This is a genomic window from Planococcus sp. 1R117A (genome assembly GCF_051417975.1).
Lineage (GTDB): Bacteria > Bacillota > Bacilli > Bacillales_A > Planococcaceae > Planococcus > Planococcus shenhongbingii.
In genome coordinates this window covers 115,343-230,685 of sequence record NZ_JBPRLO010000001.1, presented here as the reverse complement: position 1 = coordinate 230,685, position 115,343 = coordinate 115,343, and the positions used below count along the sequence as shown (strand labels likewise).

The window sequence follows — 115,343 nt, the reverse complement described above, 5'->3', positions numbered from 1 at the left end:
AGAGGAAATTCGGTATGAGATAGGAAACAGTAAATCTGTAGCAATCTTGATTTATGAGTATTTGGAAGTCCTAGAGAGCTGTGGGTTTATTAGCAATCAGTTTTACATGCGCGAATATAAACATCCATTCGCTGTTGAAAATGATGTGCTTTCGAAAATGGAAGATAAAAAACAAAATGGTTTGCTGGCTATGTATTTTTCGGAGTTTAATATGGAAGAAAGTGAATGGGATGAGGAAGCGGTAGATCTTATCGGTGATGAGCAGTGGAAGGAAATAGAGAAAGTTAAGGAGTATTATAGGTATTTGGTGGTCAATCAGATTGAGTGAAAATATTGGAATATAGCTAAAAAATATGAATTGAGAAGATTCATTTGTGTTTTATCAACAAAGCAATTTCTTTGATTCATGATTATAAGATTGCGCCACTGTGGTAGAAAAAATTCTGCCTATACACAACAATTGTATAGAGAAAAAGCCGTGTCCATCAACCGCGAGGGTTTTGGACTGTGGCTTTCGCCTAGTTATCGGAAAAACAAAATTATCATAATTGCTCTGTGCACTGGGATGAAATGTGGACGCTTGAAAAGAGTCGCATTCAGCGAACTTCTTACATCCTGAGCAAATTGTTGTGAAAGAAACTCCTTTCCTGTAACATAATCAAAATGGAAGGGTGATCAACATGGCATTTATGGATAAGCTGAACGAACTAAAAGACAAATCAATCGAAAAAGGCAAAGCCCATTGGGATGAAAATAAAGACGGCTATATCGAAAAAGCGACAAATTTGAAAAACACGATCAAAGACAAAGTTTCAAAATAAGAAGAGTCCAAAGCAGCCAGGCACATTGTGTCTGGCTTTTATTTTGTACAGCCAGCAGCTGTAATCATCAAATTGGTGGTGATTTATTTGTATATTATTGTTAACAGATATCCGCCTAGATGGTAAAATCTACTTACAGATAGAAAGAGGAGTAGATTAGAAATGTACCAAAAATTGATTATTGGAGTATTGCTGATTGCAGTAGTATTCATCATTTACTACGGTGAACGTAATTTCGGGAAATATGAAGCTTCGAGCAGCGCCATAACGGAAACGCAGGAAGCAACAGAAACAACAGAAGCAACAACGAAACCGGTAACATTCGGGGAGAAACTGGAAGCCAGAGAACAAGTGACGGTGGTTTTTCTGGGTGACTCGGTGACTGAGCAAAACGCAGCGACGAATGGCCAGCCGAACCATGTAGGAAAGATGCAGGAGTGGTTCGATGGGAACTATCCGAATCAGGTACAAGTCATTAATGCAGGGGTGAGCGGCAATTCGATCACTCAGATGAAAGACAGATTAGCCTCCGATGTGTTGACATTCAACCCGGATTTAGTCGTTATTTCTTCAGGAATCAATGATGCGGTGGGCACTTCGAATGTTTCGGTTGAAAAGTTTAAAGAAGATTATGCTCTCCTAGTTAATGAAATAAAAGAGACTGGAAATGCTGAAGTGATTTTAAGAACACCAAATCTTACTCGCACTCCGTCTTTGAATAATCGAATGGTTCCTTACCTTGAAGCGACGCGGACACTTGCACAAGAAGAAAACCTGAAACTATTTGATTTCTACGAAGTTATGGCCAGTGATATGGCGTCTGGCAATATTACGCATGCTAAATTGATGAAAGATTTAATCCATCCCGATGAAGATGGGCATGAATATATATTCCAAACCTTGAAGACGTATGTAGAACAAGAAGTACTAAATAAATAGTTGGAACAAACTGTTGATTAAGGAGTTCTGTATAAAGCGAGATTTAGAGCTATAAAATCGTTTGGCAGCAATCAACAGTTGGTCGATACAGCTGATCCATAAAACAATTATAAATTGAGGAAGAACTGTCGTGAAGAGCTGTTTCGCCCGCTGAGGTGGAATCGGGCGATGAAAGGAAAGTAAGAAGACCGGTTTTTTTGTGGGCATGCAGAATCCGTTCCAATAACTCATGTTCTTTTGCAAACAACCTCAAACTTCGTTTGGTTTTTATGTATTCTACTTATTCCGACTTGATATTTAATGGATATCAGAGGCATAATAATGGCAAGAAAGTGGTTGAAAAGCTTTTCCTGCGGATGTGGCGGAATTGGCAGACGCGCTAGGTTCAGGGTCTAGTGGTGGAGACACCGTGAGGGTTCGAATCCCTTCGTCCGCATCATTTAATAGAAAAGTTGGTTCTGAATTGTCCGGAATAGTTTCAATTGGAAAAGCCGTTTCAGATAAGGAAAGTCTCCTTGTCTTGAACGGCTTTTTTGTTGATAAATTAGTTAATGGGACTTTGAAGATTGAACCAGCCAGGAAAAGACAGTGTTATTCATCTTGTCACGCCTACAACATTATTCGCTTAAATAGCGCTTTAAAAATCCGCCTACATTGAAAAAGACAAGAGCGTATATAGCTGAAATAAGAAAGACAGAAAGCAAATCTGTGTGAATTCGTGCGCTTACAAATTCATCAAGTTCATCAAAACTTGATGAAGTCATGGAGAATTTCAAGCTGGTGAATAGTTTAACAACAACCATGAAAAGTCCATATAAAGCGCTAAACTTCAATGTCTCGAAAATCTTTAAGCTATGCGTATTATAAAGCATGTATCCGGCTCCGATAAGCAAGGCTGCTGGCAGGAGGAAACTTAAGTTTACCCATAGCGGAAATGCTTCACTGATGAAAAACAGGCCGACAATTTCGCTTTGGTTATCAGATAACGATTCGAGCAGATGGAAGGTGTAGGATTCAGTTTCTCCAATTTCTTTAATGGTCAAATTAATCGGTAGCAAGTGAGCTAAATCCCATATCCATATACTGAATGACCCGAATAGAGCAATGCTGCTCAATTCAAAGGTTTTAAAGATTTCATCAGCAGCAGAGGAAGCACTAAGAGCTATAAAAGTAATGGCGGCCATTGTGAAAAGCCCACCTAGAATGATCATAAGACCAAAAGATAAGTATTGAACATAGGAGGCTTTTGTCTGCAAAAAGTGGACGGTCTGTTTGCCGTATACTGTAATTAATGCTGCAGATCCCGAAATAGCGGCAGCTAATATTAAGCCGGAAAAGAAAGATTCAACAATTGGGAATTTACCGGCAAAGCTTAGGGAAACATTGGCATACGATGTGTCTATGCTGTTAATGTAACTAAAGCTGGCGATAAAGGAAGAAACAGCAATGAAGATTCCATATAGTAAGCTAAAGCCAATAATTGCCTGCCACATTTGAATATGATTTCTTTTGATAAAGTAGCCGAGAGCAATCCCACTCAACGCTAGTAAGACGAAAGTGATCAACAAAAGTGGGGCAGAAAAGTTTTGGGCATCCACTTCAATCCCATATTGAAAAAAATCGCTATAATCTTCTTGAGCCTCTCCGGTCAATTCAAAGTCAATTCCGTGCATAAAAGAAATATAAGTGAAAATATTGTAGATGTTTGGCAATTCAAGGTTGATATCGTATTCACTTTCAAACTCAGTGCTGAAATAATTTTCAATTGAATGAAGTTGTCCTCTTGTAAGTTCACCGTCAGCGCTTTCAATCAATGCAGTTTCTACTTCTGTTTTAAGAAGAAAAGCAGCAACAATCACTAAGACGATAGAGATGCCTAAAGCAAATAAAATGGAAGTGAAGGTTTTTGTAGAAAATGGCTCAATCATAAGCTTGGATTGGCTAAGATTTTTCTTAGCACTTATCGAGGGTTCCACTTTTTTTACAGTGCCGACTTTTAAGACATGGTGTGACTCTCCACAGGATTGGCAGTATTGCGCTGAAGCCGATACTGAATTTCCACAGCCTCCGCAGAATCCTGTATTTTTGTGGCCGACAGCAAAAGGCAAAGCAACAGTTAATTCCTGCCCATCGTTGGGGCAATAGTTGATGAAGCTTGGGTGTTTTGCTCCGCATTCTTTACAAAACATCAGAAGTCATCTTTTCTGATGCAGTTGCGTGGCCGCAGCACGGGCAAAATGAAGCGGAGTTTGGAATATCCTCTTCGCATTGTTTGCAAGTTTTCAAAATTTCTTCAATGGTTTCCGGGATGATGACAGGTGTTCCGCACGATCCGCAGAACCGATCAGAAGGCATAACTTCAGAGTTGCAAGAAGTGCAAATATACATGTTTTCGTTCGTCGCTTTCAAGTCCGCTGCTACCTTGGCTTGGTGGTAAATTTTTTTGTCCAGGGCTTCAATATCAGCTGAAATCCCCGAAAAGTCGATATCTTTCAGTTCATATAACCTTACTTTTTTATGAACTTTATTTCCAAGTGAGACAATGAGTTCATGGCGCTTCTGGCGTAAACTGCTTAATGTTTGTTCGATTTGGCTTATTTCCTGAGCTGTTTGAAGTTTTTGTTTCCCTTGTTGCAAAGAGCCTTGAATCATATTCAAACCTCCGCCTACTTTGTTCTGAAATTCACTCATTAAAATTCCTCCATTGAAAAGATTGGTTATTTAATAGTTAAATAATATCATTAAAACGATAAAAATAGAACTAACGAATTATTCTAAAAAGAAATTAATGTACTTAAAATACTACTTATATGTTATATTTAGTTAAAAAAGAGTGAGGTAAGCCAAATGAAGAATTGTTCAAATTGTGGGGTAGAAAGAAAGGGAAATGAAAAATTTTGTGTAAGCTGTGGCCAATCGCTTAGCAGCGAAAAGGAAGGGGAAAAAAGTAGCGGTGCAGAAGACAAAAAGACCCAGCCTGTGATTTCTTCAAAGCGTAAAAAAGGAAAAGTCGCTATGCTGATTTCGATTGCTGTAATTTTGATAGGACTGATCGGAACGCACCTATATCTCAAATCTAAATATGACGTGTCCAATAAACTGGCAGAATTGAACCACTCCTATATTTCAGGAGAAGAATCGGAGTTCTTAAGCTATTTTGAAGTACCTGAAAAAACAGCTGTAAATGCATCTGGCTTTTATTCATTTATAGAAGAAGAAGGCTGGGAAGAAATCCGGGATCAGATGAAAACTGAAGCTGCGCGTATAAAGGAAGAAGGCCTATCAAACATAATCTTAGACTCTGAAGGCAATAAATTGATTTCCATTACTAAGAAACCAGTGATTTTAGGAATGTATCAAGAAGTCAGCTTTTTGCTTCAACCTACAGCAGTAGAGATGGAACTACCATTTGACGGGATGACAGTTACACTAGCAGACAAAACGGTAAAAGGGGATAAAGGGGAAGTTATCAAAATTGGTGATTTCTTGCCAGGTCAATATCAATGGAGCGCTTCAGTGGCTAGCGAGTATGGGGAAATCGCTCAAAAAGGAACAATTGATGTAACTGGTGACAGTAAAAATAAGTATAGCTATAGCCCTGATATAGAAGCGAGTATTGTAGACGTCACATCAGATGTGCCGGAAGCCATTTTGTGGGTAAATGGAAAATCTACTAAAACGGCTATTGCTGACCTGAAATCCATCGGGCCTCTCCCGTTGAACGGTACAGTAGAAGTGACAGCGGAAACTGAAAATGACAAGGGTGAAAAAATAAAAGGCGAGCCAACGAAAGTGGAATCGGATACGGTTCATGTTCAATTTTCACATATCCAAGAAAAAATGGCAGCTGAACGGACCCAAGAAATAGAAGCGCATAAACAGCAGTTGTTGAAAGAAGAGCATGAATATAGCGTTTCGGCTTATGTGGATAGCTTTAGAATTTCATTTGAATCGGCTTTGAACAATGCGGATTTTTCTTACATTGAAGATTATTTCCCGACTGGAAGCAAGATCCAGGAAGACTATCTAGCTGATATCCATCGTCATTACACGATGGGTACTTACTACTATTACAGTTTTCAGTCCAATACCATTACAAACTTTAGAGTAATAGACGAAACTACTTTTGTGGTAACGACAGCGGAAATGTTCTATTTTGATTCGTCTCAAGACCGGCTGAAATACAACAAAACTAAAGCGTACACAGTGATATACGAAAATGGCCAGTACTATATTCAAGAAATCGATCAGCTAACTTCAGAAAAAGTGCCAATGTAATAATTCCGAAGCAGGATCGAAATAGAATGGGTAAGTGGAACAATGGGATCCTGTAGATATTTTTTATCCCATTTGAAACGGGATGAGTTCATATAATCGAATCAGCAAAAAGCCATCTCCAACGGAATCAAAAGATTTCAGGAGATGGCTCTTTTATTTTCATGGGTTTATTCGATAGTTTTTTCATCTTCCGCAATCACTTGCGTCAATGCCTGAACAAAAAGATCGGTCGGCTGAGCACCGGTCAAAGCGTATTTATCATTAATCAGGTAATACGGAACACCCGTCACGCCATAGCGCTTGGCTTCCTGCTGATCGGCACGGACAGCGTCTGCCATGTCACCGCTTGCCAGCATGTTGGCGACAGCTTCCCGGTCCAGCCCGACTTCTACTGCCAGTTCCGTTAAAGTTTCATGGTCTCCAATATGTTTTGATTCGGTGAAATAGGCGTGCAGAATCCGTTCGGTCATTTCTTTCAATAAGCCTTGTTGTTTCGCAAACAGCGTTAACCGGTGAGCGTCGAACGTGTTGGTTAAGATCAGCGTATCCATTTGATAGTCCAAGCCAGTTTCTTTCGCCATTTGAACGACGTTTTGCGTATTCGCTTTCGCTTGTTCAATGCTCATGCCATATTTCCGTGCCAGCATTTCGTGCATATTTTCGTTTACATTCCGGCCCATTGTCGGATCCAGTTCGTAGCTCCGGTAAGTCACTTCAATGGGATGGTCAATTCTCTGAATGGCGTCTTCCAGACGCCTTTTGCCAATATAGCAGAACGGTCAAGCAAAGTCTGTCCACATTTCAATTTTCATCGTAATCCCTCCAAAATAGTAGTCATTTATAGCATAGAGGATATTTTCGCGTTTTACACGTAATTTGAACTAATTTGCGGGATAACAGGCGATGGCAATTGAATTCAACTACATACTTAAAAGACCGTCTTCGATGAAATCATGCAGGCGGTCTTTGCCTATAGGCGTAGGAGAAAGGAAGGGCATGTGCTCTCTTGTACTTAGATTTAGCAAGCTTAAAAGAGCTTAGAGAAAAGAAAAGTATTCTATATGTTTTGATTCCTTTTGTAAAGATTTAAATGAAGCAAAGCAATGTAAACTCAAAAAATAAAATATGGGTAAAAAGTTATAAATAGTTCGACAATTTGATAGGTATAACTATATAATTGAACAAGTGGAAGATTGAAGGGTTGGGAATTAGTGGTTTGTTGGTTCGGATAGTTGAAATAGATCAATGGAGTGAAAGCTGAATCCGAGAAGGACAGAGACGTACATAATTTCACCATGGAATGGTTTAAAAAGAATATTGACCGGCAAGATCAAGGTTCCTATTATCAGAAGGAATATGGTCCTGGCTGCAACTTCGAGGAGGTGAGTGCGATGTGAACAAGGCACTGCGAACAATAAGAAATCCCCGGGTGCAATAGTCTGGACAACCTTCACCCGAGGATAATAGTTGGAGTATACCAACCCAGTGTTAGTATACTCCTTTTTAATGGGAAAAATAAGCGTTAACCTAAAAGGAGCATAACAAGTGAAAAAGAAGAACAAGGAAAAGGTCATGAAATTTGAATACATCATTACAGCGGAAACGACAATCGTCTTGCCTAACTATAACGAGAACGGATTCTTGCATGCATTAATTAGCAATGGAGAAGGATTTACAAAGGTTGAATTGAGTCCTTATGATTTAATCGATATCAACTTGAGGTACCGCGGGTCAAGTTTAAGAGGGGCAATGGACGGAGCGGAGATTTTGGTGAAGGGAACAATGAATCCGATTGTACTCGATCAGGAAGAGATTCTTATTTTCTTCCCGTCTTCATCGCCATTGCGGAAAGAATGTGTCTGGTTCGGCTTGAGGCATGTCGTGGACTCTGTCGCTATAGATAAGAAACTGACACAGGTAAACTTGAGCAACGGCAGTGCGGTCTCGGTCAATGTCAGCAAGCGGACATTCGACAAGAAGCTGACCAAAGCCTATGAGCTGCAGTATAAGATCCAGGAGCGCAAAAAGAATTTTGAAAATCTCAATAGGAGATTGCAGAGCTCGTATCATTTATACATTAAAGAAAATGGGGTTAATTACGAAACCGAAGATGAAAAGGGCGGAGGCCGGGACGCAAGCAGTTAATGTCTTTTTGGCAAGCTTGGATTCAGCTATGGCGGTTTGTGTTGCCTTAAATAAATTAGATTAACACGTTGTTTGGTTTAATATTGTCGCACTTATAAACTAACTATTAATAGATTTCATATGGACGGCATCTTTACTGTTAGCTATGGCTAGCATTAAAGATGTCGTTTTTCTATCTAACCTTCTACTAAAAAATTAAAATATTATTTATCTTAATTTTCAGAAAATAAGTATTTATTTACTAGGAAAAATAGTCTACTATTAGATAAAAGCTGTAAATTATATGGAAAGTTTTAAGGCGGAATTGACAATGAAAAGGAGGTTCAAAATGAAAAAATTGCTGTTATTGTTTATTGGTGCGGTCCTGCTGATACCGGTTTCCTTCCATCACACTGCGGAGGCGGCAGACAATACCTTTATGGACGTTAAAAAAATTCCGAGCTCCGATCTCAAAGAGCTGAGAATTTTCGATGATCAGCTGATTACAGCTAACCGTACGTCCTCGAGACATGTCGTCCGAATTTCTTCTTACAGCAAAACGGGTGAGTTGAATTGGGAAATTTCCGGGAGCGGTCCAGGTCCTTATGCGATAGCAGAAGACCGATTTGTAACGATGAATCGAAACCTGGATCTGATGGAGATCCATTCCACTAAGACTGGAGAAGTTTTAAAAACGGTCAAAGCGGCAATTCCTGACACGATCCCGAAAATTTATATCAATGAGAAATATATAATTCTTTCCACTATCTCTGGCGGCGAATTTTATTCGAGCGGTTTTACGGTTTACGACATCAACGGGAAATATCTTTTCCGGGGCAAGGCTGACGGTTTTCTAGGAGGTGCGCTTTTCAAAGATTCTTTTGTGTATCAGGATTTTAAAGGGGTCAATTTTGTGCATCTTCCTGCTCGGCAGCAAGTGTGGCATGTGCCGTTGGAAGCCAAATGGACCCATGAACATACCTTGATGCCTGTAGACAATGTCATTTTTCCCCGGGGCTTTGAGAAAAAGGCCGGAACGGATCCAGCACTTGAAAATGAAATCATGCTTGCGGTTGACGTGAGGACGGGCACGGTTCTTGATAAAAAAGATTTTGGAAAATATGAGGACCAAACATTCACGCAGTTCAAGGAGTTCGGATTTCTCGTGAATCATTATGCAGAAGACATTTTCAATTTCTATCATTTTGATGGAACGAAGAAAATGACTCTTCAAATGGAATCGCCGGCCATCAAGCAATTAAAAGAGGAAAATTTTGTCTCGGGGGTTTATTACAATTCATATTCCGATCTCATCGCTTCGCAGCAAGGCCTGTACTACTTTAAGAGCTATATTGACACAGAAGACCGGTATGTTTTTTCATCCATTAAGGGATTAGATAAAACAGGGAATGTAAAGTTTGAAAAAGTGCTGGATGACATTGTGTATGATATCGCAACGACGGATTCGGATAAACTATTTGCCATAAGAGGGGAGAATAAGAAAATCCCGGATCGCTCCTTTGGACTGAATGTCTACGATCCGGATGGCGCCTTACTGGATACCATCGAAACGGAGTATATCGAGCATTTACAGTCAGACGGCTCTAATGTCTACGGTTACGGCGAGAGTCGGCTTTATATCTTCCAGGAAAGTGAACCAAAGAAAGATGAAACGGCGCCAAGCGCTCCGTCCGTCAATGCATTAGACAGCACCGATACCACGATGACCGGAAAAGCCGAATCGGGAACGAAAGTCTACGCTTATGCGGGAGACGGCAAGATTGGGGAAGCGACAGCTGTCTGGGGGGCCTTTAGCGGCCGTATTTCAAGGGTGCCTTCAGGTGCAGAGATAACCGTAGTTGCAGTGGACAAAGCCGGCAATCAAAGTGAGGAAAAAATCGTCAAAGTAATCGATAAGACGCCGCCGCCTGTGCCAAGCGTCGATCCGGTCGGCGATAATTCAGTTACCGTGAGCGGGAAAGCCGAGTCAGGCGCCAAGGTCCATGTGTATGCAGGAAGCAAGAAACTGGGAGAAGCGCCGGCGAAGAGCGGAAAGTACGCTTTAAAAATTGCCAAGCAGAAAGTGGGAACAACGATCACTGCCCATGCCATTGACCCAGCGAAAAACAAAAGCAGCAATAAAAACGTGAAAGTTGTCGATAAGACAGCTCCAACCGTTCCGACGGTCAATTCTATATCCAGCAAAACCACAGCAGTTTCCGGCAAAGCCGAAAAGAGTGCCGCTTTATTCATCTACAACGGCACGAAGAAAATCGGACAAGGGACAGTTGACAGCAAAGGAAACTTCAAAGTGAAAATCACTGCACAGAAAAAAGGTTCTTCGTTGAAGCTCTATGCCCAGGACAAGGCAGGGAATAAGAGTTTGAACAAAACGGTGAAGGTGAATTAATAGGTAAGGATAGAAAAAATAAAACTTTTAGAAGCTCATCCTAAACGGTAAAGGGGTGAGCTTCTTTTTCATTTTTCTATAATGTTCCGCCAATTTGAAGAAGAGGCATTAAATATTGGTTGAAATTATCTAAAAAGTTTGACATTATATGATATCCAAAATATACTTTCATTATCAAAATGTTACGAAACGAAAGGGTGTGAAGAGAAAGCCTTTCTTTTTGTTTATCATATCGATTTTCTTGTTACTTAATGTCCTTATTTAAGATGGATAAAAACGAAAGGCTGAGAAAGTAGGCGCTTTGCGGTTTGGCCAAAAAAATGACAGGAGGAAACAACATGACGTTTTGGATCACCAGCAGCATTGTATTGTTTTTGGTCGTTGTGATTTCCGCTTATGGCCCGTTGTTCGGATTGTATGGTGAAATGGTTCACAAAGAAGAAGAGGAGGAACGGGAATGAACATTCCGTGGGGGAACATCATTGTCATCTTGATCCTGGGCGTGATTTTCATTGTATCGAGTTGGTTCATCTCACGGAAAGTATCTACAGCCGATGAATACATTTCCGGAAACGGCAAGCTTGGCGTAGCGTTCGGAACGACGTCTCTTCTGGCTTTCTGGATTACGGGGAATACGATTATGGCTGCCCCGGAAGCGGCATACGGACTGGGTGTGATTGGCGCGATTGCGTATTCATTCCTTGGCGGCGTTGCAGTCGTGTCGTTTTCGCCTTTAGGCAAGCGCATTCATGAAATCATTCCGCATGGCAAGACAGTGGGGGACTTCTATAAAAACCGCTTTGATAAGAAGAACTATTATTTCTTTATGATTATGCTGTTTATCTATATGTTCGGATTGCTGATGACTCAAGGAATCGGCGGCGGGCTGTTGCTGGAACAGATTTTTGATGTCCCTTATTCGTTGGCGGTTATACTGACGTTTATCATCGTTATCGCTTACGCCACAATGGGCGGTTTTTCTTCCATTACAGGCATCGCTTTTTTCCAGGTCATGCTGATTTTCCTGGTGGTTATTGTCGTGCCGCCGCTTGTGTATTTTTCCACCGGCGTCGCACCGATTTATAGGGGGATGGCTGAGTTTGCCCCTGAGAAATTGGACCTGCTTTTGCCGGCGGGAATCTTGTTCATGTTTGCCGGGGCGATGTTCGCCATTGGTGAAGTGTTCATGGACAACACATTCTGGCAGCGTGCTTATGCAGTACGAAAAGATAAGTTGATGAGTATTTTCGCTTTAGCAGGCATCGGCTGGTTTTTCGTGCCGCTTGCCACAGCTACGCTGGCTTTTGTCGCCATCGGCACTAATCAGGCACCGGAAGAAGTCAACCAGGTGGCGCCTTTTATCGCACAGATTTACGGCGGCAACTTCGTCAGCTGGGTGTTCTTGGTCGGGGTCTGGTCCGCCTTGGCTTCCACCATTGCTGCTATCCTGAATGCCTTAGTGTCGCTCTTGATTCATGATATCTACCAAAGCATCAACCCCCATGCAGACAACGCAAAACTGCTCCGCATCAGTAAAATCCTAACGGTAGCTATCGGAGTCTTGGCATTACTGATCAGTTTGCCGAAATTCCTGACGATGCTGCAGATGCTGATTTTCCTGGGCGTCATCAATGCGGCGTTCGTGTTTCCCATCATCTACGGTTTGTTCTGGAAAAAGCTTGATGCCACGGTCGCTTTCATCGCTTCGATTTTAGCCATCGTCGTGGGCTATGTGGTGTATTACACCGTCGGCGATTTACAGGGAGTGGTAGCGAGCGGCTGGGTTTCATTCCTCGTGTGCTGGGTCGGAAGCTTAGTGAAACCGGCCGACTACAATTGGAGTAAACTTTACCGGGTCGGACAAAGCCAGGCAACGGAGGTGAAACGTAAATGACGATTTCACTTGGCGTTTTTACCGTTTTGATCTGGGTCAGCATATTGGGTTCGGCGCTTTTGATGCTGACGATATTCGGCTATTTCCTTTACGAATTAAGAAAGAAAAAAATCTGGTGAACCTTAGGAGGGGTTGGATGTTAAAACTCAATACATTCTCAATCACAGCACGGGATGAGAAAACGGGCCAGTTCGGAGTGGCCGTTTCGACGAAAGTGCCGGCGGTAGGCTGCCTTTGCCCGTTCGTAAAAGCGGGAGTCGGGGCCATTGCCACCCAGTCGTTCGTGAATCCGTATATCGGCATCAATGGCTTGAAGTATTTGGAGGAAGGCTTGTCTGCCCAGCAAGTGATGGAGCGAATTTTGCAGGAAGACCCGGAACCGGCAATCCGCCAGTTCGGCATTGTTGATAAACAAGGCAATGCTGTCGCATTTTCCGGCGACAAGTGCGACGGCTGGTACGGCCATGTGACGGGATCAAACTACGCCATTGCCGGGAATATGCTGGTCGGCGAAGAGACCATCCAGGAAATGAAGAAATCTTTCGACAGCACATCTGAGCTGACGTTGGCTGAACGCTTGATTGCCGCGATGGAAGCGGGGCAAGCTGCCGGTGGCGACAAGCGAGGCCGGCAATCGGCTTCCTTGAAAGTCTTTTCCACCGAAGAATACCCGCTCGTCGATCTGCGGGTGGATGAACATCCGGACCCGGTCAAAGAACTTCGCCGTATTTTTGAAGTGGCTCAAAAAGAACTCTTTCCGTTTGTGGAAATGCTCCCGACGTTGAAGAATCCAGCAGGGAAGTTCGATTTTGAGTCTTCCCGGGAGATGGGTTTGCTGCAGGACGAGGGTTGAATCATTTAGAAACATGAAGAAAACCATCTGAGGACTATTAAATCCTCAGATGGTTTTTGATTTTCAGGCGTATTTGATTTTATTTACAAGATTCCTATCTGATTTTTACAATATTGGGCACGAGTTTGGAGACCACTCGTGGTGGACCTGGTAAGCACTATCCCAATAAATTGAATTTATGACCCTATACGTACCGAAAGTACCGTCAACAGAAGAGACAGTTAATGGCTCGTTAGTTTTCAAATTGAACCAGCCGCCGGCAATTCCATTTGGAGTTGCGAGAGCATAAGCAGAGGTCATTTCATCCGATACTAAAATCCACTCGTTTCCCACTAAGCGATATAGAGTAGGAGCCCAGATGATGAGTTCATTCGCATCACCCCAAGAGCGCACAAAGCTAGGAGGAAAAGCATGGACCTTACCATATCCATAATTCCCTGAAGTTGACTCGCATGAAATAGTTGAAACCGTATGGCCTGGCCATGGATTCCCTTCTAAATCGGCTAATGCTGGCTGCGAGATTAAACTAAAGGCAACAGCAAGAAATATAGCAGAAATCCATTTAGTTATTCTTGAGCCTTTCATCGTTACTCTCTCCAATCTACGCATATCGATTGTTTTGCAATCGATGCGTTAACTTTGCTGAAGCAGGCAGAAGCATCCTCGACAAAAAGGTCAGCTTTTTCTTATAAACTAGATTGGTCGAATATAGCAGGTAGTATAAACACCTCCTGAAAAACTGATAAGGGACGTTTCCTTAGAATTGCAGAACCCGGGGAATTTTGAAGACTAGTTGATTGTGCTAGCAGATTGTTCAGTGAAAAATCTTTTTTAACGGTTTATTGCAGCTATTATGTATTACTTAAAGTATCCACCTATAGCCATGAAGTGTCAATATAAAATTTATAATATTCTGATAATTTAATGCAATACTGATATTCTGAACAAAGAGAAAGCTACTATGTAAATTAGTAACAAAACGTCTAAGATCTGTGTTAATAATTCTAAGTATTTTAATTGATATGAATTATTCTGAAGCAGAAACGAGTGAGTACGGTTCCTATTTTCCGATGATGGTAATCGAAGAGAAATTAAACTACTAAGTGAAACATTTCTTAAACGAAAAACCTTTGATTTATTGACGTGAAGAATGAAAAGTAGAAATGATACAGAATCAAATCAAAAGAACGCTCTTCCAACAATCATATTGTCGGAAAAGCGTTCTTTTAATTGAACAGCGATCGGAATTTGAAATTCGATGGGTAGTCTACACAAATTGAAAAGTATCTTTAATTACCTAACGGTGAAATCAGGGAATTGTTTTAAAAAAAGCATTCTTTCCAGGTTGAAATGGCTTCCCTGAAAACAGTGATGCAGCAAGTGAGGATTTCTCGCTAATCTTTTGGAATAGGACAGGAAGCGCAATGCCGACAATGGTGAAAACCAGCCAATTGTAATTCGGCCAAAAAGCCAGCAAGGCAATATTGAATGGCAAATGCAGATACATGATAGGCAACGTCATCTGGCCTAGTTGAGAAAGGTGTTTAGCAGCCGGTATTTTCGCTAACCCAAAACTCATTTGAAACAAAACAAAACTGAAAAGGACGGGTATGAACAAATCCATTGCCCAATCCGTATAGACACGGTATTTCATATCCAAGGTATAATCGATGCCATAAAGAACTTCATAGGTGAGGGTGATCAAGAACAAAACGGTTGTAAAGATCAAAAGATAAGTACTCCGTAAGAAGTCTTTCCCGAACGTTTTTATGTACCAGCCAATAGAATAATAGACAATAGCCAATAACGCGACATCTGCATTTAATGGAATGGCAATATCGCTGGATAAGAAGGCGGATTCCAGATGCGCAAGCACATAGCAAGATGCTATTAGTAGTAAGCGCATAATATGTGATTTAAAGAGCAATAGAATGAAAGCGAATAAAACTTGAGTGACCAGCAAACAAGTGATAAACCAAAAGACACCGAAATAACCTGTGAGCTCTTGTCCACCGTAAATCAAATTCATAAAAATTTCCCCTGCTGCAGTTAAATTAAACTTGCCTAAGTATGAAGAAATCAGACTGTATATGATAAATATGAGAACCCCAAAAGAGAGGTAGGGCAATAACGATCTGTAAGCCACTCGTTTAGTCCATGCCTTAAAGTCTTTCTTAGTGGTAATTTCTTTGAATGTATAGCCGCTCAAAATAAAAAATAGCGGCATGTGGAACCAGAAAAAATAATGGTATGCAAAATCATTTCCGGAATGGCTAATGACCACGACTATGATTCCTAAGCCTTTCGCTATATCAATCCAAGTTTCTCGTTCTTTCACCTTAAGTCCTCCAAAATTTCTAGTATCTGTTAATATTAACAGATACATTGTATTACAGTATAATAATTTTACGCTTTTTCAAGAAAACTAGAGGAAGACCAAATAAAACATATTCGACTTGTCGAGGGGGAATAAAGAATGAACATCTTATTGATTGGCGACAGTGGCCACGCCAAAGTGATTACGGATATCGTTAATTCTTCCGGCAATCAAGTGGTGGCAAAGCTGAATGATAAATACGCTGAGCTGTTTAAAGAAGATGGCTGCTGGTTCGGGCCGGTTTCCGAAGTACATAGCCTGATTGAAAAAGAGCAGGCTAAAGTGATTGTGGCGATTGGGGCAAACTCGGTGAGAAGAAAAATCGTTGAGGGTCTGGCGCTAAACGCCGATCAATATGCGACCGCCATCCACAAAGATGCCATTGTCAGCCCGAGCGCCGCCATTGGGCACGGCACTGTCGTAATGCCGGGAGCGGTGATAAATGCAGCGGCAATTGTCGGCGATCATGCAATTATAAATTCACGTTCAGTAGTTGAACATGATTGTATTGCGGAAAACTATGTCCATGTGTCTCCTGGTGCAACAGTGGCAGGAGTGGCTAAACTTGGAGAAGGAGTCTTGATCGAGGCGGGCGCAAGTGTAACTGCGACAAAAGAAATTGGCCAGTGGAGCATTGTCCGTGCCGGATCGGCTGTGATAGAGAATGTTGGAGCGTATACGACTGTTATGGGAGTGCCAGCTCGGGAGATTACTTTAGAAGCGAATGAGTTGAAGCTATAAAGCTCAAATGAGTAACAGAGAAGAATTAAAGATGTTTAGTGGTGACTGAGACAGTGAGAGATGAAAATATACCTTCAATAATTCAAGGCGAAAAGATGGTTTCGGAACTTCGAAGCCATCTTTTTTTATTGCTTAAATATTATGCTTTACCCATATTTAACCTTTCCTCAATAGAATGTATACAATGGGATTTTCAGCTTCATTAATTTGCCGCAACAGGTTAAGGAAAGACAATAACCAGACAAAGGTGCAATGGGAATTTGTTTCGTACACTACAGGTATTTCTAAAAAATACCTTAATAAAAAGGGGAACAACTGATGAAGAGATTCTCTCTAATGAACTTTATGTTGATGCTTATCATAGTGGCGCTTCTGTCTGCATGTGGAAAGAGTGAACCGGAGAGCAGTCAAGCTGTCGAAAAAGCAGTGGCTGAAGAAAAGAAAATACTAAGAATCGTGACAGACGGTGCCTATGCGCCGATGGAGTATATGGAGGGCGAAGAAGTCATCGGATTCGGGGTTGATTTTGCAAAAGCTGTTGCACTGGAAGCGGGTTATGAAGCGGATATCGAAGCAGTCGGCTGGGAACCAATGTTTGAGGAAATCGAAAGGAAAACAGCGGATATGGCAATTTCTTCTATCACAATTACTGATCAGAGGAAACAGACATTTGATTTTTCTGTTCCCTATTATTTGTCCACACACAAAATTATGGTTTCCAAAGGTAGTGGCGTAGAGAGCGGTACCGATTTGAAAGGAAAGAAGATGGCCGTGTTGAACGGTTCAACAGGGCAGACAACGGCAAAAAGCATTGCAGGAGAAAATAGTCGAGATGTCTTGAAGTTTGCAGACCATAACTTGGCCATCCAGGAGCTGCTGAAAGGCCGTGCGGACGCAGTCATCGCTGATAATGCCGTAATAGAGTATTATGTGAAAATGCACCCGGAACAAGATTTAAAAGCCGTTACGGACGATAGCTTTGAAAATGAATTTTATGGCGTCTTATTCCCAAAAGGCAGCGGCTTAAAACCGGAAATCGATGAAGCCATTAATATCCTCCTCGATAACGGGAAGTATGCAGAAATCTATGGAAAATGGTTCGGCATAGCACCGGATATCGAGACTTTGAAAGCACAACAATTAAAGTGAATTAAGCAGACTTGCGTAACTCTTATGACTGGAGCCGCGGAATATCTGTCTAAAGAAGTTTTAAACAAAGTGAAGATTTGTCAATTCTGCCTTGCGTGTGACAGCAGAATACAGAAAGTGCGGCCAGCCTATAGATTTTCGTATTCATTTGATTGTAGAAGATTTCCCCTTTTTCCTGGAAGGAGCTTTACGATCCACTTTGATTTTTCATGGAAAGAAAGATATCTATATTTGTCTTATTTATTTGAAAAAAGTTTTCTGAACTTTATATACAATTATGGTGTGTACTGATAAAATTTAGATAAATGACAAGAAATTATCCTTATTAAACAAAAAAATATCTTAACTACAGTTCCTGGGGAGGCGATTGATTGACGTTTGAACAGTTGATGAAAGCTCATTTAGCGGATTATAAGGTTAGAAAATTGGCTATAACTGGACATGAAACGTGGAGGAATGGCAAGAAGAAGTATTATCATATTCTTCCAGCCAGCCAGAGGGATTTGAATTTCCTTAGCAATTATAGGGCGGACATCCAAAAGTATATTAATGATAAACGTGTTAAACTGCATCAATATTTTCATCATCTGAATTCTTCTCAAGCTGTCTGCTTTAATTTCTTCTACCCCTTGATTGCAGAAAACCAATTGCCTTTACTGCTTAAGGCATTGCAGTTGGACGGCGAGGAAGTTGAAAATTGGAAGTTTGAAAAAATGATGGGTGAAGGTGAAAGGACTAATTTTGATTTTTACCTGAAATTGAAATCCGGCCGAGAAGTGCTTTTTGAAATCAAATATACAGAAAATGGTTTTGGTAAAGTCACTAACCATATTAAATATGAAGAGCAGTATCAGAATGTTTATCAAAAAATGCTGGCAGGTAAAATCCGTCCGGAAATCGAGGAACGTGCTGCTTTAAAAAAGAATTATCAATTGCTGCGAAATATCGCTTATATAGAGCCGGAAGGTAATAGGCTATTGGTGGTCATTTGTCCGGAGCACAATAAAAAGCTGCATAAGGAATATAACTTAGTGATCGATCACATTGTAGAGCCGAGATTGCATAAAAATATTCAGATGATTACCTGGGAATTATTGCTTGAGCAGATAAATAATCAGCTGTTGTCAGATCAGAAAATCCCCGGCAAGCTAGTTGATCATTACCGGGAATTTGAAGAGAAGTATTTTCCAAGCCAGACCATCCAAAATTAACTTACTATAGGAGGAAGAGGATGGGGAAACGAATAGCGGTAAGGTATATGGTGCTGCCAGGAATACAAAAAGGCGTAAGTGGGTTCTATGAAAATGTGGAAGATTCCAATTGCGTGAAACCGAACAAGCCATACGAAAGCGGAGTATGCCATACGATTGGAGACGAACTGGACATGCTGGCGCTGCTTGTCGGATTTAAGACGAGAGAGGATTTTGCCAAAGAACATAAGAGCGGTGGCTGGCTTAACGCTTACGGAGAGAAATTGTCGGAGCATGTGAAAGCAGTTTTGGAAACGAAAGGCTTGGGATGGATGGTCAACGACGAATTGGTCCATTTCTATTCACCGCCTGGGGAGTTCGTACTGTGGCCCAAGAGCAAATACAAAAATAAACTGACATGAAATAAAACCGCCGCTTTCTTCATATACAGAAGAAGCGGCGGTTTGGTTTTTTATTAGTTCGGGCTGACCAAGATTTTGGCCTGGCTCTTGTCCTGTGTTAGCAGTTCTAATCCTTCTTCGACCAGATTGTCGAGTTTGATCTGTTTGGTGATGACTTTTTTGACGTCGAGCTTGCCTTCGGAAATGGCTTTGATGACAGGCGGGAAGTCGTTGGCATAGGCAAGTGTGAATTCGATTTTGGCTTCTTTGAATAACAGCGAGTTCGGGTCAATCGTGATGTTCTGAGAAAAGCCGGCTACTACCAGCAAGGTCCCTTTCTTTTTCAGGGAAGCTAGTGCTGCAGTAAATGTTGGCTGTGCGCCTGCTGCTTCAAAAGCGACTTCCACGCCTTTGCCTGTGATGGCCATGATTTTCTCAGCCGCATCTTCATCTTTTGGATTGATGGTATAAGTTGCCCCGAGTTCTTTCGCTTTTTCCAAACGTTCCTGGGAAATGTCGATCACAAAGGTTTCGGCCGCACCGGCCGCTTGTGCACACAATAGCAGTAAGAGGCCAATCGGTCCTGCGCCGAATACTGCGGCAGAATCGCCGAACTTCAAGCCGCTCTTTTTGACGGCATGGAAAGCGACAGCAGTAGGCTCAACGAGTGCTCCTTCTTCGAGTGATACATTGTCCGGCAGTTTATGAAAATACTTGGCATCCGCAACAGCATACTCAGCGAATCCGCCATCCGAGCTTAAGCCGAGGAACCCAACATTTGAAACTTCGCATAAATTATAATCGCCTTTTCGGCAAAATTCGCATTGTCCGCAGTACAGCACCGGTTCAATCGCCACTTTGTCGCCTACCGCTACATGGCTGACACCTTCGCCGACTTCTTCCACTGTACCGGCAAACTCATGGCCGAGTACCAAAGGCACTTTTCTCTGTGAAATCGGGTGTTCTTCGTAAGCGACGCCGAGCCCGTGATGATAGGCATGCAAATCACTTCCGCAGATGCCTGTCCAAGCGACTTTTACTTTCACTTTTCCAGGAGTGACTTCCGCAACTTCAAACTCTTCGATCCGTACATCTTTCTCTCCATAGATTACCGCAGCTTTCATTTTCCGACACGTCCTTTCAGATTTTGAACAACTCGTCGATCTCATCTGCTATGGCATATGTAGAGATGCACAAAACAGCATCCTTTTTCATTATAATTATAATTGAATTTTCAGTCAAATTAAGTTTAATTTAAAAATGTGAAGTTAAGGTAAAAAGACGATTCGGGTTTCAACCGGGCTAAAGCAGGCAATGTATAGTGGAGGAATCATTTTAAAGATGTCGAAGTAAAATTGTGAAAGGGGATGAAAGACATGAGTATGCAACAAATCGCCGCGAATGACTTAGTGAGAGATGAATATGGCAATTATTACGAAGTGGTAGGTGTACATACAGAAGGAGAGACCTTAAAGGCGCTTGAGGTATCAAACTTGTATTTTGAAATCTCATTCCGCAGTCCTTCGGATAGCGAAAGCTTGGGGGAGGAATACAAAGGCAAACCAATCGGTGTTTTCTTGCAGGACCAGCTGAATGCCTATGTGGATGAAATTCAGAAACGGGAACGGCCGATTTACGGAATACGCGATTTGATGGTCAACCGGATCAAAGTTTATGCGGTGGACATCACGCAGCCGCATCCAAAGCGAAACCAGACAGTTTGATTTTTTAATAAGTGGATAGAGAACTGGCCATCTTCATGGAAATGATTCTGAAGGTGGCTTTTATCATGTGGTTTCAATCACGCAGTTCTCATTGATATGTTCGGCATCTTAAAGGAGGAAACCTGTGAAAGTCTTCAAAATCTACTTCCTAGTCAATAGCAGTATGATTTTGGGCCATATCGCATTATATCTGGTGTCAGTGATGGGACTCGGAAGCGGCAATGCAGATGCACCGAGAAGTGAAGTCATTAACATTCTGCTTTTTATGGCAGCACTCGGAGCTTCCCCAAATTTGCTTTTGTTTCTGGCGGGTTTGATCAAAAGAAAACAGGTCAAAGAAAATGCCTTATGGGCCTCAGCGTTCACCACCATTGTGCTATTGGGATACCTAATCGTGTTTTGGCCGCTGGCGATGGAATATACAACATAGAGGCAGGAATCTAACTCTTTTGGATTTAGTGAATCAAGTAGGGAGCGTTCATCTCGATAAGTAGTTCATTTATAGGTTCATCGGCTCATCTAATAGGGTTTTTGATTCAGTCCAATCTTTTTTATCGTATTTTCTTCCATCAATATGATTAATAATGCATATTCAGTTTTCTGCGGTGAATAGGTATTATTTTCACTATAGGATGGAAATGGAGTGAGCGCGTTATGATTAGCTTTTACAAACTGAGATTGACGTGGCTGGAAATGATTCATGCCGATGCCCGATGCCCGAAAATGAAAAAGAAATTAGAAACAAAAATAGAGTATTATAAACAAAGAATGCAAGAGCTTGATCATCTAAGCAGCCACCTTCGAAGTTAACGCTTCCGGAGGCGGCTGCTTTTTACATTGGAAAAATCTTTAAAGGGCTGCATAGCAATAAATGCCGGAAGAATACACTGGTTTCGCAAGTAAATATCTGACATGTTTAGTTTCATTTTGATGGGGAAAAGAACCATATCGAGAAAAGAAAAATGGAAAATATAAACTATTAGGAAGAAGGGTTTCTATTTGGGCTTAAATCCTATTGTATTGGTTATCATCATTTTCATGATCAGTATCGTTTATGTGACGCTGTCGACGGTCCGGATGATTTTGATGATGAAAGGCTATCGGTATTTGGCAGCTGGCTTGTCCGTATTCGAAGTTATCATCAATATCCTGGGCTTGGGGCTAGTACTCGAAAACATTTCCGAAATCCAGAATTTGATTTCGTATGCGGTTGGCTTCGGCGCAGGGATTGTCGTCGGTTCAATCATCGAAGACAAACTGACGCTCGGCTATGTGACCGCGACGGTAGTGTCTCCGGATAATTCCGACCACTTGTCAAAGCAATTGCGGGGGCTTGGCTACGGCGTGACGGATTGGGAGACGAACGGGCATGAAGGGCCGCGCCGCTCGCTGCAGATCCTGACACCGAAGAAACGCGAATTGAAATTGTATCAGACGATCAAAGAGCTGGAACCGCAGGCATTTGTGGTCGCCAATGATTCGAAGACGATTCACGGCGGGTTCTGGATCCGGACTGTGAGAGGGAGAAGAATGTCTCATTGATCTTCAATAAGTTTGTCAGCCAGAAACAGTAGAAATTTTATGATAGAAGTGAAAAATCAGCTGCAACTCATAAAGAGAGCAGTTGATTTTTTGTTTTTTCAAGCTTTGGAATCCAGCAAATTTCTAAAACCATCTGTTCATTTGAATTGACGGAATATTCCTATTACTTTATGATGGAGAAGAATTTTGGCAATTCAAGCAAACTGAAAAAAGGGGATGGGAAATTGATTATTGATAAAGTGTTTTCGACTGTGGACGTTCATGTAGCCGGGGAACCGCTGCGGATTATTACGGGAGGGCTGCCGGATATTAAAGGCGGGACGCAGCTCGAACGTCGCGCTTATTGCATGGAACATCTGGATGATCTGCGGAAAGTGCTGATGCTGGAGCCGCGCGGACATCATGGCATGTACGGCTGCATCATCACGCCGCCGGCAAGCCCGCATGCCGATTTTGGTGTGCTGTTTTTGCATAACGAAGGCTGGAGCACGATGTGCGGGCATGGCATTATCGGGGTGATTACCATGGGGATTGAAACCGGCCGTTTCAAAGTGACGGAGGAAAACCAGAAATTCATCATCGACAGCCCGGCAGGTGAAGTGGTGGCTTATGCGAAATGCCGGGGTTCTGTCGTTGAGTCCGTATCGTTTGAGAATGTCCCGTCATTCGTTCTGAAAAAAGATTTGCCGATTGAACTGGAAGGGCGCAAGTTTACAGTGGATATCGCTTTCGGCGGAGCATTTTACGCTGTGGTCGACAGCAAAAGCCTCGGCTTGGCCGTCAATAATGAGGATTTGCCAGCTATCCAGAAATGGGGGACAAAAATCAAAAACTATATTGAAGCCAAAATGGACATTGTCCATCCGTTGGAAAAAGGGCTGCACGGGATTTACGGGGTAATCTTTTCAGATGATCCGGTGTCCCCGAAAGCAGACTTGCGCAATGTGACAATTTTCGCTGACGAACAAGTCGACCGTTCTCCGTGCGGGACCGGCACGTGTGCAAGGCTCGCTACGCTGTACGCAAATGGCACATTGGATGAGAACGACCGTTTTGTCCATGAAAGCATTACAGGGGGGCACTTTACCGGGGAAGTGCTGTCGGTCGGGGAAGTGGATACATACGAAGCGGTCGTGCCGAAAGTCACGGGACAAGCTTTTTTGACCGGTATCCACCAATTCTTTTTAGATCCGAGAGACACGTTGCCGGAAGGGTTTTTATTGGAACAAAAAGAAGCTTCAAAAAGCAAAGATGCATCCGCGCATTGATTGCCGGATTTTCCAAAGCTGCAGAAATTAAAAACAGCTGCCATTCACCTATTCGGGTGAAGGCAGCTGTTTTAGATTTAATTGGAGATGGCATGTTCTGTTTTTCTGGCATGTTCTTCCCAGTAATGCTGCAGTTTCTTTTTGCCTTCTTTGACTTTCGGGTGGAATTGGATATGAGCGCCGTCTCTTGTGGCTTCTATTTGCTGGATTGCCTCCGGGATGCGTTTTTCCACTGCGTACCCACCGATTTCATCCAATATCGATAAGCCTGCAACTACGCCTTGGCTCATGGCGACTTTAGCGCCTTCGATGCCGGTGATATTGCCTGCTACATAAAGGCCTTCAATTGTAGTTTCCATGCGTTCATTATGGAGCGGTACATAGCCTCCCAATTCCTCGATAAAGTGGAACGGACATCCTGTTAAGGCCACCAGTTCGGCAAGCGGATACAATCCACCCGCGATGCAGACAAAGTCGGCGCTGATTTTTTCTTCCGTTCCAGCAATTACCTTGCCGTCCGGGCTTATAGATGCGATGGTCACGCCTTCTACGGCTCCGCTGCCATAAATCTCAATGACTGCTTTTCTTAGCATGATCGGAATATCCCACATTTTCACGCCGCTTTTCGGGTAAAACGAAATCCCTATTTTTTTCAGGAAATCGCTTTTCATCAATTTGCTGCCGAATTTCACAAAGGCTGAAGGCGCCATATGCGATACATGCAAGAGCGAATTCATGACGTCGAGCGGATGGGCCGATTCTTTGGTTACCACATTCATTTTCGGCAAAGTGATGCAAGCGACGTCAATTTCCGCAAGCTTCAATTCCATCGCAATCGCTGAAGACAGGACGTTGACGCCAATGATGACTCCGCGGTCACCCGGTTTGACGCGGTGGACGTTGGACATAACTTGGGCAGCGCCGACGGACATGACGCCCGGCAATGTCCAGCCCGGAATCGGCAGCGGCAGTTCAGCGGCACCAGTCGCAACAAGCAAATGGCTCGCTTCTTCAACGCCGTGATCGGTGTAGACGCTCCAGGAATCTCCGTGTTTTTCGATATTCGAAACGGCTGTATTCAACCGGATGTTGATGCCGAGCTGCTGCGCCTGCCCATGCAGCTTTTGGGACTCTTTTATGCCGTTCCACCATGTGCCGTCCGGTTCTTCGTAAAGTTGCCCGAGCAACCTTCCGCCTGCTTTCATGTATTCATCGAGCACTAAGACGTTTACTCCTTGTTCGGCCAAGGTGATGGCTGCGGACAAACCGGCAGGGCCGGCTCCAATAATTACAACTTTAGTCATTGTCAGGCCTCCAGTCTCTCACCGAAGCGAGCAGTTTTTCTCCGCCAAGAACTGCCATGCCGTCGCAGACAGGAGTCAGGCAAGCCCGGACGCCTTGTTGTCCGTCGACCGTCACCCGGCATTCGAAGCAATGGCCGATATTGCAGTAAATTCCCCGCGGAGTGCCGGTTTCTTCATGGACCCGCAATGTCCGGATGCCGTTTGCGAGTAAAGCGGCGGCGAGCGATTCCCCGTTCAAAGCCGAATACTCCTGTTGATTGAATGTAAAAGAAACCGTATCTGTGTCATCGACTTGGTCGAGTACAGGATGATGAATAATTCTTTTGGTCATTGCTCAACATCTCCTAACTGCCCAAAACTCAACGGCCGGACCGGCGGCTGGTACTTCAAAGTGATTTGTGCGGCGTCTCTTTCTGTGGATGCAAGCGCAATACTGTCAATCATCTGGCGGCACGTCCGGCCTCCGCAATAGCCCATGCCTGCCCGGGTCCGAAGTTTCAGTTCCCTTGGTGTGCAATTGAATGTGTTTGCCGTTTCGATTAATTTTCCATAAGTCACTTCTTCGCATCTGCAAATGATCATATCTTTTTCCATCAATTTTCTCACCCCATGCTCGCTTTTTAAAACTTACACTTTACTAACATGCAAGATTCGAGCCAAAAAATTGATTTTAGACTTCAATGCCTAATTTATTTAAGCGGTTGTATAACGTAGCTCGTGTGATTTTCAGGTTCTTGGCGCATAACTGCTTGTTGCCGCCGGCTTCCTCCAAAGCCCTTAACAGAATTTCTTTTTCGACTTCCTGCATTTGTTCGCTTAACGGAAGCCCAGTTTTTGGCATGGTTCTATGCCTATCAGGAGACGCTTGCACCTGGCCGCTATGCTGCACGCGTTCAATTTCTGAAGGGAGATCATCAAGCTGTACTTCGCCGTTATCGGAAAACACCACGAGACGCTCAATGGTATTTTTCAGTTCCCGGATGTTCCCTGGCCAGGAATGCTGGAGCAGTGATTGCATGACGGCTTGGGAAATCCCATGGATTGGGCGTTTGTATTTTGTTGAGATTTCATACAGGAAGTAATGGGTCAATTCAATAATGTCTTCCGGCCGTTCCCGGAGCGGCGGAATTTTGAAATTAACGACATTCAACCGGTAATACAAGTCTTCGCGGAATTTCCCTTCCTCAACAAGTTCTTTTAGATCCCGATTTGTCGCTGCGACGACACGGAACTCAATCTCCAATTCTTTTGTTCCGCCGACCGGATAAAATTTCTTTTCCTGAAGCAAGCGGAGAATTTTCACTTGCATCTCGAGCGGCATTTCAGCGATTTCATCTAAAAAAAGCGTGCCGCCTTTCGCCATTTCCACTTTTCCTTTTTTTCCTTTTTGATCGGCACCTGAAAATGCGCCTTTTTCATAACCGAAAATTTCACTTTCAAATAGTCCGGTGGGAATGGCACCACAGTTGATGGCGACAAAAGGGGCTTTCTCAGATTCCCTTAAATTATGAATGGCTTTGGCGAACAGTTCTTTGCCGACGCCGCTTTCGCCGTAAATCAGAACGCTGGCATTGGTCGTCGCCGCTTTTTCAACGATTTTCATCGTCTTCTTCAGCGCCGGGCTATTGCCGCGGATGGAAATGAACGAATTGGCGCTGGAAGAAGTTTTTCTTATTTCGTTTTCCAGACTGAACAGCTTCTCTGACGTCTTGGACAGTTCGTTGTTCAAGCGGATTTGGCTTGTGATATCGGTTTCCGAGACAACGGCACCAATAATTTCCCCTTTGAAAAGCACCGGTTTCGAGTTGATCAAAACGACCAGGTCATTGCGTGCCTGGTGCTGGCGGCGATGAACTGAAGTGCCGTCTTTTAAAGTTTTCAGAATCTCCAGATGGTCTTCACGGAAGAAATCGGAAATCGGCTTGCCGATGATTTCTTCTTTTTTCACCGAGAAGATCTTCTCCGCACCTTTGGTCCAATACCGCACTTTTTTATCTGCCGAAATGGATGTGCAGGATTCGTCGATCGTATCTAAAATGGTTTCCAAATAAGCTTGTGACTGTTCATATTCATTTAATAAGTTTCTGGAGAATACAGAAGGGGTCAAGTAGCCGATAATTTGCTGGTCGTTGTCTTGGACCAAGGTATAGGGCTGGCTATGGACTTTCTTCAATATACTTTCTAATTCTTCGTCCAGGGAAGCAATCGCGCAGAGGGTGGAAGAGTGATTTGCATTTTGGGCTTCCACACAATGCCATGTATTGCCGCGGCATGAAAATATTTTCGCCAAGGGCTTTTTTTCCAATAAAGCCGATAGTTCTTCCGATTTTTTAAGTGCATCCAGCAAAATAAAATTTGTTTCCAAAAGCTTTTCCACTATGTTTTTATCTGTATTCAATCTCAAACACCCCTCATTGTGTATAAAAATTTTGAATTGTATAACAATTTTTACACATGATGGTGCTTTATTCAAGAACAATCGCGAAGTTGCGTGCTTTTATAAATTGGCATGGAACTTGCATAGTTGTTATTACTGAAGTCGCCAATGAAAAGGGGGAAAGGTATGGATGCTATTCAACATCGTGATGTTGTCGTGATAGGCGGCGGCATTATAGGAGCGGCAATTGCTTACTACGGGGCAAAAGCAGGATTGGAATTGACCGTTCTGGAGAAAAAAGAATTGGCTAGCGGAACTTCTTCAAGATGCGATGGAAATATTCTCGCCATTGACAAAGATCCGGGCTTCGATAGCCAGATGTCATTAAAAAGCCAGCAGCTCGTCCATGAACTGAGCAAAGAATTGGAACTGTCGTTTGAATACCGCAATCCCGGAAGCATTCTGGTTTGTGAAAACGACGTGGAAATGGAAGCTGCCGACAAATGGGTGAAAAGCCAGCAGGCGGCCGGGCTGGATTTTAAAATGCTTGACCGGGAAGACCTCCGAAATGAATCGAAATACTTCGCCGATGACTTATTCGGCGGACTCGAATGCAAGACCGATTCAACAGTCAACCCGTATATGCTGACGTATTCGATGTTCCACAGCGCCGAAAAAATGGGGGCGAGAATCCATACGAATACGGAAGTGAAGCATGTTTCCAGAAATGCGGCGACCGGCCAGTTTACGATCGACACAGACAAGGGCCGCTTCACTGCCAATAAAGTGGTCAATGCCGGAGGCGTCTGGGCGCCGCGCCTCGGAGAGATGATGGGGCTGGATATTCCAATCATCCCGCGTAAAGGCCAGTTGATCGTCGCTTCCCGCCAGCAGCCGGTCGGCCTGCGCAAAGTGATGGAATTCGGCTATTTGATTTCGAAGTTCGGCGGCAGCCGCACGGTTGATCCGTTGACGGAAAAGTACGGCGTTGCATTGGTCTTTGAGCCGACCGAAAGCCAGAATTTCCTGATTGGCAGCAGCCGGCAATTCAGCGGATTTAATACCAAAGTCGATCACGAGGTGACCAAATACATCGCCAGGCGGGCAGTCCGCTTTTATCCGAAAATGGCCGACATGACCATCATTCGGACCTATGCAGGACTTCGTCCGTGGACCGAGGATCATTTACCTATTATCTCGCGTGTGGAAAGTGCACCGGGCTACTTCATTGCAGCAGGCCATGAAGGCGACGGCATCAGCCTCGCTGCGGTGACAGGGAAACTGATTGAGGAAATGATCAATGACAAAGAGACCTGCATTCCGGTTGAGCCGCTGCAGCTCTCGCGATTCAAAGAAAGGGTGGCCATGGGATGAATTATCAGCGTTTATTCACGACAATCGATACGCATACAGGCGGAAATCCGACGAGGACGGTCCTCAGCGGCCTGCCGCCGTTAAAAGGCAAGACGATGTCCGAGAAGATGCTTTATATGGAACAGCATTATGACTGGATCCGCAATTTTTTGATGAACGAACCCAGGGGGCATGGCGTGATGTCGGGTGCTTTAATGACTGACCCGTGCCACCCGGATGCCGATGTAGGAGTCATTTACGTCGAGACAGGCGGTTATTTGCCGATGTGCGGCCACGATACCATCGGCTTTTGCACAGCATTGGTGGAAGCAGGGCTTATCGAAGTCCAGGAACCCTATACCCACATCAAAGTGGATACGCCGGCAGGCCTCATCGAAGTGAAAATCAAAGTGGTGAGCGGCAAAGCTGAAGAAGTGACATTCGCCAATGTCCCGGCGTTCCGGCTCAAGACCATTGAAGTCCCGGTTGAAGGCATTGGCAATGTGCTGTGCGACATTGCTTACGGGGGGAATTTTTACGGCATCATGGACGCACGGAAATTGGGATTGGAGCTGGTGGAATCCAATGCCGGCCGGATTATCGACCAAGCAATCGACATTCGGAACGCCATTAACGCCACTACTGAAGTGGTCCATCCGGAATTTCCGTTTATCAGCGGCTTGACCCATATGGAGTTTTATACCGATCCGGTGCACGCGGAAGCCACTGTCAAAAACACAGTCATTGTCCCGCCGGGCGGCATCGATCGATCGCCTTGCGGAACGGGGACGTCGGCAAAACTTGCCGTATTGTATGAAAACGGTGAAATTGCCAAAGATGAACTGTTTGTCCATGAAAGCATCGTCGGCACATTGTTCAAAGCAAAAGTGCTTGAAGAAACGGCAGTCGGGCAATTGGGTGCAGTGATTACGGAAGTTACAGGGTCTGCCTGGATCATGGGCATGCACCGCTTTTTCTACAATGAAAACGATCCATTGCGCGAAGGGTTCTTGCTGATTCCGCCGATGGACCATGAGTTCGCGAAAGAAGGTGTCTAAATGAATTTCGAGAAGATGTTCCACACCATTGACGCCCATGTAGCAGGTGAAGCGTTCCGGATTGTGCTGCAGTCGCCGATTGTCTTCAACAGCACCGATATACATGCCAACCATGAGACGCTGAAAAGCAATTTTGAAAACGAAAAGAATTTATTGCTGAATGAACCGCGGGGCCATCGGGGGATGCATGGCTGCATTGTCGGAGCGTCGGAAAACGGCGATTTGTCCATGCTGTTTTTCAATCATGACGGAGTACCGAACTTCAAATACGAAGGCATTATTGCTGTGGTGACGGCGCTGATCGAGACAGGGAACTTGAAAAGAACAAAAGATGATTATTACCGGGTTGAGACAGTAGACGGTCTGGTCGGCATTCAGGCAACTGTGAAGGACCAGGAAGTAGTGAGCACTTCTATTCAAGGCAATGCTGTTTCATCAGATACAGGTTACATTCATGTTGACGACCGGCGAAATTATCTGGTGGATTCTTTGCCGCCTTCGATTCCAGCTATTGAACTGGATCATTTAGCAGCTTTAAACCGGTGGGGAAAGGAGAAAACGGCGAGCCTTGCGGCACAAGGCATTGATTATGAAGGGATAATCGTTGTGGAAAAACCATCCGCTTCCACACAAAAAGTCCGATCGCTGACTTTTGAGAAAGATGGTTACATTTTGCGGTCTCCAGGAATTGATGCGACGTTTGCGCTTCTTGCTTTCCTGGGGAAGACGGAAATCGACAACGAAAGCATCTTTGGCAGTTCGCTGACTGCCAGAAAGGCAACAGAGGATGGACAACTCTTCACACTGGAAACAAAAGCATTTGTCACAGGGTCACATGAATTTATCTTTGACCAGTCCGATCCATTGCCGAACGGTTTTTTACTCGTCTAATTGGCAGCGGAAAGGTGGAGGGAATCGGTTCAACACAAACACTAGGGGGATTACCATGGACACGAATAAGAGATTGCCGACTTTAGCTGAAACATTGTTTGTTTTAATCGGCTTCGGGCTGATTATGGTGCTGTTCATCGTCCAGTTCGAAATTTCGATTCACCTCGCTTTATTGACTACTTGGTTCTTGATCATGCTAGTCGGTTTGAAAATCGGCTATAACTACCGGGAAATGCAAAAAGGTCTTTTGAATGGCATCAACGATGGCTTGGAAGCGGTGCTGGTGCTGCTGTCTGTGGGTGCTTTGATCGGAACCTGGATTGCCGGAGGGATTGTGCCATCAATCATTTACTATGGCTTGTCCATCATCGAGCCGAATATCTTTTTATTGGCCGCTTTCATCATTTGTACAGTGACATCTATTGCCACCGGTACTTCGTTCGGTTCTGCTGGAACCGCCGGTATCGCCATGATGGCAATCGGTGCAAGCTTCGGTTTCCCGCTGCCGCTCGTCGCAGGTGCAGTCATATCTGGATGTTATGTCGGGGATAAATTGTCGCCGTTATCGGATACGACGGTGATGACCGCTTCTTTATCGAAAGTCGATTTGATCGATCATATCAAGTCGATGCTGACAGTGAGTATACCGGCCTGGCTGCTGGCAGCCATCCTGTTTTTAGTCAGCGGGTTTTTCTATGGCGGCAATGGTGACATGAGTGCCGCCACATCGACAATGGCATCTTTGAAAGAGTATTTCCACATCAGCTGGTATATGTTGATACCCGCTGCCGTTGTCATCCTGTTGCTGGCGTTTAAAATGCCATCGATTCCGGTCATCTTATTCGGGGCATTGCTCGGCACTTTTTGGGCTTTCTTTTTCCAGGGGGCGACATTCCTTGAAGCGTTTAATATCCTATACGCTGGAAATTCAATTGAATCAGGTGTCGGGTTTATCGATAATCTATTGAATCGCGGCGGCATTGTCTTCATGCTCGATGTGATTGCCTTGATCATCTTCGCGCTTGGCGTTGGAGGATTGATGGAGCGGATTGGCGTGCTGCAGGTTTTAGGTGATTATTTGATGAAATGGGCCAATAACCCAGGAAAAACGACAGTTTCCACTCTATTAGCGGGAGTGCTTGGCAATCTATTCGGAGGAGCGTATGTCTCCATAATTACGGCAAGTAAAATTACTGGTGAAAACTATGACCGCCTGAATATTGACCGGCGCGTGCTGTCGAGAAATACGGAAGCAGGAGGAACAGTCACGACGCCGATGGTTCCATGGTCGGATGGCGGAGTCTTTATGGCGGCGGCACTCGGCGTTTCGACTCTTAGTTACCTGCCGTTTCTTTGGTTCAATTTCTTAGTGCTGATCATTTCAGTCATTTACGGCTTTACGAATAAATTCATCTGGTATACAAAACCTGACCAAGCACCGGCAGAAGAACCGGCTGGCGTGCTGCCAGGAGAACTTGAATTATCAAAAAAATAAAACTCACTTATTAGGAGGAATTTAGCATGGTAAAAATCGAAGGGGTATTCCCTGTACTGGTGACACCAATGATTAATGAGAAAGAGATCGATTGGGAAGGATTCAAGAAGAATATCGAGCATTTTATCAATGAAGGAGTCACAGGAATCGCCATCAATGGCAGCACAGGTGAATTTGTCAGCCTGTCAAAAGAAGAACGTTTCAAAGCGGTCGAAGTGGCGGTCGAACAAGTAAAGGGACGTATTACTCTGATTGTTGGGACTGCAGCAGAAACAACGGCAGACGCCATCGAGTATACACAGCAGGCAGAAAAAGCGGGAGCAGATGCTGCGCTTGTCATCAATTCGTATTACGCCCATCCGAAAGAACACGAGATTTATGAGCATTTTAAAGCAGTAGCAGAATCGGTGGAACTGCCTGTGATGATTTACAATAATCCTTTTACTTCAGGAGTGAATATCAGTGTGGACACGATTTTAAAAGTGGGCCGAGACATTGAAAATATCACCCATGTAAAAGAATCAAGCGGTGACATCCGCAATGTGCGAGACATCTCAAGACAAGGAAAAGGGTCTATCAAAACTTTCTGCGGAGCGGATGACTTGGTTTTGGAGTCGTTTCTGGCTGGTGCAACCGGCTGGATTTCAGTGGCCGGAAATATTGCGCCGCGGCTGGCAATCGACTTGTATGACAGTGTCCAAAAAGGTGATTTGGAAACAGCTTGGGAAATCTATGACCATTTGCTGCCGCTTTGCAATTTCATTGAAGGATCTGGAAAATACGTACAGATCGTCAAACGGGCGATGGACTTGCAAGGCTTAGCCGGCGGACCATCACGCAGACCTCGCCTTGGCTTAACAGAAGAAGAAGATGCGAAACTGATTGACTTGTTAAAAAGCATTGAAACCGTAAAAAATTGAGGAAAGGAGGCGACTTTTGATGGAAGCAATCGAAAACCAATTGAAACCGAAAGTCAAAGAATTTTTGGAAGGCGTTAAAGGGCTGTATATCAATGGCGAATACGTGCAGGCGAAAAGCGGCAAAACATTTGATGTGGTCAACCCAGCTACAGAAGAAGTAATTGCCAAAGTGAGTGAAGCCCAGGAAGAAGATATCGATTTGGCTGTTGCTGCTGCAAGAAAAGCCTTTGATGAAGGCGAATGGACGAAGATGGATTCAGCGGAGCGAGCGCATCTTATTTACACATTCGCTAATTTGCTCGAAGAAAATCGGGAAGAGCTGGCGCAGTTGGAATCCTTGGACAACGGCAAGCCCTATGCAGTGGCTTTGGCAGATGATGTCGACGGCACTATTCAGCATTTCAGGTATTACTCCGGTTGGGCGACAAAAATGGTCGGGCAAACCGTCCCGGTGTCCAAAGATTATTTGAATTACACCGTCCATGAGCCGGTAGGCGTTGTCGGACAGATCATTCCATGGAACTTTCCGCTTGCGATGGCTGCCTGGAAACTGGGATCTGCTCTTGCAGTAGGCTGCACCGTGGTCATCAAACCGGCGAGTGAAACGCCGCTGTCTCTCTTATATGCAGCCCGGTTATTTCAAGAAGCGGGCTTCCCGGATGGTGTCGTTAATGTCGTGCCGGGAGCTGGCAGAATTGCCGGCAATGCGCTTGTCGGCCATAAAGGCGTCGATAAAATCGCTTTTACGGGATCGACGGCGGTCGGAAAAGACGTCATGCGAAAAGCGTCTGACCAGCTGAAAGGCGTTACGCTGGAGCTGGGCGGAAAATCACCGAGCATCATTTTGGAAGATGCCAATATTGAGGAAGCCATTGAAGGATCATTTAATGGCACGATGTACAACCATGGCCAGAACTGCAGCGCCTGCACGCGTGTTTTCGTCCACCGGAAGCATTACGAGCGCGTCACAGAAGCTTTGGCCGAACGGGCAAATGCATTGAAAGTTGGGCCGGGCCTGGATCCGGATACTGAAATGGGCCCGCTTGTCTCAGCCAAGCAGCAAAAGGCGGTATTAGATTATATCGAAAAAGGAAAAGCGGAAGGTGCCCGCCTCATCGCCGGCGGCGGCAAAGTGGAAGGCAGAGGGTATTTTGTCCAGCCGACCATTTTTGCAGATGTTGAAGATGATATGGTGATTGCGCGTGAAGAAATTTTTGGTCCGGTCATGTCATTGTTCGTCTTTGATACAGTAGAAGAAGTAATCAAACGTGCCAATGACAGCGAATACGGCTTGGCAGCAAGCGTCTGGACTGAAAACATCAAAACCGGCCATTACGTTGCCGGTAAATTGCAGGCAGGTACCGTTTGGATCAACGATTTTGGCCTGGAACTGGAAACGATGCCATTCGGCGGTTATAAACAATCCGGCATTGGCCGGGAAATGGGCGGCGAATATGGCCTGGCGAATTATACAGAAGTGAAAAGCGTGCTCGTGAATATTAAGCAATCCTCAACTGAATAGGAATTTAAAGAAAAGGAGCCACAGATTTTTCTGTGGCTTTTATTGTCTGTAATTAAAAATATGAAAATTTAGAATAATGCAACAAAATTACTGGGTAATCTAATACAATAGGACTAAGGTTTATTGAAGGAGAGGAATGCTGATGGAATTTTATGGATTTGTATTCATAATGGCGGCCGCTATTGTTGCTTTCTATCTTTTAATGACTGCTATTGAAAAAATAATCGTTCTTTTATTCCGGAAAGACATCGCTCCACTGGTGAAAATACCGGTCTCATTTATCAGTGCCTTTGGGATTCTATTGCTTTGGCAATTTAGTATAAGTAATCCATTCGGGGTTATGGTTGTTGCCACAAGCGGAGTCATCCTCCTTTTTTATAAATATTGGTTTATTTACGGTCCCAGAAAGAAAATGGATAAAAAAAGGCCGGAGAACTTTTGAGTTCTCTGGCCTTTTAGCTTGTAGATAAAAGAATATACTTTCAATCAAGTGAATAAAGACAAAAAAATTAGGTTCTCCCCTCGGTTCCTGCGCTTCAACCGGACGCTTTCCGCGGGCTCGCGCCGAACTAACGAAAACCTGTGCTTCTGCGCTAGCTCGTGCCCAAGTAGATTTCGGCACTTCGTCGCTACGCTGCCCCGCAGGAAGCGAAGCGATGCAGGAGCACATCTTTGCCCTTCGCCGGTTTTCGCTGCGGAACCTGGCGTGAAGTGAAAAGCGGAAAGGATTCCTTGAAGTAAAGCGACACCCCCAACCGATCAGGCCACGAGACTCCTGTGGGACCAGCACGAGCCGAAGACCCTGGACAGAGCGAAGCGAAGGAAGCGGCTGAGGCCGTGCCCACGGAAAGCGAAGTGGCCGGACCGGTTGGGGTTTATACAGTCTTACTCATTCCTAGTACACTTTGTCTACAGTTTGAAAGGTCAGAGAACTTTTGAATTCTCTGGCCTTTTTCGGTTATCACTCTTTAATTCAATCCACTTTTATTAAAGGACACGGAGTTCACGAGGAAAGGAAGTCAGGACTTCTATTTCGTTTTCCGGATTAATATAAACGATATCTTCTATCCGTACCCCTCCTTTGCCAGGGATGTAAATCCCAGGCTCAATGGTGAACACCATTCCGGATGTGATCAGTTCTTCATTTTTTTCATGGACGGAAGGTTCTTCATGGACTTCGATGCCGAGACCGTGGCCGACACGGTTATTAAAGTAATCGCCGTAGCCAAGTTCCGAAATAACATTTCTCGCTTGCGCATCCACTGTCTTTAAAGCCGCATCCGGTTTCACGGCTGCTATGCCGGCCTGGTTGGACTGGAGGACGGTGCCATAAATGGTTCGCTGCTCTTTTGAAGCGCTGCCGCAGATAAACGTCCTGGTGATATCTGAACAATAGCCATTATTAATGACGCCCATATCGATCAAAATATAATCGCCTTCCTGTAAAACACGATCACCCGGTTGGCCGTGCGGCAATGCAGCTCGTTCGCCAAAAAGAACGATGGTCGAGAACGAAGGCCCCTCTGCACCGAATTTCCTCATCAAGAATTCCAGTTCTCCTGCCAGCTCTGATTCTGTAATCCCGACTTTCACTTTTTTTATGCCTTCTTCCAATACCTGTTCAATAATCTCAATCGCTTTTTTGATGTGCGTAATTTCTTCCGCTGACTTTTTCAATCGCTGAGAAGATACAAAATGCTGGACGTCTTGAACTTCGAGACCGGGAAATTTTTTCGTTAGAGAACAATAGCGGTCATAACTCAATGCTTTTGCTTCAATGCCGATTTTCGCTAGGGATTCTCCCAGATGGCTGCGGACCACTTCAAAAGGAGACTGCTCATCAGAGATGGTGATAAGGTGTGCGATATCGGTTGCTTGCAGCGCTGCTTCTTTATCCAGCAATGGAACAAATAGAAACGTATCATCTGCACCAACCACAAGCCCCATAAATCGCTCATGCGGATCAGAGTTGAAGCCGGAATAGTAAAAGATGCCTGCTGGAGAAGTAATCATCGCGGCGTCCAAGCCGATTTCTCTGAGATGATTTTTTAGGGATGTTCGCCGCTGTTTAAAAATATTTTCCATTTTAAAACCTCCACCATGTTTTTATTAAAAAGATGCAAGAATTGTGCCAGCTTTCCTTCTAGAAGACGTTTTCCTTAAGCGATGCTCTCTAACTTCTGTACTTTGAGGCTCTTTAGAGAAAAATTTGGATTTATTGCGGCACATTGTTTATTGCTGAAATTTATGGCACGAATATTGCACTTAATATATACAACAAAGCCAAAAAGGAGGCAAGGGAATGGAGCGGCTGCCATATAAAAAGAAGCAGAAACCAGGGGGAGAGGGGGAGCGGTTACACTCAAATGATTGAAAATTATAAATTCGTAAAGTCAAATAAATTAGACACTTTCCTAGAGGAGTTAAAGACTGTTCAATTTCTTTTACACATGAAGCTTTATCCGTAAAGCAAAAAAAGGAGGCACAATAAATGAAAATCAAAGCGGCATGGATGTTGGTGTGGATTTTAGTAAGTGCAGTGTTTTTAGCTGGATGCTATGGCGGCGGTCAAGAAGAGAACGCGGGTGCAGGGTCAGATGAAAAAAAGCCAGCGGCCTCTGATAAAGAACAAGTTCTTCATCTGGCAGTGGCAGGCGAGATTCCAACATTAAAGACGAATGGAGCAATGGATGGTTTGTCTCAGACCATTATTCAGAATGTTTTTGAAGGGTTATTTAAGTTGGATCAGAACGATGAAGTGGTGGAAGCCATTGTGGATACGTATGAAATGAGTGAGGACGGCAAAAAATATACGTTTCATTTAAAGGAAAACGCAGTGTGGAGCAATAGCGAACCGACAACTGCCGATGACTTTATCTATGCGTGGAAAAAAGCACTGCATCCGGATACGTTCTCGCCTCATGCTTATTTGATGGGACCGATAAAAGGGGCAGCAGCCATCCAGGATCCGGAAAGCCCGAGCTATGGCAAAGTGGATGAACTTGCAGCAAAAGCAGTCGATCAATTTACGCTGGAAGTGGAATTGGAGAACAGCGTGCCATATTTTACAGAGCTGTTGACCAATCCGGTATTTTACCCTCAAAACGAGAAGTTTGTCAGCTCTCAAGGTGACCAGTACGCTTTGGAACCCGAGAACTTGATTTTTAACGGACCTTTCGTTTTAGAGTCGTGGGACCATGACCAGGAATGGGTACTTAAGAAAAATGCAGATTACTGGGGTGCGGAAAACGTCAAGCTTGATGAAGTGAATTTCAAAGTTGCTAAAGATACTTCAACTGAAGTGAATTTGTATGAAACTGATACGGTCGATGCCGCGAACTTATCCGCTGAATTTGTGGAATTGTACCAGGATTCGCCGGAATTTTCGACGACATTGAAATCAGAAATGTATTTCCTGCGGATGAACCAGAAAAACCCGGCGTTGCAGAATGCCAATATCCGTAAAGCCATCGACATGGCATGGAATAAAGAAGAAGCGGCAGAATCCATTTTGAAAAACGGCTCTAAAGGAGCTTATTGGCTGCTGTTTCCAGGCGGATTTGAATCGCCGGATGGAAAAGACTTCCGTGACGAAAACGGTGATTTGAACAAAGGAACAATGGAAGAAGCTCAGAAACTATGGGAAAAGGGACTGCAGGAAATTGGCAGCAGCGAACTATCACTGGGGTTATTGAGTTATGACGATGGCCAGCGGAAAGCTGTGGCGGAATATATGAAAAATCAATTGGAGAAAAACTTGCCGGGATTGAAAATTACCATTAACCAGCAGCCGAACAAACAGAAATTAGCACTTGAAGCTGCACAGGATTATGATTTATCCCATTCTGGCTGGAGAAACGATGTCGGCGATCCGGTAGAATTCTTATCGGTATTCCTTTCTGATGGACCATATAACTGGCAGAGCTATAAAAATGATCAATATGACCAATTGGTTAAAAAAGCGATGACCGACTTCTCAGATGTGGACGCCCGTTTCGCGGACTTGCAAGAAGCAGAACGCATTTTGCTGGAAGATGCAGTAATTTCACCGATGTACCAAGCAGGTTCTGCACGGCTCATCAAACCGCATGTAGAAGGTCTCGTATCTCATGCAAACTCAACGTCTTCTTACCAATGGGCAACCATCAACAATTAATAAATCATTTTTACTTGAGCATAGAGGTTGCAGCTTCTGCATCGAATAGAGAAGCTGCAGCCGAATATTTTATAACTCACTTCTTCCAGTAAAGGTGATGATTTGATATGAAAAAATACATCCTCAGCCGAATCGGCTACATGGCTTTCACTTTTCTGCTGATTGCAACATTCACATTTTTCCTGATGCAGACTTTGCCGGGATCCCCTTTTAACGATGAGCGGTTGACGGAAACCCAAAAAGTAGTGATGAATGAACGATACGGCTTGGATCAGCCAGTATCCATCCAATATTTCAGGTACTTGGCCAATACGGCAAAAGGCGATTTTGGCGTTTCGTTTCAGTTTGACGGCCGTTCCGTATCCAGCATTATCGGTGAACGAATCGGGGTTTCAGCTATTCTGGGAGCGCAGTCACTTGTTCTTGGCACCATTCTTGGCTTGTTTTTGGGCATCATCGCCGCATTGAGGCACAATACGTTCATTGATTACGGAGCGATGGTGCTGGCGGTCCTCGGGTTGTCGATCCCCAATTTTGTCTTGGCCGGACTGTTGCAATATTGGGTGGGTGTGCGGCTGCAATGGCTTCCTGTCGCTTTTTGGGGAGGGTTTGAATATTCCATTATGCCGACGATTGCGTTGTCGGCTTTTGTCGTAGCGACAATTGCCCGTTTTATGAGAACGGAAATGCTCGATGTGCTCGGCCATGAATACATCACTACGGCGAGAGCGAAAGGAATCCGTGAACTTTTTGTTATTTTACGCCATGGCATCCGGAATGCCATGATTCCGATCATCACGATTCTTGGGCCGCTTACGGTGGGTCTGATGACAGGAACTCTTGTTGTGGAACAGATTTTCAGTGTACCGGGGCTTGGAGAGCAATTTGTCAAATCGATTTTGACAAACGACTATCCGGTCATTATGGGTGTCACTTTATTTTACAGTTTCCTGTTTATTGTGGTCATATTCATCGTGGATCTGTTATATGGCGTCATTGATCCAAGAATCCGATTGTCTGGAGGTGGCCGGAATGAAGGGAAATGATTTTGAACTGACGAATGATTTGTTTGAAGAAGCGGAGCAAGAGTTCCGGGAAGAAAAAACAAGCAGCATTCCTGCTTCCAGCTATTGGGGGGATTCGTGGCGGCGGCTGCGCAAAAACAAAGGGGCGGTTGCCGGCCTGATTTTAGTAGCCGCCATCATTTTACTGGCCCTATTCGGCCCGTTAATGAACCCTTATGGATTTGATGATCAGGATTTAAGCCGGGCGAACCTGCCGGCGAAAGTCCCTGTTTTGGAGCATATTCCGTTTCTTGGAATGAACGGTATTGATATACGCGGAGTCGATCAATATGAAACCAAAGGAGTGCCGGAGTATTATTGGTTCGGCACAGATGACTTAGGCCGGGATTTATGGACGCGTATCTGGCAAGGGACAAGAATTTCTCTCTACATCGCATTTTTAGCGGCAGCATTGGATTTGCTGATCGGCGTCGCTTATGGCAGCATTTCCGCTTATTACGGCGGCAGAATCGACAACGTCATGCAGCGGATCATCGAAGTGCTGATGGGTATTCCAAATTTAATCGTGGTCATATTATTGATATTGGTGTTGAGTCCGGGCATTTTGTCCATAACGCTGGCGATGGTCATCACCGGCTGGGTCAGCATGGCCCGAATCGTCAGAGGGCAAGTGTTGAAGCTGAAAGGGCAGGAGTTCGTGTTGGCTTCAAGGACATTAGGCGCCAAAGACAGAAGGCTGATTTGGGGCCATTTGATCCCGAATACGCTTGGACCGATTATTATCACTACGATGTTCACAATACCGAGTGCCATTTTTACCGAAGCATTTCTCAGTTTCATCGGACTTGGCCTGCAGCCGCCCATTGCGTCTCTTGGAACGATTGTGAACGATGGATTCGATTTGCTGAAGATTTATCCGCATATGCTGATGTTTTCTTCCATTATCATCAGCTTGATCATGATCAGCTTTAACTTGCTCGGAGATGGGCTCCGTGATTCCCTGGATCCGAAAATGAAGAAATAGAGGTGGCGAAAATGGAAAAAATCTTAACAGTGGATGATTTGCATATTTCTTTCGATACAGATAGAGGCGAAGTTCAAGCGGTCCGCGGTGTTTCGTTTGCGCTGCATAAAGGAGAAACGCTCGCTATTGTAGGAGAGTCGGGTTCCGGGAAATCTGTCATGGCCAAAAGTTTGATGGGGCTTGTTCCAAAGCCTTCGGGAAGAATCGCAAAAGGCAGTATTTTGTATAAAGGAAAAGACATCGTTAAATTCTCCAATAAGGAATTATTGAATTTGAGGGGATCGGAGATTTCGGTGATTTTCCAGGATCCAATGACGTCATTGAATCCTACCATGACGATTGGCAAACAAATTTCAGAAGGGCTGATTGCACATCAAAAATTGCCGCGCAAGCAAGCGGAGAATACGGCGGTTGAATTACTAAGAGTAGTCGGCATAAAAAATCCGGAGCAACGCATAAAACAGTATCCCCACCAGTTTTCAGGCGGCATGCAGCAGCGCGCAGTGATTGCCATGGCTCTTGCCTGCAACCCGGAAATACTGATTGCCGATGAGCCGACGACTGCTCTTGATGTGACGATCCAAGTGCAAGTGTTGGATTTGTTGAAGGAAATCCAAAGAAAGACGGAGACATCCATTGTTTTCATCACCCATGATTTAGGGGTAGTCGCCAATATTGCAGACCGCGTGGCTGTCATGTACGCCGGCAGAATCATTGAAATCGGCAAAACGGAAGAGATTTTCTATAATCCGCAGCACCCCTACACGAAAGGTCTGCTGGCGGGAATGCCTGATTTGAATATCGGCCAGGACGAATTGAAGACGATACCCGGATCTCCTCCAAACCTTTTGCATCCGCCTCCTGGCGATGCTTTTGCGGAACGCAATGAACAGGCTTTGAAAATCGACTTTATACACGAGCCGCCGATGTTTAAAGTGACCGATACGCATTACGCAGCTTCGTGGCTTTTGCATGAAAAAGCAGCCGAAAAAGCGGCCCAGTTCTTCGAAAAGAAAAGCAGGGAAATACAGCCGAGCACGAAAAAGCGGCAGAAAAAAGAACTGACCGAACGGTTGTTGGAAGTGAAAGGATTGAAACAGCATTTCAAAGGAAAAGGAAACAGTTGGATCAAAGCGGTCGATGGCGTCACTTTCGATATCTACAAAGGTGAAACCTTTGGCCTCGTGGGGGAATCCGGATGCGGAAAGTCGACTACTGGCCGGACTTTGAGCCGGCTATACCATGCGACTGAAGGAGAAGTGCTGTTTAAAGGGGAAAATATCCACCACAAGCATTCACTCAACCTCAATAAAGAAATTCAAATGATTTTCCAAGATCCTTATTCTTCTTTAAATCCAAGGTGGACAGTCGAAGACATTATCGCAGAAGGAATGGACATCCACGGATTATGCAAAACGCGGCAAGAGCGTTCAAAAAAAGTATATGAATTGCTTGAGACTGTCGGGCTTTCAAAAGAACATGCCAGCCGTTATCCGCATGAATTCTCTGGCGGACAGCGGCAGCGTATCGGTATCGCCAGGGCACTGGCAGTAGATCCGGAGTTCATCATAGCGGATGAACCTATTTCGGCTCTTGATGTTTCAATTCAAGCTCAAATCATTAATTTATTGAAACGGCTTCAAAAAGAAAAGAATTTAACGTATCTTTTCATCGCCCATGACTTGTCGATGGTGAAATATTTGAGCGACCGGGTGGGAGTCATGTACCAAGGGAAACTTGTTGAAGTGGCTGAAAGCGAGGAGCTTTACAGCAATCCGCTCCATCCTTATACGAAATCTCTATTGGCATCGATTCCTGTACCAGATCCTTTTAAAGAAAAATCGCGCCAGCGCCAACCGGCTAAAAAATGGGGAAGTGAAGAAGAGACCATTCTCCGGGAAGTCACTGAAGGACATTGGCTGGCTTGTACAGATGAAGTGTTTTCTGAATTTCAGAAAAAAGGTTCAAAGGATGTCGTTTTTATTTAAAGGAGGGCTTAATGTGAGGTGGCGCATTTCTAAAAAAGCCAGTGTATTAGGAGCAATTCTTCTGCTGGCCATGTCATTTTCCGTTAAATATATGCCGCTTGCTTTCTGGGACTTTCTGTTTCTTTCGGGTCTGGTATTGTTCATGCTCGGCGGTGGCGCACTTTTATTGGAAAAAGGGATCTTTAATCACTTTTTTGCGAGTTTCCAGACATTACTGAGAAGTACATCCAAGGTGGAAGCTTATGCAGCTGAAAAGGAACAGCGCCAATCCGCTCGGCGTATATCAGAAAGAAAAAGCCCGGTGACGAAAATTCTGCTGGGCAGCGGCATCATCATCATTGCATCGGCCACGGTTTTTCCACTATATTTGTTCTGAAAATTCCATAGAGGAGGCAAATAAATGACAATACTTGAAAAAATTAGAAGCCGGTTTGACGATTATGAAATCGATGGGTTAATGATCAACGGGGACTGGAACAGGCGCTATGTATCCGGCTTTACCGGAAGCAATGGCATCGTCCTGATCACCAGGAGTGAAGCGAAACTGCTGACGGATTATCGGTATTTTGAACAAGCAAAGAACCAGTCCAATCTGGAAGTCGTTTTGCATGCAGAACATACCGGGCATAAACATAAGATTTATGGAGCGGCCGCAAAACTGATAGCGGAAATGAGGATCAAGCGCCTTGGTTTCGAACAACAGCATCTAAGTTTCGGCAATTATTCACTTATCAAAAATCAAATAGATACGGAGCTTATACCGGTTTATGATTTCATCGAAAATATCCGGATGATAAAAACTTCAGAGGAGATTGAAAAGATCCGGATTTCGTCTGATATCACAGACCGTGCGTATTTGCATGTACTGGAATTTATCCGTCCGGGCGTACCGGAAATTGCGGTAGCAGCGGAGCTTGAAGATTTTATCAAAAAGAACGGGGGAGTAACTTCCACTTTCAGCCCGATCGTGGCATCCGGCAAAAGATCCTCGCTTCCTCATGGCAGAGCGAGCGATAAGGTAATTGAAAAAGGTGACATGGTTACAATCGATTTCGGTACAAATTACGAAGGGTACTGGTCTGACATTTCACGAACTGTTTCTTTAGGAGAACCTGATGAAAGGTTGAAAGAAATTCAAAAAGTCATTCTTGAATCGTTGAACAATTGCGAGAGCCATATCAAAGCGGGATTAACGGATAAAGAAGTGGATATGCTGATGAGAGAGAACTTGAGAAGCACCGGCTATGAATCTTTTGCCGGTACAGGCACGGGGCATGGCATCGGCTTGGAAGTACATGAGAAACCGCTGTTTTCGGTGGATTCCGAAAAGATGCTGATGCCTGGCATGGTTGTTACCATCGAACCGGGCATTTACTTGCCAGGAATCGGCGGCGGCCGGATAGAAGATATGCTTCTGATTACAGAAGAAGGCTGTGAAGTTCTTTCACCTTCTTCAAAAGAATTGGTGATTATTTAAAAAATAAGAAGCCGCCTCCATGAAATCATTCGATTTCATGGAGGCGGCTTTTCTATTTAGCAGCACTATATTATAGAAGAAATTTCTTCATGTTCAGCGGACAAGGAACTTTTCATCGTTTGAACAAATGTGTCGGTAATTGGGCTGGAAGCCGTATGATTCCAGGCGATGTATAAATCCATCTGTTGCTTATTGTCTTTAAGCGGCTTATAGACAATGCCGCTTTTGGGATATTCCTGCTGGGCAGACTCTGTGACGAGCGTAACGCCGATTCCTGCGGACACCAGCGATAAAATATGGGTTACGCCTTCTGCTTCCTGTTGGATGATGGGACTCATTTCCCTGGAAAGGCAAATGGAGATGATGGTGTCATAATAGCCAGGTTCCAAGCGCCGCGGAGCCATGATAAATGGTTCGTTTTTCAAATCTTTGATGTCGATGGGGCCGGGGATGGCTGCCAGTGGATGGTCTTTAGGCAATGCCGCTACAAACGGAGAGCTGTAGATAAGCTGGAAGCTGAGTGCAGGGTTGATGATCGGCGGACAAATAAACCCGATGTGGATTTCGTTGTCTGCCAAAGCTTTTAGCTGGTCGGTGCTCGACATTGGATGCAGCGTTACTTTGACATCGGGATATTGGGTCCGGTGGGTATGGATCAGCTGAATCAGACTGGAATTCAAGGAGCCGGTAAACGCCACATTCAGGACTCCGGCTTTCCCGGCATGGATATTCCTTGTGTCGTCGATGCTTGCTTCGACTTTGGCAAGGATTTCATAGGCTCCTTTTAAAAAATGCTTTCCTGCTTTTGTCAATTCAACGGAGCGGTTGTTGCGGTTGAACAGCTTGACGTCCAATTCTTTCTCGAGCTGGATGATTTGCTGGCTGAGCGGCGGCTGGCTGATATTCAGCCGTTTCGCGGCATTGCCAAAATGCAATTCTTCGGCGACTGCGATGAAATAATGCAAATGTCTAAGTTCCATGATGAGTCCCTCCAATGTTGATTAAGACGAAAAACCTCTTAAATGGGTTTTTATATATATTAGACGAAAATCACTGAGGTTGATAGTATTTTTAAATAATTGCTTTTATTTTAAATAATCCATTTTTAATCATGCTTTATGAATATAGAGGAGGAAATAAGGATGCAAGCGGTACCACTAGTGCTGAATGAATTAGTGAAAAACAGTTTACTCAATAATGCCGGTAAAACGGCTTTGCACGTTAATGGCTCCAGTTATACTTACAATGAATTGCATAGAGACGCTAACCGGATTGCACAGGCGTTCAAGCAATACGGCATCAGCCAGCAGTCGCGTGTAGGCTTGCTGTTGCCGAATCGCTACGAGTATGTTGTCAGCGAAGTAGCGATTTACTTGGCAGGCGCCACGAAAATTCCTTTGAACAGCATGGTTAGTGAAAGTGATATCCGCTATATCCTGGACGATGCCGAAGTGGAATTACTGGTTGTGGACGAACGCTTTTTGCCGATGGTCGAGCGCATCAAGAGCAAACTTCCAAAGCTGCATACGGTCGTCGTTGTCGGAACGGACAACGTGGAGGAAAAAGAAGCAGTTTCTTGGGAAGTTTTTCAGGCAGCAGGATCTGAAGAACCGATAACCGTTGCAGCGGCACCATCTGATTTTTCGTTCATTCTCTATACCGGCGGGACGACCGGCAAGCCGAAAGGCGTTGTCCATACATACGAAACTACCAGTTTGACGTTCATCTCGATTATTATCGAAGCCAATATCCAAAGCGATGAAAAAATCCTTGTCACGACTCCTTTACCGCATGCGGCCGGTTTGTATTTGCTTTCCGGATTGATCAAAGGCGCGGAAATTTTTATCGAAGACAAATTCGACGTGGAAACGGTCATCCGGCATATTGAAGACAACCGCATCACTTATTTAAGCTTGGTGCCGACAATTCTATACCGCATGCTCGATTATATAGAAGACAAGCAAGTGGACGTTTCGTCGATCCGCACGATTCAATACGGCACTGCACCGATTACCGCAGAGCGTTTGAAACAAGGCCTCGAAGTGTTTGGGCAAGTGTTCTTGCAGATTTACGGACTGACGGAAACGCAAAGTGCAGCAACCTGGCTGAAAAAAGAGTTCCATAGCACTGAAGCGGATACCCACCATTTATTGAAAAGCTGCGGACGGTCAACCATTTTTTCACAAGTCAAAGTGGTCGATGCAGCGGGCCAGGAAGTCGCTCGGGGGACGGAAGGCGAAGTTGTGGTGAAGGCTTTCACCAATATGATCGGCTATCTGAATCAGCCGGAGAAGACTGCCGAAGCGTTGAAAGACGGCTGGCTCCATACCGGGGATATCGGGAAAATGGATGAACAAGGATTTCTGTATTTATTGGACAGAGCGAAAGACATGATCATCTCAGGCGGTATGAATGTCTATTCATCCGAAGTGGAGAATGTCATCCAGGAGCATCCGGGAGTAGCGCAGGCTGCTGTAATCGGTGTACCGGATGCGGACTGGGGAGAAGCGGTAACCGCTTTTGTAACAGCAAAAACTGGAACTTTGGAGGTTGCCGAAGTGATGGCGATCTGCAAAGCCAAGCTTTCCAAATACAAAAGCCCGAAAACGATTCACTTGGTTGATGCTTTGCCGCTGACGTCTTACGGGAAAATCGATAAGAAGAAACTGCGCGAACCCTACTGGGAGCTGGTGGAACGGAACATTTAAGAGGATGGGAAAGGAGCGGGGACTTTGAAGAATTATGAAACCTTGATCGTCGAAGACCGTGCACCGGTGCTTTTTGTCACATTCAACCGGCCGGAAAAAGCGAATGCGATGAATAGCCGGATGGATGAGGAATTGTCTGAATTGGTTTCAACGGTAGGCAGCGACCGGAAATACCGCTTTATCGTTTTCACCGGAGCCGGAAAAGTTTTTTCAGCGGGTGCTGATATCAAAGAAGTCAAAAAGAATATCGAAGAAAACCCGGGTGACTCTTCATGGATACGAAAAGATCAAATCAGCCGCCAGGAATTTTTGCGGAAGTTTGATGCGCTCGACCAGATTACGATTGCGGCCATCAACGGCCCTGCATTTGGTGCGGGGATGGCGCTTGCAATGGCCTGCGATTTCCGGGTCATGGCGGAAGGGGCGGCGCTGAGCTTGCCGGAAGTGGAACGCGGCATGTTCTTCTCCGGAGGCGGCACACCGCGCCTCGTCAATTTGGTGGGTGCGGCACGAGCTAAGGAATTGATCATGCTCGGGGATGCCATTTCAGCGCAAGAAGCGAAAGATATCGGTCTCATAACAAAAGCTGTGCCTGCTGAAGAACTGTTTCCAGCAGTCGAAGAAATGCTGTTGAAACTGCAGCAAAAGCCGTTCGATCCGCTGCGCATCACCAAGAAAATCGTCAATGCTTCGGTTCCGAGGTTTGAGAACCTGTTGTATTACGAAGCGGAGCTGCAGGAAAACATGCTGCAGCACGGGAAAACACTGGAGCAGATCAATGACTTTGTCGGCCGCCCGACAAAGTCGGACGGAAAGTGAAGGCAAGTCTTTGAAGAAATGCATGAATGGGGGAGGAATGGCATGAAGCTGGCTAAAGGAGCAAAAGTGGCTTTACTGTTGGGGATGGTGTTCGTGCTGTCAGCGTGCGGAGTCGGCCGAGCAGCTAATCACGATGGAGTGTACGAATTGAGTTTCAATATCCAGGTTCCGTCGACGCATCAATTCCATAAAGAAGTCGTGGAGCCGTGGGCAAAAGAAGTGGAAGAAAAGACTGATGGAAGAGTGAAAGTCAATATTTATAACAGCGGGGCCCTCGGTACTTTAAGCACAGCTTATGAAGATATTCAAGGCGCTGTTTACGATATCGGCTATGTCAGCCCGAGCCTTCATCCGGACACGGAATTGTTTCCATTGTCGATTGGCGATTTGCCTTTCGGCTTATCGGCTCCTTCTGATAGCACAAAAGTTCTGACGCCATTCATCGAAACTTATATGGCGGATACGCTTGAAGATGTGGTGCCCCTTGGCGTTTCCGCCACCGATTCTTATCAGCTGTACAGCAAAGAACCGGTTGAAACCGTAGAAGACGTCAAAAACCAGAAAATTATTGCTTCGGGTTATCAGCGGGTGGATTTGGTCGGATTATGGGACGCGGTTCCGGTCACTCTGGGCTTGGAAGAGATTTATACCTCGCTTGACCGCAATACCGTCAATCAGGCTACGTACACATCGATTGGTGCTGTAGGACTGAAATTGTTTGAAGTAGCGCCTTATATGACGAAAATCGATATGGGCAACACAGCACTTTTCTATTTGATGAATAAACGGACGTTTGAAGCGCTGCCTGCAGACATCCAGACGCTTTTTGAAGAAGAGCTGGCGCCGTCACTCGTCAAAATGAACAGTGACTTATACGGCGGTGCGTCGGCTGAAGCGATTGAAGTGTATGGCGACAGTGTAGCTGAAAAAGGCGGCCGCGTCATCGAGCCGGATGAAAAAGCGCTTGCCGAATTCAAGAAACCGGCCAAAACCGTTTGGGAAGACTGGGTGGAAATGGCCAATGACAAAGGGTTTGATGGCAAAGAGATGATGGAGTTCTACAAAAAATCATTGATAGAAGCAGGTCTCAGTCTGCCTTATTAAGACTAAAATGAAAGCGGGTGAAACGATGAAATATGTGGCGCATCTCGTGTCATTCATAACCAATTTGGCAAAATGGATTTCATTTTCGACGTTAATCATTATGGTGCCACTGGTAACGTATTTTTCCATTTCCCGCAGTCTTGGCTATCCGGTCGTCGGGGACATTGAAATCGTCCAGTTCAGTATGGTTATTCTGATTATGGGTTCTTTAGCCTATACCGAAGCGACTGGCGCCCATATATCGATTGGCGTACTTGCCGACCGCTTCCCGGCGAAAGTCCAATTGGCGCTGGATTTCATGGCTCAGTTTTTAACGATTCTATTCTGCTTTATCGTGTGCTGGGCGTTTATCGTAAAAATCAATTTCGGGCAGACCTCCGATTTACTGAACCTGTCGTTTGTGCCTTTTAAAATTTTCCTGGTCATTTGTTTTATCGGCTGGGCTTTAGAGGCAATGGTGAAATTTATCCGGAATGTAGAAGACTATAAGACAGCTGTTAAAGGCAAGTAGAAAGGGGGAGGGCCATGTCGACAGAAGCGGTTGGTGTTTTAGTGGTTGCAGCTGTGTTTGTTTTGATGTTTTTACGTGTTCCGATCGCCATCGCAATGGTCATTCCTGCAAGTTTGGCAATCATTTTCCTGAGAGGCTGGGATACGTTGGCATCGGTGATCCATAGCGTGGTATGGACCCAGAGCTATCATTATACTTTGAGCACGATTCCATTATTTGTGCTGATGGGGCAATTGCTGTTTGCTTCCGGGGTGACCGATGATTTGTTCAAGACATTCAAGAATTGGTTCGGAAATTTAAAAGGTGGATTGGGAATTGCGACCATCGGAGCTTCGGCAATGTTTGCGACAGCTTCCGGTTCCAGTGTGGCCACTACCGGTACGATGGGCGTCATTGCGACGAAAGAAATGCTGAAAGGCGGCTACAGCAAAAGCCTGACGGGCGGTTCGATTGTCGCAGGCGGGGCGCTTGGCATTCTCATCCCGCCGAGTACGACATTCATCGTCTACGGGATGCTTACTGAACAGTCCGTCGGAAAACTGCTGACAGCCGGCATTATTCCGGGCATCATCTTGACATTATTTTTCATGCTGACCATTTATATTTGCATATTGATCAAACCCAATATGGTAACAGCTGCAGCTCCGGAATACGTGAGCTGGAAAGAGCGTTTTACTTCCCTAAGCTCAAATATCTGGATTCTTTTATTATTCCTGCTGGTGATGGGCGGCATTTACCTTGGGTTCTTCACTGCCACTGAGGCAGCGGGAGTCGGTGCATTCGGGGCATTTTTAATCGGAGTTATCCGCCGGCGTTTGAACTTGAAAAATTTCACGGAAGCATTGCTTGGAACGTTAAAAACCACCGGATTTCTGTTTGCGATCATTCTTGGCGCGTTCATCCTCAACTATATCCTGGTGTTGACGCGGATCCCGAACTTGCTGGCGGATTTCCTGCTGACGGCCGATCTTTCCGCCACGATGATTTTTATCCTGATCATTTGCCTGTTCATCGTCCTCGGAGCGATTATGGATTCGTTGGCGATGATGGTGGTGACGATTCCGATATTGATGCCAATACTGGAATTATTGAATTTTGACTTGATCTGGTTCGGTGTTATGATTGTCCTCGTAGTGGAAATCGCTTTGATCTCACCGCCAATCGGGATGAACGTCTTTGTCTTGAAAGGCGTCACCAATGACTTGGAAATCGTAGATATTTTCAAAGGAGCCACTATTTTCATCGTGCCGATCCTGGCAGTTGTCGTCCTGCTTTATATTTTCCCGGACATTGCCTTGTTCTTGCCGAATACGATGGACTAACCAAAAATAGAATGGAGTAGATGAAAATGAACATTACTGAAAATAAAAGCTTGTATGAGAAAAAGAATTTTGCCCGCCTTCCTGAGTTTGGGAAATTGGCACCGGACGCGTTTAAAGCTTTTGTCCAATTTGATGTAGCTGCACTTCAGGAAAATGAGTTGTCCGCTAAGCTGAAAGAATTGATCGCCGTAGCTGTAGCGCATGTAACGGGATGCCCGTACTGCATCGACTTGCATGTCAAAAACGCGAAAAAACTTCATATGACAAAAGAAGAAATGGCCGAAACGATCCTTGTGGCGACTGCTTTAAAAGCGGGATCCGCTATGGCACATGGCGTTAACGCGCTCAATGCCTATGATGAAAATCCGGATGAAGAATTGTACAAAGAAGTGTATTTCAGCCGTTTGGCAGAATTCTCGAAATTGAACGGTGAAGCGTTCAGCGCATTTGTCAATTTCGATACCTTGTCGCTGAAAGACGGCTTGCTTTCAGCTAAAGAAAAAGAATTGATTGCTGTGGCGGTTGCCCATACAACCGGCTGCCCTTATTGCATTTCCCTTCACGTCAAAGCAGCGAAGAAAAAAGGCGCAACGAAAGAAGAAGTGGCAGAATCCATTTTTGTCGCGACAGCGCTAAAAGCCGGATCGGCACTTGCGCATGGCGTTAATGCATTGAATGCTTTTGATGAAGAATAAATTAAGCGAGTGAAACCGAAGAAATATAATCGGAAAAAGCAACGAAACAATTAATAGAAAAATCCACATCGCAGAACTAAAAGTTCAGTGATGTGGATTTTTTTTTTGTTTAAAACTATTTTTGCTTTAAGTTAAAACTTCCAAAAGAACTGCTTTATTTATCAATACGGATTGAATAAATAAGAATCACAGCTGCTGGCCGATCCATCATTATAACCAAGCATGAATGCGTCTGTCCGTTCCTGCGGCGTGCCGTGTGTCGGATTCGGCGCTGAAGGGTCCTGGCCAATGTCCGCCAGAGTTCTCATAGCTTCCTCGATGTCCGCTGTTTCCAGAAGGCCGCGATGGTAGACGGAGTTTGCCCAGACCCCGGCCAAGCAATCTGCGTTCAGTTCAAGGCTTCTGGAAGTCGCTAAAGGCTCTTCATCTTCGTATATCGGCAGCCAGCCCAATTCTGTCTGCAGATTATGCGCATATTCATGTGCCACGATAAAAGCTACTGAAAAGTCGCCTGCACTGTAGTCGCTCGATGGATCGGAATTGGTTTTATATGTGCCTTTCCAGATTTGTCTGGCCATTTCCTGAGTGACGACAATTTGGTCATCAAATCCGCAATAGAAGGCTTGGGCAGGGTTTTCCAAGTCACCTTCAAAAGCGCAATTGGTATTCACCGGTTCCCCAGGAGCCGGGAACGAGTAGTTGGCAAAAGGATCTGCATGGCCAGCGCCCACCATGATCGGTGACCAAAACGCATCCACATCATTCACCAAATAGACCAAGTAATCGTACATCGAATGGTCCGCAGGCAGATCCGTTTTATAGTCGGGTGCAGGCATTACTCCCGGAGACAGGCTATACGGCTGTGAAGCGAAAGATAATTGAGTTGCTGATACATGAATTACTGGATTTTGAAAATTCCCGAAGCCTGTCAATACAATTGTCAACAATGCAGCAACCAGCAGTTTTGAAGTTTTTTTCATCATGGTCAGCATCTCCTGTCTATTGGAATGAAAAATTGAATATACCTCGGGATTTGTTCAGCTCAGCAGGTGGCTGATATTAGTAATATATAAAATGTACGTTTCTTTCAGTGGCAAGTTTTATTACAATTTATTTCAAAAATTACTGTTATCAGAATATTCTAAAATATACTTTGATTTTATCATATTTATGTTAAAATGATAGTAAGTTATTATATTTATTTTATGATGATACATAAGGATTATGCGGATGGAACACGAGTAGGTGATTCAGGTTAGTAGATGTAATTTCAAAAAGGAGAATGCCTATGTTGAAAAGAACAACTGGTTTTTTCTTTTGTTAGGTTTAGAGCTGTCTGGGATTTTTGGGAGGCAAGCTATTACCGGCAATAATTGTGCCGAAACTCAAGGAGTGGCTCATAATGGAGCAACATCTAAGAAAGATACTCGTCCTTCTCTTAATTCCATTGACTGTGATAATTTGGAATCCAGTAGCAACGGCAGAAGTAGCTGTTGAATCGCCAACTTCTCATGCGGTGACGCCAGACGATTCCCTGTTGGAAACGAATATTACACGGGCTGAAGCGTCTAAAATGTTCGCCATGGCATTAGAATTGCCGATTCCGGCGACGGAAACCGTTTATAACGACGTCCGAGCAACCCATTGGGCGAAAGATTATATTGCAGCAGCTTCGAAAGCAGGATTATTCGATGGTTATCCTGATGGGACATTTAAACCTGAGGAGAATCTTACTCATGAAGAACTTGCGCAAATCCTAATTATGGCTTTAGAGCTGCAGAAAAAGGAAGACAATCAATTCGCTAGTGTTGCTGCTGTTAGGGAATAATTTTTAAACTGTAGATAAAGACTTGCATTGAAGCTATTCAATAAAACAACCGCTCTCAAGGAAATCCTCGGATTTTGAGAGCGGTTGCTGTTTTTCAGGATATTCATTTATGATGGAATGGCTAAGTCGTATGGTTGATTTATAGCAAGGAGGTAATGCCGTGTCTAATGCAATGATTTTTCGAAACCATCTCAAAAAATTAGAAATTCAAGCGAAAGAGGAAGTTGAAGAAACTGGAGAAGTCTTTTTTACGATTGTGGGTACTTTGACGATTGGTTCTCCAGTCGTATTCGAAGTAATGATTTTTGAGAACGAACATATTATTGACATAAAGGCTGTTGATTTCATTAACGTTTTGAGCCTTTTAAAAAGAGCAGGTCTTCATCAACTCTTGAACCGGCTGAACATCTATTGCCGATACGTTAAATTGACAGAAAGAGAGGGTCGTGTCACGGCTGTTTATTCGCTGCCTTACAGTGAAAAAGAGCTTGATCCGGATACGGTGTTGGAGATGATTTCGCTTATGAAGCAGACCATTGACGGGATTATCCCGGAATTTTATGAGTTGTAGCGGATTGGAAATTAACTTGTCGGCTAAGAGTTCCTAATAAATAAATCTTCATCTCTAAGGGCTGTAGCTCTAAGAGGTGGATTTTTTGTATGTTCATCAACTTGAATAGTAAGAATTTTTAAACTAAGATTGAGTCAGCACCTATAAACAAAGGGGAGATTAATAAATGAATCAGTATGAGACTACATGGAACTTGGATTCGATTTTCAAAGGAGGCAGCACGTCTCAGGAATTGAAGATATACATAGCGAAATTCGAAGCCAATTTAAAGGAACTGGCCGAGCTGGTGGATCGTCTCAGCCCGCCAAGCGGACCGGAACAAACAGGAGAGCTGTCTTTGCTTCTTGAACTATTGGACAGCACAACGAAACAGCTGCGGGAAATCGGAGCTTTCACAAGTTGCTTGACTGCTCAGGATATCAATGACCATGAAGCAAAAATACTTTCCGGAAAACGGAGTGAACTGGGTGCTGTTTTTGCTTCGGTACTGGCAAAGCTGGACCAGAAGTTTCTCCAAATAGAAGACGCAGTGTGGCAAGGTTTACTTGAACAGCCGAGTTTGGAACCGGTGGCGTTTGCGCTGAATGAACGGCGAGTGCAAGCCAAGGAAAAGCTTCCACTCGAGCAGGAAGTGCTGATCAATGATTTATCGGTCAACGGCTATGCGGCTTGGAATCAGCTGTACAACAGCCTTGTCGGGAAAATGAGCATCGAGCATATGGAAAACGGCAAGATTAAGAAATTATCGATGGGCCAGGCGGCGAACCGCATGAGCACACCAAACCGAGAAGCCCGCAAAGAAGTATTCGAAAAAATAAGCAGCGCCTGGCAGGAAGAAGCGGAGCTCTTCAGCGAAACTTTGAACAACTTGGCTGGATTCCGGCTGCAGACTTACAAGCACCGGAAATGGGACAATGTATTGAAAGAGCCGCTGGAACTGAACCGCATGAGCGAAAAAACTTTGAATGCCATGTGGGGAACAATCACCGAGCATAAAGCGCCTTTTGTTTCTTATTTGCGGCGGAAAGCGCAGCTGCTTGGCGTTGAAAAACTGGAATGGCATGATTTGAATGCACCGCTGACTAAATCCATGCAGAAAGTCAGCTACCATGAAGCGGCGGCGTTTATTCTGGAGCAATTCGAGCGCTTCAGCCCCCAAATGGCTGAGTTTTCCAGAGGTGCATTTGAAAAACGCTGGATTGAAGCGGAAGACCGACCAGGAAAGCGTCCCGGCGGATTTTGCACAAGTTTTCCGGACAGTGAACAGACCCGCATCTTTATGACGTTTTCCGGGTCCGCGACGAATATCTCGACGCTTGCCCATGAACTTGGGCATGCCTATCATCAGCATGTCATGAACGACACGGAAGCATTGAATCAGCGCTACGCCATGAACGTCGCAGAAACTGCTTCCACATTTGCTGAAATGGTCGTGTCGGATGCTGCAGTGAAAAATGCTTCTTCTAATGAAGAAAAAATTGCGTTGCTGGAAGACAAAATCAAGAGAAGCATTGCGTTTTTCATGAATATCCATTCCCGTTTCCTGTTCGAAACGCGCTTTTATGAAGAACGGAAAAAAGGGGCAGTTTCGGTGGAACGCTTGAATCAACTTGCATTGAATGCGCAGCAGGAAGCTTACGGTAGCGAACTTGCCAGCTATAATCCGACTTTCTGGGCTTCGACTTTGCATTTCCATATTACCGGAGTACCGTTCTACAACTTCCCGTATACATTCGGCTATTTGTTCAGCCAAGGGATTTATGCCAAAGCGCTCGAAACTGAAGGCGGTTTCGAAGAATCCTATAATGCGCTGTTGCGGGATACCGGCCGCATGACAGTCGAACAGCTCGCGCAAAAGCATTTGGGAGTTGATTTGGAACAGGCTGGATTCTGGGAAGATGCGATTGCGGTTTGTGTGAAAGACGTGGAGGAGTTTTTGGAGTTGACGGAAGTGGCTATTGGATAAGAGGGATTTGCGTTGTTTGTGTTTTGCATGATTTTATGTTGGTGTTTGGTGAACGTCGATAGAAAGTTTGAAAACACCGATAGAAAGATGAGAACCGTCGATAAAAATCGGAGAAACACCGATAAAAACCTAAAGAATTACGATAGAACCTGTCCGAAACGTCGATAAAGGTTTTTGGCCAGTAGCTTTTTGCTTTAGCAAAAAGCGCTCTGATTTAAAGGGGCCTTCGCCTTGGCGGAGGGCTTTTCCGATAGGATCTGTTGATCTCCAAGGACTGCTTATTAAAGGAACACCGATAGAAACCGGAGAAACGTCGATAGAAAGCTTAGAAACATCGATAGGAACTCGAGAAACACCGATTGCAAACAAAAAAACGTCGATAGACCCTGCAAGAAACGTCGATTAAAATTCAGGCTGATTGGTTTTAAAGGGACAAAAGTGTTTTGGTTTAGGAAAGGGGCATAATGATGAAGGTTCTGGAACTTGAAAACGTGACAAGAAGGCGAGAAGGGAAAACGGTGCTGAATAACGTCAATTGGCAAGTGGAACGCGGAGAGCACTGGGTGCTTTACGGCTTGAACGGTGCCGGCAAGACTTCGCTGCTTGATATGATCAATGCTTACTTTTTTCCGACAACTGGCAAAGTGAGCGTCCTCGGTCTGGAGTTTGGGAAAACCTATCTTTCCGAGAAACTGCGCAAGCAGATCGGCTTTGTCTCTTCGTCGCTTCAGCAGAAAATAAGTCCATATGACAACGCCTATGAAGTGGTGCTGAGCGGAGCTTATGCTTCTATCGGATTATATGAAGAGACGACAGAAGAGATTGACCAAAAAGGAGTAGAAATCCTGAAGGAACTGGGCTGCCTTGACTATGCGAACCGGAGTTATGAAACCTTGTCACATGGCGAGCGGCAGCGGGTCTTGATTGGCCGTGCGCTGATGGGAGAGCCATCGCTTTTGGTGCTGGATGAACCGACGAATGGGCTGGATTTTATTGCCCGGGAAGAATTGCTCGAGGCCATTGAACGAATTGCGCAAAAACCGGATGCTCCGACCATCATTTATGTGACTCACCATATTGAGGAAATCCTGCCGGAATTCAATAAAACCTTATTATTGAAAGACGGGGAAGTGTTTGCTTCCGGCAATACAGAAGAAATGATAACGAGCGAACAGCTTTCCGATTTTTTCGGGATTCCGGTTGAAGTGAATTGGAATCAAGGCCGGCCGCTGCTTTCAAAAGTGAAAATTTAAAAACGAGAACCCGGCTCTAGTCCGCTTTGTTTGATGGCGGTCTTGGCCAGGTTCTTTTTTATATTTCTTTCGTAACTGGATATTCAGCGAGCTTGATATCGTTTTTGATGAAAATATCAGCGATTGCGTGGCGGATGCGGCTTTCCAGCTGTTCTTTCATCTCGACGTCAACGACGCGAACTTCGACGACGAAGTCGAGCGAAGAGTCCCGGAAGTTGATAAAGCGGACGTCCGGCGGCTCATTGGGAATGCCAGGCACAAACTGCATCTCTGCTACTGCCGCTTCCAAGAGCAGGTGCTCGACTTTTTCAGTGTCATTGCCATAGGCTACGCTGACGACTACACGGGCAAACAGCTTTGCGCTGGAACGGTTTTTGACGATCTGTTCGATAAAGTACTGGTTGGGTACAATGAGCGTGCCGTTTTTTAAAGTTTCGATGACAGTGGAGCGCAGCGTGATTTTCGTGATCTGGCCGATATTTTTATCGATTTCCACCAATTCGCCAACTTTCATCGGCCGTTCAAACAGAATGATGATCCCCGAAACAAAGTTTGCGGCAATGTTCCGTATACCAAAACCGATCCCGATTCCAAGCACGCTGAAGATGACGCCGAGCGCTGTCAGGTCGAGACCGACTGTCGTAAACCCAAGAGCCAATGCAATAAACATGACAATGTAATAGAGGAGCCGGTTGATGGTATAGCCCGTGGTGGCATCTACATCAAATTGCGCGTAGAAAAAAGGCATCACATACCGGTTCAATGCTCTTACCAGGCGGCCGGCAAAGCTGATTGCTATAGCGACGACTACTATTAGGAACACCGACACTTGTATGCCATCCGTTTCATAAAACGGATAAAATAGCCATTGTTCTTCTGAAAAATAAAACAGGAAAAAAAAGATTGCTCCGTAGATAGCGAGCCAGTTCAATAAATCTTCAACGAACGGGAAGATTCGCTCTTTAAAGCGTTTGGATGTAAAAGACTTTTGCAGAAGGAACACCAGGAAGGTCCGTAAGGCGAAAATTAAGGAGAGGTAAATGAAAAACATAAGAAAATCTATTAAAGAAAGTGTCTTTAGAAACTCGATGCCATCGAATAATTGGGTATTGTCCATGTTGATTCCCCATTTCAATGAACGGTATTACTATAAATTTTCCCCTTGTAAAGCTTTTTAAAACAAAAGGATAGGAAGAAACGTCTAAACTTTCTCCAGAAATATTAAAATATTTCTTCTGGTTAGAATTTTTGTTTTATTTTCGGAATTAATTAATATAATAGAAAAGAAGGCGGAAGCTGATTGGGTTTACTTAATAAACCGGAAAGTGCTGCAAAGAGTTCTAAAGAGAACAGGGGCAAACAATCATGGAAAAAATAGCATTCGAAATAGAAGAAGCAACCATCAGCCAAATCCAGCAGGCTTTTGAAGAACAGCTGCTGACTTCAGTGGAGCTTGTCCAGGCTTATTTGGGCAGAATCGAAAAGTACGACAAAAACGGACCGAAAATCAATTCGGTGCTGTCCATCAATCCTGATGCCTTGAAAATAGCAGCAGAGCTGGATAGCATGCGCGGTCAGGAAGGGCAAGGCCCGTTATACGGGATTCCGGTGCTGCTGAAAGATAATATTGATACGGCAGACAACATGCCGACGACAGCAGGAGCGATTGCCCTCAAGGACAATTTCGCAGTTGAAGACGCTTTTGTGGCGGCACAGCTGAGACAAGCGGGAGCGATTATCCTCGGTAAAGTCAATATGAGCGAATGGGCGTATTTCATGACGGAAAATGTGCCGAGCGGCTACAGCGGGCTCGGCGGCCAAGTGCTCAACTCTTACGGAGTGGATGTCTTTGAAGCGGGAAGCGTCGGCGGTTCGAGTTCAGGGACCGGTGCAAGCATCGCGTCAAATTTTGCCGTTGTCGGCATCGGCACGGAAACTTCTGGTTCCATCCTGAGCCCGGCAAGTGCCAATTCGTTAGTCGGCATCAAACCGACAGTCGGCTTGGTTAGCCGCACAGGCATTATCCCGATTGCAGGAAGCCAGGATACAGCGGGACCAATGGCGCGTACAGTGGCAGATGCGGCCATTACACTGGGCATCTTGACAGGAGTCGACGAAAGGGACCCGGCGACTTTGCGCAGTGTTGGCGTGGGCTTGACGGATTATACGGCCCATCTGAAAAAGGAAGGACTGCAAGGTGCCAGAATCGGTGTGGACATCAGCTTCCTGAATGACAAGGAGCCGGAAGAACGGGCCATCATGGAAGGTGCGATTGCCGATATGAGAGCGCAAGGAGCAATCGTTGAGAAAGTAACGATTCCCGTTCAGGAATTTCAATCGGGTGTGCTATGGTATGAATTCAAACGGGGCATCAACGATTATTTGAGCAAAACCTCGGATGCGGTGCCGGTGAAGTCGCTTGCTGACGTCATTGAATTCAATAAACAAGACCCTGCTGTCCGGATGAAATTTGGACAGGTTGAACTGGAGAGGTCGCTGGCACTGAGCAGTGATCCGGCTGATCCGACTTATTTGGAGCACCGTGCTATCGACCTTAGAACTTCTGCTACTGAAGGCATTGATGTGGTGATGGCTGAGCATAATCTCGATGCTTTGCTGTTCCAGAACAACCGCGGAGCAGCGATGCCGGCAAAAGCCGGCTATCCGTCAATCACGGTGCCGGCTGGCTACACCAGTGAAGGGATGCCCGTTGGCGTGACATTCAGCGGCCTTGCATTCAGTGAACCGCGGCTGATTGAACTGGCCTATGCGTATGAGCAGGCGACCCAAAACCGGGTTGCCCCGAAGTTTGAATAAAGTACGTTGAACTACAGCCGCTCCTGCAGGAATCATTGGATTTCAGGAGCGGCTGTTTTGTGCTAAGCCAGTTAGTACTCTGGTTTCATGACTAAGGAAGCAGTTTATTTCAGAAAGAAGCGGGAACAATATAGGTGAAAAAATTTGAGGGGGTGGCGGATGAAACCAACCAATAAAACCTTCGATTCGATAATCCGCATAAATAGGCTGTCAGTTGATTGGTTAAAAGCATTTTAAAAGTCAATTGGGTATGCAGAGGATATTTGGGGCATAAGAGCTGGATTTCATGAATTAAGCTGACGAAGAGTCAACAAAACTAATAGGAGGCATTTCTCATGAAAGTAACAGAAATTATGACAACAGATGTACAAACATGCACACTTGATACACCACTTCAAGAAATTGCGACTTGGATGCTGAATTTGGATGTCGGCTCCATTCCAATTGTGGACAATGGAAAACTGGCAGGGATCATCACCGACCGTGACATAGTCACCCGAGGCATCGCTGCCCAGTTTTCATTGGATACACCAGTGAGACAAATTCTTTCTTCTGACCTGGTCACCGGAACGCCGGATATGGATTTGGAAGAAGCGGCTGATCTGATGGCTGAACATCAAATTCGCCGTCTGCCAATCGTGGAAGGCGACAGACTGGTAGGGATTGTCTCCCTTGGCGACGTTGCGGTGAAAGATCCGTCTGATATGCATGCCGGTTCAGCTATTGAAGATATTTCTAAACCAGCTGAGCCTAGTTAAAGAGTTTTAAATAAAAAGTATTTGAAAAACCACGCTTGTTATCTATTGAATAACAAGCGTGGTTTTCGTATGGACAATTTGATTGGAAATTAAATTGCTTTCTTTTTTCAAAGAAGGAATGGATTCTAGCTGCTCGTTAAGAAATGTCTTATGCAGTAAACCGGCATTTTGGAAAAGACGAGCAGCCTTTGAACGTGCCGTGTTTTCCGGTTCTTGTAACGAGTGGATCACCGCAATTGGGACAGATGTTTGCGAAGAGTTGGCCTTTTTTCTTTTGCTGCGTTTCTTTGATGGTCTGGACATGCTGCTTTTTCGCTTTCGAATCTTTGATATTGGCTTTTTCAAGGTGAGTTGCAAAAGCGGCGATCGCCTGTTTGGTGAGCAGAGATTCCTTATAGGATTGAATTGCCCTTACGATGCCGGTTGTATGAAGGACATGTATGTGTGAAGACTGAATGTCCACTTTTTTTAACGTACTATTGCTTGAAAAGCTGATGATGGAAACCATCGGATGTTGATATCCCGGGAATTGCTGTTCAAGCATTTTGATATGGCCATAGTTTTGGCGGATGGGATTGTGGAATTGCTTTTTGGATTTGTAAATGGTTTGCGTCCACTTTGCGCTTTTTTCAGAACCGAAAATCCAGCCTTGGTAATTTTTCGTCTCAATGACAAAGATGCCGTTCCTGCCAATAACGACATGGTCAATTTGAGTAGTTTTGCTGCCATCACTTAACGTGATATTGTGGAGGATTTTGTAATCTTCATTATCGAGTTTCCTCAAAGCGAAACGGACTCCAAGTTCTCCGAAAAAACCTTTTACGAGCGGTGATTTTAAGACTGCTGCTGCTATAATCATGAGAATTAAAAAGAAAAATGGCATAAACACCTCTAGGTAAATGTATTTAGGTCTATTATCTCATTCTACTACTTGTATTAAAAGGCATTTTAATTTTTCAAATAATTATTTGGGTATACAGGATTTACTATTTCTTTTTTTGCAATTAGGAAAAGCAAGGATTTTTGTTTAGAAGGAAGTCCCTTATCAATTGAAGCTTAATAATGAGAAAAACCATTTCTTTCAAATATTTTTAAAACGCAAAAGCTCGGTATCCAAAACTGGTGAATGTACGAGACGGTTCTACTGTTTTAAAAGATTTATGGTTTTTAATAAAAGACGAATTGTAATATTAAGTGCAACACCCTGAAAACAAAAAGGGCCCAATGACAGATTCGTGTAAAATGTAAGTTACCACACCAACACTACACGGAGGTTCTGTCATGAACTACGTCCATCTTACCATATCCGAACGCGTCAAAATAGAAACCTTAGCGGATTTGAATTACTCCATCCGTGAAATTGCCCGCCAATTGGGACGCAGTCCTTCTGCCGTTTCGCGTGAATTGAAGCGTTGCGAACGTGCGGGTTTCTACTAGGCGGAATCAGCTCAGGAAACCTATACGGGCAGGAAAAAGCGCTGTGGCGTGAAGTCCCATGGAACAGAAGAAACCTTGTCCCTCATCCAAAAGAAATTTAGAGAGACCTGGTCACCGGAACAGATTGCCAACCGGCTCTTTGAAGAGAGCCTCTGCTTTAAAACCATTTATCGCTGGATTTATGAAGGGCTGCTTCAGGTGCTGCTAACGGTGCCTCGGCAAAGGGAAAACCAGGAAACGCGCGGCCGTTTTACCATCGGAACACCGATAGCAAAACGGCCAAAAGAGGTCCGGAAACGGGAGGCGTTCGGTCACTGGGAATTGGATACGATCGTCTCCGACCGGGGCAAGGAAGTCAGCTGTTATCCTACGCTTGAAAAGGAGTTGAACATTCGCGTGTATTTTGCGGACCCCTATACCTCCTGGCAGCGCGGAAGCAACGAAAATGGCAACGGGCTCCTACATGAGTTCTTTCGAAAGAAGATTGATTTCGGCACCGTTAGCGAAACCGAATTGAACAAGGCGCAGCAGTTGATCAACAACCGGCCACGGAAATGCCTGAAGCAGAGAACAGTTAACGAAGCGCTCATGGACGAAGTGTTACACTAAATTTAACAAACTATCAAAAGTAAAAAACAATCAAGAGAAATTTCCGAAAATCCGAATTGTGTATTTAATCGAGGGCATAGGTGATAATATTTATTTAGAATTATAAAATTACGGTAGAGAAAAATTCTAAGAAAAATAAAAAAGTAATCATGGAGAAATTGCATGTATAGTAACTCAATATAGGGAGTGCGCTGATAAAAGGAGCTGAAAAATTACTTTTAAACCTATTCAGGAAGGAGGGAATATGATGACATTAAATGCTTTACTAGGGGATTATTTTTGTGAAAGATATAGTATAGACCCGAATCAAGCCTACGTCATTGAAAGAATCGATTCTCAAAAACTGCTAAATATAGATAGGATCGATATAGTTGTTAAACTTAAGTATATTGAATTTAGAGAAAAAGGATATGATTTGAGCTTTGTCAAAGACCTATATGCTTCTCACATCGAAGCATTTACTTTCGGTAATTTTACTGAAGCAGGAAATGCTCAGAAAAATACTCTTGAAAAATATTTTGAGGTTTTTGATCATCTTATTGATGAAGTAAAACGAAATGGTATTGACGAAAAAATCTCAGTGATTCCTGTAGGTGTAGATAATAAAATATTGGATGGTTCGCATAGATCCGCTATAGCGATTTATTTTAATCAAAAAGTTCCTATTATTCGTTTTAAGAATATAAACATTAAGAACAATCCGGAATTTTTTAAAGAACGATTATTAGAAGAAAAATATATTGATTATATGGTGGCGGAATATTGTAAATTGAAGAAGAATATTTATGCAGTTTGTATTTGGCCGGCTGTAAGAAGAGACAGGAAAAGAAAAGAAGCAGAAAAGAAAATGTTAGAATCAAGAAAAGTTGTATATAGAAAAAATATTAAGCTTACTTATGAAGGTTTATATAGGTTTATTTATCAGATTTATTTATCACAGCCATGGGTTGGAAATATGGATAACCATTATGCAGGAGCCTATCACAAAACAAGTTCTTGCTATCATGAAGGTGGATTTATAACTCTTTATATTTTGGAACCAAAAAGTTTTGAAAATAATATTGGGATTAAATCCCGAATCAAAGATATTTATGAATTTGAAAAAGATGAAATTTATATAACCGGTAATGAAGAAGAGACCTTAAGACTTATAAATCTTTTATTAAATAATAATACAATAAATTTTTTAAACATGGGAAAACCTGAACACTATAAGGATTTCAATAATAAAATTAACCTTTTTAAAAATAAAATTTTTGAAAATGACTTATTGCTGGAAAATTTTTTGGTCGGTTCAAGTAGTACACTGACCTTGTATGGATTACGGAATTCCGAGGATATAGATTTTCTAAGTATCTCAAAAAGTCATAAAATCATTGAAGAAAAACTAATCGACAATCACCAGGAGTTTCTAAAATTTTATGAGAAAAGTATAGAAGATTTATTATTTAATCCAGAAAATTACTTTATATATAAAGATGTAAAATTTATAACCCTTGGGAACTTAGCAAAGTTCAAGAAAAATAGAAATGAAAAAAAGGATAAGATGGATTTAGAATCAATTATGAATTATGTAAATGATAACCAGGTGTTAAAATCTAATATGCATAAAACTAAGCATTTCCTTCAAAGAAAGAAAAGAAATATGATTTATATAAGCAAGAAAAAAATAAGTGAGTTGTTACGTTTCTTAGGTGTTTATGAATATTCAAGAAAACTATATCTAGTGTTTAAAGAAAAAAAAGAATAAAAATATAAACTTTTTATTTTCAATTCGTAGAGTGGCTAACTTTAGAAAAATTAATTAATTTCATTCCACAAAATAATGACTAATCAATTTTCCGATTATTAAAATAGCCTTGCTAATAGATGCTTTAAAGCCTCTATTAGCAAGGCTATTTTAAGTTAAGTAAGATTTTCGCAGAAGATAAAACAAAACGTAATGGAAGTATCACTACAAATCCGTTAGATTTCTAAATTATCCGACAATTAAGAAGATTAATATGATAGAATGAAAAAAACTAAGCAATTAGTATTGATTAATTAAAAAAATAAAATAATTTATTGCATTTTTTATTAATTATATTCAGGATACTCTTCTAAAATCATTTCACTGGCTTTAATTGCATATAGTTTTTAAGTCTATGGAATAGGAGAAAATGTATGAAAACGCAAAGCACATTAAAGAAGAAAGCGGTTAGGGGAGTGCTTTGGAGCTTTGGCGATAAACTGGCTAATCAAGGAAGCCAATTTATAATTCAAGTCCTTTTAGCGCGCCTGTTACTTCCTGAACACTTTGGATTAATAGGTTTAGTTCTTGTCTTTAATGCGATTTCAAGTTCTATTGTAGACAGTGGATTTAGTCAAGCGCTAATCCGAGAACGGAAAGTCACACAGAAAGACTATTCCACAATTTTTTTCTTTAATATGGCTGTCTCCATTTTTATATATTTAATTTTATTTATGATCGCTCCGTTAATGAGCGAATTTTTTGAAGAACCTAAACTAAGTTTAATTTTAAGAGTATTAGCTATAGGAATTGTGATCAATTCATTTGGCATCATACCTCGAGTTATGTTTGCTAGAGAAGTAGATTATAAAACATTAGCAAAAGTTAACTTTGCAACAAGTATAGTATCAGGGATGGTGGCAATCTACTTGGCTTTGAAAGGTTTTGGCGTATGGAGTTTAATAGCCCGTGTATTGATAATGAATGTTTTACAATCTTTTTTTTCATTATTGGCAACCAGGTGGGTTCCAACATTAATATTTAGTTTATCTTCTTTTGGGAGACTATTCAGTTTTGGATGGAAGCTGCTTATTTCAGTGCTGATAAACACAATATATCAAAACATCTACACGTTAATAATAGGTAAACAATTTTCAACTGTTCAATTAGGTTATTATTCAAATGCTTATAGATTCAGCAATATGGTTTCTCAAACATTAACTTCTACTATCCAACGTGTAGCATATCCTATTTTAAGCAGCATTCAAGACGAGGAAGAGCGATTGAAGCAAACTTATAGAAAAACTATTAAAATTACAGCTTTTGTCTTATTTCCTTTAATGATCGGGTTAGCGGCAGTAGGAGAACCACTTATAGCTTTAGTGTTCGGGGAACAGTGGATGCCGATGGTAATCTATTTCCAACTTCTTTGTTTAGCAGGAATGCTTTATCCCATTCAATCGATAAACTTGAACGTTCTTCAAGTTAAAGGAAGATCGGATTTGTTTTTAATTTTAGAAATTATTAAGATAGCTGTGGCTTCAGTTTTGATTATTTTAGCCATCTGGTTAGAGACGGGGATTTTAGGATTAGTTGGTTTAGCAATATTGAATTCTTACATCGCCCTTTTTATCAATACTTATTTTTCTGCGAGTGAAATTTCCTATCCCATTATGGAGCAGATAAAAGATTTAACTCCAATTTATATTGTTTCAATGATTATGGGGGCAGTGGTATTTATTATAGGCAAACTATTGCCATATGGGAGTCTGCTAGAGTTAATCATTCAGGTTTTCAGTGGTTTTGTTTTTTACATTCTTGGTTGCACATTTAAGAAAGTTACAGAATTGAAAACCGTCTATGAATTACTTGTCCCTATCGTAAAAAAAATTAAACTATTGAAAGCTGGTTAATACTTTTAGATGAGGGAGGGATTCAATGTATGCCTATATAATAATAGGAAGTTTGATATATATGATTTTTCTTTTCAACCTTCCTCTTCTTCACCATAAAAATAATGGGCTGACGCACTTAAAAATTTTCCGGTTTTTTCTTCTAATTCCTATCATTGTTTATTTCTTTTTTTTAGCATTATTTAGGTCTTTGAATGTTGGCACAGATTACTCTATGTATTATGAGGTTTACGTCAACGGGAAATACACCGAACACTTCGACTTTTTCATTATACTTATCTATGAATTTGCGCGCCAAGAAAACAATTTCCTTATTTTCACTTTTATCATAACAGGGTTATTTATAACATTTAATCTATTAGCTATAAAGAAAACATGTTATAACTTTTTTGTAAGTTTTACTTTTTTTGTTTTATCATTCTACTTTTTTTATGTCTTAAATGGAATGAGGCAAGCAGTCGCGATTTCGATTCTCTTTTTGGGAATTTACTATATTCGTAAGGAACAATTTAAGCTGAAAGATTTGCTGTTATATATATTGTTAATTTTTCTAGCGAAACAATTTCATTTTAGTGCAGTATACATGTTTCCACTAATATTTTTGAGGTTTATCAAAATTGACAAACCAATCGTAATAGTTGCTTTTATCTTTACTGCAATCAGCTATTTTTCTCCATTTACAAAAGATATAGCAACAAGCATATTAATGAACTTCAATTTTTATGTCCAAAAATATGTGAATCAACCAGAGTACTTTTTTAGTGTAAATAAAGAAAAAGGCATAGTAGAGTTTATGCCGGTGATGATCCAATACTTTTTTTTATATTATAGTCTCACTTTAAAACAAGCAAAAAGCATTTCTAACAGATTTACTCTTAATTATTATTTAGCTTTCTTATTCTTGTATGCTGGCTCTGGAATTGAGGCAATTGACAGATTGCAGCTTTACTTTTATCCGGCGGTTATTTTGTTTTACGATTACTTTATTTATTCCATCTATTCAAACGGAAATGGTGAAAAAAGGAAACCATTAATGAGTATGCCTAAAACTATGGCTATAGTATGTGTATCCTTTTGGTTTTTATATTTTGTTATAAGAGTTGCCCAAGGAACCTTAGGAATAAACCCTTATGAAATAATGAGCTAGAAAGGACTTGGTTTAGCTTATTCAGGTGCACTTTTTTAAAATCCTAAGCACTCTTATAGAAAAAAGAAATTTTTTTAAAGCGTATAACTACATCTAAGAAGGAGTATCTTTCAACACAATTAAATATTCCTTTTAGTTAAATATATTGTGCCTCTAAAATCTTTTAAGAAGAAGAGGAGTGAGCCAGTTGAAAAATGTATTATTAATGGCCGAAGCATATGGAGGTGGCGTAAAAACATATATAGATACGATTATGCTGAATCGGCAACAGATTGCTGGTGTTCATATTAAAGCCTTTATAAGTTCTAAACGTTTGGACAAAAATGAAGAAATAAGTTCAGAATATTTAATTGACGACAATTTGTCTTTTGGAATTTCCCCACTTAGATTAATAAAAGCATTTAAGAAGCTTAATCAGATAGTAAAAAGCAATAAAATTGATATTATTCATGCAAATAGTACTTTTTCAGGTATTGTGATTTATTTGTATGCTTTTTATAATAGGCGACTTTTTTATATTTATACACCGCATGGGTATTATTCCTTTAAAAATATGGGGAAAGTCAAAAAATATAGTGTGAAATTTGTTGAAAAAAAAATAAATGCCTCTGCTAATTTAATAATCCATGTTTCATATAGTGAAGAAATTGCGGCAATCGAAAATAATCTGGTATCACCAGAAAAATCTTTAGTCATTTTAAATGGAACAAAAAATCCGGAAATAAAATCTGTTAAAAAAAGAGGAAGGAATTTTACAATTGTTAATTTAGCTCGTGTAGATGATCCGAAAAATCCTTTTGAATTTATTAAAATAGCTCGAGATTTGATTAAAGCAATCCCGAGTCTCCAATTTATATGGGCTGGAAATGGAAGATATCTTGAAGAAGCCAGAGCAAGAATCAGGGGTTACCAGCTGGAAGATAAAATTGAATTCATAGGTTTTGTCAAACAGAAAGAAAAAATTCTGGAGCAGTCTGACTTATATTTCTCAACCTCACAATACGAAGGGTTGCCTTTTGCTGTAGTAGAAGCTATGTCTTATAAATTGCCACTTTTATTATCTGATATTACAGGGCATAGGGACTTAGTAGAAGGGGAAAATAATGGGTTATTATTCAAAAGTGATGAACATCAAAGAGTATTTCATTTTATACAAAGTTTAGTTGATGACAAAGAAAAATGGGCTTCATTGTCAAACGGTTCTTACAGGATTTTTAACGAGCGATTTACCATTAATCAGATGTTGAAAAGGTTAGGGGATGTTTATCGAAGTGTTTAATCTGACGATTTGTGATGTACTGTAAGGAAGTTCAGTGGAGGTGTAACCAATGGAGAAAATTAATGGTTTAAGTTTGATCATTCCCATTTATAATGTTGAAGATTATATTGAAGAATGCTTGTTATCTGTTATTGAAAGTATGGGTGAATTACCGAACATTCAAGTTATCTTAGTTGATGACGGATCAAAAGACAGCTCCGGTAGAATTGCTAAGAGGTATGCAGATTCTCATTCCAAATTTCTCTATTTATTAAAGGAAAATGGAGGCTTATCAGATGCCAGAAATTATGGGCTCGACTATGTCCAATATGCCTATGTAGCATTTTTGGATAGCGACGATTCTATTCGTTCACCATTTTTCGAAAAAATATTTGAGGCAATCGAAGGGCAACCTGATATGATAATTTTTGATTGGTTAGATATTGAAGAGGGACGAGTATCTCAAGTAGTAAAAGGCATGGATTTTGCTGAAGTTCTTTGGTCTGTTCAACCGGGCGCTTGGAATAAAGTCTATAAAACAAAATTGTTTGAAAATGTAAAATTTCCGAAAGGCCAAGTTTTTGAAGATGTAGGAACTATTTATAAACTACTCCATTATATAGACCATTATATTTATATTAACCAGCCTCTTTATAATTACAGAAAAAATCGGAAAGGAAGTATTCTTTCAACGGTTTCACCAAGTATTAATGATATATATAGCGTACTGGAAGATACTTATCGTTTTTATATTGATCAGGGTGCTTTGAATGGAGAGAATCGAAAAGGATTATGCTATCAATATGTCAAATTACTTTGTTGGTCAAATATGTATAGGCAATTACAGTTTTTCAAATATAATTTTTGGGGATTTTATCGAAAAATGAAAAAAACCCGGCAATTGATTTACAATAGATTTCCTGACTGGAAGGACAATGAGTACTTGAAGAGAAATGTGATTTTCTTCGAGAGAAGACTAGGGGAGAATTATATAAAGAAACTTGATTGCATTGGCCAGTCTCCTGTAAGAACGTTTAATACAATCGTTTTTATTGTAACCAAAAACAGAAAAAAATTTGTTCAAGCAAATTGATTTGTAATTAGAAATATAATAACAGGAGGTTCTGTTATGGAGGAGACTTTAGATTTACGAAAAGTTTTTGATATTTTGAAAAAGAGGCTTTTATTGATTTTGACTATACTTTTAATTGGAATTAGTTTGACAGCGGCTGTTTCATATTATTTGCTTACACCAGTTTATGAAAGTTCATCTCAAATTCTTGTTAACCGAGAAGGGGTTGGGTCTCTAGCTAATGAGGATATAGAGACGGACTTGCAACTGATTAATACTTACAGTGTTATTATAAATAGTCCAGTAATTTTGGAGCAAGTGATCGAAGAGTTAAATTTGAATATGACAGTTGAAGAATTAAATGAAAAAATTATAGTAACATCTGCATCAGAATCCCAAGTAATTGATATTTCTGTAAGAGACCAAGATCCTAAAACTGCTGCAGCTATTGTGAACGCTATAGCTGATATATTTGAAGATGAAATACAGGAAATAATGAATGTAAATAACGTCACAATTCTGTCCTTGGCAACAGTGAAAGAAAATCAGTCACCTGTAGCACCGAATATATGGCTAAACTTAGCTATAGCAGCAGGAGTAGGATTATTATTGGGTGTGGGACTTGCATTTCTCCTGGATTATTTAGATACTACTGTAAAGAATCAACGAGATGTGAAAAGGCTGTTAGATGTTCCGGTGCTTGCGATGATTTCGACGATTACTACAGATGATAAACCTTCAGCCAAATCAAAACTTGCTCTGAAAGAGAAGGAGGCCTGACCGGGATGCTAAAAAAGAAGAAACTGGCAGCGGAAGGGGAAAACCTAGTCGTTACGGACAAAACTCCTTCAATTGTATCTGAACAATTCCGAGCGTTGCGATCAAATATCAATTTCTTATCACTTAATGAACCACTCCGGTCTCTTGTTATAACATCAGCAGTCAGTTCAGAAGGGAGATCAACAGTGACTGCCAATCTGGCTGCTGTCTATGCTGAAGATGGAAAAAAAGTATTGTTAGTGGATAGCGATCTGAGAAAACCGAGTACACACGTAATTTTCCAGTTGCGCAATAATAAGGGATTATCCAATTATTTGACTAGACAGGCACTTTTTGAAGAAGTAATACAACAAACTTTTGTCGATAGGCTTGAACTTATAACCAGTGGTCCGGGGATATCTAATCCTGCGGAACTGCTAGGTGCAAGTCGAATGGAGGAATTAATACGCCAAGCAAAAGATTCTTATGATATAGTCATTTTCGATTCTCCCCCTTTGTTGGCTGTTGCAGACGGACAAATAGTTTCTAATCGCTGTGATGCCAGTCTATTGGTGATAAATTCAGGTGAAACAACAGAGGAGGATGTGATTCAGGCAAAAGAGACTCTTTTACTAGCCGACAGTAAGTTAATTGGTGTTATTTTAAATAATATTAATCTAGCCAAAACCTCTGCAAAAAATCTTTAATATTCTATTTTGTTCTTAATCCATTATTTGGATAATTATCTAAAATTCAAAAAAGCCCATTCTATTACTAGGACGGGCTTTTTTGAATTTTATTTTACTCACTTCATATGCATTTCATTTGGGTGTGAACCTTTGCGGCGGTCTTTGTTCAAGCCATTGATTTGTTCCATTTCATCTGCTGATAACTCAAACTCGAATACTTGGTAGTTCTCTTCGATCCGCGACGGTGTCACGGATTTCGGAATGGCGATTGTGTTATTTTGCAGATGCCAGCGCAAGACCACTTGGGCAGGGGATTTGCCATGCGTTTCAGCGATTTTCTGGACAATTTCATCCTGGAGAACTTCACCGCCTTGGTCAAGCGGACTCCAAGCTTCGATGAAGATATCATGTTTCGCACAGAACTCTTTTAAGTCATTCTGAGCCAGATAAGGGTGGCATTCAATCTGGTTTAGCACGGGCGTTACTTCACATTCTGCCAGCAGGCGCTCCAAATGTTCGATTTCAAAGTTGCAGACGCCGATCGCTCTGACACGTCCATCTTTATAAAGCTTTTCCAGGGCTTTATATGTATCGACATATTGGTCGAAATTAGGAGTCGGCCAATGGATCAAATAAAGGTCAACGTACTCAAGGCCTAAACGCTCTAAGCTTTCTTCGTAAGCTTGTATGGTATTGTCAAAGCCTTGATCGCTGTTCCAGACTTTTGTCGTAATGAATAGTTCTTCACGCGGGATGCCGGAATCCTTGATCGCTTTTCCGACACCTTTTTCATTTTTATATATCATTGCCGTGTCAATCGAGCGGTAGCCTGTTTCAATTGCTTTTGCTACGGCGTCTGCTGCCAGGTCATCGGGTACTTGCCAAACTCCGAATCCAAGCTGCGGCATTTTTAATCCGTTGTTTAAGGTCACAAATTCCATTCTGCATTTCTCCTTTTCAGGTAAATTGAATTGCCTTATTGAATACCCTTCTAAATCGATTTTTAATCTTAATAAGCCTAGTTATTTCGATTCTGGAAGTACAGCCAAATTCAATAATATAGGACCATAAAAAGTTTAGAGGAATTTACAACGGAAATATTGAAGAATACAAAAAGCACAACAGAATTTCAAGTAGAGGCAAGGCAGTACTAGCATTTTCGGTGAAAGTGCAGAAGGAGAACTCAGTGAAATTATTTAAAACCTATCTTTTTATCAATATCTGTTTCATCTTTCTTCATATCTGTTTGTATTTGGTGACCATTATGGGTCTGGGCAGCGGCAACAGGGACGCGCCGCGCAGTGAAGTGATTAATATCATGCTGCTATTTGCGATTATTGGATTATCTCCAAACTTGCTGTTATTTTTCGCTTCGGTTTTCAGAAAAAAGGAAATCAGAGAAAATGCATTATGGGCAGCTGTTTTTTCAATGCTGATTCTGCTTGGATACTTTCTGGCCTTTTGGCCGCTTGCAATGGAATATTCACTGTAAGAGGAAAGGGCTATTCTAAAGCTGGTTCAAGCTTAGTAAGGCGCCAAGCCGGGTAATGAAAGACTAGTTGCGTTACACTGAATGCATATTAAGGACGAAAGGAAGTTATGACATGAAATACAATTTCGATGAAATCATCAATCGCCGAGGAACTTATTCCTTGAAATGGGATGGAGCAGACCTGATAAAAGAATTCGGCTTGACGGAACGCTATGATGAAGACACCATCCCCTTATTCACAGCCGATATGGACTTGCCGGTGCCGCAGCCATTGATTGATGCCTTACATAAAACAGTCGATCACCGAATTTTTGGCTATACGGTGTTTCCGGAAGAATATTACGAAGCCATCAGCACATGGTTTCAGAAGCGCCATGACTGGAAAGTCACAAAAGAGCAGATTGTCTTCAGCCCGGGAACGGTCCATGCACTGAATGTGGCGGTGAAGGCTTTCACAAAACCTGGTGACGGCATCATCATTCAGCGGCCGGTTTATCCGCCGTTTACTGGCGCGATTGAAGGCAATGAGCGAGTAGTAGTCAATAATGCGCTGATTGCAGATGAAAACCAATATTACAGCATCGATTTTGAAGATCTTGAAGAAAAAGCGAAAGATGAAAAGACCACAATGTTCATCTTATGCCATCCGCATAATCCGACCGGACGCGTTTTTACAAAAGAAGAATTGCGTAAAATGGCGGAAATCTGTCAGCGCCATAATGTCTTAATTGTAGCAGATGAAATTCATGGAGATTTGATCCGGAAAGATCAGGTTTTCATTCCAATGGCAAAAGCGGTGGAAAATCCAGATAATCTCATTACATTGACTGCCATCAACAAAACATTTAACGTCGCCGGTCTGCATTGTACGAATGTCATTATTCAAAACGAAGACCTGCGTGCCACGTTCGCTACCGAAATGGGCATGCAGCTCCCTTCGCCTTTCACCGTTGCTGCATTGATTGCGGTTTACAATGAAGGCGAGGATTGGCTCGAGCAGCTGAAAGAATATATCGACGGTACGATGCTATACGTCAAAGAGTTCCTGGCAGAAAATATGCCACAAGTGAAAGTCAACATTCCGGAAGGGACGTACGTTTTATGGCTCGATTTCAGCGGCTACAACATCAATGCCGAAGAAATCCATGACCGCATTTACAATAAAGCCAATGTATTGCTCGAAGACGGCGGCATGTTCGGAGAGGAAGGGTTGCTGTATCAGCGCATCTGCCTTCCGTCGCCGCGGCCGGTGATTAAAGAAGCTTTGGAGCGGATTGCGAAAGAATTTGAAGATTTATCGGTTAAATCACAATAAAAAATCAAGAAGTCGCCACTCTCATTGTATTGCCGAGAGTGGCATTTATTTTGCTTCTTTAGTATCTAGGGATTTTTATTTGGCTGTGATAAACTTATTTTTAGGTAATAAATAGAATATTTCAACTTTTAAAGGCAAATTTAACCGACTACAGTGGATTGACTTGGTTTATTCAAAAGGAGCGGATGAGAATATGCAGACAAGCAGAATGGCTCAGATTGAACAGCAAGCTTTAAAGCGGTATCTGGAATTTGATAAAGCAAAGAAAAATGCGGAATCAAATGGAGGTGCGGCCTCGCGGATGATGTCGCGCAGCAGCATCATCAATATGCATGATAACTTGGCAATGGAACGGATCATCAACGATAGTGATTTGTTTCCGATTGCACATTTGCAGGCGGGATTGAATGTCAGTAAAGCGGTTTGCCGCCTGACAACCCGGAACCGGAGCGGACAGATTGAAAGCTACGGCACAGGATTTCTTGTCGCGCCTTCACTTCTGCTGACGAATCATCATGTGCTGCATACATATGAAGCCGCCCAGTATGCTGTGGCAGAATTTAACTACGAAGACGATGTCAATTTTCTGCCGAAGGAAATCGTCTCTTTCCGGCTGGATCCGGACAAACTGTTCATCACTGATGAAGAACTCGATTTCACGTTAGTGGCCGTTCACGATATAGATGCAGAAGGCGTTAAGCTTTCGGATTTCGGCTATTTGCCGCTGCTTCCACAGCCGGGAAAAATTCTGGAAGGGGAATATGTCAGCATCATCCAGCATCCGAAAGGCGGACCGAAAGCGGTCACTATCAGGGAAAACGAAGTCAAGTTCATTTCTTCTGACTATGTGCATTATGTCAGTGACACGGAGCCGGGTTCATCCGGTTCTCCTGTTTTCAATGATCAATGGGTAGTGGTCGCGCTTCACCATGCCGGCATCCCGCATCCTGAAGACGATTCAAAATGGATTGCCAACGAAGGCATCCGCATCAGTTCCATTGTCCGGCATCTTACTCAGCACCAGGCAAGTGCAGTAGACGCCAATGGCCGTCAGCTATTGGACAAATTATTGCTTGATCCCGCTGCCATTGCTGCTCCAATGGAAATAGGAGCTCTTGAAGAGCAGTGGTACAGCGGTGTTACCGGTTATGATCCAGCATTTCTGAGACAAGAGTTTGAAATCCCGCTGCCGGCATTGAGCTATGAACGCCAAAGCGATATCGCTGAAACGGCTGACGGCAAAAAAGTCCTCGATTATACACATTTTTCCATCGTCATGAGCAAATCAAGAAAGCTTGCTTATTATAGTGCGGTAAATATTGATGGCAGCCAGCTTATCGAAGTGAAGAGGGAAAATGACAAATGGTATTTCGATCCCCGAATTCCAGAAGAATACCAAACCGGACCGGAAGTCTATAAAAACAACGACATTGATCGGGGCCATTTGACAAGAAGGCAAGACCCGAATTGGGGCATGGACGCTGTACAGGCGAATGAACATACCTTCCACTTCACGAACTGTTCACCGCAGCACAAAAATTTCAACCAGAAAATCTGGCTTAGCTTGGAAGATTACCTGCTTGAAAATGCAGGAGAGCATGACTTGAAAGTGACAGTCTTTACCGGACCGGTTTTCCGTGCCAGCGATGTCGTGTACCGGGGCTGCCAAATTCCCGAAGAGTTCTGGAAAGTAGCGGTGATGCGGAAAGAGGACGGTTCGTTGTCGGTCACCGCCTATTTGCAGTCGCAGGAGAACTTGATCGGGGATCTGGAATTTGTCTATGGCGGATTCCAAACGTATCAAGTGGCTGTTGCCGAAATAGAAAAATTGACAAGCCTGGATTTCGGCGAGCTGCGGAATTACGATGCGCTTGCGGCAAGCACCGTGAGAGTGGTAATTGCAAGTCGGGAAGATCTTCAGTTATGACAGGTATATGAAATTCGCCGGCCGGGGATTGTCCGTCGGCGTTTTTTGATAAAGGAATACAAAATGTCAGTGGATTTAGGAACGTCGATAGGAAGTTTGAAAACACCGAAAGGGATTCGAAAAACGTCGATAGGAATCGGAGAAACACCGATAAGAATCTGGAAAACGTCGATAGAAGGTGTTCGAAACAGCGATAGAGGATTTGAGCTAGTTGCTTTTTGCCTGGGCAAAAAGCGCTTTGGGTCTTGGGAGGTCTTCGCCTTGGCGAAGGGCTTTTCCATTCGGTCTTTTGAACTTTAGGAACCGCCTTTTGAAAGAACACAGATAGAAAGCCGGGAGACGTCGATAGAAAACTTAGAAACACTGATAGAAAGCCAAAAAACATCGTTAGAACTTGCGAGAAACATCGATAAAACCATTCGTTAGAGGGAAATAATCATCCTCGCCTGGGGACTGAATGAACTGAACCGCAAGCGGGGGCTAATTGCGCATTATGAAGAAAGGATTACGGAAGTGTAGGAAGAGTGTAAAAATTCCGCCTTGCAAGTCCTTCAACAAATCTTTAATCTTATGTTTAATAAGTCTCAAGGGGTGGATTTCATGGCGTTCCGACCGAAACAAGGCAAGCTTTTTGGCAATCAAACCGACAAAGCAGAAATACTCAATAATAGTGTGGAAAGTTCGCTTGATGACACCTATAACGTCAAATCGTTTGGTGCCGCAGGGGACGGTGTTTCAGATGACTGGCAGCCTCTCCAGGAAGCGGTCAATTTTGTCTACCAGCATCCTGGCGGGGGGGCACTGTTTTTTCCGCCGGGCTTGTACCGGATCAGCCAGCCGCTCGAAGTGCTGGAAGCGAGTACGGAAAATACGGTTTCCTGGATCGGCCATAGCCTCAAGTCGACAGTGATTGCGCCTTCTGCACCGATGGATTATCTGGTGCGGATGCGCGGAGGCGGCGGGACCATTCAAGGCATCAAGTTCCGTGGAACGGATCCGATGAACGGTTACGCCCAGTATGCGAAAGTCTGCATGCTCGCGACAGATATCCGGGACAAGACGTTTTCAAACACAGCTTTTGTATGGGGAGCGGTCCACGGTCTCCAAATTACAGGGGATGGCAATAATAACCTGTGCGTATTCGACCGGCTTTGCGTTTTTTCACAGAATGGCACAGTTATCAAAGGGACGGATGGAAGCGGCAAAGCTGACAAGGTGAAGTTCCATCATTTCAAACCGGAAGTGAACGATGTCCATATTGGCGCATATTTGAAAATCGGCAGCGGAGAAGGTTCGGTCTATCATATTGATGCTGTGGCATCAGACAGCATCACCATCTCTCCTGATTTGAAGCGACCCCTTGAGCCGGGCATGGAGTACGCCATTCATATCGGCTGCGGGCTTCAGACTGACCGCGGCAGCGACAATAATGTCTATGGCATATATGATTGCCATTTTGTCGGCAACGCCGGGGCTGGGCTTATGGTGCGCGGATTATACGGCCATCATATCCAAGGAGGCAATTTCGATTCGAACGGCATCACTGGAATCCATATTGGTTCCGGCATGATCAATACGACGCCTGCTTATTCTAATACGATCAATCATGCTTATTTTGAATCGAATGGCTATGCTAACGTCATTTTGGATTATCCATCCGGCCTTACCATTATGGAACCGCTGCTCGCCGAACCAGTGGACGGGACAGCAGGGGATATCGCATCGATTACTTCTTTGCGAGGATATTATTTCGATTACGATACAACAAGTATCTCGTATAATGGGCGGCAATATCAGTATGTGGCAGAAACGGACTGCGGCACACCTTATTCAATGGAAGGAATATCTCAAGTGGCGGTTGACCGGCCGTCTGGTGCCAGGAGTCCGGCGATCATTGAGCTGCCGCCTGTACCAACGCATCAATTCGGAGAAAAACTCGAGATATTTGTTGAAGACAGCGGCGGCCAGCCGGTGCATTTGGTGTGTGAACATGCCCGGGTCAACAAACAGCCGGGAAATCGGGGAGTATTGGTTCCGGCTGGAATCGGGTTTGTGATTACGGTGTATTATAATAGAAGAAATTCTTCATGGATGGTGTCGCATACGGTGCCTGTCGACTAGGTGGAACAACCAAGATGTTTGATATAGAAACAACCTGCTTTCCCCCGATAAGGGAATAAAAGCAGGTTGTTTTATTATTGAGATAGATAGATTAAAAAGAAAAGTTTGCTGGCCAATGGTATTAAAAAACAGATAGCTTGTTTTTTACGTTTTTTATTAAGAAAAGAGGTAATATAGAAAGTATGTTTTATTAATAATTTATTGGCTTGAGTAAAAAGAAAAAAATCCATTATATAGCAGCCCTTGACAACAAAGTCCAGAGGGTGGAAACGGAGTGAATCAGCAATGAAAAAACAATCTTGGGTGAAATCAGCCGGACTGGCCAGTGCAGCAGCGGCATTGACATTCGCAGTTACGCCAATTGGAGAAGGGTTTCCTTTAAACGGGGTGACTCATGCAGAAGCAGCATCCCCTACATACCAAACAACAGAAAACTTGAATCTGCGTACAGGTGCTTCAGCGGAACATGATGTGGTGGCGATTATTCCAAAAGGCGAGCACATCCAATATATTTCAAAAAGCGATGCTTGGTACAAAGTCCGCTATGGTTCAGAAACGGGGTTTGTAAATCCGGCATTTTTGAAAAAAGCTGATAAACTTGAACCCGTTCTCAAGACTTATGCGGCATTAGAGAATTTGAATTTGCGTGAAGGCGCTGGAACGGAATACGGCATCATCACCGAAATTCCAAAAGGCGAAAAAGTAACTTATCTATCAAAAAACGGAAAATGGTTGAAAGTTTCCTATGGCATACATGCAGGTTATGTCAACGCTGATTTTCTTACAGATGACCCGGTAAAAGACATGGAAAATTATCCAGCTCCTTCAACGGACACGCCGGGAACTTATATCGATGGCATCCTAGTCATCAATAAAGAAAACGCTTTGCCGTCCGATTACAATCCGGGTGTTATTCCGGAAGCAGAACAAGCCGCTGCTGACATGACAGCTGATGCGAAAAAGCAGGGGATAGAGATCCGAACAGTCAGTGCATTCAGATCATTCTCTTACCAGACCGGGTTGTACGATAATTATGTAAATCAATACGGTTCTGCTAAAGCAAACACCATCAGCGCAAAAGCAGGGCATTCAGAACATCAGGCTGGACTGGCATTCGATTTCGCAGGCACGTCCAATACTGGATTAAGCAAGTCGTTCGCTGATACGCAAGAAGGCCAGTGGCTGGCAGCCAATGCCCATAAATACGGTTTCATCCTACGCTACCCGGAAGGCAAAGAACACATCACCGGCTACCAGTTCGAGCCATGGCATTTCCGCTATTTAGGGTCGGAACATGCGGTGAAAGTGAAAAACAGCGGCAAGACGCTGGAAGAGTATTTGGGCGTAACTGAAAAATAGCTAGAAAAAAAGCAAAAGCTGCATTCGAATACAGCACCCATTTGGTTTATCCGATTCAAGTGGGCAAAATCAGTACTTGGAACCGCTTTATAGCAGTAGTAAAAAGTGAAAACCGGAACGATGCCTGAAAGCGGCTCGTTCCGGTTTTTTGTGGGATCTATTATAGTGAATTCTATTAGAAGCGTTTGAAGCTATGGAATTTTGGACCCCAATAAACATCATTCAAGCTTTTAACTTCAGCTTTTGAGCCGCCGGAGTGCACGAACTGATTGTTTCCGATGTAAATGCCCACATGAGAAATTCCGGCACGGTAAGTGTTCGCGAAAAATACCAAGTCTCCGGGTTTTGGAGAAGAGACCGTTGTCGTTTCTGCAAATTGGGTCAAAGTCGTGCGGGATACTGAAATGCCATGTTGCTTGAAGACATATTGGATAAATCCGCTGCAGTCGAAGCCAGACTTTGTTGTTCCGCCAAAACGGTAAGGCACCCCTTTAAGGGATAAGGCAGTGGAAATGATTGCCGAAGGAGAAGCGCTGGCGGATGCTCTAGTGACTGTACCTGCTTTCGCTGCTGCTGTTGTTTTCGTAAGCAATGCTCCAGAAATCCAGCCGATTTTTCCATTTGCTGTTACTTTAAACCAAGTGGTGCTGCCGACTTTCTTGGAAGAAGTCGCTTTGACAATTGAACCTTTTTTGGCCGATGTCACAATTTTGTAGCCAGTGCCTGCATTTGCCCGGACATTCGAGTTGTAGTTTACTTTATATGACCCTGAAACTGCAGTGACTTTAGAAGAAGCTTTTACAGGAGCTTTAGCCGCTGTTGTTTTCGTCAGCAATGCTCCGGAAATCCAGCCGGTTTTGCCATTCGCCGTTATTTTGAACCAAGTGGTGCTGCCGACTTTCTTGGAAGAAGTCGCTTTGACTGTTGAGCCTTTTTTAGCTGACGTTACAATCTTGTAGCCAGTGCCTGCATTTGCCCGGACATTCGAGTTGTATTTTACTTTGTATGATCCTGAAACAGCGGTTGCTTTAGAGGAAGCTTTAACGGGCGCTTTTGCCTTAACAGAAGCTTTAGCTGCAACACTAGTTTTAGTCAGCAATGCTCCAGAAATCCAGCCGGTCTTGCCATTCGCTGTAACTTTGAACCAAGTGGTGCTGCCCACTTTTTTGGAAGAAGTAGCTTTGACTGTCGAACCTTTTTTGGCAAGCGTTACAACTTTATGGCTGGTGCCGGCGTTTGCCCGGACGTTTGAATTGTATTTTACTTTATACTTGCCGGATACGGAGGTGGCTTTTGAAGCAGTAGAAGCTTTAGCAGAAGAAGTTTTTGGGGACAGTAATGTGCTTAAGACCCAGCCGTGTTTACCACCGACTTTTACTTTGTACCAAACCTGGCTGCCAACTTTTTTCTGATGGGTTGCAGTTGCAGAAGCCCCTTTTTTAGCGACAGTCAGGACTTTGCTTTTTGTTCCTGCATCTAAGCGGAGATTAGTATTGTATTTAAACTTGTAAGATCCCGATTTAGCTGTTGCAGAACTTGAAGCAACTTGTTTTACTTCTTGTGAAGGTTCACCAGAGTCAAAGGCGAAGTGGTATGGATATGCTGGTAAAGAATAGGCAGTTTCATTAATCGAAGAATTTAATCCTTTAATGTTTATGGCGTTTTCCGAATGGGTATTATTAGGTAAGCTAGATAATAATAAAGCACTAGCTGATATTAAAGTTAACACTGTTTTTCTCATTATTAATCCCCTATCTCTGTATTAATTTACATTATTTAATAATTTTCTATATCTCTTTGTCAACTATATGGAAGTTTTGTTAATATAACAATGTCATTCTCTTTGCAGTACTGTTACATTTATGTAACAGTTATGTTTTTGTGCCTACTTTCAAGCGTTATTCATTTTAAGAGACAGGACTTTAAACATGATTTGTTTTCTGATTAATAGGTATATTTATTGCTTAATAAGTCTTTTGACTGTAATAATCCGACTTAATAGTTTGAAAAATTAAATTTTTATAAATTAAAAAGGCCATCCATTTGCGTGGCTTTTTTGTATTTATACACCAATTGAATAATATTTAAAGGAAATTCTCATCTGTAAGAATTCTGAATAATGAAATATTTATATAGTTTTACTGGCATTTTTGAGGTAAACTATAACCAAGAAAGTTTTTAAAAATAAAGGGGTGGCAACGTGAAAAAACTAATGACTCCCATTGCGATTGTCTTGGCTCTGTTCTTGTTAGTATCGTCTGTGCAGGCTGCACCAGATCTGCCCAAAAACCACCGGTATTACGAAGAAATTCAATATTTAATGAAAAAAGGGATTATAAACGAAGAAAGTGACGGTAAAGTTCGTCCAAACGCTGCGATAACAAGAGCTGAAGTAGCAGTAATGATTGGGCGCTTAAAAGGATTGGACGGGAAAAAGAGAGACACAAAGTTTAAAGACGTGAAGAAAAGCCATTATGCCAGTGGATATATAGCAGCAGTCGACAAAGCAGGTTATTTGAAAGGCTATAAAGACGGCACGTACCGGCCGAATCAGACTATTAACAGAGGAGATGCCGCTCTTATAATCTCGCGCGTCTTCGACCTTGCATTCACTTTTAATAATGAGTTTAAAGATGTGCGACCAGATACGGCGTTGTCTGAGGCAATTGCGAAAGTGCTTGCAGCTAACATAACGATTGGTTATCCAGATAATACTTTCCGTCCTAAAGCAAAGGTGACCCGCGGGGAATTTGCTGCTTTCATCGCACGGGGATTGGAACCGAAATTCAAAAATGATGCAGTGATCAAAAACTCTTACCAGAAAGATAAAACAAAGACTTACGCCTACGCCCGTCCTGATGGCTCGACTGAAGTCCACCGCTTTGTCAATGTACCAAAGCGTGATGGATTGACCTTTGGTTTTATGTGGACAGTAAAAGTTGGCAACGATGTATACGAATATATGGAGTTTGAGAACTATAAATTATTTGCTTTCGCTTATCCTTATTCGGAATATGATCTGGCGCTGGCCTATCCGGTAAAAGTTGGCCAGAAATTTAATACAGGCCTAGGCGATGAAACGCTCATCAATACCATCACCGGTGTAAACAAAACGGTCAAAACACGCTATAAAACATTTACCAACGCTACAGAAGTGACCACAAAGACTGGATTTAAATACTATATGGCACCAGGATTCGCGACCATCAAATCCATCGATGAAAAAGGGCGCGTTGTTTTTGAACTGACAAGTGTTAAATGAAAATTGAATAGTTAAGAGCATCCATTCTCTGCAATGGATGCTTTTTTTATAACGTTTTTACGAAAATGGAAATGAAGAGCTCCTCTAATTAAAGTTTCTCATTGTTCCTTTGCAGGATTTCAAGATGCTCTGGCGAAAAAGTATCAAAAGCAATGGGAAAGCGGGTGGCGGGATGGTCGGTAAACAGGATTTAATCTTGGTGCTGGAAGAATACGAAGATGCCTTCCGGATTCGGCTGCTTGATAAGAGAGGGTTTCTTTACAGTGAAAATCAGTTTAAAGGAATGCCGGCGGTCATGGAAGTCCGTGTGCTGGTCAGCACCCTGACGCATATATTCGGCAATTTTAACCGGGTCACTTACAGCAGAAATTTTAACGTGGTATGGGACCATCCTGCGCGGCCGGACTCGTTCGGCAAATTTATGGCTGAGCTGTTCGCCACTCATAATAGGGATGGCTGGGAAGGGTTCAGTGCTTTTCTGGAGCGGCAGGAACAGGAGCGGCACAGAAATCCGACAAAGGATTTGCCTTTTTAAAGAGTTTATTCAAAAACGAAGTTGTATTTTGTTAACTAAAAAAACTGCGTACTGCTTCTTATTCCGAAGCAGTACGCAGTTTTTTTGTCATGGCAGTAAAATGTAATTTCATTCTTATGGCACTAAGCTCTTTAATACAGGTACTTTCTTCATCGCTAAAACAATCAAAGCACTTATTAAAACGGTGATAAATACCCGATAAGGTATGGCGATGGCTGAATGAGTATCAAGCCATAATCCAGGGAAATAATCTGCAATAAATTTAAGCACCATCATATGTACTAGATAGATGCCGAAACTGGTAGTATTTATGAAATGCGGTATTGAAGGAAGCTTTTTTGAATTTATATAATGGCTGTGTTTGAATAGCACAAACAATCCAATGCTTGCCAATACTACGTTTGGAGAATGGTAGCCATACCAAAAAGATTGAAAAGATCCATCCGCTTCGGCTGTTGTAATAAAAGTGAGGAAGAAAGTGAAAAGTAAACCGAAAGCCAAACCGACATATAAAAATCTGCGCAATGCCAAAGGAAGTTCATAAGTGAATAAATAATAGCCTAATATATAATAGCCGACATAGTCGGTAACAAAAAACAGTTCCATATTAAATGTAATATCTACTAGATGCTCTAAAACACGTGATATAACGGATGCATAAAACCAAAGGACAAGGAAATAAGTCAAATCCTTTTGCGTAGCATTTTTCAGCATCAGTTTAATCAATGGGCTAACCAAAGTAAGTCCTAAAAGCATGTAGATAAACCAGAAATGGACGGAAATGCCGTTATTTAAAAATCTTTGAATAAATAAAATCGGATTAAGTTCTACCCGCCCCTGGACAAAATAGAAACCGAAATACAATATGCTCCAGCCGAGCAAAGGGATGAAAATTTTGCTGATCCGTTTTTTCAAGAAAGATTGATAAGTATACTCACGCTTGTCGCTCAAAATCAAGGCGCCGCTAATCATGACAAATATAGGCACACACCATCTGGTAAAAGACTCAAAGAAATTGGCGGTTAACCAAGAAGATTTGCCGTCATAATAATTAGCCGTGATAAAAATTGCAGAAATATGTATAGTCACTACAGCAATAGTTGCCAAAACCCGCAACCAGTCAAAAAATAAAAAGCGTTTCAAAGCTTTAACCTACTCTCTATTCGTACTAAAATTATAAATTTAAAACAATACGAAACTCTGTAATTATTCTATAGTAATAAAAAATTGTCAACTATTGCTTTTCATTTATGGAATGCTGCTTATCCAATATTAAATACTAAGAGAGGAAAATTTAGGGCTTTTTCGAAGGGAATCGTGGAACTGTATGACAGCAGCTGCTTTGTGGCAAGAGGTCTTTTATTCATCACTAGAGAATAAAAGAAAGAGTAATATTTTATTGCAGTTGTTTTTAAAGCAGATTTGAAGCGCTTAACGTTTCTTTAACCTTCGGATGGTATCGTTAAGCGAGATAAATAGGTTTACAGAAGAGAGGGAATATAAATGGGATTTGGATTCACGAAAGAAAAGCAGACTCTCGCGACAGCAAATAGATTAAAGAAAATGGCAGATGAAGTGACGTTCAGTGAACGACCGGATAAAACCTTCAATGTTAAGGCGTTCGGGGCTAAAGGAGACGATGAAGCAGATGATTGGCGGGCACTCCAGCAGGCAATTGCTTTTGCTTATAATGCTAAAGGCGGCGGCACGCTATTTTTCCCTCCGGGTTTGTACCGCATCAGCAAGCCGCTTGAAGTGCCGGTGACTGAAGAGGGAAAAGCAGTATCATGGGTCGGCTATAGCGATAAGACGACGGTGATTGCACCTTCCGCCCCTATGGATTATCTGGTGCGGATGCGAGGCGGTGATGGGCATATCAAAGGATTGACTTTCAGAGGCACCGATCCGTTGAATGGATCGGCACAGTATGCAAAAGTATGTATGCTGGCGACCGATATCCGCAACAAAACTTTCTCGAATGTTTCATTTACCTGGGCGAAAGTCCATGGGCTGCAAATTACAGGAGAAGGCAATAACAATCTCTGCATCTTTGACCAGTCGTGTAAATTCGAGCAAAATGGCACGGTGGTTACCGGAAGTGATGGCGGCGGTTCAGGAGATCGTGTGACATTCTCGAAATTCAATCCGGAATCAAGTAACGTTCATGTCGGTGCATACTTGAAAATTGGTAATGGCGAAGGTTCGGTATATCATATCAATTCTGTCAGCACAAAAGGAATAACAGTATCGCCAGCGCTTAAGAACCCTCTCCGCTCAGGAACTGAGTACAAAATACATATTGGCTCAGGCCTTCAAACAGACCGGGGCAGCGACAATAATGTCTACGGCATCCACGACTGCCATTTTGTCGGCAACGCAGGAGCTGGGCTCGTTGTGCGCGGGCTTTATGGCCATAACGTGCAAGGCGGAAATTTTGATGCGAACGGCATTGCAGGCATCCATATCGGCTCTGGCATGATCAATACAACACCGTCTTATTCGAATACGATCAACCATGCTTATTTTGAGGCGAATGGATACGCCAATGTCATCCTTGATTATCCTTCGGGACTCAGCATTATCGAACCGCTGCTCGCCGAACCGGTGGACGGAACAGCAGGAGGGGTCGCTTCTATTGCGTCTTTACGCGACCAAGTATTCGATTATGAAACGACGAGCATCCTTCACAACGGCCGGATGTATAATTTCGTCAATGAATCAACGCGGAACTTTGCATCGAATTCAGTGGAGACTTCAAAAATCACCATTAACCAATCAGCCAGCCTGCTGGGGACCGCCGTTATCAATCTGCCTGAACCGCCAAAGCATCGCTTTAAAGAAGAACTGGAAATCTACGTCGAGAACAGCGGCGGACAACCGGTGCAGGTGCTTTGCGATTTTGCAAAAGTGAACAACAAAGCGGGAAGAGTCGGCGTACAGGCACCGGCAGGAATAGGTTATAAGATTACTGCGTATTATAGCAGGAGCTTGGATAGTTGGATGGTATCTCATACGATGCCGATGTTATAAGTTCATTCTAGGTTGAGAAAAATTATGGATGCAAGAATGCAGGGCCTAAGAGGGCGTCCTTGGTTGTTAAGTAAAAGTATTGGAGTCTATGATACATAAGAGTCTAATATCTCAAAAATTACGTACCATATTCTAAAATAAAGAAGATCTTTTAAGAAGCAGATGCGTATATGCATCTGCTTCTTTTTATTATGAGGAAGCAAACAAGTATACTGTTGCAATATTTCAGCTTGAAACTCAATTAATAGTGAAATCAAAAAGATAAAGCAGACTACTTTTATAAAGTGATTTTAAGAATTTTTTCATTTATTAGTTTTCAAAAAAGTGAAATACCAAGAAATAAGAGAAAGCAACAACACAACTGAGAAACAACCTATTTTTTATGAACGGAATTTAGGATTGGGAAATATAAATTACAAGTAAAAAGAACTATAAAAAAGTGTTTTTTTTGGTTTTATAAAACCACAAAGAACCTTTTTAGGAGATATAAATTTAAAAATAATATCAAAAATTTAATAAATGTTATAATAAATAAAAAAACAGAATATTCAAAAAATAAAATGTTTTTCAAGGAGTAAGCTAGATATAGAGGAATTAATATGGAACTATGAATACATAGAATTATGGGGAATTATTGCTTAAAAGGTTTAATGCTTAGAACCGAGGTGCTTTTATAGCCTATACTATTGCTTTTAAAATTTGCGGACCAGTTTTTGTCTATCCTTGTCGCCTATTTATGTAATTGGTTTATGGAGATAGTAAAGAATCTGAACTGGAAAGATTCTAATCAAAAACCTGTGCAATAAGTTGCTATTTAGAGTGAATAAGTCGAAAGGGAAGGCAGGGAATAATATGGCAATAACCAGTAATAAAAAACCTAGAGAATCTGTTTTTAGCAAAATAAAAACCCCCAACTTCAATCTTTCCAAAATGAATGACAAAAAAAAATATTTGATGATTAAACGGATAATTGATATTTTGTTAGCGTCTGTTGGGCTTTTCTTTTTAACTCCAATTTTTTTACTAGTTTTTGTTTTAATAAAAATTGAAGATGTACACCATTCAGTTATATTCAAGCAAAAAAGGGTCGGCAAACAAGGAAAAGAGTTTAACATGTATAAATTTAGATCCATGGTATGGAATGCTGAAGAAATGAAATCGACTATGTTGAAACGGAATGAAGCTACGGGACCGGTTTTTAAAATAAGGAACGATCCAAGAGTTACACGGGTAGGGAAAATTATCAGAAAGACAAGTATTGATGAACTCCCTCAATTATTTAATATATTGAAAGGAGAGATGAGTCTTGTCGGTCCAAGACCACCGCTTCCGGAAGAAGTAGAACTGTATACTCCTTACGAGAGACAAAGAATTAGTGTAACTCCTGGACTTACCTGTTATTGGCAGGTTAACGGAAGAAGCAATCTTCGTTTTGAGGAATGGGTGGAGATGGATTTAAAGTATATCCGTGAAAGAAATACGTGGATTGATATTAAATTGATATTTAAAACTATTCTAGTGTTATTTGGCTCAAAAGATGCATATTGAATTTATATTTAAAAGCATTGGAACGAAAAACTTAAGCCTTTCTAAAAAGAGCTATTTTTGGAAATAGTAAACATCATACCATTGAAGGAAAAAGCCGTTAACCGTTTTTCTGATGCTATTTGAAATACTTTTATATAAAAGAACTATACTCATGCTCCTATAAAGAAATATTTCTTTTTCTGTTGTATAAAACACTAAAACAGCTTATCTATTTATATTTCCCTCTAAATATTGATTAAAAATTTTTGAAAAACTTATTTGCTTCATTTACAGAATACTGACAAGAAATAATTTTAACTTTTGTATATTATTTAAATATTCCCTTAAACAGTTTATGTAAGCAGAAAAGATAAGGAATAGCTTGTTATATTATAATTAAGTTATAGAAAAGATTAGAAAAATTAAATACGCGGGATAAGAAACAAATCTTATTATAAAGAGGCACGTGAGATGTAGAGCATAATTAAAGGCGCTATATTATTTGTTACAACTATTATTTTTTCTTTGGCTAGAACTAGTTCTCGTGGTGAAGAAGGAACTAAAACCATCGAGAGGAATTCTGGCTCGGAGAATAATGGGGAAACAAGCTAGTCAAACAGCTGATTTTAAAACTTGTCAAGTTAAAGAGAAAGTAGATATTAATGAACTGCCGTCTTCAAGGAAAAAAAGAAGATGGCAGTTTTCCTTTAATGAAACAGTGAAATCGATTTAATAATGTTCGTTTTTGTAATATTTAGTTACTTTATATTAAATTTATGCTAAAATGAAAATATGTATAATAAAATAGGTAAAAAGTATTTGGTGAATATTGCTTTTATGCTGAAATTTATTTTGAGTATATAAAAATGTTCCTGTTTTAAACAATCGAAGTCTGATAATTCCGTTTCCTATGTCAATGAAGAATCGAATTGGACAGAAAAATCGAGATTTAATTGTAGCAATCTTGTAAGTAAAAGGAGGTTGTTTGATGAAAAAAGTAACAAAAGCGATTATTCCAGCAGCTGGTTTAGGTACTCGTTTTCTTCCGGCGACAAAAGCGATGCCAAAAGAAATGCTTCCAATTTTAAACAAGCCTACTATTCAATATATAGTAGAAGAGGCGATTGAATCGGGCATAGAAGACATTATTATTGTGACAGGTAAAGGGAAAAGGGCAATCGAAGACCATTTCGATAATAATTTCGAACTTGAAGCCGATTTGTTAAGAAAAGAAAAGTATGAGCTGCTCGAAGAAGTAAAGGCATCTTCCAAAGTGGAAATTCATTACATTCGGCAGAAGGAACCGAAAGGACTAGGTCACGCGATATGGTGTGCACGGAAATTTATCGGCAATGAACCTTTTGCGGTATTGTTGGGAGATGATGTCGTTCAAGCGGAAAAGCCATGCTTAAAACAGCTTATTGAGCAATATAACGAAGCGCAATCTTCGATTATTGGTGTTCAGCAAGTAGCCGAAGAAGATACACACCGTTATGGAATAATTGATCCCTATTCAAAAAAGGGAAGGCGCTATCAGGTCGGAAACTTTGTGGAAAAACCGAAGCAAGGAACTGCCCCTTCCAGTTTAGCTATTCTTGGCCGTTATATTTTAACACCGGAAATTTTCACTTTTCTTGGGCAGCATAATATTGGAAAAGACGGAGAAATTCAATTGACTGATGCTATTCAACAATTGAATGGTATTCAAGAAGTTTTTGCCTATGAATTTGAAGGGAAGCGTTATGATGTAGGAGAAATATTAGGATTTATACGCACGACAATGGAATTTGCATTAAATAATCAGGAGTTTGGGCAGGATGTAGAGATGATGATGACTGAGCTTTTGTTGGAAAAAAGAATTATGTCAGTTGAACCTTAGATTGTGTGTTTATATGCATTCTAGTTTATGTAGAAAGCCTTTCTAAATTGAGTTAGAAAAATAATAGGGTTGAATTGGGGATAGCAACACAGAAGAAAATTATGATTATACTTTAAAACAATAATCAAAAACAAAAACAAGATGTCCTCAGAACTAGTTCTGAGGACATCTTGTTTTTGTTTATCCAATTCTAAAGGCGAAATTAGTGTAAGAATCCTTCGAAATACTGCTGCAATAAATAAAAAGCTCACCCATAAGTTAGCTTTATGCTACCCAATTTAAATTGTGCTATAATATTAACGCTTGCAAAAAATCCGCAAGAGATTTACAGTCTAATAGTCGATTCCATCTAATGTATATCGCCTTGTAATGATTTAAAGAGTGAATGGATGAAAAACTGCTGCCTCAATAAGCCTTACAAGAAAATTAGAAGAAGTTTAGTAAACAACCTGCTTATTGATATAGCAGAACCATAAAAATTAGTAATATCTGCTCTATAAGAGAAACGATAGTGGTAAAGGGAGAGAAGCTTAAATGTCTTTAGTAAATGTAGTCGGGCTTGGTTATATCGGCCTTCCAACAGCGTTGATGCTGGCGAAAAGCGGCGTAGAGGTCGTCGGAACGGATTTGAACCAGAAGTTAGTGGATTCCTTGAACGAAGGCAAGCTGACGTTCCAGGAAGAAGGCTTGCAGGAGCTGTTTGACGCTGCGCTGGCGAATGGCGTCTCGTTTAGCACGGAATACCAAAAAAGCGATACCTACATCCTGGCGGTTCCGACCCCTTATATAGAAGAAAGCAAGAAGCTCGATCCGAAATACGTCATTTCGGCCGTCAACAACGTGCTGAATGTTTGTGAAAAAGGCGCGGCGATTGTCATCGAATCCACGATTTCGCCGGGCACCATCGACCGCCACATCCGGCCGGTCATCGAACAGCGGGGCTATGTCATCGGGGAAGACGTGCATCTATTGCATGCACCTGAACGCATCATCCCAGGCAATATGATTTACGAGCTGGAAAACAACTCGCGCACCATCGGGGCGGACAATCTGGAAGTGGGCGCGAAAGTCAAAGCGATCTATGAGACGTTCTGCCAGGCGGAAATCGTCTTGACGGACATCCGTTCCGCGGAAATGTCGAAAGTCATCGAAAATACGTACCGCGATGTCAACATCGCGTTCGCGAACGAACTGGCGAAAATCTGCCGCACGGATGACATTGATGTCTACGAAATCATCAAAATCGCCAACAAGCATCCGCGCGTCAACATCCTGCAGCCGGGACCGGGTGTGGGAGGCCATTGCATCTCCGTGGACCCATGGTTTTTGGTCGGGGACTATCCGGATTTGACGAACCTGATCCTGGCCGCCCGGAAAATCAACGACTCCATGCCACGGCATGTGCTGGGGCGCATCCGCGACATCATGCGGGAAAACGACATCAAGGACATTTCCAAGATCGGCCTGTACGGGCTGGCGTACAAAGAAAATGTGGACGACACCCGGGAAAGCCCGACGCTGCAATTGTTGGAGCGGCTGGATGAGCATTTGGCGTTCGGTGTGAAAGTGTTCGATCCGTTTGTCAAAGAACGCATGGTGGACCACCAGTTCATGAACTTCGAAGACTTCATGAACGAGATCGAAGTGCTGGTCGTCATGGTGGGGCATGACCACATCAAAGAGAACATGGACCTGATCCAGGACAAACTGGTGCTGGATACGAAAAACATCTGCACATTCGAAGGCGCTTATAAACTTTAAAGAATTAATGTTAAGTTAAATGTGCTGACTGATTTATTTGCATTTTGCAGAGGCTTTCGGTAGTTCGGATAGTAAGTAAAATCAAAAGAATCGATAAGCAAATTGTAAAAAATGACATTTGCCACTTATAGATAACATCAAAGCCTTCCATTATATATGGGAGGTTTTTTACTGCTGTTTTTCTAAAACCATAAAACCACATTTTGGAGAATTAAAACACAAAATTAATTAATAATGTTAATTGGAGAAAATTAATCTTTTATTGAAGTGATAACAGTAAAGAAGAAACTTAAAAATGGTTATTTTATTGGGAAATGATATAAGAATTAGCAAATATTTATGAAAATATGTGCTAAAATTGAAATTTGTCCTAGTGATTAGCAGTAATATGATATAAACTGATTCAAAGAGATAAAAGTTGAAAAAATTCCTTTTTATAACAAAAAATCCAGGGTGGCAAGGAGAATGCTTAATGAAAAAAATACTGTCGGTGATGTCCGTTTTGATGCTGTTTTCTGCTTCGGGAGATTTAGCATATGCAGATGATGAGAATTTATTGGCAAAAGACCAAAACGAAACAGACCAAGTCATCATTAAATTAAAAGACGATGCCAGCATCAGTTTGGAAAATTCGGTTACTGTAGCGAGTGATTCGCAAGGAAATGATCAGCTGGTTGCCCTGGAAGTTCCAGAAAATCAATCTGTCGATGCTTTTATCGATGACTTGGAAAAACACGAAGATATTCAAAGTGTAGAACCCGATTACCAGGTAAAGCTGAGTTACACGCTGAATGATCCCAGTTTCAGCAATCTGCAGTACCATCATCAAAAAATGGAAACAAAACTGGCTTGGGATAAAACTCGCGGGTCGGCTGATGTTATTGTGGCAGTGATTGATGATGGAATCGATATTTCACACCCTGAATTAAAAACGCAGATTTTTAATCCATTTGATACCGTAAAAGAAAGCAGCAATGTCGCTGCTGGCGCCCATGGCACGCATGTGGCTGGAATAATTGGCGCTTCCATTAACAATGGCCTTGGCGGCGCTGGAATTGCTCCTGCTGCGAAAATCATGCCAATCAATGTTTTTAATGGCAGTTTTGCTTATACTTCAGAAATTATAGAAGGAATTTATCGTGCAGTAGAACAAGGGGCAGATATTATTAACTTAAGTCTTGGAGGCTATGCTTATAGCAGTGCTTTCAACGAGGCAATCCAAGACGCCCATGAAAAAGGCGTCGTCATTATTGCAGCAGCAGGAAATGAAAGAATCGAAAAGCCTTATTATCCAGCTTCCTTCGCCAATGTGATTTCAGTAGCTTCTTCAACGCCTTTAGATAAAGTATCTGATTTTTCTAATTTCGGAAAAAACATTGATATCACAGCTCCGGGTACTTCCATATATTCTACTTTGCCAAAAGGTGCGTATGGGCTGATGAGTGGAACGTCAATGGCAACGCCGATGGTTTCAGGAGTAGCAGCACTCATTAAAGCCAGTGAACCGGCTTTGAATAATATTGAAATTGAAAATCGGCTCTATAATTCAGCGGATGACCTTGGCGTTGCCGGCAAAGATCCTGTCTATGGCCATGGCCGCATAAATGCCAGAAAAGCATTGATGATTAATTATCTTCCAGCTCCTTATGTGTCAGGGGTTTTTGATTATTCCGTAGCTGTAAAAGGAACTACGGAAGCTGGTTCGACGGTAACCGTCAAAAATGGATCTGCAGTGCTGAATACTGGGATGGCGGACAGTGTGGGAAGATTTAAAGTCGCAATTCCGAAACAGGAAATAGGCGCCCAGTTATCCGTTTTCAGTAAAAATGGTGCAGGCTTAGTAAGCAAAGCAAAACTAGTGACAGTAAAAGATGGAATTGCTCCAAGTGTACCGGCTGTCAATCCGGTTTCTTCGAATTCAATCAGCATTACAGGGAAAGCTGAAGTGAATGCGAAAGTATATGCTTATGCAGGAGATAAGAAAATCGGGGAAACAGTGGCTGCGAAAGGCGTTTTTGCAATTTCGATTGCCAAGCAAAAACCAGGCGTTACGATCACCGTAATTGCAGTAGACGCAGCAGGCAATAAAAGTGCCAGCAAAAATGTGAAAGTAGCTGATAAAACAGCTCCAGGTATTCCAACTGTTAATCCAGTGAAAAACAATGCGGTCACCATCACAGGAAAAGCAGAGTCCAATGCGAAGGTGTATGCCTATGCTGGAAAAGTGAAACTGGGTGAAGCCACTGCGAAAAGTGGTGCCTTTTCCATTAAAATTGCCAGGCAAAAAACCGGTACAGCGGTTGCGGTATATGCAGTAGACGCAGCAAAAAACAAAAGCGCTGCTAAGACTGTGAAAGTGGTCGATGCAGCAAAAGCGGCTATTAACTCTAACTATTCAACAACTGCCAATGTGAATATGCGAAGCGGCGCATCAACAACTCATAGCGTAATTACCGTTATTCCAAAAGGAAAAAGTGTGGAATATGTAGCTAATAGCGGCTCTTGGTACCAGGTTAAATATGGCACGAAAACGGGTTGGGTTTATAGCAGTTATCTAAATTAAATTCATGAAAAAGAATGAAACAAGAAATCCCTCGATGTTTTCGAGGGTTTTTTTGGGGGAAAACGCTGTTTTATGTGTGCAAGTTTATCCAATATGATTAGAGTTCTATAGCGATTCCCAGCTGAAAAGAGAGATGCTATAATCGGTGCTAGGGAAAAAGAGAAACTTCAATCTGACTTAAATGGTCAGTAAATCTCCCGCTTGGAAAAGCGGAATAAAACAACGACACAAAGAAAAGGAAATAGATGCCATGTCTTTACATAAAATGCTTTCATGGGCTTTGGTGGCTCTTTGGATGGCTCTGATTTTCTCTTTGTCCCATCAACCGGCTTCTCAGTCCAGTGAAATGAGTTCAGGTATCACAGAGGCAATTTTGTCGGCAATTGAAAAAGCGGTTCCGGATTTGGAGGGAAATATTGATTCGGCTGAACATATCGTCCGAAAAAATGCCCATTTCATCATTTATTTAATCCTGGGTGTATTAACGTTGAATGCACTGAAAACAAGCGGGACTCGCCGAAATCGGGGAACAGTTTTTACTATAGGGATTTGTGTTTTATATGCCATATCAGATGAATTTCATCAGCTCTATGTACCGGGGAGAAGCGGGGAATTGCGCGATGTATGGATCGACAGCTCCGGTGCAGCTGCCGGAGTCTTCCTGTATATGTTTGCTGAAAAAGCACTGAATCGGAACACAGAAAAAACGTTTAAAGCAAAAGAAATACAAAACTGAACTGAGCTTCTTCCGTTAACGGAAGAAGCTTTTTCATTTGTGTAAAGCAATGTGTTCAGAAAAACATAGAAGAGATGTCAAAAGTTTTAAAGTGGCAGCATAGAGTATTAACGCCTTGATAATTATGCTATTATTCAGATAATTAGAAAGGGGGAATTAAAGCAATGGCAAAAACTCATGAGTTTCCTGAAGAGCGTGTGCATTTTACCTGGGCCAAGGACCCGGAGCCGGTGTTGACGATTCAAAGCGAAGATACGGTTGTTTTTAAAACGCGGGAAGTCGCAGACAATCAATTCCATAAAAATTCCACAACAAAAGATATCGCCGGCTTGAACTGGGAGCGGGTGTATCCGTTGGCCGGCCCTGTTGCAGTTGAAGGGGCGGAGCCGGGAGATGCACTGGAAGTGGAGATTGTCGATTTGAAGCCGGGAGATTGGGGCTGGACAGCCATTCTTCCGGGGCTTGGGTTGTTGCCGGAGGATTTTCCAAATGCTTATTTAAGGACGTTCGATTTATCGGACGAGGAGTTTATTCATTTTAATGAGCGTATTAAGATTCCGATTACGCCTTTTCTAGGGACAATGGGTGTCAGCCCGAAAGATGCGCATGGCCAGGCCATCATGCCGCCGGGGAAATTTGGCGGCAACCTTGACACCCGCCAGCTGACTATCGGCACAAAACTATACTTGCCTGTGCAAGTGAGTGGAGCTTTGTTTAGCTGCGGGGATGCGCATGCAGCACAAGGGGACGGTGAAGTATGTGTGTCAGCGCTTGAATGCCCGATGACGGCAACCTTGAAATTCAAGCTCATTAAAGGAAAAAGAATACCGGCTCCGCAATTTTTGACCCGAGGGGCATTGACGCCGAAAGTGAATCATAAAGGATTTTATGGGACTACGGGGGTTGGTCCGGATTTGATGAGATGCGCTCAAGATGCAGTCCGGGCAATGGTGGATCATTTGTCAGAGAATTATGGAATGGAGGCGAAAGATGCGTATTTGCTTTCAAGCCTTTGCGTCGACTTGAAAATTTCCGAAATTGTAGACGCCGGACAATATGTAGTCAGCGCTGTATTGCCGCTTGCGGTATTTGATGAGGAGACTAAGTGAGAAGACTGGCAAGAGTAAATTTTGAGTAACCAGGGCAATACTATCAAAGATGCAAAAGGAGGAAGGGCGGCTTTTGAATATCAGATTGGTGTTGGTTTTATTATGGGCATTGGTTATTATCGTCGCCACTTGCACCAGTGATGCATGGACTTTTTTGTTCAATCAGGAAGTGGATTTTCGTTTTGATTTGCCGCCGGATTTTTCCGAGCTTCTCCGGCTGGATGATATCAGCTTTAGCGATAGTTTTTACCTGATTCAAAAAACAGGCCATATATTGTCTTTTGCACTGCTGTACGTTCTTATCTTGAACTGGCTGAAAAAAAGAGATGCGGCTTTTATTACCAGTGCGGCATTCGCTTTTTTCACAGAGATTTTGCAGCTGTTTTTTGAGCGGGACGGCCGATTATTTGATATGGGCATCGATTTATTAGGAATTTTCTTGGCATATAGTATTCTCAGACACGTCGCCAATGGCAAAAAGACAGGAGTAGAAGATTCTTATTAAACAGGTGCTTTCAATAAAAGGAATGGAGTGGATAGCTTGTATGGAAAATGTCATTATTAGTTATTTTAAAGTGGAGAGTGAAGCTTACCAGGCTTTGTCTGAGCTGAAGAAATCCAGTACGTTCAATGAAGGATTTACGCTGTCCCAAGTGGCCGTCATAAAAAAATCACACGGACATATATTAATGCAGGATGGATTTGATACAGGCAAGCGGACCCAGGACGATACTTGGAAAGGCGGCTTGATCGGAACGCTTGTGGGCATTTTAGGCGGACCGCTTGGTATGCTGCTTGGATTTGGGATTGGTTCAGTAGTCGGCATGGCCAAAGATGCAGGCGAAGCACAAGAAGAGTCAAGTCTTATTACAGCCATTTCTTCTCGGATGAAAGATGAAGATGTGGCAATCATCACGATTGCTCAAGAACGGACTGAAGAATCCTACAATCATATTCTGGAGAAGTTTGAAGCAGTAACGGTGCGCTACAACGCCAGCGATATTCAGGAAGAAGTGGAGCACGCACGTGAGGTGGAGAGTGATCTCCAAGAGAGGGCAAAAGAAGAAATGCGTCGCGAACGGTCTGAACACCGCAAAGAAAGAGCCGAGGAATACCGCAGTAAATTCAAGGAAGAGTTTGAAAGCCTCAAAAAGCGCTTTTCTTCCACAGATTAACAATTAAAGAGCTTGGAAAACATAAAATGAGAACCGCTTGCTTCTACTTTTGAGTTGAAGCAAGCGGTTCTTTTCCTATTCAAATTCTTTGTTAAGAAAATATGAATTTTAAGTATGTAAAATTACAAAAATTTAGAAAATTATTTATTGAAAGAAAAGCTTAATCGGTGTAAGGTAATAGGTATAACTGAGTGATTAATCTAATAATTTGAAAAAAAGAAAAGAATCTGTAGTCCTAAAAAGGTTAAAAACTGCTGAAAAGGGCTGCATGATACCTAATGCAGGAATGAGGGGTCAGGTATATGGATATATTTTTTGAAGAGAATTATGGGAAACTATACGAGGAAATTGAGAATGGCAAATGCGAGGTTTATACTTTCAACCATCCGCTTGGCATTGTAAAGCATCTATTTATTAAACGGGAAGTTCCAATCCGAATTGACGGCAAAACCTATTACGATATTGTTACCCCTTATGGCTATGGAGGACCTGTCATCATAGAAGGGGAAGACGCCAATAAGGCGGAGTTGGTCCAGGAATTCAAAAAAGCGTTCCAGCAATATTGTAGTGAGCAGAATATCATTTCTGAATTTGTCCGGTTCCATCCGGTTCTTAATAATGCCAAGGATTTCACTGATTGCTACGAGGTCATTTTCACACGCAAGACTGTTGGCACGAATCTGGGAGATTATGATGACCCGGTGCAAGCGGAGTTTTCCAAATCTACTCGAAAAAATATCCGCCATGCCATGCGTATTGGCGTAGATTACCGAATCACGGTGAATCCGGAAAATCTGGATTTATTTAAAGAGATTTATCAGGATAATATGAAGCGAATCGGGGCGGATATGTATTATTACTTTGATGAATCGTATTTCGCCAAATGCCTTAAGTTTTTTGGAGAGAAAACAATACTGGTCGAAGCGCTCTATGAAGGAAAGGTAATCGGGGCGGAGTTGCATTTCTTTTATAATAATATTATACACACCCATTTATCGGGCACTTTGGCGGAGTTCCATCACTTATCTCCGGTATATGTCATGACGTACGGCATTGCCGTATGGGGCAAAGAAAATGGCGCTGAACTGATCCATGCAGGCGGCGGCACCACAAATAGCCCGGACGATACACTTTATTTGTTTAAGAAAAAGTTTGGCAAGAACACCGAATTTGATTTTTATGTCGGCCGAAAAGTGTGGAACGAATGCATCTACGACGAGTTATGTACTGCTGCAAGAGTGGAAAAAGAAACCGAATTCTTCCCGGCATACCGATCGAAGAAAGCGGAACAAGTCAGCGAAATCCAAAATGTCCAAGGATAGAAAAGAGCCATCCGCCAATCGAAGCGGATGGTTCTTTTAATAGGCATATCTGTGAAATGCTTAACCGTTTTTAGAACCGTTATCCTCTGTACATCGGGAAATGGGAAGGATTTTCGATGCCTTCCTTACTGGCCTTAATGTCGGACAACATGCGGTAGGCCTCTGGGATCCTAATTTTTTTTCCAGTCAAGATATCCAGAGGTTCTGTTTTGGTGAATCCTCGTTTAAAACGGTAAAGGACATCTGTAGATGCCCCGCCGAGGTGCAACTCTTTCTTGCCATTCTCGACTCCCCAGCGGCAGCCTTCATGTAATATCAGACTGTTTCCCGCTAAGTGAAAGTATGCCGGGTCATTTGCAGACAAATGATAATGGAGATAATCTTTGTGATGAACAAATAATGCTGCAGAGATGTTAATGCCTTCATGTTTGACGTATATAATGAACTGCTTTCCTTCCAAGAGATCAAAAGAGTTCCTTAATAATTCTTCTGAGAATTGATAATACTCCGGTATATCATTTCTTTTTGCCATAATTTGATACAGGCGATGGAATTCATGAATGGTATTTCCTGTAAAATCATATTCGATTTCAACATTGTTTTTTAAAGCTCTCCGGACTTGCTGGCGGGTGGAGGATTTAAACTCATCCAGAAAATAGTCGTTGACGGTCAAGTCGATATACATTGTTATCCCGCGGTTATCAATGCTGTAAATGTCTTTAAAATCCTCAATATTTTTCAGCCACGAATTAAAACGAATATACTCAGCTACAACATTATTCTGTTCACAATATGCTTGAAACTCCTGGTCAAACAGTGCTGCAAGTTCCATTTTTTTTCCGGGCTGGCAATTGAGGATGATTGGACCGCTTTGTCCAAAAGGCGTGATGGCATCATAATAGATTGTTCCTCCAGCCTGAATGGGAATCGGCCTTAATACAAAAGAGTAAAAGATATGCCCAATATCATTTTTAACTTCAAAAACTGTACATTCTCCCTGATCTTGGCTTTCGTATGCTTTGCCCCATTCCGACATAAAAAAAACATCAGGCACCTCTACTTTAGACTTGACTGTCATGTGGTTTTCCTCCTTATACCGATTCAATATTACTAGGTAAATTATAGTGATGAATTGTTAAAAGTAAGTTAAAAAGGATGGGAGAGAAAAATTTTGATAAATAGAGGTCTTATAGAAAAGAGTTCTCATTTCAATAGGAAGTTTAATCCTAATAAATAGATAAAATTAGGGATATAAATTTAAAAATTCTGATTATTGTATTGACTTGGCTTTTGATTACTGGTAAATTAGTATTAAATTCATTATTAAATGCAAATGGTATTAACTCCATCCATCTATAATTAGGTATTTAAGATTAATGAAAAATTGAACTTACAGGATTATTGTCATGAAGTTAATGATCGCTATTAATACTTACGTTAAATGGTTTGCCGAATCATTGAGGAGGTTGTCTATATGCAGAAGGCTGATATTAAAAAAGTATTAATTCTTGGAGGAAGCAATCAGATGGTCCAGATTGTAGAGACTGCAAAAACCAAGGGGTTGTACACAATCGTGTCTGATCATGCGATAGGTGCTCCAGCCAAAAAATGCGCGGACAGTTCTCATGATATAAGCCCAGCAGATGTTTTAAGGTTAATGGAGGTTGGTGAAGCCGAGAAACTGGATGGCATTATCGCTGTATTCGATGATGTGACTACCTGGAACGCTTTGGCGCTGTGCAAAAGATTGCGTGTTCCTTTCTATGCATCAAAAGAGCAGTTGGAAAGCTCTCCTAATATAGATAAATTTATGGATTACTGCAGAACTTTTAATATTTCGGTCATTGATGAAGCAACTCTTGCCGGTACAGTGGAAGAAATGAACGGAAAAGTATTGGAATTTCCGGTTCTTCTCAATAGCTATACTGGAAAGCAGAGAGCCTATGCGACAATCTAAAAAGTGAATATAAGCTTTCATTCTCCTAAAAAGGTAAAGAAAGCAAGAAAATCCCCGATGAATTAAATTAATTCATCGGGGATTTTTCTATTGTCCTATTACTCAGCAATGATATTGTCTCCGAAATATTTCTCGGAAATTTTGGCAAGAGTTCCATCTTCTTTCAGCTTCGCCAATTCATCGTTCAATAAGTTTTTCAGTTCTTCATTTTCTTTTAGGAAAGGAAATGCCACTACATATTCGGCTACTGGATCTCCCACAAGTTTCAACTCAAGGTCACGGTTTTTGGTTTCTGCCAAAAGAACTGCTTTTGAACTGACATAACCTTCCACGCGTCCAAGAACAGCATCGTTTTTCGCGCCTTCTCTGGTTTCGTATGTACGGATTTCGAAGTTTTTGTCAGCATCATATGCTGTCAGTTTTTCGATATGATTTGATCCAAGAACGCCTGCAATCGTACCGCCCGTAAAATCAGCCACTTCATTTATCTTGTTATTGTCTTTCGCTGTCGCTAACTGTGTTCCGCTTTTTGAGTATGGATCAGTGAATGCATATTTTTCTTTTCGCTCATCAGTCACAGCTACATCATTTGCTACTGTATCCACGCGTTTCGAATCCAGCTGCCCCATGATGCCGCTGAAATCTGCTAAAGTCCACTCTACTTCATAGCCCATGTTCTTGGCAGCAGTTTCAATCACTTCAACGTCAAAGCCGACCAATTTATCTTCTTCTTTATAAGCATTGGGATAACTTTGCCCAGTTGCTCCGACTTTTAATACTTTTTTCTCTTCTGACTCTCCGCTTGTTTCATCACCGCTTCCGCAAGCAGCAAGCAATAGCAAAAGTAATAATGCCAGCGAACCTAAAACGATTTTTTTCATTGGTCATTCACTCCTAGCATCAGCCTCAACGTTAAAGCCGAGTTAACTGATATACTTTATTTTCTTTACTATAGTAGAGGAAGAGAACGAAAGTCAACAAAATGTTATAATTATGCATATATTCTTTATTGCTTTAAACCGACTAAGCAGATAGACTTTAAAGAAATAGAAAAAGCAAGTTTTAGGAGGAAATTATCAAGTGGGTAAACAACTTAAAATCGGTCTGTTTTTAGCGGGAACCGGGCATCATGTAGCCTCATGGCGGCATCCAAAAGCCCTGGAAAACGGAGCAATGAACTTATCTTATTTAAAAGGAATAGCACAAAAAGCAGAAGAAGGAAAATTGGATATGATTTTTTTGGCAGATAGCTTATCCGTCAACGAAAATTCCCATCCCAATGTTATTTCCCGTTTTGAACCTTTCACGCTGCTGGCTGTCCTGGCGGAAGAAACTGAAAAAATCGGACTGGCGGCAACCGGTTCCACTACATATAGCGAGCCTTTCCATTTGGCAAGACAATTTTCTTCACTGGATCATCTCAGCAATGGACGGGCCGGCTGGAACGTCGTTACATCATCGATTGCAGCAGCTGCGCTAAACTTCAGCAAGCAGGACCATATGGACCACGCACTTCGCTACGAGCGGGCAGAAGAGTTCGTGGAAGTGGTTAAAGAACTTTGGGATTCATGGGAAGACGAAACCTTAATCCGGGATAAAGAAACCGGCCAATTTATCGATCCGCAAAAATTACATAAAATAAATCATAAAGGAAGATTTTTTGAAGTGAAAGGCCCGTTGAATATAGAACGGTCGCCTCAAGGACATCCGGTTATTATTCAGGCGGGATCCTCGAACGATGGACGCAATCTTGCGGCGCGCACATCGGAAGTGATTTTCACGGCACAGGATAATCTGGAAGATGCAAAACTTTTCTACGCAGACGTTAAACGCCGAGTCCGGGAATTCGGAAGGGATGAAAATCAAGCATTGATCATGCCGGGAATTTTCCCGGTTCTTGGGGAAACAGAAGAAGAAGCTCAACAGCTGTACGATGAACTGCAAGAGTTAATCCCGAAAGAAGTCGGTCTTAGCGTATTATCTTCTTATTTAGGCGGAATCAATTTAAACGATTATCCGCTTGATGCAAAATTTACGGAACTGCAATTCCCTGAAACGGATAGTGTGAAAAGCCGATACGAATTGATCATGAAAATGGCGCAAGAAGGGCAACTGACATTGGAACAAGTGTATAAACGGATTGCCGGTTCACGCGGGCATCATTTGTTCATCGGCACGCCGGAACAACTGGCTGATAAAATGGCGCAATGGCTGGACGTAGGCGGATGTGATGGATTCAACTTGATGCCGCCGTTATTGCCGGATGGCCTTGACTTGTTCGTTGACCGCGTCATTCCTTTGCTGCAGGAGCGTGGGCTATTCCGTAAAGAGTATGAATCCACTACACTTCGTGGACATCTCGGCTTGGATTTCCCGGCCAATCAATTTTCAGAGATGAAAGAGTAGGTGATGAATGTGCATACATATCGTCTTGCTGTCGAACAAGATGCAGAAGAAGTATTGGAAGTTACATTACGGGCTTATGAGCCGGTCCGGGAACTTGGGATCCATTTTGCTGCGGCAACAGCGGATTTGGATTTAGTGAAAAAAAATATCCGTGACAATATTTGTTATATAAGAGAAAAAGATGGCCGGATCCAGGCGACTTTGTCGCTTCGCATGCCGTGGGGCAAGCAGCCCGGACCTTACGGAGTGCCGCATATCTGGTGGTTTGCGGTTGATCCGCTAAATGAAGAAAAAAGAATCGGAACCGCTTTTATGGAGTGGATTGAAACGGAAATACTAAGCAAGCAATTCAAAGCTCCGGCAGTGTCGCTGGGAACAGCGGACAGCCACCCGTGGCTGGCTGAGATGTATGAACGAAAAGGCTATATCCGGGCAGGGCAGGCGGATCTCGGAAAAGGCCATTTGACGGTTTATCTGATGAAGCCGCTGCTGCCGCATTTGCTGAATGAACAACAATTAACATGGATTGGCGGGGAAAGCTGACATGAACTTTGACATACCTTACTTCTTTGAGCTGTTCCCGATGGTCTTGCCCTATTTGCCGATAACGCTGTTTATGGCTGTTATTTCAATGATTATTGCTATCGTGGCAGGGATTGTGCTGGCTTTTATCACGAAAAACAAAGTACCTGTCCTGCATCAGCTGGCGACGCTTTATATTTCGTTTTTCCGGGGAGTCCCGACGCTCGTCCAGTTGTTCTTGATCTACTACGGGTTGCCTCAAATTTTCCCGAGCATGAGCGCAATGGATGCCGTTACGGCAACGATTATTGGCTTAAGCGTCAAAAACTCAGCTTATTTAGCAGAAATTTTCCGGGCTGCGCTCAATTCGGTTGACAACGGCCAGTTAGAGGCTTGTTATACAGTCGGCATGACAAAACTGCAGGCATACAGCCGCATTGTTCTGCCGCAAGCCGTGAAAAATGCCATTCCGGCTACGGGCAATACGTTCATCGGTTTGCTGAAAGAGACATCTTTGGCATTTACGCTCGGTGTAACGGAGCTTTTCGCACAAGGAAAAATCGTGGCGTCTTCTTCCTTGAAATATTTAGAGACGTATCTGGTCATTGCGATCGTTTATTGGCTATTGACTGTCCTTTACAGCTATATGCAGAGTTTGTACGAAAAACGGGTCAATCGGCCTTACGAAACCTAGGAGGGGCAGTATGATTAACGTCCAAAATTTGAAAAAGCAATTCAAAGATCTGGTTGTATTAGATGACATCTCCCTTTCCGTGGAGAAAGGGGAAGTCGTAGCCATTATCGGCCCTTCCGGTTCAGGAAAATCGACTTTTCTGCGCTGCTTGAATTATTTGGAGACACCGGACAAAGGGAAAATCCAAATCGGCGATATGACATTTTATGCTGAAAAACATAATCGACACGATATCAGAGCTTTGCGGCAGCAAACCGCTTTTGTGTTCCAAAATTATAATTTGTTCAAAAACAAAACCGCTTTAGAGAACGTCACGGAATCTCTGAAAGTGACGAAGAAAATGAAAACGCAAGAAGCGGATGCAATCGGCATGGCATTGCTGGAACAAGTGGGTCTAAGCAATAAAGCCCATAATTATCCAGTCACGCTGTCAGGCGGCCAGCAGCAGCGGGTGGGCATTGCGCGGGCGCTGGCGGTTAATCCAGAAGCGTTATTATTTGATGAACCGACTTCAGCACTCGATCCAGAACTGGTGGCTGAAGTGCTGCAAGTGATAAAAAGCATCGCCGAGAAAAAGACGACGATGATTATCGTGACGCACGAAATGCAGTTTGCAAAAGAAGTGGCGGATAAAGTGATATTTATGGCGGACGGCGTAATCGTGGAGCAAGGTACTCCAGCACAAATCTTCGATCATTCGGAAAATCCGAGAACGCGGCAGTTTTTGCAGCAGCTGCAGCCAGCCGCTGAGGTGTAGGCTATGCTCACATTAAAATTGGCAAAGCGCATAAACCATCCACCCGTTTTTTCGGAAAAAGCTTATGCCGAAGCGAGAAGAGGATTAACCGACTTTTTCGCTTCGGCATTTGCGGCTAAAGAAGAGGCGGCGGTGAAAAATATCCTTCAATTAAGGGATGAACCTTCATCTTTTGGCATTCCCGTCATCGGGCAAGGGAAGTCGGCAAATCCTGCACAAGCGGCGCTTTTTAACGGATTTATCGGCCATTTGCTGGATTACGATGACGTTCATGAAGACGTCAGAGGGCATCCAAGTACAGTGCTCGTTCCAGCGCTGCTTTCTGCGCTGAGTTTTGGCCAAGTGGAAGGAAAGCGTTTCTTGGAGGCTTATATTGTCGGAGTCGAGACGATGGCGGTTATTGGAAAAGCCATTGGCCGGGGCCATTACGAGAAAGGCTGGCATAACACTTCCACTCTCGGGGGCATTGCGGCCGCAGCGGCCTGCAGTTACTTGCTTCGTTTTTCAGATCAGACCACCAGCATCGCATTAGGAATGGCGGCTACCCAGTCGAGCGGCTTGCGTGTGCAGTTTGGAACAGAAACGAAACCGCTTCACGCAGGTCTAGCCGCTCAAGCTGGATACCAGGCAGCCGCATTCGCTAAAGCGGGAGTCACTGGCTCAACAGATGCTTTAGGCGGCCCGAGCGGATTTTTCTCGGTGTATGGCAATGGCGTTGAAGAAATTGAAAAAGAGCTGCCATCATTCGGCGAAGAATGGAAAATTGTTTCTCCCGGCATGTGGTTCAAGCAGTATCCGTTTTGTTCGGCTGCTCATCAAGGAGCTGACGCCATCAAAGCAATACTCACAGAAAATCCTTTTTCGCTGGATGAAGTCGAGCACATTACCGTCACTTTTCCGCCGGGCGGAGATGCAGCACTCGTGCATCAGCAGCCGGCAACAGGCGAAGAAGGGCGTTTCAGCATTGAATATGTGATCGCTTTAGCCATCGACGGCCAGTCATTGGAACCGGAAAACTTCTCCTTCCAGCCGATTGATCCGAAGCATCTGGTGTTTTTGGAGCGGATATCAAGAAAGAATAGCGCAGAGTTTAAGGCATCAGCACAAGCAGTGCCGAAAGGAAGATTTACACACCTGGACTGTGTCCTAAAGTCAGGGGAACAATTATCGAAGCAAGTCGACTCGCCGAAAGGAGCGCCTAACGCGCCTTTATCGGATGATGAACTGGCGGAAAAATTAAAATTGTCCACACCGGATGGTGATGGAAACTTACAGGCAGCTATCGATGAGCTGCTCGCAGCAGAAACGATGGAACATCTGCTGGGGTCTTTAAATACTCGTTAACTAAAACAGCCGGGTTCTTCGTTTATACTGAAGAATCTGGCTGTTTTAATTGTGCGATGTTAAAGGGTGCCATCCCTTTTTTACTGATTGTATTAAAAAAGCTGGGAAGGGGAAATTGCACCGATGCCCAGCATCAGCGCAATTCCCAAACAATTTAACTGCAATTGCGAAAGCTCCATCTGTCAGCAGAAATGCTGGCAGATGGAGTTTTTTATATTGTTGCAAATCCACATAGCTCTTATGCATTTGACAGATGGAATGTTGAACTTTAGAATTGTTGTAATATATTAATTGAATATTCAATTAATTATGAATAAATCAACGGAAATTGACGTGATAATGAAGCAACCTGAAACTTATCATTCATAAGAAAGAAGGGGATGCAGTTGGGGAAGCAACGCTTAATGAATATGTTGTTAAGTACTGGGCTCGTATTGTCGATGATCAGTTCGGGTTTCTCTCCATCTGTTTATTCAGAGAAAAATACCTGGAAGCAAGATGAATCATCTGTAAAAGGATTGGGCACTGAAAACCGGAGTTGGGTAAACGACAAAGAAACCTTAAACTCTGCACGCTATGCTGTGGAAGTACGGGAAAACGTTGAAGTCGAAGTACGGGATGGTACGGTTATCAGGGGCCGCTTGCTGCTGCCAAAAGGGTTAAGTAAGGCGCTTTCGACAATTGTCCAGCTCAATGGATATGGGCACGGAACATTCGGCAATTCTTCTGAAAGGAAGCTAATAGATTTTGCGGAGCGGGGGTACGCTGTTTTGCATGTCAGCATGAGAGGAGCCGGAACTTCGGCAGGTGAAGCCGGGCTATACAATTTTTATGGGAAGGATGGCTATGACGTCATTGAATGGGCAGCGGATCAGCCGTGGAGCAATGGCAATGTCGGTACAACAGGTCTTTCGTTGCGTGGAATCAGTCAGTGGCTGGCAGCGAAGGAATTGCCTCCGAGCTTAAAAGCGATCAGCCCGGTAATCGCTTGCGCCAATTGCTATGACACGCTTTGGCATCCGGGGGGCATGGAATCAGGCCCTGGACGCAAAGCACGCGGTTCTGAATATGAGGCGGCAAAAGAGCATCACAATTTTGATGAGTGGTGGCAGGAACGTTCTGTTTCTGCAAAACAGCTGGAAGCAATAGCGGACAGCGGAGTAGCTGCTTTGATTTCCGGAGGATGGAATGACTACATCAGTCCCGGGAATATTAAAGCATTTGAACTGTACAGCGCTGCAGGCGGTATTAGTAAGCTGATTGTGTCTCAAGGGGCCCACTCGTATTTATCGGGAGTCATGCCTTATGAATTTGATGATTATGAAACGCTGTGGTTCGACCGTTATTTGAAAGGCGAGGACAATGGCGTCCAAGAAAGAGATCCGGTATTGATTTATGTGCAAGGAGCGAACCAATGGCGCTATGAAACTTCTTGGCCACTCGCCGATACGAACTATGTCGATTTGTTCTTCAGCGATGAAAGGAGTGAATCGGTTAATAGCATCAATGACGGTTCTTTTACAGCAAAAGCATCGAATAAAAAAAGTTCCAGCACCACTTATAGCTACTCACCGGAGGAAGGGCCGTTCCTGCCTTCGCTTTTGAATTCAGCAGGGCGTTTACCGGTTGACCTGTTGCCTTATGAAGAAGAAACCGTGACATGGACAACCGGTACTTTGAATGTACCTACGGAAGTGACTGGAAACATGTCGGCGACTTTCTGGGCAGAGGTGGACGCGGAAGATGCAGACTTTATTGTCCAAGTCTCCGATGTGGCGCAAGACGGCACATCAAAACAAGTGGCTACCGGCTATTTGAACTCTTCTCGGGAAAAGTCAAAAACTACGCCGATGCCATTGATGCCTAATGAAGTGAAGGAATTTACTGTTGAGATTTTGCCGACGTCGTATGTCTTTAAAAAAGGCCATCGTATCCGCCTCAGCATTGCCGGTGGTGAAAAAGCGACAGAAGGACAGCCGAGGCCTCAAGGACCTGGCCTTAACCCGATCGCTTCAACCGTTAAAATTTATCAGGATGCCGAACATCCGTCCAGCTTCAGATTGCCGCTTATTGGAGTAAGCGGCTTGATGACAACAAAAGCCAACAGCCGCTCCCTAAATCCGTAGATTCTTGGGAGCGGCTGTTTTTTGTTTAATCTAAATCAATGAATTTGCAAAGGTCTTGCGTATACAGGAAAAAGCGCTTAGAGGTTTTCGAAAGCCTTTACAGCTGCTTCCGCTACTTTCACATCATGTTCTACAGAGCTTCCGCTTGCGCCTACAGCTCCAATCACTTTGCCGTCTTTCAGCAAAGGAATGCCGCCGCCGAAAATAACGAGGCGTCCGCTATTGGTTGTGTTCAAGCCGTAAAGTTCCGCATTCGGAATTGTCGCTGCTTCCAAATTGCTGGTCGGCATTTTCAATGCGACAGAAGTCCAGGCTTTGTTTTGGGCGATGTCAATGCTGGCTAGCCAAGCATCGTCCATACGGTGGACTGCGACCATGTTGCCGCCATCATCCACTACGGAAATGACCATCGCTACTCCCAGGTTTGCCGCTTCTTGTTCAGCCGCCTCGATCAGTTTTTTCGCTGTTTCCAATGTTAGCTTCTCCATGTAAACCGCTCCTTTTGTCTTCATTATTTTTTTACTTTGTCAAACTCCAAATGAAAAAGCCATCTTAGCTTTCGATGACCCCATTCATTCTAACATACCTGACATAAAGAAATGGCTGGCTGGCTCGCCTCTCTAGATATCCAACTGATAGATTTCAGTTGAATTAATAAGGTTTTGATGTTCCGAAGGGAGGGGATAGTAAAGATAACTATTGCCCGGATGATGTTCAAGGGAACAGAACCCGCGTACCAGTGTTTGCTGACTGATACGCGGGTTTTTGTATACCAATAATGAGTAAATGAAGATATCAGCTGTACAATTTTCAAAGTGTTAAAGCCTTTCTCCCTGGAGTGGTGGTATTGATGACAAAGCAAAAAGGAACTCGTATGAAAAACTGGCTTTCTATTCTTTTATTGCTGCTTGTTGCCGTGTCTTTTCATTGGCTGTTCTTGGTTGAAGATTATAATTTAGCCGTCAATCTGGATGCCATCAATCAGTTTGCTTTTTTTTATCCCCATCTGGTGGAGTCGTTTGCGGCCGGTAATTTTTTCTGGTCTTGGTCTTATGGACTCGGGGGCGATCTGCTCGGGGAGTTTGCTTATTATTACACGACGAGCCCATTGTTTTATCTAGTAGTGCTGGCGGAAAAGATTTTTGATTTTGAATGGAGCATTCTCGGAACAGTCGATTTTAAGATGTATTTGTCCGTCTTGAAGTCGTTTTTGGCGATGCTCGGAATGTATTTGCTCGTTCGATATGAGAAGTTCGAAATATGGAAAGCGCTTGTTTCTGCATTGGTTTACGGCAGCTCGATTATTTTCTTTGCCCATGCCGCGCTGATCGATTATATGACTGAAGCCTTTCTCTATGTGCCGTTGACAATTTTCGGTTTATTGTATTATCACCGAACCGGCAAATCGCGATATTTCATACTCGGGATTTTCTTATCGGTCTTTAGTAATTTTTATCTCGGATTTATCAACAGCATATTTTATGGCCTCGCAGCTATTGTATTGACGCCGGTAAAATCAAAGTCAATCGTCAAAACTTATGCACCGTTCCTTCTCCATTACGCCATCGGCTTGGGTCTGGCATTTGTCGGCTTCTTGCCGGCCATCCTATCTGTCTATTATTCCGACCGGTTGGCCATCAAACCGGAAATTCCGCTGTTTTTTGGTGCGGACTGGTTTTTCAGCTTGCCGGAACAAGTCTGGGGCCATATCGGGGGATTGGGATTTCCTTTCCTTACGCTTATTGCCGTTCTAGTGATTTTTCTTCCGAAGGACACCCCGACAAAACGAAAATCCATTTTGGCATTATTGTTATTTGTTTTTTATTTCATTCCTTATATGTACAGTGTTTTTAATGGGTTTTCACATATCCAGTACCGCTGGTTCCACATCTTGAATTTTGCGGTGGCGTTTGCGCTGCCAAATTGGTTGACGGTAGCAATGAAAGCGAGAAAACGATTATTGTTTTTTGTTTTTATTGCTGCCGGCCTATTTGTTGGGGCACTTTACACAAAAGCAGAACGGACGGGAAACGTGGTCGATCTGTTCGACATCGCCGTGGCAGGATTCGGCATTCTGTCATTGATCTTGTTTTATCTGATGAGCCGCTGGAAAAGGAAATCTTGGCTTGCCGGCCTGATTGTTCTAGCTGTGGCGGGGAATGGCGTTGTCAATGTAATCGGCTACACAGATAGGGGAATCGTAAAAAGGTTTGGAGCAAGCAATTTAACCGATGAATATTTTAGCCAGCCTTCTCTGGATCATCCCGAAGAAAAGGAAATTTTCTCGAAGTTGGTTCCGGAGCAAGATGAATTTTACCGGACTTTCTATTTGAACGAGGATCGCTTGAATCATGCAATGCTCTACGGCTACTATGGAACGAATGCCTATAATAGTGTTTTGAAGAAAAACCTGCATACATTTGTGAAAAAAGATTATAATGTCAGGCAGTTCAATCCGCTAAGAAACGGTGTGGTGGTGTCAACATACTCACTTTTCGACGGCCGTTGGGCATTGGAAACAGGGCTCGGTTTGAAATACCAGATATTGTCGAAACAGGCAAGGGCTCCATTCGGCTATGAAAAAATAGAAGAGACGGCAACCTACGATGTTTACGAGAACCCCTCAGCTGTGGGACTGGATATGTGGTATACCGACACGATTTCCGAATCAGAATGGGCAAAGCTGAATGTGGCACAGCGTGATGCCCTATTCTTAAATAACCTAGTCGTGCCGGATGAATATGCACAGGGGACCAATGATGGCTGGAAAGAACATTTGCCTGAAGAAATTGATGCGGATGCTGAAAAGTTCATCTATGAAAATGCTTCAATGGAAAATGGCGTATTAATTGTCAATCAAGGCGGGAAAGTTATTTTACCGATTGAGCAGCACAAGGAACCAGGAGAATATATGGTTTACTTCGACATCAAGCCTGCAGAAGACCAAGCGATGACGATAACAGTCAACGGCAAGGAAGTGCTGAAGCGGGAGTCCAGCTATATCTACAGTTATAGCAATGAAGGCTATTTGTTCCGGCTGAACGGGGAGGCAGAGCAAATAGAAATCGGTCTGTCGCCGGGAAAATATAATTTGGCCGATGTGCAGGTGTACTGGAACTCCTATGAAGAATTCCGGGAGCAAGCTGAGCAGCGTGAAACTCACAGCTTGGGAAATCTGCATGTTGGCAGCAACCGGATTTCAGGGGAGTTTTCCACCGGGCAGCAAGGAATTTTGTTTTTGTCGATTCCTTTCAGTGAGCAGTGGAAACTGGAAGTAAACGGAAAAGAAACGGAGCTTCTGGAAGTTCAAGGAGCTTTCAGCGGCGTCCCACTGGAACCAGGCGATTACCAGATTGAATTGTCCTATATCACTCCAGGATTTTACTGGGGACTGCTCGTAACCGCTCTTTCAGCGCTGGCTGCTTTACTGCTTTACCTTAATGGGAGAAGGAAAGTGGAATAAGGTGCGAGTTATTTCCGATTTAAAAGGCGTTTTGCCGGTTTTACGGAATATGAAAGAATTTGAACGGCTGCTGAGCAGCGAGCATGAGTACATCATCTTTCTAGAAGTTCGTTTGTCGCAGCTGAAAGCCCTTGTGCAAGCAGCAAAAAAAGCGAAAAAGAAAGTTGTTCTGCATATCGATTTGATCCAAGGGTTGAAGGCTGATGCCTTCGGTATTGAATACTTGGTGCGGGAAGTCAAATCCGATGGCATTGTGTCGACACGGAGCAATGTCTCGCACTGGCAAAGAAAAACAAGCTGATGACCATCCAGCGTCTGTTTTTGCTAGACAGCCATACGCTTGAACATAATATTAAACTGATCAACCAAGTCGAACCGGATTATTTTGAAATCCTGCCGGGAATCATTGCATCGGTCATTGAAGAAGTCCATGAACAGATCGGAATCCCGTTCATTGCAGGCGGGCTGATCCGGACGGAAAAAAATATTCTGCTCGCCTACGAAGGCGGAGCGGTAGCTATTTCCACTTCGCAAGCAGAGCTATGGGAACGTTAAAGAAAAGGAAAGCTGTTTGATAGCGCTTTCAAAAACTGATAGCTTAGTAATTAACAAGTTAAGAACTGTGTAGGAGAATCGGAGACCCACACTGAATTGAGTACTTCTAAAACTGGAAGTGCACTCGTTCAGCGTGGGTTTTTTGTTTTTTCAAAAATCAGCTCTTGCACAATCAACTGAAGGGATTTATGAAATGACAGAATTTCTGACAGAATTGATTGGTACCATGATCGGGGCTATCATTGTCTTTTTCAATTACTGGCCCCATTGGGAACGCAAAAAAGACTGGGGGGTAAAACTTAGCGTGTTCGCGACAATTCCAGCAGTCCGCAAACCTTTCTCCAACCTGGTTTCTGAAACCATTGGAACAGCAGTGCTTGTCATGGGGCTTTAATTTATCGGAGCGAATGACTTCATGGAGGGCTTGAATCCACTCATCGTCGGTGCATAGATCGTCGCTATCGGGATGTCGCTTGGCGGAACGACGGGATATGCCATCAACCTGGCACGTGATTTGGGGCCAAGAATCGCTCATGCGTTATTGCCGATACCCGGCAAAGGCGGTTCGGCGGAATCGACGAAGCGGGTTTTTATAAAGCGATGTTCAGCGGTGCATATGGAGTGCCGTTCTGGGTATTAAGTTCGGCTCTTGCACTGGTGTTATTCGGAGCGTCAAGTGTAGAATTAAGAAAAGGCAGGAAAGCAGAAAAATTAGAAGAAAATACCGTATCGTAATCAGCAGAGGGGGAAAGCAGTATGAGTAAAGATTATATTTTATCCATTGATCAAGGGACGACAAGTTCGCGGGCGATGTTATTTAACCACAAAGGGGAAGTGGTGGAAACCGCTCAGCAGGAGTTTGAGCAATTCTTTCCGAAACCGGGCTGGGTGGAACACGATGCCAATGAAATCTGGACATCGGTTCTGGCCTGTATTGCAGGGGTGTTAAGAAAAGCGGATATTGAACCTGATCAGATTGCAGGAATTGGCATCACCAATCAGCGGGAAACAACCGTTGTGTGGGACCGCAATACCGGCAAGCCGATTTACCGGGCGATTGTCTGGCAGTCCCGCCAAACAGACGGCATCTGCAAGGAATTGAAAGAACAAGGCCATAGTGAGCTGTTCACAAAGAAAACAGGTCTGCTGATCGATGCTTACTTTTCTGGCACGAAAGTGAAATGGATCTTAGACAATGTCGAAGGTGCACGCGAAAAAGCGGATAACGGCGATTTGATGTTTGGCACGATCGATACTTGGCTGGTCTATAAATTGTCTGGCGGCCAAAAACACGTCACCGATTACAGCAACGCATCACGCACGTTAATGTACAATATTTACGACCTCGAGTGGGACGAGGAACTGTTGGAGATTCTGACAGTGCCAAAAAGCATGCTTCCGAAAGTACGGCAGTCTTCTGAAATCTATGCCCACACGATCAATTATCATTTCTTCGGACACGAAGTGCCCATTGCAGGAATTGCCGGGGACCAGCAGGCAGCTTTGTTCGGGCAGGCTTGTTTTGAAAAAGGCATGGCAAAAAATACGTATGGCACCGGATGCTTTATGCTGATGAATACCGGTGAACAAGGAGTGGTATCGGAGCACGGCTTATTGACAACGCTTGCTTGGGGAGTAGACGGCAAGGTGGAATACGCCATTGAAGGCAGCATTTTTGTTGCCGGATCCGCTATCCAGTGGCTTCGCGACGGTCTGCAAATCATCGACCATGCTCCGGACAGCGAAGCATTGGCTGCTTCTGTCGAATCCACCGATGGGGTTTACATGGTGCCTGCGTTTGTCGGACTTGGAACGCCTTACTGGGATACCGATGCAAGAGGTGCGATTTTCGGCTTGACGCGCGGCACGACAAAAGCGCATCTGGTCCGGGCAACGCTTGAATCGCTCGCTTACCAGACAAAAGACGTCGTGGATGTCATGATTAAAGAAGCAGGCACTGAACTTAAAACCTTGCGGGTTGACGGGAGAGCCGTCAGCAATGATTTGTTGATGCAGTTCCAGAGCGATATTCTGAATGTACAAGTGGAACGCCCGATGATTCAGGAAACAACAGCACTCGGTGCCGCATATCTGGCTGGGCTTGCAGTCGGTTTCTGGAAAGACAAAGAAGAGATTGCCCAGCAGTGGAAAATTGATAAAACATTTACCAGCACAATGCCTGCTGAAAAAAGTGAAGAGCTTTATGAAGGCTGGCATAATGCAGTAGCTGCCACAAGATCGTTCAAAAAAGGGGAACCGAAATCTAAAGTAAATTCTTGATTAAAGATAGTTTTTTGAGTTATAGAAGCACTTATGCTTTTCAAATTGTCCAGCGCTTGTCAGGGTTACATTGGCACCTGCGCTTTTCAAATTAAAAGTTAATATACAGTCTGAGAACCCGAGAGACGAAGCCAATTTTGCAGAAGAAATTCTGCAGTTGCAGCTTCGTCTCTTTTTATTGGGGATTAATGGACTTTATGTTGAGTACATCAAACCGTAAAGGAGCAAATCATCTATGAAATTTTCTAGTTTACAGCGTTCAGAAACAATCAACGAAATGAAGAACATACGTCTCGACTTTTTAATAATCGGCGGCGGCATTAAAGGAGCCGGCATTCCCTTAGAGCGTCAGCAAAAGGCATGCGGGCAGCTGTCGTGGAAATGCAGGATTTCGGCGGCAGGAACTAGCAGCCGTTCGACAAAACTGGTTCACGGCGGGCTTCGCTACCCGTCTAACAGGCGTTTTGTTCTTCAATATCGACTGGGTTTATGCCAACAAAGCCATCGCTTTTATGGCGAAAACGTTCGGCTGGACAGAAAAACAGCTACAGTGTTACACAGAAGCACTGGACGTTTTATTATATGAAGCGACTCATCCTGTTGAAACCAGTGCCCAAACATATTAATGAAGCTCTCCGGCATAAAGGGTTACTAGATGGCGAAATGCTAAAAGAAAAGAGACTGTAGAGAACCTGAGCATTCACTGGTTTTCTGCAGTTTCTTCTGTGGTGTGTAACTTTATCCATTAATTAACTTTTTTTGAGTTAAATTTAATCTCTAACATACTGCTTGAAAATAAAGCTGACGGATGAAATATGGTATACTAAATACAATATTTGGATGAAATAAATTTAAAAAAT

At 42.9% G+C, this 115,343-nt stretch carries 98 protein-coding genes, 1 tRNA gene and 3 pseudogenes (1 of these 102 cut by a window edge); 81 read left to right on the top strand and 21 right to left on the bottom strand.

Annotated elements, in window-relative coordinates:
* The 4 genes from ACSFXN_RS00990 to ACSFXN_RS00975 form a co-directional block, all read left to right on the top strand.
* A protein-coding gene (locus tag ACSFXN_RS00990) for a competence protein CoiA (protein ID WP_437148341.1) crosses the window boundary here: on the top strand, nucleotides 1-328 show its end. It extends 1,103 nt beyond the left edge of the window; the window shows 328 of its 1,431 coding nt (coding positions 1,104-1,431); the start codon falls outside the window, past its left edge; its stop codon occupies nucleotides 326-328.
* Nucleotides 329-680: 352 nt separating this feature from the next.
* Nucleotides 681-821, top strand: a complete 141-nt coding sequence (locus ACSFXN_RS00985) for a hypothetical protein (protein ID WP_437148340.1) — start codon at nucleotides 681-683, stop codon at nucleotides 819-821.
* 162 nt (nucleotides 822-983) lie between these two features.
* A complete protein-coding gene (locus ACSFXN_RS00980) occupies nucleotides 984-1,760 on the top strand; it encodes an SGNH/GDSL hydrolase family protein (protein ID WP_437148339.1) in 777 nt (258 codons plus the stop codon).
* 352 nt (nucleotides 1,761-2,112) lie between these two features.
* A tRNA-Leu gene (locus tag ACSFXN_RS00975) sits at nucleotides 2,113-2,196 on the top strand.
* A gap of 181 nt (nucleotides 2,197-2,377) precedes the next feature.
* Here the strand turns inward: ACSFXN_RS00975 and ACSFXN_RS00970 are convergent.
* Nucleotides 2,378-3,949 carry a zinc ribbon domain-containing protein gene (locus tag ACSFXN_RS00970; RefSeq protein ID WP_437148338.1) on the bottom strand — a complete coding sequence of 524 codons (1,572 nt, stop codon included), beginning with the start codon at nucleotides 3,947-3,949 and terminating at the stop codon, nucleotides 2,378-2,380.
* Nucleotides 3,939-4,451 (bottom strand): zinc ribbon domain-containing protein, encoded by a 513-nt coding sequence (locus ACSFXN_RS00965; protein WP_437148337.1) that lies wholly within the window; start codon nucleotides 4,449-4,451, stop codon nucleotides 3,939-3,941. The genes ACSFXN_RS00970 and ACSFXN_RS00965 overlap by 11 nt, the downstream gene beginning before the upstream one ends.
* A 324-nt stretch (nucleotides 4,452-4,775) precedes the next feature.
* Here ACSFXN_RS00965 and ACSFXN_RS00960 point away from each other — a divergent pair, with 324 nt between their 5' ends.
* Nucleotides 4,776-6,038: a TcaA 3rd/4th domain-containing protein gene (locus ACSFXN_RS00960; protein ID WP_437148336.1), complete on the top strand. Its 1,263-nt coding sequence runs from the start codon at nucleotides 4,776-4,778 to the stop codon at nucleotides 6,036-6,038.
* Nucleotides 6,039-6,205: 167 nt separating this feature from the next.
* Here the strand turns inward: ACSFXN_RS00960 and ACSFXN_RS00955 are convergent, their stop codons facing one another.
* A complete protein-coding gene (locus ACSFXN_RS00955) occupies nucleotides 6,206-6,805 on the bottom strand; it encodes a DsbA family oxidoreductase (protein WP_437149138.1) in 600 nt (199 codons plus the stop codon).
* Nucleotides 6,806-7,583: 778 nt separating this feature from the next.
* On the opposite strand from ACSFXN_RS00955, the gene ACSFXN_RS00950 reads away from it, so the two are divergent.
* The 6 genes from ACSFXN_RS00950 (at nucleotide 7,584) to ACSFXN_RS00925 (ending at nucleotide 13,319) form a co-directional block, all read left to right on the top strand.
* Nucleotides 7,584-8,183 (top strand): competence protein ComK, encoded by a 600-nt coding sequence (locus ACSFXN_RS00950; RefSeq protein WP_437148334.1) that lies wholly within the window; start codon nucleotides 7,584-7,586, stop codon nucleotides 8,181-8,183.
* A 328-nt stretch (nucleotides 8,184-8,511) separates the two neighbouring features.
* Entirely contained in the window at nucleotides 8,512-10,572 is a 2,061-nt protein-coding gene (locus ACSFXN_RS00945) for an Ig-like domain-containing protein (protein WP_437148333.1), read from the top strand.
* Between the two features lie 338 nt (nucleotides 10,573-10,910).
* Nucleotides 10,911-11,033 (top strand): hypothetical protein, encoded by a 123-nt coding sequence (locus tag ACSFXN_RS00940; RefSeq protein WP_300990026.1) that lies wholly within the window; start codon nucleotides 10,911-10,913, stop codon nucleotides 11,031-11,033.
* Nucleotides 11,030-12,466, top strand: a complete 1,437-nt coding sequence (locus ACSFXN_RS00935; RefSeq protein WP_437148332.1) for a sodium:solute symporter family transporter — start codon at nucleotides 11,030-11,032, stop codon at nucleotides 12,464-12,466. The genes ACSFXN_RS00940 and ACSFXN_RS00935 overlap by 4 nt, the downstream gene beginning before the upstream one ends.
* Entirely contained in the window at nucleotides 12,463-12,585 is a 123-nt protein-coding gene (locus tag ACSFXN_RS00930) for a hypothetical protein (protein WP_437148331.1), read from the top strand. Before ACSFXN_RS00935 ends, ACSFXN_RS00930 begins: the two co-directional genes overlap by 4 nt.
* 17 nt (nucleotides 12,586-12,602) lie before the next feature.
* Nucleotides 12,603-13,319: a DUF1028 domain-containing protein gene (locus ACSFXN_RS00925; protein ID WP_437148330.1), complete on the top strand. Its 717-nt coding sequence runs from the start codon at nucleotides 12,603-12,605 to the stop codon at nucleotides 13,317-13,319.
* A gap of 105 nt (nucleotides 13,320-13,424) precedes the next feature.
* Here ACSFXN_RS00925 and ACSFXN_RS00920 read toward each other — a convergent pair whose 3' ends face one another.
* Both ACSFXN_RS00920 and ACSFXN_RS00915 read right to left on the bottom strand, forming a co-directional pair.
* Nucleotides 13,425-13,904 (bottom strand): hypothetical protein, encoded by a 480-nt coding sequence (locus ACSFXN_RS00920; protein WP_437148329.1) that lies wholly within the window; start codon nucleotides 13,902-13,904, stop codon nucleotides 13,425-13,427.
* A 724-nt stretch (nucleotides 13,905-14,628) separates the two neighbouring features.
* Nucleotides 14,629-15,657, bottom strand: coding sequence for an acyltransferase family protein (locus tag ACSFXN_RS00915; RefSeq protein ID WP_437148328.1), 1,029 nt, complete (start codon nucleotides 15,655-15,657; stop codon nucleotides 14,629-14,631).
* A 138-nt stretch (nucleotides 15,658-15,795) separates the two neighbouring features.
* Here ACSFXN_RS00915 and ACSFXN_RS00910 point away from each other — a divergent pair, with 138 nt between their 5' ends.
* From ACSFXN_RS00910 to ACSFXN_RS00895, 4 genes are all read left to right on the top strand, one after another.
* Nucleotides 15,796-16,437: a NeuD/PglB/VioB family sugar acetyltransferase gene (locus ACSFXN_RS00910; RefSeq protein ID WP_437148327.1), complete on the top strand. Its 642-nt coding sequence runs from the start codon at nucleotides 15,796-15,798 to the stop codon at nucleotides 16,435-16,437.
* Between the two features lie 318 nt (nucleotides 16,438-16,755).
* Nucleotides 16,756-17,586 (top strand): transporter substrate-binding domain-containing protein, encoded by an 831-nt coding sequence (locus ACSFXN_RS00905; protein WP_437148326.1) that lies wholly within the window; start codon nucleotides 16,756-16,758, stop codon nucleotides 17,584-17,586.
* A gap of 389 nt (nucleotides 17,587-17,975) precedes the next feature.
* Nucleotides 17,976-18,797 carry a PGN_0703 family putative restriction endonuclease gene (locus ACSFXN_RS00900; protein WP_437148324.1) on the top strand — a complete coding sequence of 274 codons (822 nt, stop codon included), beginning with the start codon at nucleotides 17,976-17,978 and terminating at the stop codon, nucleotides 18,795-18,797.
* 20 nt (nucleotides 18,798-18,817) lie between these two features.
* On the top strand, nucleotides 18,818-19,198 hold the full coding sequence (locus ACSFXN_RS00895; protein WP_437148323.1) for a hypothetical protein: 381 nt from the start codon (nucleotides 18,818-18,820) through the stop codon (nucleotides 19,196-19,198).
* A 53-nt stretch (nucleotides 19,199-19,251) separates the two neighbouring features.
* Here ACSFXN_RS00895 and ACSFXN_RS00890 read toward each other — a convergent pair whose 3' ends face one another.
* Nucleotides 19,252-20,301: a 2,3-butanediol dehydrogenase gene (locus ACSFXN_RS00890; protein ID WP_437148322.1), complete on the bottom strand. Its 1,050-nt coding sequence runs from the start codon at nucleotides 20,299-20,301 to the stop codon at nucleotides 19,252-19,254.
* A 252-nt stretch (nucleotides 20,302-20,553) separates the two neighbouring features.
* Between ACSFXN_RS00890 and ACSFXN_RS00885 the strand changes: the two genes are divergently transcribed.
* The 4 genes from ACSFXN_RS00885 (at nucleotide 20,554) to ACSFXN_RS00870 (ending at nucleotide 23,711) form a co-directional block, all read left to right on the top strand.
* Nucleotides 20,554-20,901: a hypothetical protein gene (locus tag ACSFXN_RS00885; protein WP_437148321.1), complete on the top strand. Its 348-nt coding sequence runs from the start codon at nucleotides 20,554-20,556 to the stop codon at nucleotides 20,899-20,901.
* A 124-nt stretch (nucleotides 20,902-21,025) separates the two neighbouring features.
* Nucleotides 21,026-21,331 (top strand): hypothetical protein, encoded by a 306-nt coding sequence (locus tag ACSFXN_RS00880; RefSeq protein ID WP_437148320.1) that lies wholly within the window; start codon nucleotides 21,026-21,028, stop codon nucleotides 21,329-21,331.
* A gap of 569 nt (nucleotides 21,332-21,900) precedes the next feature.
* The gene (locus ACSFXN_RS00875) at nucleotides 21,901-22,443 is read left to right on the top strand and encodes a DUF2179 domain-containing protein (protein ID WP_437148319.1); all 543 of its coding nucleotides are present in this window, start codon (nucleotides 21,901-21,903) and stop codon (nucleotides 22,441-22,443) included.
* Nucleotides 22,444-22,667: 224 nt separating this feature from the next.
* Nucleotides 22,668-23,711, top strand: a complete 1,044-nt coding sequence (locus ACSFXN_RS00870) for a proline racemase family protein (RefSeq protein WP_437148318.1) — start codon at nucleotides 22,668-22,670, stop codon at nucleotides 23,709-23,711.
* A 77-nt stretch (nucleotides 23,712-23,788) separates the two neighbouring features.
* On the opposite strand, the gene ACSFXN_RS00865 is transcribed toward ACSFXN_RS00870, so the two are convergent.
* From ACSFXN_RS00865 to ACSFXN_RS00850, 4 genes are all read right to left on the bottom strand, one after another.
* Complete coding sequence (locus tag ACSFXN_RS00865) at nucleotides 23,789-25,015, bottom strand: NAD(P)/FAD-dependent oxidoreductase (RefSeq protein WP_437148317.1); 1,227 nt, start codon at nucleotides 25,013-25,015, stop codon at nucleotides 23,789-23,791.
* On the bottom strand, nucleotides 25,008-25,346 hold the full coding sequence (locus ACSFXN_RS00860; RefSeq protein ID WP_437148316.1) for a (2Fe-2S)-binding protein: 339 nt from the start codon (nucleotides 25,344-25,346) through the stop codon (nucleotides 25,008-25,010). Before ACSFXN_RS00860 ends, ACSFXN_RS00865 begins: the two co-directional genes overlap by 8 nt.
* The gene (locus tag ACSFXN_RS00855; RefSeq protein ID WP_437148315.1) at nucleotides 25,343-25,612 is read right to left on the bottom strand and encodes a (2Fe-2S)-binding protein; all 270 of its coding nucleotides are present in this window, start codon (nucleotides 25,610-25,612) and stop codon (nucleotides 25,343-25,345) included. The genes ACSFXN_RS00860 and ACSFXN_RS00855 overlap by 4 nt, the downstream gene beginning before the upstream one ends.
* Before the next feature lie 73 nt (nucleotides 25,613-25,685).
* Entirely contained in the window at nucleotides 25,686-27,413 is a 1,728-nt protein-coding gene (locus tag ACSFXN_RS00850) for a sigma-54 interaction domain-containing protein (RefSeq protein ID WP_437148314.1), read from the bottom strand.
* Between the two features lie 165 nt (nucleotides 27,414-27,578).
* On the opposite strand from ACSFXN_RS00850, the gene ACSFXN_RS00845 reads away from it, so the two are divergent.
* The 7 genes from ACSFXN_RS00845 (at nucleotide 27,579) to ACSFXN_RS00815 (ending at nucleotide 35,073) form a co-directional block, all read left to right on the top strand.
* Complete coding sequence (locus tag ACSFXN_RS00845) at nucleotides 27,579-28,766, top strand: NAD(P)/FAD-dependent oxidoreductase (RefSeq protein ID WP_437148313.1); 1,188 nt, start codon at nucleotides 27,579-27,581, stop codon at nucleotides 28,764-28,766.
* Nucleotides 28,763-29,803: a proline racemase family protein gene (locus tag ACSFXN_RS00840; protein ID WP_437148312.1), complete on the top strand. Its 1,041-nt coding sequence runs from the start codon at nucleotides 28,763-28,765 to the stop codon at nucleotides 29,801-29,803. Before ACSFXN_RS00845 ends, ACSFXN_RS00840 begins: the two co-directional genes overlap by 4 nt.
* Nucleotides 29,804-30,694, top strand: coding sequence for a proline racemase family protein (locus tag ACSFXN_RS00835; RefSeq protein ID WP_437148310.1), 891 nt, complete (start codon nucleotides 29,804-29,806; stop codon nucleotides 30,692-30,694).
* Nucleotides 30,695-30,749: 55 nt separating this feature from the next.
* Nucleotides 30,750-32,189: a Na+/H+ antiporter NhaC gene (gene nhaC / locus ACSFXN_RS00830; protein WP_437148309.1), complete on the top strand. Its 1,440-nt coding sequence runs from the start codon at nucleotides 30,750-30,752 to the stop codon at nucleotides 32,187-32,189.
* Nucleotides 32,190-32,215: 26 nt separating this feature from the next.
* Nucleotides 32,216-33,109 (top strand): 4-hydroxy-tetrahydrodipicolinate synthase, encoded by an 894-nt coding sequence (gene dapA, locus ACSFXN_RS00825; RefSeq protein WP_437148308.1) that lies wholly within the window; start codon nucleotides 32,216-32,218, stop codon nucleotides 33,107-33,109.
* Between the two features lie 19 nt (nucleotides 33,110-33,128).
* Nucleotides 33,129-34,631, top strand: coding sequence for an aldehyde dehydrogenase family protein (locus ACSFXN_RS00820; protein WP_437148307.1), 1,503 nt, complete (start codon nucleotides 33,129-33,131; stop codon nucleotides 34,629-34,631).
* 142 nt (nucleotides 34,632-34,773) lie between these two features.
* A complete protein-coding gene (locus tag ACSFXN_RS00815; RefSeq protein ID WP_437148306.1) occupies nucleotides 34,774-35,073 on the top strand; it encodes a hypothetical protein in 300 nt (99 codons plus the stop codon).
* Between the two features lie 545 nt (nucleotides 35,074-35,618).
* Here ACSFXN_RS00815 and ACSFXN_RS00810 read toward each other — a convergent pair.
* Nucleotides 35,619-36,716 carry a M24 family metallopeptidase gene (locus ACSFXN_RS00810; protein ID WP_437148305.1) on the bottom strand — a complete coding sequence of 366 codons (1,098 nt, stop codon included), beginning with the start codon at nucleotides 36,714-36,716 and terminating at the stop codon, nucleotides 35,619-35,621.
* 406 nt (nucleotides 36,717-37,122) lie between these two features.
* On the opposite strand from ACSFXN_RS00810, the gene ACSFXN_RS00805 reads away from it, so the two are divergent.
* The 6 genes from ACSFXN_RS00805 (at nucleotide 37,123) to ACSFXN_RS00780 (ending at nucleotide 44,301) form a co-directional block, all read left to right on the top strand.
* Nucleotides 37,123-38,787, top strand: coding sequence for a peptide ABC transporter substrate-binding protein (locus ACSFXN_RS00805; RefSeq protein ID WP_437148304.1), 1,665 nt, complete (start codon nucleotides 37,123-37,125; stop codon nucleotides 38,785-38,787).
* A gap of 107 nt (nucleotides 38,788-38,894) precedes the next feature.
* Nucleotides 38,895-39,833: an oligopeptide ABC transporter permease gene (gene opp3b / locus ACSFXN_RS00800; protein ID WP_437148303.1), complete on the top strand. Its 939-nt coding sequence runs from the start codon at nucleotides 38,895-38,897 to the stop codon at nucleotides 39,831-39,833.
* The gene (gene opp3C, locus ACSFXN_RS00795; RefSeq protein ID WP_437148301.1) at nucleotides 39,820-40,836 is read left to right on the top strand and encodes an oligopeptide ABC transporter permease; all 1,017 of its coding nucleotides are present in this window, start codon (nucleotides 39,820-39,822) and stop codon (nucleotides 40,834-40,836) included. The genes opp3b and opp3C overlap by 14 nt, the downstream gene beginning before the upstream one ends.
* Nucleotides 40,837-40,847: 11 nt before the next feature.
* Entirely contained in the window at nucleotides 40,848-42,824 is a 1,977-nt protein-coding gene (locus tag ACSFXN_RS00790) for an ABC transporter ATP-binding protein (protein WP_437148300.1), read from the top strand.
* A gap of 13 nt (nucleotides 42,825-42,837) precedes the next feature.
* Entirely contained in the window at nucleotides 42,838-43,200 is a 363-nt protein-coding gene (locus tag ACSFXN_RS00785) for a DUF3899 domain-containing protein (RefSeq protein ID WP_437148299.1), read from the top strand.
* Between the two features lie 24 nt (nucleotides 43,201-43,224).
* A complete protein-coding gene (locus tag ACSFXN_RS00780; RefSeq protein ID WP_437148298.1) occupies nucleotides 43,225-44,301 on the top strand; it encodes a M24 family metallopeptidase in 1,077 nt (358 codons plus the stop codon).
* Nucleotides 44,302-44,366: 65 nt separating this feature from the next.
* Here ACSFXN_RS00780 and ACSFXN_RS00775 read toward each other — a convergent pair whose 3' ends face one another.
* Complete coding sequence (locus ACSFXN_RS00775; protein ID WP_437148297.1) at nucleotides 44,367-45,281, bottom strand: LysR family transcriptional regulator; 915 nt, start codon at nucleotides 45,279-45,281, stop codon at nucleotides 44,367-44,369.
* 162 nt (nucleotides 45,282-45,443) lie between these two features.
* Here ACSFXN_RS00775 and ACSFXN_RS00770 point away from each other — a divergent pair, with 162 nt between their 5' ends.
* Genes ACSFXN_RS00770 through ACSFXN_RS00745 form a run of 6 tightly spaced genes read left to right on the top strand, consistent with a single transcriptional unit; the run spans nucleotide 45,444 to nucleotide 51,460 of the window.
* Nucleotides 45,444-47,009 carry a long-chain-fatty-acid--CoA ligase gene (locus tag ACSFXN_RS00770; protein ID WP_437148296.1) on the top strand — a complete coding sequence of 522 codons (1,566 nt, stop codon included), beginning with the start codon at nucleotides 45,444-45,446 and terminating at the stop codon, nucleotides 47,007-47,009.
* A 24-nt stretch (nucleotides 47,010-47,033) separates the two neighbouring features.
* Entirely contained in the window at nucleotides 47,034-47,828 is a 795-nt protein-coding gene (locus ACSFXN_RS00765; RefSeq protein WP_437148295.1) for an enoyl-CoA hydratase/isomerase family protein, read from the top strand.
* 42 nt (nucleotides 47,829-47,870) lie between these two features.
* Nucleotides 47,871-48,932, top strand: coding sequence for a TRAP transporter substrate-binding protein DctP (dctP, locus tag ACSFXN_RS00760; RefSeq protein ID WP_437148294.1), 1,062 nt, complete (start codon nucleotides 47,871-47,873; stop codon nucleotides 48,930-48,932).
* Between the two features lie 25 nt (nucleotides 48,933-48,957).
* A complete protein-coding gene (locus tag ACSFXN_RS00755) occupies nucleotides 48,958-49,443 on the top strand; it encodes a TRAP transporter small permease (protein WP_437148293.1) in 486 nt (161 codons plus the stop codon).
* 14 nt (nucleotides 49,444-49,457) lie between these two features.
* Nucleotides 49,458-50,765, top strand: a complete 1,308-nt coding sequence (locus ACSFXN_RS00750) for a TRAP transporter large permease (protein WP_437148292.1) — start codon at nucleotides 49,458-49,460, stop codon at nucleotides 50,763-50,765.
* Between the two features lie 26 nt (nucleotides 50,766-50,791).
* Nucleotides 50,792-51,460 carry a carboxymuconolactone decarboxylase family protein gene (locus tag ACSFXN_RS00745; protein WP_437148291.1) on the top strand — a complete coding sequence of 223 codons (669 nt, stop codon included), beginning with the start codon at nucleotides 50,792-50,794 and terminating at the stop codon, nucleotides 51,458-51,460.
* A 161-nt stretch (nucleotides 51,461-51,621) separates the two neighbouring features.
* On the opposite strand, the gene ACSFXN_RS00740 is transcribed toward ACSFXN_RS00745, so the two are convergent.
* A complete protein-coding gene (locus tag ACSFXN_RS00740; RefSeq protein WP_437148290.1) occupies nucleotides 51,622-52,443 on the bottom strand; it encodes a neutral zinc metallopeptidase in 822 nt (273 codons plus the stop codon).
* Between the two features lie 419 nt (nucleotides 52,444-52,862).
* On the opposite strand from ACSFXN_RS00740, the gene ACSFXN_RS00735 reads away from it, so the two are divergent.
* From ACSFXN_RS00735 to ACSFXN_RS00720, 4 genes are all read left to right on the top strand, one after another.
* Nucleotides 52,863-53,288 carry an S-layer homology domain-containing protein gene (locus ACSFXN_RS00735; protein WP_437148289.1) on the top strand — a complete coding sequence of 142 codons (426 nt, stop codon included), beginning with the start codon at nucleotides 52,863-52,865 and terminating at the stop codon, nucleotides 53,286-53,288.
* A 160-nt stretch (nucleotides 53,289-53,448) separates the two neighbouring features.
* Nucleotides 53,449-53,859 carry a YbjN domain-containing protein gene (locus tag ACSFXN_RS00730; protein ID WP_437148288.1) on the top strand — a complete coding sequence of 137 codons (411 nt, stop codon included), beginning with the start codon at nucleotides 53,449-53,451 and terminating at the stop codon, nucleotides 53,857-53,859.
* A 166-nt stretch (nucleotides 53,860-54,025) separates the two neighbouring features.
* On the top strand, nucleotides 54,026-55,825 hold the full coding sequence (locus ACSFXN_RS00725) for a M3 family oligoendopeptidase (protein ID WP_437148287.1): 1,800 nt from the start codon (nucleotides 54,026-54,028) through the stop codon (nucleotides 55,823-55,825).
* A gap of 464 nt (nucleotides 55,826-56,289) precedes the next feature.
* Nucleotides 56,290-57,078 carry an ABC transporter ATP-binding protein gene (locus ACSFXN_RS00720; protein ID WP_437148286.1) on the top strand — a complete coding sequence of 263 codons (789 nt, stop codon included), beginning with the start codon at nucleotides 56,290-56,292 and terminating at the stop codon, nucleotides 57,076-57,078.
* 58 nt (nucleotides 57,079-57,136) lie between these two features.
* Here the strand turns inward: ACSFXN_RS00720 and ACSFXN_RS00715 are convergent, their stop codons facing one another.
* Nucleotides 57,137-58,195: a mechanosensitive ion channel family protein gene (locus tag ACSFXN_RS00715; protein WP_437148285.1), complete on the bottom strand. Its 1,059-nt coding sequence runs from the start codon at nucleotides 58,193-58,195 to the stop codon at nucleotides 57,137-57,139.
* Nucleotides 58,196-58,443: 248 nt separating this feature from the next.
* On the opposite strand from ACSFXN_RS00715, the gene ACSFXN_RS00710 reads away from it, so the two are divergent.
* Together ACSFXN_RS00710 and ACSFXN_RS00705 are read left to right on the top strand one after the other, a co-directional pair.
* Nucleotides 58,444-59,895 carry an amidase family protein gene (locus tag ACSFXN_RS00710; RefSeq protein WP_437148284.1) on the top strand — a complete coding sequence of 484 codons (1,452 nt, stop codon included), beginning with the start codon at nucleotides 58,444-58,446 and terminating at the stop codon, nucleotides 59,893-59,895.
* Nucleotides 59,896-60,230: 335 nt separating this feature from the next.
* Nucleotides 60,231-60,653 (top strand): CBS domain-containing protein, encoded by a 423-nt coding sequence (locus tag ACSFXN_RS00705; RefSeq protein ID WP_437148283.1) that lies wholly within the window; start codon nucleotides 60,231-60,233, stop codon nucleotides 60,651-60,653.
* 148 nt (nucleotides 60,654-60,801) lie between these two features.
* Here ACSFXN_RS00705 and ACSFXN_RS00700 read toward each other — a convergent pair whose 3' ends face one another.
* Complete coding sequence (locus ACSFXN_RS00700; protein WP_437148282.1) at nucleotides 60,802-61,536, bottom strand: NERD domain-containing protein; 735 nt, start codon at nucleotides 61,534-61,536, stop codon at nucleotides 60,802-60,804.
* A gap of 398 nt (nucleotides 61,537-61,934) precedes the next feature.
* Between ACSFXN_RS00700 and ACSFXN_RS00695 the strand changes: the two are divergent.
* The 8 genes and pseudogenes from ACSFXN_RS00695 (at nucleotide 61,935) to ACSFXN_RS00660 (ending at nucleotide 71,284) form a co-directional block, all read left to right on the top strand.
* Nucleotides 61,935-62,699, top strand: a pseudogene (locus tag ACSFXN_RS00695) (IS30 family transposase).
* 247 nt (nucleotides 62,700-62,946) lie between these two features.
* Nucleotides 62,947-64,449 (top strand): hypothetical protein, encoded by a 1,503-nt coding sequence (locus tag ACSFXN_RS00690; RefSeq protein ID WP_437148281.1) that lies wholly within the window; start codon nucleotides 62,947-62,949, stop codon nucleotides 64,447-64,449.
* A 413-nt stretch (nucleotides 64,450-64,862) separates the two neighbouring features.
* Nucleotides 64,863-66,341, top strand: a complete 1,479-nt coding sequence (locus ACSFXN_RS00685) for a lipopolysaccharide biosynthesis protein (protein ID WP_437148279.1) — start codon at nucleotides 64,863-64,865, stop codon at nucleotides 66,339-66,341.
* Between the two features lie 25 nt (nucleotides 66,342-66,366).
* The gene (locus ACSFXN_RS00680) at nucleotides 66,367-67,488 is read left to right on the top strand and encodes an EpsG family protein (RefSeq protein WP_437148278.1); all 1,122 of its coding nucleotides are present in this window, start codon (nucleotides 66,367-66,369) and stop codon (nucleotides 67,486-67,488) included.
* Nucleotides 67,489-67,675: 187 nt separating this feature from the next.
* Complete coding sequence (locus ACSFXN_RS00675; protein ID WP_437148277.1) at nucleotides 67,676-68,767, top strand: glycosyltransferase; 1,092 nt, start codon at nucleotides 67,676-67,678, stop codon at nucleotides 68,765-68,767.
* Between the two features lie 49 nt (nucleotides 68,768-68,816).
* Entirely contained in the window at nucleotides 68,817-69,839 is a 1,023-nt protein-coding gene (locus tag ACSFXN_RS00670; protein ID WP_437148276.1) for a glycosyltransferase family 2 protein, read from the top strand.
* Between the two features lie 36 nt (nucleotides 69,840-69,875).
* Nucleotides 69,876-70,598: a YveK family protein gene (locus ACSFXN_RS00665; RefSeq protein WP_437148275.1), complete on the top strand. Its 723-nt coding sequence runs from the start codon at nucleotides 69,876-69,878 to the stop codon at nucleotides 70,596-70,598.
* 5 nt (nucleotides 70,599-70,603) lie between these two features.
* The gene (locus tag ACSFXN_RS00660; protein WP_437148274.1) at nucleotides 70,604-71,284 is read left to right on the top strand and encodes a CpsD/CapB family tyrosine-protein kinase; all 681 of its coding nucleotides are present in this window, start codon (nucleotides 70,604-70,606) and stop codon (nucleotides 71,282-71,284) included.
* Nucleotides 71,285-71,382: 98 nt separating this feature from the next.
* Here the strand turns inward: ACSFXN_RS00660 and ACSFXN_RS00655 are convergent, their stop codons facing one another.
* Nucleotides 71,383-72,207, bottom strand: coding sequence for an aldo/keto reductase (locus ACSFXN_RS00655; RefSeq protein WP_437148273.1), 825 nt, complete (start codon nucleotides 72,205-72,207; stop codon nucleotides 71,383-71,385).
* A 245-nt stretch (nucleotides 72,208-72,452) separates the two neighbouring features.
* Between ACSFXN_RS00655 and ACSFXN_RS00650 the strand changes: the two genes are divergently transcribed.
* From ACSFXN_RS00650 to ACSFXN_RS00630, 5 genes are all read left to right on the top strand, one after another.
* A complete protein-coding gene (locus tag ACSFXN_RS00650) occupies nucleotides 72,453-72,758 on the top strand; it encodes a hypothetical protein (RefSeq protein ID WP_437148272.1) in 306 nt (101 codons plus the stop codon).
* A gap of 112 nt (nucleotides 72,759-72,870) precedes the next feature.
* Nucleotides 72,871-74,073: a MalY/PatB family protein gene (locus tag ACSFXN_RS00645; protein ID WP_437148271.1), complete on the top strand. Its 1,203-nt coding sequence runs from the start codon at nucleotides 72,871-72,873 to the stop codon at nucleotides 74,071-74,073.
* Nucleotides 74,074-74,266: 193 nt separating this feature from the next.
* Nucleotides 74,267-76,000, top strand: a complete 1,734-nt coding sequence (locus tag ACSFXN_RS00640; RefSeq protein WP_437148270.1) for a DNA/RNA non-specific endonuclease — start codon at nucleotides 74,267-74,269, stop codon at nucleotides 75,998-76,000.
* 600 nt (nucleotides 76,001-76,600) lie between these two features.
* A complete protein-coding gene (locus ACSFXN_RS00635) occupies nucleotides 76,601-78,121 on the top strand; it encodes a glycosyl hydrolase family 28-related protein (RefSeq protein WP_437148269.1) in 1,521 nt (506 codons plus the stop codon).
* A gap of 285 nt (nucleotides 78,122-78,406) precedes the next feature.
* A complete protein-coding gene (locus ACSFXN_RS00630) occupies nucleotides 78,407-79,480 on the top strand; it encodes a D-alanyl-D-alanine carboxypeptidase family protein (RefSeq protein WP_437148267.1) in 1,074 nt (357 codons plus the stop codon).
* Between the two features lie 175 nt (nucleotides 79,481-79,655).
* Here ACSFXN_RS00630 and ACSFXN_RS00625 read toward each other — a convergent pair whose 3' ends face one another.
* On the bottom strand, nucleotides 79,656-81,221 hold the full coding sequence (locus tag ACSFXN_RS00625) for an SH3 domain-containing protein (RefSeq protein WP_437148266.1): 1,566 nt from the start codon (nucleotides 81,219-81,221) through the stop codon (nucleotides 79,656-79,658).
* Between the two features lie 459 nt (nucleotides 81,222-81,680).
* Here ACSFXN_RS00625 and ACSFXN_RS00620 point away from each other — a divergent pair, with 459 nt between their 5' ends.
* Together ACSFXN_RS00620 and ACSFXN_RS00615 are read left to right on the top strand one after the other, a co-directional pair.
* Entirely contained in the window at nucleotides 81,681-82,742 is a 1,062-nt protein-coding gene (locus tag ACSFXN_RS00620) for an S-layer homology domain-containing protein (protein WP_437148265.1), read from the top strand.
* Between the two features lie 172 nt (nucleotides 82,743-82,914).
* Complete coding sequence (locus ACSFXN_RS00615) at nucleotides 82,915-83,277, top strand: hypothetical protein (RefSeq protein ID WP_437148264.1); 363 nt, start codon at nucleotides 82,915-82,917, stop codon at nucleotides 83,275-83,277.
* Nucleotides 83,278-83,391: 114 nt separating this feature from the next.
* On the opposite strand, the gene ACSFXN_RS00610 is transcribed toward ACSFXN_RS00615, so the two are convergent.
* A complete protein-coding gene (locus ACSFXN_RS00610; RefSeq protein ID WP_437148263.1) occupies nucleotides 83,392-84,420 on the bottom strand; it encodes an acyltransferase in 1,029 nt (342 codons plus the stop codon).
* Between the two features lie 360 nt (nucleotides 84,421-84,780).
* Between ACSFXN_RS00610 and ACSFXN_RS00605 the strand changes: the two genes are divergently transcribed.
* The 10 genes from ACSFXN_RS00605 to ACSFXN_RS00560 all read left to right on the top strand — a co-directional run bounded on the left by ACSFXN_RS00605 (nucleotide 84,781) and on the right by ACSFXN_RS00560 (nucleotide 98,379).
* Nucleotides 84,781-86,307, top strand: coding sequence for a glycosyl hydrolase family 28-related protein (locus ACSFXN_RS00605; protein ID WP_437148262.1), 1,527 nt, complete (start codon nucleotides 84,781-84,783; stop codon nucleotides 86,305-86,307).
* Between the two features lie 852 nt (nucleotides 86,308-87,159).
* Nucleotides 87,160-87,855, top strand: a complete 696-nt coding sequence (locus ACSFXN_RS00600; RefSeq protein ID WP_437148261.1) for a sugar transferase — start codon at nucleotides 87,160-87,162, stop codon at nucleotides 87,853-87,855.
* A 967-nt stretch (nucleotides 87,856-88,822) separates the two neighbouring features.
* Nucleotides 88,823-89,713 (top strand): UTP--glucose-1-phosphate uridylyltransferase GalU, encoded by an 891-nt coding sequence (galU, locus tag ACSFXN_RS00595; RefSeq protein ID WP_437148260.1) that lies wholly within the window; start codon nucleotides 88,823-88,825, stop codon nucleotides 89,711-89,713.
* 534 nt (nucleotides 89,714-90,247) lie between these two features.
* Entirely contained in the window at nucleotides 90,248-91,474 is a 1,227-nt protein-coding gene (locus ACSFXN_RS00590) for a nucleotide sugar dehydrogenase (RefSeq protein ID WP_437148259.1), read from the top strand.
* A gap of 472 nt (nucleotides 91,475-91,946) precedes the next feature.
* The gene (locus tag ACSFXN_RS00585; protein ID WP_437148258.1) at nucleotides 91,947-94,037 is read left to right on the top strand and encodes a S8 family serine peptidase; all 2,091 of its coding nucleotides are present in this window, start codon (nucleotides 91,947-91,949) and stop codon (nucleotides 94,035-94,037) included.
* Nucleotides 94,038-94,287: 250 nt separating this feature from the next.
* Nucleotides 94,288-94,773, top strand: a complete 486-nt coding sequence (locus ACSFXN_RS00580; protein ID WP_437148257.1) for a VanZ family protein — start codon at nucleotides 94,288-94,290, stop codon at nucleotides 94,771-94,773.
* Nucleotides 94,774-94,937: 164 nt separating this feature from the next.
* On the top strand, nucleotides 94,938-95,882 hold the full coding sequence (locus ACSFXN_RS00575; protein WP_437148256.1) for an acetamidase/formamidase family protein: 945 nt from the start codon (nucleotides 94,938-94,940) through the stop codon (nucleotides 95,880-95,882).
* Nucleotides 95,883-95,955: 73 nt separating this feature from the next.
* On the top strand, nucleotides 95,956-96,387 hold the full coding sequence (locus tag ACSFXN_RS00570) for a VanZ family protein (RefSeq protein ID WP_437148254.1): 432 nt from the start codon (nucleotides 95,956-95,958) through the stop codon (nucleotides 96,385-96,387).
* Between the two features lie 40 nt (nucleotides 96,388-96,427).
* The gene (locus ACSFXN_RS00565) at nucleotides 96,428-97,057 is read left to right on the top strand and encodes a DUF1269 domain-containing protein (RefSeq protein WP_437148252.1); all 630 of its coding nucleotides are present in this window, start codon (nucleotides 96,428-96,430) and stop codon (nucleotides 97,055-97,057) included.
* Between the two features lie 302 nt (nucleotides 97,058-97,359).
* Entirely contained in the window at nucleotides 97,360-98,379 is a 1,020-nt protein-coding gene (locus tag ACSFXN_RS00560) for a peptidoglycan bridge formation glycyltransferase FemA/FemB family protein (protein ID WP_437148251.1), read from the top strand.
* A 79-nt stretch (nucleotides 98,380-98,458) separates the two neighbouring features.
* Here ACSFXN_RS00560 and ACSFXN_RS00555 read toward each other — a convergent pair whose 3' ends face one another.
* Entirely contained in the window at nucleotides 98,459-99,457 is a 999-nt protein-coding gene (locus tag ACSFXN_RS00555) for a GNAT family N-acetyltransferase (RefSeq protein ID WP_437148250.1), read from the bottom strand.
* 396 nt (nucleotides 99,458-99,853) lie between these two features.
* Between ACSFXN_RS00555 and ACSFXN_RS00550 the strand changes: the two genes are divergently transcribed.
* Entirely contained in the window at nucleotides 99,854-100,336 is a 483-nt protein-coding gene (locus ACSFXN_RS00550; protein WP_437148249.1) for a hypothetical protein, read from the top strand.
* 98 nt (nucleotides 100,337-100,434) lie between these two features.
* Here the strand turns inward: ACSFXN_RS00550 and ACSFXN_RS00545 are convergent, their stop codons facing one another.
* Nucleotides 100,435-101,217, bottom strand: coding sequence for a transporter substrate-binding domain-containing protein (locus ACSFXN_RS00545; RefSeq protein ID WP_437148248.1), 783 nt, complete (start codon nucleotides 101,215-101,217; stop codon nucleotides 100,435-100,437).
* 199 nt (nucleotides 101,218-101,416) lie between these two features.
* Here ACSFXN_RS00545 and ACSFXN_RS00540 point away from each other — a divergent pair, with 199 nt between their 5' ends.
* The 6 genes from ACSFXN_RS00540 to ACSFXN_RS00515 all read left to right on the top strand — a co-directional run bounded on the left by ACSFXN_RS00540 (nucleotide 101,417) and on the right by ACSFXN_RS00515 (nucleotide 108,185).
* On the top strand, nucleotides 101,417-102,742 hold the full coding sequence (locus tag ACSFXN_RS00540; protein ID WP_437148247.1) for an LLM class flavin-dependent oxidoreductase: 1,326 nt from the start codon (nucleotides 101,417-101,419) through the stop codon (nucleotides 102,740-102,742).
* Between the two features lie 3 nt (nucleotides 102,743-102,745).
* Entirely contained in the window at nucleotides 102,746-103,285 is a 540-nt protein-coding gene (locus ACSFXN_RS00535) for a GNAT family N-acetyltransferase (protein WP_437148246.1), read from the top strand.
* A gap of 1 nt (nucleotide 103,286) precedes the next feature.
* On the top strand, nucleotides 103,287-103,958 hold the full coding sequence (locus tag ACSFXN_RS00530) for an amino acid ABC transporter permease (protein ID WP_437148245.1): 672 nt from the start codon (nucleotides 103,287-103,289) through the stop codon (nucleotides 103,956-103,958).
* Between the two features lie 10 nt (nucleotides 103,959-103,968).
* Entirely contained in the window at nucleotides 103,969-104,715 is a 747-nt protein-coding gene (locus ACSFXN_RS00525; protein WP_437148244.1) for an amino acid ABC transporter ATP-binding protein, read from the top strand.
* A 3-nt stretch (nucleotides 104,716-104,718) separates the two neighbouring features.
* On the top strand, nucleotides 104,719-106,059 hold the full coding sequence (locus ACSFXN_RS00520) for an MmgE/PrpD family protein (RefSeq protein WP_437148243.1): 1,341 nt from the start codon (nucleotides 104,719-104,721) through the stop codon (nucleotides 106,057-106,059).
* A 404-nt stretch (nucleotides 106,060-106,463) separates the two neighbouring features.
* Nucleotides 106,464-108,185, top strand: a complete 1,722-nt coding sequence (locus tag ACSFXN_RS00515; protein WP_437148242.1) for a CocE/NonD family hydrolase — start codon at nucleotides 106,464-106,466, stop codon at nucleotides 108,183-108,185.
* Nucleotides 108,186-108,262: 77 nt separating this feature from the next.
* Here the strand turns inward: ACSFXN_RS00515 and ACSFXN_RS00510 are convergent, their stop codons facing one another.
* Nucleotides 108,263-108,673, bottom strand: coding sequence for a GlcG/HbpS family heme-binding protein (locus ACSFXN_RS00510; protein WP_437148241.1), 411 nt, complete (start codon nucleotides 108,671-108,673; stop codon nucleotides 108,263-108,265).
* A 362-nt stretch (nucleotides 108,674-109,035) separates the two neighbouring features.
* On the opposite strand from ACSFXN_RS00510, the gene ACSFXN_RS00505 reads away from it, so the two are divergent.
* The 5 genes and pseudogenes from ACSFXN_RS00505 (at nucleotide 109,036) to ACSFXN_RS00485 (ending at nucleotide 115,069) form a co-directional block, all read left to right on the top strand.
* Complete coding sequence (locus ACSFXN_RS00505; protein ID WP_437148240.1) at nucleotides 109,036-111,648, top strand: YfhO family protein; 2,613 nt, start codon at nucleotides 109,036-109,038, stop codon at nucleotides 111,646-111,648.
* A gap of 10 nt (nucleotides 111,649-111,658) precedes the next feature.
* Nucleotides 111,659-112,203 (top strand): annotated as a pseudogene (locus tag ACSFXN_RS00500) (glycerol-3-phosphate responsive antiterminator).
* Nucleotides 112,204-112,414: 211 nt separating this feature from the next.
* A pseudogene (locus tag ACSFXN_RS00495) lies at nucleotides 112,415-112,938 on the top strand (MIP/aquaporin family protein); the annotation flags it as partial.
* Nucleotides 112,939-112,959: 21 nt separating this feature from the next.
* A complete protein-coding gene (gene glpK, locus ACSFXN_RS00490) occupies nucleotides 112,960-114,483 on the top strand; it encodes a glycerol kinase GlpK (protein WP_437148239.1) in 1,524 nt (507 codons plus the stop codon).
* Between the two features lie 235 nt (nucleotides 114,484-114,718).
* Complete coding sequence (locus ACSFXN_RS00485; RefSeq protein ID WP_437148238.1) at nucleotides 114,719-115,069, top strand: FAD-dependent oxidoreductase; 351 nt, start codon at nucleotides 114,719-114,721, stop codon at nucleotides 115,067-115,069.
* Nucleotides 115,070-115,343: the final 274 nt, after the last annotated feature.

Excerpts from the sequence above, each read along its gene's own strand:
- ACSFXN_RS00585 (WP_437148258.1), top strand. The coding sequence starts at position 91,947 with ATGAAAAAAATACTGTCGGTGATGTCCGTTTTGATGCTGTTTTCTGCT.
- ACSFXN_RS00885 (WP_437148321.1), top strand. The coding sequence starts at position 20,554 with ATGAGTATGCAACAAATCGCCGCGAATGACTTAGTGAGAGATGAATAT.
- ACSFXN_RS00640 (WP_437148270.1), top strand. The coding sequence starts at position 74,267 with ATGCAGACAAGCAGAATGGCTCAGATTGAACAGCAAGCTTTAAAGCGG.
- ACSFXN_RS00835 (WP_437148310.1), top strand. The coding sequence starts at position 29,804 with ATGAATTTCGAGAAGATGTTCCACACCATTGACGCCCATGTAGCAGGT.
- galU (WP_437148260.1), top strand. The coding sequence starts at position 88,823 with ATGAAAAAAGTAACAAAAGCGATTATTCCAGCAGCTGGTTTAGGTACT.
- ACSFXN_RS00905 (WP_437148326.1), top strand. The coding sequence starts at position 16,756 with ATGAAGAGATTCTCTCTAATGAACTTTATGTTGATGCTTATCATAGTG.
- ACSFXN_RS00820 (WP_437148307.1), top strand. The coding sequence starts at position 33,129 with ATGGAAGCAATCGAAAACCAATTGAAACCGAAAGTCAAAGAATTTTTG.
- ACSFXN_RS00700 (WP_437148282.1), bottom strand. The coding sequence starts at position 61,536 with ATGCCATTTTTCTTTTTAATTCTCATGATTATAGCAGCAGCAGTCTTA.
- ACSFXN_RS00545 (WP_437148248.1), bottom strand. The coding sequence starts at position 101,217 with ATGAAAAAAATCGTTTTAGGTTCGCTGGCATTATTACTTTTGCTATTG.
- ACSFXN_RS00810 (WP_437148305.1), bottom strand. The coding sequence starts at position 36,716 with ATGGAAAATATTTTTAAACAGCGGCGAACATCCCTAAAAAATCATCTC.
- ACSFXN_RS00890 (WP_437148322.1), bottom strand. The coding sequence starts at position 20,301 with ATGAAAGCTGCGGTAATCTATGGAGAGAAAGATGTACGGATCGAAGAG.
- ACSFXN_RS00960 (WP_437148336.1), top strand. The coding sequence starts at position 4,776 with ATGCTGATTTCGATTGCTGTAATTTTGATAGGACTGATCGGAACGCAC.
- ACSFXN_RS00710 (WP_437148284.1), top strand. The coding sequence starts at position 58,444 with ATGGAAAAAATAGCATTCGAAATAGAAGAAGCAACCATCAGCCAAATC.
- ACSFXN_RS00635 (WP_437148269.1), top strand. The coding sequence starts at position 76,601 with ATGGCGTTCCGACCGAAACAAGGCAAGCTTTTTGGCAATCAAACCGAC.
- ACSFXN_RS00565 (WP_437148252.1), top strand. The coding sequence starts at position 96,428 with ATGGAAAATGTCATTATTAGTTATTTTAAAGTGGAGAGTGAAGCTTAC.
- ACSFXN_RS00515 (WP_437148242.1), top strand. The coding sequence starts at position 106,464 with ATGAATATGTTGTTAAGTACTGGGCTCGTATTGTCGATGATCAGTTCG.
- ACSFXN_RS00930 (WP_437148331.1), top strand. The coding sequence starts at position 12,463 with ATGACGATTTCACTTGGCGTTTTTACCGTTTTGATCTGGGTCAGCATA.
- ACSFXN_RS00910 (WP_437148327.1), top strand. The coding sequence starts at position 15,796 with ATGAACATCTTATTGATTGGCGACAGTGGCCACGCCAAAGTGATTACG.
- ACSFXN_RS00860 (WP_437148316.1), bottom strand. The coding sequence starts at position 25,346 with ATGACCAAAAGAATTATTCATCATCCTGTACTCGACCAAGTCGATGAC.
- ACSFXN_RS00970 (WP_437148338.1), bottom strand. The coding sequence starts at position 3,949 with ATGTTTTGTAAAGAATGCGGAGCAAAACACCCAAGCTTCATCAACTAT.
- ACSFXN_RS00580 (WP_437148257.1), top strand. The coding sequence starts at position 94,288 with ATGTCTTTACATAAAATGCTTTCATGGGCTTTGGTGGCTCTTTGGATG.
- ACSFXN_RS00690 (WP_437148281.1), top strand. The coding sequence starts at position 62,947 with ATGACATTAAATGCTTTACTAGGGGATTATTTTTGTGAAAGATATAGT.
- ACSFXN_RS00780 (WP_437148298.1), top strand. The coding sequence starts at position 43,225 with ATGACAATACTTGAAAAAATTAGAAGCCGGTTTGACGATTATGAAATC.
- ACSFXN_RS00770 (WP_437148296.1), top strand. The coding sequence starts at position 45,444 with ATGCAAGCGGTACCACTAGTGCTGAATGAATTAGTGAAAAACAGTTTA.
- ACSFXN_RS00655 (WP_437148273.1), bottom strand. The coding sequence starts at position 72,207 with ATGGAATTTGTGACCTTAAACAACGGATTAAAAATGCCGCAGCTTGGA.
- ACSFXN_RS00985 (WP_437148340.1), top strand. The coding sequence starts at position 681 with ATGGCATTTATGGATAAGCTGAACGAACTAAAAGACAAATCAATCGAA.
- ACSFXN_RS00920 (WP_437148329.1), bottom strand. The coding sequence starts at position 13,904 with ATGAAAGGCTCAAGAATAACTAAATGGATTTCTGCTATATTTCTTGCT.
- ACSFXN_RS00895 (WP_437148323.1), top strand. The coding sequence starts at position 18,818 with ATGGGGAAACGAATAGCGGTAAGGTATATGGTGCTGCCAGGAATACAA.
- glpK (WP_437148239.1), top strand. The coding sequence starts at position 112,960 with ATGAGTAAAGATTATATTTTATCCATTGATCAAGGGACGACAAGTTCG.
- ACSFXN_RS00575 (WP_437148256.1), top strand. The coding sequence starts at position 94,938 with ATGGCAAAAACTCATGAGTTTCCTGAAGAGCGTGTGCATTTTACCTGG.
- ACSFXN_RS00660 (WP_437148274.1), top strand. The coding sequence starts at position 70,604 with ATGCTAAAAAAGAAGAAACTGGCAGCGGAAGGGGAAAACCTAGTCGTT.
- opp3C (WP_437148301.1), top strand. The coding sequence starts at position 39,820 with ATGAAGGGAAATGATTTTGAACTGACGAATGATTTGTTTGAAGAAGCG.
- nhaC (WP_437148309.1), top strand. The coding sequence starts at position 30,750 with ATGGACACGAATAAGAGATTGCCGACTTTAGCTGAAACATTGTTTGTT.
- ACSFXN_RS00530 (WP_437148245.1), top strand. The coding sequence starts at position 103,287 with ATGAACTTTGACATACCTTACTTCTTTGAGCTGTTCCCGATGGTCTTG.
- ACSFXN_RS00865 (WP_437148317.1), bottom strand. The coding sequence starts at position 25,015 with ATGACTAAAGTTGTAATTATTGGAGCCGGCCCTGCCGGTTTGTCCGCA.
- ACSFXN_RS00680 (WP_437148278.1), top strand. The coding sequence starts at position 66,367 with ATGTATGCCTATATAATAATAGGAAGTTTGATATATATGATTTTTCTT.
- ACSFXN_RS00535 (WP_437148246.1), top strand. The coding sequence starts at position 102,746 with ATGAATGTGCATACATATCGTCTTGCTGTCGAACAAGATGCAGAAGAA.
- ACSFXN_RS00605 (WP_437148262.1), top strand. The coding sequence starts at position 84,781 with ATGGGATTTGGATTCACGAAAGAAAAGCAGACTCTCGCGACAGCAAAT.
- ACSFXN_RS00805 (WP_437148304.1), top strand. The coding sequence starts at position 37,123 with ATGAAAATCAAAGCGGCATGGATGTTGGTGTGGATTTTAGTAAGTGCA.
- ACSFXN_RS00745 (WP_437148291.1), top strand. The coding sequence starts at position 50,792 with ATGAACATTACTGAAAATAAAAGCTTGTATGAGAAAAAGAATTTTGCC.
- dapA (WP_437148308.1), top strand. The coding sequence starts at position 32,216 with ATGGTAAAAATCGAAGGGGTATTCCCTGTACTGGTGACACCAATGATT.
- ACSFXN_RS00775 (WP_437148297.1), bottom strand. The coding sequence starts at position 45,281 with ATGGAACTTAGACATTTGCATTATTTCATCGCAGTCGCCGAAGAATTG.
- ACSFXN_RS00560 (WP_437148251.1), top strand. The coding sequence starts at position 97,360 with ATGGATATATTTTTTGAAGAGAATTATGGGAAACTATACGAGGAAATT.
- ACSFXN_RS00600 (WP_437148261.1), top strand. The coding sequence starts at position 87,160 with ATGGCAATAACCAGTAATAAAAAACCTAGAGAATCTGTTTTTAGCAAA.
- ACSFXN_RS00685 (WP_437148279.1), top strand. The coding sequence starts at position 64,863 with ATGAAAACGCAAAGCACATTAAAGAAGAAAGCGGTTAGGGGAGTGCTT.
- ACSFXN_RS00815 (WP_437148306.1), top strand. The coding sequence starts at position 34,774 with ATGGAATTTTATGGATTTGTATTCATAATGGCGGCCGCTATTGTTGCT.
- ACSFXN_RS00525 (WP_437148244.1), top strand. The coding sequence starts at position 103,969 with ATGATTAACGTCCAAAATTTGAAAAAGCAATTCAAAGATCTGGTTGTA.
- ACSFXN_RS00555 (WP_437148250.1), bottom strand. The coding sequence starts at position 99,457 with ATGACAGTCAAGTCTAAAGTAGAGGTGCCTGATGTTTTTTTTATGTCG.
- ACSFXN_RS00790 (WP_437148300.1), top strand. The coding sequence starts at position 40,848 with ATGGAAAAAATCTTAACAGTGGATGATTTGCATATTTCTTTCGATACA.
- ACSFXN_RS00505 (WP_437148240.1), top strand. The coding sequence starts at position 109,036 with ATGACAAAGCAAAAAGGAACTCGTATGAAAAACTGGCTTTCTATTCTT.
- ACSFXN_RS00725 (WP_437148287.1), top strand. The coding sequence starts at position 54,026 with ATGAATCAGTATGAGACTACATGGAACTTGGATTCGATTTTCAAAGGA.
- ACSFXN_RS00965 (WP_437148337.1), bottom strand. The coding sequence starts at position 4,451 with ATGAGTGAATTTCAGAACAAAGTAGGCGGAGGTTTGAATATGATTCAA.
- ACSFXN_RS00940 (WP_300990026.1), top strand. The coding sequence starts at position 10,911 with ATGACGTTTTGGATCACCAGCAGCATTGTATTGTTTTTGGTCGTTGTG.
- ACSFXN_RS00925 (WP_437148330.1), top strand. The coding sequence starts at position 12,603 with ATGTTAAAACTCAATACATTCTCAATCACAGCACGGGATGAGAAAACG.
- ACSFXN_RS00550 (WP_437148249.1), top strand. The coding sequence starts at position 99,854 with ATGCAGAAGGCTGATATTAAAAAAGTATTAATTCTTGGAGGAAGCAAT.
- ACSFXN_RS00645 (WP_437148271.1), top strand. The coding sequence starts at position 72,871 with ATGAAATACAATTTCGATGAAATCATCAATCGCCGAGGAACTTATTCC.
- ACSFXN_RS00735 (WP_437148289.1), top strand. The coding sequence starts at position 52,863 with ATGGAGCAACATCTAAGAAAGATACTCGTCCTTCTCTTAATTCCATTG.
- ACSFXN_RS00520 (WP_437148243.1), top strand. The coding sequence starts at position 104,719 with ATGCTCACATTAAAATTGGCAAAGCGCATAAACCATCCACCCGTTTTT.
- ACSFXN_RS00845 (WP_437148313.1), top strand. The coding sequence starts at position 27,579 with ATGGATGCTATTCAACATCGTGATGTTGTCGTGATAGGCGGCGGCATT.
- ACSFXN_RS00510 (WP_437148241.1), bottom strand. The coding sequence starts at position 108,673 with ATGGAGAAGCTAACATTGGAAACAGCGAAAAAACTGATCGAGGCGGCT.
- ACSFXN_RS00935 (WP_437148332.1), top strand. The coding sequence starts at position 11,030 with ATGAACATTCCGTGGGGGAACATCATTGTCATCTTGATCCTGGGCGTG.
- ACSFXN_RS00715 (WP_437148285.1), bottom strand. The coding sequence starts at position 58,195 with ATGGACAATACCCAATTATTCGATGGCATCGAGTTTCTAAAGACACTT.
- ACSFXN_RS00900 (WP_437148324.1), top strand. The coding sequence starts at position 17,976 with ATGAAAGCTCATTTAGCGGATTATAAGGTTAGAAAATTGGCTATAACT.
- ACSFXN_RS00590 (WP_437148259.1), top strand. The coding sequence starts at position 90,248 with ATGTCTTTAGTAAATGTAGTCGGGCTTGGTTATATCGGCCTTCCAACA.
- opp3b (WP_437148303.1), top strand. The coding sequence starts at position 38,895 with ATGAAAAAATACATCCTCAGCCGAATCGGCTACATGGCTTTCACTTTT.
- dctP (WP_437148294.1), top strand. The coding sequence starts at position 47,871 with ATGAAGCTGGCTAAAGGAGCAAAAGTGGCTTTACTGTTGGGGATGGTG.
- ACSFXN_RS00740 (WP_437148290.1), bottom strand. The coding sequence starts at position 52,443 with ATGATGAAAAAAACTTCAAAACTGCTGGTTGCTGCATTGTTGACAATT.
- ACSFXN_RS00625 (WP_437148266.1), bottom strand. The coding sequence starts at position 81,221 with ATGAGAAAAACAGTGTTAACTTTAATATCAGCTAGTGCTTTATTATTA.
- ACSFXN_RS00670 (WP_437148276.1), top strand. The coding sequence starts at position 68,817 with ATGGAGAAAATTAATGGTTTAAGTTTGATCATTCCCATTTATAATGTT.
- ACSFXN_RS00945 (WP_437148333.1), top strand. The coding sequence starts at position 8,512 with ATGAAAAAATTGCTGTTATTGTTTATTGGTGCGGTCCTGCTGATACCG.
- ACSFXN_RS00840 (WP_437148312.1), top strand. The coding sequence starts at position 28,763 with ATGAATTATCAGCGTTTATTCACGACAATCGATACGCATACAGGCGGA.
- ACSFXN_RS00750 (WP_437148292.1), top strand. The coding sequence starts at position 49,458 with ATGTCGACAGAAGCGGTTGGTGTTTTAGTGGTTGCAGCTGTGTTTGTT.
- ACSFXN_RS00980 (WP_437148339.1), top strand. The coding sequence starts at position 984 with ATGTACCAAAAATTGATTATTGGAGTATTGCTGATTGCAGTAGTATTC.
- ACSFXN_RS00705 (WP_437148283.1), top strand. The coding sequence starts at position 60,231 with ATGAAAGTAACAGAAATTATGACAACAGATGTACAAACATGCACACTT.
- ACSFXN_RS00485 (WP_437148238.1), top strand. The coding sequence starts at position 114,719 with ATGAAATTTTCTAGTTTACAGCGTTCAGAAACAATCAACGAAATGAAG.
- ACSFXN_RS00630 (WP_437148267.1), top strand. The coding sequence starts at position 78,407 with ATGAAAAAACAATCTTGGGTGAAATCAGCCGGACTGGCCAGTGCAGCA.
- ACSFXN_RS00615 (WP_437148264.1), top strand. The coding sequence starts at position 82,915 with ATGGTCGGTAAACAGGATTTAATCTTGGTGCTGGAAGAATACGAAGAT.
- ACSFXN_RS00720 (WP_437148286.1), top strand. The coding sequence starts at position 56,290 with ATGATGAAGGTTCTGGAACTTGAAAACGTGACAAGAAGGCGAGAAGGG.
- ACSFXN_RS00665 (WP_437148275.1), top strand. The coding sequence starts at position 69,876 with ATGGAGGAGACTTTAGATTTACGAAAAGTTTTTGATATTTTGAAAAAG.
- ACSFXN_RS00755 (WP_437148293.1), top strand. The coding sequence starts at position 48,958 with ATGAAATATGTGGCGCATCTCGTGTCATTCATAACCAATTTGGCAAAA.